General features: G+C 65.7%; 108 protein-coding genes, 1 tRNA gene, 1 other RNA gene and 1 riboswitch (2 of these 111 cut by a window edge). Of the genes, 57 read left to right on the top strand and 53 right to left on the bottom strand.

The features are described from left to right. The 8 genes from IY145_RS12220 to IY145_RS12185 all read left to right on the top strand — a co-directional run. Positions 1-313, top strand: partial view of a DUF2235 domain-containing protein gene (locus IY145_RS12220; RefSeq protein WP_196408463.1) — the end only. It extends 869 nt beyond the left edge of the window; only the last 313 of its 1,182 coding nucleotides appear in the window; its start codon lies off the left edge, out of view; the stop codon is at positions 311-313. A 388-nt stretch (positions 314-701) separates the two neighbouring features. Beyond that, positions 702-2,618, top strand: a complete 1,917-nt coding sequence (gene dnaG / locus IY145_RS12215; protein WP_196408462.1) for a DNA primase — start codon at positions 702-704, stop codon at positions 2,616-2,618. 239 nt (positions 2,619-2,857) lie between these two features. Next, entirely contained in the window at positions 2,858-4,867 is a 2,010-nt protein-coding gene (rpoD, locus tag IY145_RS12210) for an RNA polymerase sigma factor RpoD (RefSeq protein WP_196408461.1), read from the top strand. A gap of 111 nt (positions 4,868-4,978) precedes the next feature. Beyond that, positions 4,979-5,146: a DUF4160 domain-containing protein gene (locus IY145_RS26580; RefSeq protein WP_409455301.1), complete on the top strand. Its 168-nt coding sequence runs from the start codon at positions 4,979-4,981 to the stop codon at positions 5,144-5,146. Then, positions 5,139-5,420, top strand: coding sequence for a DUF2442 domain-containing protein (locus IY145_RS12200; RefSeq protein WP_196408460.1), 282 nt, complete (start codon positions 5,139-5,141; stop codon positions 5,418-5,420). The genes IY145_RS26580 and IY145_RS12200 overlap by 8 nt, the downstream gene beginning before the upstream one ends. A gap of 42 nt (positions 5,421-5,462) precedes the next feature. Further along, on the top strand, positions 5,463-7,307 hold the full coding sequence (locus IY145_RS12195; protein ID WP_196408459.1) for an Eco57I restriction-modification methylase domain-containing protein: 1,845 nt from the start codon (positions 5,463-5,465) through the stop codon (positions 7,305-7,307). A gap of 38 nt (positions 7,308-7,345) precedes the next feature. Then, a complete protein-coding gene (locus IY145_RS12190; RefSeq protein WP_196408458.1) occupies positions 7,346-7,963 on the top strand; it encodes a Uma2 family endonuclease in 618 nt (205 codons plus the stop codon). A gap of 4 nt (positions 7,964-7,967) precedes the next feature. Then, positions 7,968-8,324: a DUF983 domain-containing protein gene (locus tag IY145_RS12185; protein ID WP_196408457.1), complete on the top strand. Its 357-nt coding sequence runs from the start codon at positions 7,968-7,970 to the stop codon at positions 8,322-8,324. 50 nt (positions 8,325-8,374) lie between these two features. Here the strand turns inward: IY145_RS12185 and IY145_RS12180 are convergent, their stop codons facing one another. From IY145_RS12180 to xoxF5, 6 genes are all read right to left on the bottom strand, one after another. Further along, positions 8,375-9,682, bottom strand: a complete 1,308-nt coding sequence (locus tag IY145_RS12180) for a glycosyltransferase (protein ID WP_246721990.1) — start codon at positions 9,680-9,682, stop codon at positions 8,375-8,377. Positions 9,683-9,694: 12 nt separating this feature from the next. Beyond that, entirely contained in the window at positions 9,695-10,285 is a 591-nt protein-coding gene (locus IY145_RS12175; RefSeq protein WP_196408455.1) for a TetR/AcrR family transcriptional regulator, read from the bottom strand. A 75-nt stretch (positions 10,286-10,360) separates the two neighbouring features. Next, on the bottom strand, positions 10,361-10,927 hold the full coding sequence (locus tag IY145_RS12170; RefSeq protein ID WP_196410522.1) for a PQQ-dependent catabolism-associated CXXCW motif protein: 567 nt from the start codon (positions 10,925-10,927) through the stop codon (positions 10,361-10,363). Further along, positions 10,927-11,829: a substrate-binding domain-containing protein gene (locus IY145_RS12165; protein WP_210332661.1), complete on the bottom strand. Its 903-nt coding sequence runs from the start codon at positions 11,827-11,829 to the stop codon at positions 10,927-10,929. The genes IY145_RS12170 and IY145_RS12165 overlap by 1 nt, the downstream gene beginning before the upstream one ends. A gap of 62 nt (positions 11,830-11,891) precedes the next feature. After that, positions 11,892-12,371, bottom strand: a complete 480-nt coding sequence (locus IY145_RS12160) for a c-type cytochrome, methanol metabolism-related (RefSeq protein WP_196410520.1) — start codon at positions 12,369-12,371, stop codon at positions 11,892-11,894. 135 nt (positions 12,372-12,506) lie between these two features. Further along, complete coding sequence (xoxF5, locus tag IY145_RS12155; protein WP_196408454.1) at positions 12,507-14,342, bottom strand: lanthanide-dependent methanol dehydrogenase XoxF5; 1,836 nt, start codon at positions 14,340-14,342, stop codon at positions 12,507-12,509. 312 nt (positions 14,343-14,654) lie between these two features. On the opposite strand from xoxF5, the gene IY145_RS12150 reads away from it, so the two are divergent. Next, positions 14,655-15,578 carry a quinoprotein relay system zinc metallohydrolase 2 gene (locus IY145_RS12150; RefSeq protein WP_196408453.1) on the top strand — a complete coding sequence of 308 codons (924 nt, stop codon included), beginning with the start codon at positions 14,655-14,657 and terminating at the stop codon, positions 15,576-15,578. Between the two features lie 50 nt (positions 15,579-15,628). After that, positions 15,629-16,486: a quinoprotein dehydrogenase-associated SoxYZ-like carrier gene (locus IY145_RS12145; protein ID WP_196408452.1), complete on the top strand. Its 858-nt coding sequence runs from the start codon at positions 15,629-15,631 to the stop codon at positions 16,484-16,486. 23 nt (positions 16,487-16,509) lie between these two features. Here IY145_RS12145 and IY145_RS12140 read toward each other — a convergent pair whose 3' ends face one another. Genes IY145_RS12140 through IY145_RS12125 form a run of 4 tightly spaced genes read right to left on the bottom strand, consistent with a single transcriptional unit; the run spans position 16,510 to position 19,106 of the window. Further along, positions 16,510-17,121 carry a thiamine phosphate synthase gene (locus IY145_RS12140; protein ID WP_196408451.1) on the bottom strand — a complete coding sequence of 204 codons (612 nt, stop codon included), beginning with the start codon at positions 17,119-17,121 and terminating at the stop codon, positions 16,510-16,512. Beyond that, a complete protein-coding gene (locus IY145_RS12135; RefSeq protein ID WP_196408450.1) occupies positions 17,118-17,918 on the bottom strand; it encodes a thiazole synthase in 801 nt (266 codons plus the stop codon). Before IY145_RS12135 ends, IY145_RS12140 begins: the two co-directional genes overlap by 4 nt. 8 nt (positions 17,919-17,926) lie before the next feature. Further along, positions 17,927-18,124, bottom strand: coding sequence for a sulfur carrier protein ThiS (gene thiS, locus IY145_RS12130; protein ID WP_196408449.1), 198 nt, complete (start codon positions 18,122-18,124; stop codon positions 17,927-17,929). Next, positions 18,045-19,106 carry an FAD-dependent oxidoreductase gene (locus tag IY145_RS12125; RefSeq protein WP_196408448.1) on the bottom strand — a complete coding sequence of 354 codons (1,062 nt, stop codon included), beginning with the start codon at positions 19,104-19,106 and terminating at the stop codon, positions 18,045-18,047. The genes thiS and IY145_RS12125 overlap by 80 nt, the downstream gene beginning before the upstream one ends. Before the next feature lie 27 nt (positions 19,107-19,133). Further along, a riboswitch (TPP riboswitch) is annotated at positions 19,134-19,277 on the bottom strand. Between the two features lie 189 nt (positions 19,278-19,466). On the opposite strand from IY145_RS12125, the gene IY145_RS12120 reads away from it, so the two are divergent. Continuing rightward, complete coding sequence (locus tag IY145_RS12120; RefSeq protein ID WP_196408447.1) at positions 19,467-20,087, top strand: TetR/AcrR family transcriptional regulator; 621 nt, start codon at positions 19,467-19,469, stop codon at positions 20,085-20,087. 2 nt (positions 20,088-20,089) lie between these two features. Here IY145_RS12120 and IY145_RS12115 read toward each other — a convergent pair whose 3' ends face one another. Continuing rightward, positions 20,090-21,676: a chloride channel protein gene (locus tag IY145_RS12115; protein WP_196408446.1), complete on the bottom strand. Its 1,587-nt coding sequence runs from the start codon at positions 21,674-21,676 to the stop codon at positions 20,090-20,092. A 195-nt stretch (positions 21,677-21,871) separates the two neighbouring features. Here IY145_RS12115 and IY145_RS12110 point away from each other — a divergent pair, with 195 nt between their 5' ends. Continuing rightward, positions 21,872-22,384 carry a DUF2852 domain-containing protein gene (locus IY145_RS12110; protein WP_196408445.1) on the top strand — a complete coding sequence of 171 codons (513 nt, stop codon included), beginning with the start codon at positions 21,872-21,874 and terminating at the stop codon, positions 22,382-22,384. 69 nt (positions 22,385-22,453) lie between these two features. On the opposite strand, the gene IY145_RS12105 is transcribed toward IY145_RS12110, so the two are convergent. Continuing rightward, entirely contained in the window at positions 22,454-23,305 is an 852-nt protein-coding gene (locus IY145_RS12105) for an outer membrane protein (protein WP_196408444.1), read from the bottom strand. A 205-nt stretch (positions 23,306-23,510) separates the two neighbouring features. Here IY145_RS12105 and IY145_RS12100 point away from each other — a divergent pair, with 205 nt between their 5' ends. Next, the gene (locus IY145_RS12100) at positions 23,511-24,440 is read left to right on the top strand and encodes an extensin family protein (protein WP_196408443.1); all 930 of its coding nucleotides are present in this window, start codon (positions 23,511-23,513) and stop codon (positions 24,438-24,440) included. Between the two features lie 63 nt (positions 24,441-24,503). On the opposite strand, the gene IY145_RS12095 is transcribed toward IY145_RS12100, so the two are convergent. Continuing rightward, positions 24,504-28,844, bottom strand: coding sequence for a DEAD/DEAH box helicase (locus IY145_RS12095; protein WP_246721989.1), 4,341 nt, complete (start codon positions 28,842-28,844; stop codon positions 24,504-24,506). Between the two features lie 189 nt (positions 28,845-29,033). On the opposite strand from IY145_RS12095, the gene IY145_RS12090 reads away from it, so the two are divergent. Both IY145_RS12090 and IY145_RS12085 read left to right on the top strand, forming a co-directional pair. Further along, positions 29,034-31,295 carry a response regulator gene (locus tag IY145_RS12090; RefSeq protein ID WP_196408442.1) on the top strand — a complete coding sequence of 754 codons (2,262 nt, stop codon included), beginning with the start codon at positions 29,034-29,036 and terminating at the stop codon, positions 31,293-31,295. A gap of 37 nt (positions 31,296-31,332) precedes the next feature. After that, on the top strand, positions 31,333-32,469 hold the full coding sequence (locus IY145_RS12085; protein WP_246721987.1) for an ATP-binding protein: 1,137 nt from the start codon (positions 31,333-31,335) through the stop codon (positions 32,467-32,469). On the opposite strand, the gene IY145_RS12080 is transcribed toward IY145_RS12085, so the two are convergent. Further along, positions 32,444-33,307, bottom strand: a complete 864-nt coding sequence (locus IY145_RS12080; protein ID WP_196408441.1) for a dimethylarginine dimethylaminohydrolase family protein — start codon at positions 33,305-33,307, stop codon at positions 32,444-32,446. The two genes, IY145_RS12085 and IY145_RS12080, sit on opposite strands and share 26 nt — an antisense overlap. A gap of 77 nt (positions 33,308-33,384) precedes the next feature. Beyond that, entirely contained in the window at positions 33,385-34,617 is a 1,233-nt protein-coding gene (gene rocD, locus IY145_RS12075) for an ornithine--oxo-acid transaminase (protein WP_196408440.1), read from the bottom strand. 215 nt (positions 34,618-34,832) lie between these two features. Here rocD and IY145_RS12070 point away from each other — a divergent pair, with 215 nt between their 5' ends. Both IY145_RS12070 and IY145_RS12065 read left to right on the top strand, forming a co-directional pair. Beyond that, a complete protein-coding gene (locus tag IY145_RS12070) occupies positions 34,833-36,365 on the top strand; it encodes an aldehyde dehydrogenase family protein (RefSeq protein ID WP_196408439.1) in 1,533 nt (510 codons plus the stop codon). Positions 36,366-36,397: 32 nt separating this feature from the next. Next, positions 36,398-37,780, top strand: coding sequence for a VOC family protein (locus tag IY145_RS12065; protein WP_196408438.1), 1,383 nt, complete (start codon positions 36,398-36,400; stop codon positions 37,778-37,780). On the opposite strand, the gene IY145_RS12060 is transcribed toward IY145_RS12065, so the two are convergent. Next, on the bottom strand, positions 37,751-38,344 hold the full coding sequence (locus IY145_RS12060; RefSeq protein WP_196408437.1) for a phosphatase PAP2 family protein: 594 nt from the start codon (positions 38,342-38,344) through the stop codon (positions 37,751-37,753). The two genes, IY145_RS12065 and IY145_RS12060, sit on opposite strands and share 30 nt — an antisense overlap. A 512-nt stretch (positions 38,345-38,856) precedes the next feature. After that, positions 38,857-39,087: a hypothetical protein gene (locus tag IY145_RS12055; RefSeq protein ID WP_196408436.1), complete on the bottom strand. Its 231-nt coding sequence runs from the start codon at positions 39,085-39,087 to the stop codon at positions 38,857-38,859. A 441-nt stretch (positions 39,088-39,528) separates the two neighbouring features. Here IY145_RS12055 and IY145_RS12050 point away from each other — a divergent pair, with 441 nt between their 5' ends. The 12 genes from IY145_RS12050 (at position 39,529) to IY145_RS11995 (ending at position 50,074) form a co-directional block, all read left to right on the top strand. Continuing rightward, positions 39,529-41,394 (top strand): methanol/ethanol family PQQ-dependent dehydrogenase, encoded by a 1,866-nt coding sequence (locus IY145_RS12050; RefSeq protein ID WP_196408435.1) that lies wholly within the window; start codon positions 39,529-39,531, stop codon positions 41,392-41,394. A gap of 119 nt (positions 41,395-41,513) precedes the next feature. After that, positions 41,514-42,401, top strand: coding sequence for a methanol oxidation system protein MoxJ (gene moxJ, locus IY145_RS12045; RefSeq protein ID WP_196408434.1), 888 nt, complete (start codon positions 41,514-41,516; stop codon positions 42,399-42,401). Positions 42,402-42,492: 91 nt separating this feature from the next. Beyond that, on the top strand, positions 42,493-43,074 hold the full coding sequence (moxG, locus tag IY145_RS12040; protein WP_196408433.1) for a cytochrome c(L), periplasmic: 582 nt from the start codon (positions 42,493-42,495) through the stop codon (positions 43,072-43,074). Between the two features lie 82 nt (positions 43,075-43,156). Beyond that, on the top strand, positions 43,157-43,456 hold the full coding sequence (locus IY145_RS12035) for a methanol dehydrogenase [cytochrome c] subunit (protein ID WP_196408432.1): 300 nt from the start codon (positions 43,157-43,159) through the stop codon (positions 43,454-43,456). A gap of 154 nt (positions 43,457-43,610) precedes the next feature. After that, positions 43,611-44,642, top strand: coding sequence for a MoxR family ATPase (locus tag IY145_RS12030; RefSeq protein ID WP_312030580.1), 1,032 nt, complete (start codon positions 43,611-43,613; stop codon positions 44,640-44,642). A 13-nt stretch (positions 44,643-44,655) separates the two neighbouring features. Beyond that, positions 44,656-45,504, top strand: coding sequence for a DUF58 domain-containing protein (locus tag IY145_RS12025; protein ID WP_196408430.1), 849 nt, complete (start codon positions 44,656-44,658; stop codon positions 45,502-45,504). A 3-nt stretch (positions 45,505-45,507) separates the two neighbouring features. Further along, the gene (locus tag IY145_RS12020; RefSeq protein WP_196408429.1) at positions 45,508-46,419 is read left to right on the top strand and encodes a nonribosomal peptide synthetase MxaA; all 912 of its coding nucleotides are present in this window, start codon (positions 45,508-45,510) and stop codon (positions 46,417-46,419) included. Beyond that, on the top strand, positions 46,416-47,447 hold the full coding sequence (locus tag IY145_RS12015) for a vWA domain-containing protein (protein ID WP_196408428.1): 1,032 nt from the start codon (positions 46,416-46,418) through the stop codon (positions 47,445-47,447). The genes IY145_RS12020 and IY145_RS12015 overlap by 4 nt, the downstream gene beginning before the upstream one ends. Beyond that, on the top strand, positions 47,444-48,058 hold the full coding sequence (locus IY145_RS12010) for an MxaK protein (RefSeq protein ID WP_196408427.1): 615 nt from the start codon (positions 47,444-47,446) through the stop codon (positions 48,056-48,058). Before IY145_RS12015 ends, IY145_RS12010 begins: the two co-directional genes overlap by 4 nt. Positions 48,059-48,108: 50 nt before the next feature. Then, positions 48,109-49,053, top strand: coding sequence for a vWA domain-containing protein (locus IY145_RS12005; RefSeq protein ID WP_196410517.1), 945 nt, complete (start codon positions 48,109-48,111; stop codon positions 49,051-49,053). After that, positions 49,050-49,574, top strand: coding sequence for an SRPBCC family protein (locus tag IY145_RS12000; protein ID WP_196408426.1), 525 nt, complete (start codon positions 49,050-49,052; stop codon positions 49,572-49,574). The genes IY145_RS12005 and IY145_RS12000 overlap by 4 nt, the downstream gene beginning before the upstream one ends. A gap of 2 nt (positions 49,575-49,576) precedes the next feature. Then, positions 49,577-50,074 (top strand): hypothetical protein, encoded by a 498-nt coding sequence (locus IY145_RS11995; RefSeq protein WP_196408425.1) that lies wholly within the window; start codon positions 49,577-49,579, stop codon positions 50,072-50,074. Between the two features lie 96 nt (positions 50,075-50,170). Here IY145_RS11995 and IY145_RS11990 read toward each other — a convergent pair whose 3' ends face one another. Together IY145_RS11990 and IY145_RS11985 are read right to left on the bottom strand one after the other, a co-directional pair. Continuing rightward, positions 50,171-51,577, bottom strand: coding sequence for a mannose-1-phosphate guanylyltransferase/mannose-6-phosphate isomerase (locus tag IY145_RS11990; protein WP_196408424.1), 1,407 nt, complete (start codon positions 51,575-51,577; stop codon positions 50,171-50,173). A gap of 256 nt (positions 51,578-51,833) precedes the next feature. Further along, positions 51,834-55,109 carry a helicase-related protein gene (locus IY145_RS11985; RefSeq protein WP_196408423.1) on the bottom strand — a complete coding sequence of 1,092 codons (3,276 nt, stop codon included), beginning with the start codon at positions 55,107-55,109 and terminating at the stop codon, positions 51,834-51,836. A 732-nt stretch (positions 55,110-55,841) separates the two neighbouring features. On the opposite strand from IY145_RS11985, the gene IY145_RS11980 reads away from it, so the two are divergent. The 4 genes from IY145_RS11980 (at position 55,842) to IY145_RS11965 (ending at position 61,200) form a co-directional block, all read left to right on the top strand. Next, on the top strand, positions 55,842-56,264 hold the full coding sequence (locus IY145_RS11980) for a GtrA family protein (RefSeq protein WP_196408422.1): 423 nt from the start codon (positions 55,842-55,844) through the stop codon (positions 56,262-56,264). Beyond that, entirely contained in the window at positions 56,261-57,199 is a 939-nt protein-coding gene (locus IY145_RS11975) for a glycosyltransferase family 2 protein (protein WP_196408421.1), read from the top strand. The genes IY145_RS11980 and IY145_RS11975 overlap by 4 nt, the downstream gene beginning before the upstream one ends. A gap of 23 nt (positions 57,200-57,222) precedes the next feature. Continuing rightward, positions 57,223-58,761, top strand: a complete 1,539-nt coding sequence (locus IY145_RS11970) for a hypothetical protein (RefSeq protein WP_196408420.1) — start codon at positions 57,223-57,225, stop codon at positions 58,759-58,761. Between the two features lie 123 nt (positions 58,762-58,884). Next, a complete protein-coding gene (locus tag IY145_RS11965; protein WP_196408419.1) occupies positions 58,885-61,200 on the top strand; it encodes a Tex family protein in 2,316 nt (771 codons plus the stop codon). A 22-nt stretch (positions 61,201-61,222) separates the two neighbouring features. Here the strand turns inward: IY145_RS11965 and IY145_RS11960 are convergent. Next, positions 61,223-61,296 (bottom strand) — tRNA-Gly (locus tag IY145_RS11960). A 241-nt stretch (positions 61,297-61,537) separates the two neighbouring features. Between IY145_RS11960 and IY145_RS11955 the strand changes: the two genes are divergently transcribed. Continuing rightward, positions 61,538-61,903 (top strand): TIGR02300 family protein, encoded by a 366-nt coding sequence (locus IY145_RS11955; protein WP_196408418.1) that lies wholly within the window; start codon positions 61,538-61,540, stop codon positions 61,901-61,903. A 63-nt stretch (positions 61,904-61,966) separates the two neighbouring features. Here IY145_RS11955 and IY145_RS11950 read toward each other — a convergent pair whose 3' ends face one another. The 4 genes from IY145_RS11950 to IY145_RS11935 all read right to left on the bottom strand — a co-directional run bounded on the left by IY145_RS11950 (position 61,967) and on the right by IY145_RS11935 (position 65,714). After that, positions 61,967-63,004, bottom strand: coding sequence for a cytochrome-c peroxidase (locus tag IY145_RS11950; protein ID WP_196408417.1), 1,038 nt, complete (start codon positions 63,002-63,004; stop codon positions 61,967-61,969). Between the two features lie 106 nt (positions 63,005-63,110). Further along, on the bottom strand, positions 63,111-64,547 hold the full coding sequence (locus IY145_RS11945) for a PepSY domain-containing protein (RefSeq protein ID WP_196408416.1): 1,437 nt from the start codon (positions 64,545-64,547) through the stop codon (positions 63,111-63,113). Positions 64,548-64,917: 370 nt separating this feature from the next. Beyond that, positions 64,918-64,995 (bottom strand): pyrroloquinoline quinone precursor peptide PqqA, encoded by a 78-nt coding sequence (pqqA, locus tag IY145_RS26575; RefSeq protein WP_099831855.1) that lies wholly within the window; start codon positions 64,993-64,995, stop codon positions 64,918-64,920. A 323-nt stretch (positions 64,996-65,318) separates the two neighbouring features. Next, positions 65,319-65,714 carry an ester cyclase gene (locus tag IY145_RS11935; protein ID WP_196408415.1) on the bottom strand — a complete coding sequence of 132 codons (396 nt, stop codon included), beginning with the start codon at positions 65,712-65,714 and terminating at the stop codon, positions 65,319-65,321. A gap of 84 nt (positions 65,715-65,798) precedes the next feature. Here IY145_RS11935 and IY145_RS11930 point away from each other — a divergent pair, with 84 nt between their 5' ends. Then, positions 65,799-66,281: a MarR family winged helix-turn-helix transcriptional regulator gene (locus IY145_RS11930; protein WP_196408414.1), complete on the top strand. Its 483-nt coding sequence runs from the start codon at positions 65,799-65,801 to the stop codon at positions 66,279-66,281. 38 nt (positions 66,282-66,319) lie between these two features. Here IY145_RS11930 and IY145_RS11925 read toward each other — a convergent pair whose 3' ends face one another. Genes IY145_RS11925 through IY145_RS11905 form a run of 5 tightly spaced genes read right to left on the bottom strand, consistent with a single transcriptional unit; the run spans position 66,320 to position 72,426 of the window. Continuing rightward, positions 66,320-67,132, bottom strand: coding sequence for a formylmethanofuran dehydrogenase subunit C (locus tag IY145_RS11925; protein WP_196408413.1), 813 nt, complete (start codon positions 67,130-67,132; stop codon positions 66,320-66,322). Beyond that, positions 67,133-68,038: a formylmethanofuran--tetrahydromethanopterin N-formyltransferase gene (fhcD, locus tag IY145_RS11920; RefSeq protein ID WP_196408412.1), complete on the bottom strand. Its 906-nt coding sequence runs from the start codon at positions 68,036-68,038 to the stop codon at positions 67,133-67,135. Then, complete coding sequence (locus IY145_RS11915; RefSeq protein WP_196408411.1) at positions 68,026-69,660, bottom strand: formylmethanofuran dehydrogenase subunit A; 1,635 nt, start codon at positions 69,658-69,660, stop codon at positions 68,026-68,028. The genes fhcD and IY145_RS11915 overlap by 13 nt, the downstream gene beginning before the upstream one ends. Positions 69,661-69,700: 40 nt before the next feature. Then, on the bottom strand, positions 69,701-71,335 hold the full coding sequence (locus tag IY145_RS11910; protein ID WP_196408410.1) for a formylmethanofuran dehydrogenase subunit A: 1,635 nt from the start codon (positions 71,333-71,335) through the stop codon (positions 69,701-69,703). Continuing rightward, positions 71,329-72,426 (bottom strand): formylmethanofuran dehydrogenase, encoded by a 1,098-nt coding sequence (locus IY145_RS11905; RefSeq protein WP_196408409.1) that lies wholly within the window; start codon positions 72,424-72,426, stop codon positions 71,329-71,331. The genes IY145_RS11910 and IY145_RS11905 overlap by 7 nt, the downstream gene beginning before the upstream one ends. A gap of 263 nt (positions 72,427-72,689) precedes the next feature. On the opposite strand from IY145_RS11905, the gene IY145_RS11900 reads away from it, so the two are divergent. Continuing rightward, positions 72,690-74,813, top strand: coding sequence for a S9 family peptidase (locus IY145_RS11900; protein WP_196408408.1), 2,124 nt, complete (start codon positions 72,690-72,692; stop codon positions 74,811-74,813). Positions 74,814-75,011: 198 nt separating this feature from the next. On the opposite strand, the gene IY145_RS11895 is transcribed toward IY145_RS11900, so the two are convergent. Next, positions 75,012-76,043 (bottom strand): RelA/SpoT domain-containing protein, encoded by a 1,032-nt coding sequence (locus tag IY145_RS11895; RefSeq protein WP_196408407.1) that lies wholly within the window; start codon positions 76,041-76,043, stop codon positions 75,012-75,014. A gap of 613 nt (positions 76,044-76,656) precedes the next feature. Here IY145_RS11895 and IY145_RS11890 point away from each other — a divergent pair. Beyond that, positions 76,657-77,355 (top strand): spore coat biosynthesis protein F, encoded by a 699-nt coding sequence (locus tag IY145_RS11890; protein ID WP_196408406.1) that lies wholly within the window; start codon positions 76,657-76,659, stop codon positions 77,353-77,355. Positions 77,356-77,361: 6 nt separating this feature from the next. On the opposite strand, the gene IY145_RS11885 is transcribed toward IY145_RS11890, so the two are convergent. Further along, a complete protein-coding gene (locus tag IY145_RS11885; protein ID WP_196408405.1) occupies positions 77,362-77,670 on the bottom strand; it encodes a carboxymuconolactone decarboxylase family protein in 309 nt (102 codons plus the stop codon). Positions 77,671-77,784: 114 nt separating this feature from the next. Between IY145_RS11885 and IY145_RS11880 the strand changes: the two genes are divergently transcribed. Further along, positions 77,785-78,336 carry a TetR/AcrR family transcriptional regulator gene (locus IY145_RS11880; RefSeq protein ID WP_196408404.1) on the top strand — a complete coding sequence of 184 codons (552 nt, stop codon included), beginning with the start codon at positions 77,785-77,787 and terminating at the stop codon, positions 78,334-78,336. On the opposite strand, the gene cobU is transcribed toward IY145_RS11880, so the two are convergent. From cobU to ccrA, 5 genes are all read right to left on the bottom strand, one after another. Further along, positions 78,315-78,830, bottom strand: coding sequence for a bifunctional adenosylcobinamide kinase/adenosylcobinamide-phosphate guanylyltransferase (gene cobU, locus IY145_RS11875; RefSeq protein ID WP_196408403.1), 516 nt, complete (start codon positions 78,828-78,830; stop codon positions 78,315-78,317). The two genes, IY145_RS11880 and cobU, sit on opposite strands and share 22 nt — an antisense overlap. A gap of 33 nt (positions 78,831-78,863) precedes the next feature. Beyond that, entirely contained in the window at positions 78,864-80,315 is a 1,452-nt protein-coding gene (locus tag IY145_RS11870) for a DUF3526 domain-containing protein (protein WP_196408402.1), read from the bottom strand. An 8-nt stretch (positions 80,316-80,323) separates the two neighbouring features. Continuing rightward, complete coding sequence (locus IY145_RS11865; protein WP_196408401.1) at positions 80,324-81,805, bottom strand: DUF3526 domain-containing protein; 1,482 nt, start codon at positions 81,803-81,805, stop codon at positions 80,324-80,326. Beyond that, positions 81,802-82,524 carry an ABC transporter ATP-binding protein gene (locus IY145_RS11860; RefSeq protein WP_196408400.1) on the bottom strand — a complete coding sequence of 241 codons (723 nt, stop codon included), beginning with the start codon at positions 82,522-82,524 and terminating at the stop codon, positions 81,802-81,804. The genes IY145_RS11865 and IY145_RS11860 overlap by 4 nt, the downstream gene beginning before the upstream one ends. Before the next feature lie 443 nt (positions 82,525-82,967). Continuing rightward, positions 82,968-84,224 (bottom strand): crotonyl-CoA carboxylase/reductase, encoded by a 1,257-nt coding sequence (ccrA, locus tag IY145_RS11855; protein ID WP_196408399.1) that lies wholly within the window; start codon positions 84,222-84,224, stop codon positions 82,968-82,970. Between the two features lie 258 nt (positions 84,225-84,482). Here ccrA and IY145_RS11850 point away from each other — a divergent pair, with 258 nt between their 5' ends. The 3 genes from IY145_RS11850 to IY145_RS11840 all read left to right on the top strand — a co-directional run bounded on the left by IY145_RS11850 (position 84,483) and on the right by IY145_RS11840 (position 87,197). Then, positions 84,483-84,722: a type II toxin-antitoxin system Phd/YefM family antitoxin gene (locus tag IY145_RS11850; protein WP_210332660.1), complete on the top strand. Its 240-nt coding sequence runs from the start codon at positions 84,483-84,485 to the stop codon at positions 84,720-84,722. Beyond that, on the top strand, positions 84,719-85,129 hold the full coding sequence (locus IY145_RS11845; RefSeq protein WP_196408398.1) for a type II toxin-antitoxin system VapC family toxin: 411 nt from the start codon (positions 84,719-84,721) through the stop codon (positions 85,127-85,129). Before IY145_RS11850 ends, IY145_RS11845 begins: the two co-directional genes overlap by 4 nt. Positions 85,130-85,214: 85 nt before the next feature. Next, positions 85,215-87,197, top strand: coding sequence for a protein meaA (locus IY145_RS11840; protein ID WP_196408397.1), 1,983 nt, complete (start codon positions 85,215-85,217; stop codon positions 87,195-87,197). A 142-nt stretch (positions 87,198-87,339) separates the two neighbouring features. Here IY145_RS11840 and IY145_RS26570 read toward each other — a convergent pair whose 3' ends face one another. Then, positions 87,340-87,696, bottom strand: a complete 357-nt coding sequence (locus tag IY145_RS26570) for a GNAT family N-acetyltransferase (protein WP_409455325.1) — start codon at positions 87,694-87,696, stop codon at positions 87,340-87,342. A gap of 35 nt (positions 87,697-87,731) precedes the next feature. Here IY145_RS26570 and IY145_RS11830 point away from each other — a divergent pair, with 35 nt between their 5' ends. Together IY145_RS11830 and IY145_RS11825 are read left to right on the top strand one after the other, a co-directional pair. Then, positions 87,732-87,896 carry a hypothetical protein gene (locus IY145_RS11830; protein WP_196408396.1) on the top strand — a complete coding sequence of 55 codons (165 nt, stop codon included), beginning with the start codon at positions 87,732-87,734 and terminating at the stop codon, positions 87,894-87,896. A gap of 76 nt (positions 87,897-87,972) precedes the next feature. Further along, on the top strand, positions 87,973-88,236 hold the full coding sequence (locus tag IY145_RS11825) for a hypothetical protein (RefSeq protein WP_196408395.1): 264 nt from the start codon (positions 87,973-87,975) through the stop codon (positions 88,234-88,236). Between the two features lie 26 nt (positions 88,237-88,262). Here IY145_RS11825 and lysA read toward each other — a convergent pair whose 3' ends face one another. The 3 genes from lysA to argH all read right to left on the bottom strand — a co-directional run bounded on the left by lysA (position 88,263) and on the right by argH (position 91,466). After that, positions 88,263-89,537 (bottom strand): diaminopimelate decarboxylase, encoded by a 1,275-nt coding sequence (lysA, locus tag IY145_RS11820; protein ID WP_196408394.1) that lies wholly within the window; start codon positions 89,535-89,537, stop codon positions 88,263-88,265. 10 nt (positions 89,538-89,547) lie between these two features. After that, positions 89,548-89,817 (bottom strand): LPS translocon maturation chaperone LptM, encoded by a 270-nt coding sequence (lptM, locus tag IY145_RS11815; protein WP_024878410.1) that lies wholly within the window; start codon positions 89,815-89,817, stop codon positions 89,548-89,550. 263 nt (positions 89,818-90,080) lie between these two features. Further along, positions 90,081-91,466 carry an argininosuccinate lyase gene (argH, locus tag IY145_RS11810; RefSeq protein ID WP_196408393.1) on the bottom strand — a complete coding sequence of 462 codons (1,386 nt, stop codon included), beginning with the start codon at positions 91,464-91,466 and terminating at the stop codon, positions 90,081-90,083. Between the two features lie 22 nt (positions 91,467-91,488). Here argH and tlpA point away from each other — a divergent pair, with 22 nt between their 5' ends. Together tlpA and IY145_RS11800 are read left to right on the top strand one after the other, a co-directional pair. Further along, positions 91,489-92,163: a thiol:disulfide interchange protein TlpA gene (gene tlpA, locus IY145_RS11805; protein WP_196408392.1), complete on the top strand. Its 675-nt coding sequence runs from the start codon at positions 91,489-91,491 to the stop codon at positions 92,161-92,163. Positions 92,164-92,174: 11 nt separating this feature from the next. Next, on the top strand, positions 92,175-92,747 hold the full coding sequence (locus tag IY145_RS11800) for an NUDIX hydrolase (protein ID WP_196408391.1): 573 nt from the start codon (positions 92,175-92,177) through the stop codon (positions 92,745-92,747). Between the two features lie 187 nt (positions 92,748-92,934). Here the strand turns inward: IY145_RS11800 and grxD are convergent, their stop codons facing one another. From grxD to purL, 3 genes are all read right to left on the bottom strand, one after another. Beyond that, positions 92,935-93,279: a Grx4 family monothiol glutaredoxin gene (gene grxD / locus IY145_RS11795; protein ID WP_196408390.1), complete on the bottom strand. Its 345-nt coding sequence runs from the start codon at positions 93,277-93,279 to the stop codon at positions 92,935-92,937. A 75-nt stretch (positions 93,280-93,354) separates the two neighbouring features. Continuing rightward, entirely contained in the window at positions 93,355-93,585 is a 231-nt protein-coding gene (locus tag IY145_RS11790; protein WP_018267018.1) for a BolA/IbaG family iron-sulfur metabolism protein, read from the bottom strand. Between the two features lie 14 nt (positions 93,586-93,599). Beyond that, positions 93,600-95,804 carry a phosphoribosylformylglycinamidine synthase subunit PurL gene (gene purL, locus IY145_RS11785; protein WP_196408389.1) on the bottom strand — a complete coding sequence of 735 codons (2,205 nt, stop codon included), beginning with the start codon at positions 95,802-95,804 and terminating at the stop codon, positions 93,600-93,602. A gap of 362 nt (positions 95,805-96,166) precedes the next feature. Between purL and IY145_RS11780 the strand changes: the two genes are divergently transcribed. Together IY145_RS11780 and IY145_RS11775 are read left to right on the top strand one after the other, a co-directional pair. Beyond that, the gene (locus IY145_RS11780; RefSeq protein ID WP_196408388.1) at positions 96,167-97,879 is read left to right on the top strand and encodes an OmpW family outer membrane protein; all 1,713 of its coding nucleotides are present in this window, start codon (positions 96,167-96,169) and stop codon (positions 97,877-97,879) included. 183 nt (positions 97,880-98,062) lie between these two features. Continuing rightward, positions 98,063-99,166 (top strand): DGQHR domain-containing protein, encoded by a 1,104-nt coding sequence (locus tag IY145_RS11775; protein WP_196408387.1) that lies wholly within the window; start codon positions 98,063-98,065, stop codon positions 99,164-99,166. A 30-nt stretch (positions 99,167-99,196) separates the two neighbouring features. Here the strand turns inward: IY145_RS11775 and IY145_RS11770 are convergent, their stop codons facing one another. The 7 genes from IY145_RS11770 to IY145_RS11740 all read right to left on the bottom strand — a co-directional run bounded on the left by IY145_RS11770 (position 99,197) and on the right by IY145_RS11740 (position 102,519). Continuing rightward, positions 99,197-99,397: a DUF4169 family protein gene (locus tag IY145_RS11770; RefSeq protein ID WP_196408386.1), complete on the bottom strand. Its 201-nt coding sequence runs from the start codon at positions 99,395-99,397 to the stop codon at positions 99,197-99,199. 6 nt (positions 99,398-99,403) lie between these two features. Continuing rightward, complete coding sequence (locus IY145_RS11765; RefSeq protein ID WP_196408385.1) at positions 99,404-99,964, bottom strand: SspB family protein; 561 nt, start codon at positions 99,962-99,964, stop codon at positions 99,404-99,406. A gap of 45 nt (positions 99,965-100,009) precedes the next feature. Beyond that, positions 100,010-100,388: a transfer-messenger RNA gene (gene ssrA / locus IY145_RS11760) on the bottom strand. A gap of 115 nt (positions 100,389-100,503) precedes the next feature. Beyond that, complete coding sequence (locus tag IY145_RS11755) at positions 100,504-100,836, bottom strand: helix-hairpin-helix domain-containing protein (RefSeq protein WP_196408384.1); 333 nt, start codon at positions 100,834-100,836, stop codon at positions 100,504-100,506. 118 nt (positions 100,837-100,954) lie between these two features. Further along, entirely contained in the window at positions 100,955-101,182 is a 228-nt protein-coding gene (locus IY145_RS11750) for a hypothetical protein (protein ID WP_196408383.1), read from the bottom strand. After that, on the bottom strand, positions 101,179-101,784 hold the full coding sequence (gene pth, locus IY145_RS11745; protein ID WP_196408382.1) for an aminoacyl-tRNA hydrolase: 606 nt from the start codon (positions 101,782-101,784) through the stop codon (positions 101,179-101,181). Before pth ends, IY145_RS11750 begins: the two co-directional genes overlap by 4 nt. 60 nt (positions 101,785-101,844) lie before the next feature. Further along, on the bottom strand, positions 101,845-102,519 hold the full coding sequence (locus IY145_RS11740) for a 50S ribosomal protein L25/general stress protein Ctc (protein WP_196408381.1): 675 nt from the start codon (positions 102,517-102,519) through the stop codon (positions 101,845-101,847). A gap of 241 nt (positions 102,520-102,760) precedes the next feature. Here IY145_RS11740 and IY145_RS11735 point away from each other — a divergent pair, with 241 nt between their 5' ends. The 8 genes from IY145_RS11735 to IY145_RS11700 all read left to right on the top strand — a co-directional run bounded on the left by IY145_RS11735 (position 102,761) and on the right by IY145_RS11700 (position 107,868). Continuing rightward, entirely contained in the window at positions 102,761-103,105 is a 345-nt protein-coding gene (locus tag IY145_RS11735) for a helix-turn-helix transcriptional regulator (RefSeq protein WP_196408380.1), read from the top strand. Beyond that, positions 103,089-103,991, top strand: a complete 903-nt coding sequence (locus IY145_RS11730; protein ID WP_196408379.1) for an SRPBCC domain-containing protein — start codon at positions 103,089-103,091, stop codon at positions 103,989-103,991. The genes IY145_RS11735 and IY145_RS11730 overlap by 17 nt, the downstream gene beginning before the upstream one ends. 83 nt (positions 103,992-104,074) lie before the next feature. Beyond that, positions 104,075-104,737: a glutathione S-transferase family protein gene (locus tag IY145_RS11725; protein ID WP_246721984.1), complete on the top strand. Its 663-nt coding sequence runs from the start codon at positions 104,075-104,077 to the stop codon at positions 104,735-104,737. Between the two features lie 116 nt (positions 104,738-104,853). Continuing rightward, complete coding sequence (locus IY145_RS25315) at positions 104,854-105,822, top strand: SRPBCC family protein (protein WP_210332659.1); 969 nt, start codon at positions 104,854-104,856, stop codon at positions 105,820-105,822. A gap of 37 nt (positions 105,823-105,859) precedes the next feature. Further along, entirely contained in the window at positions 105,860-106,273 is a 414-nt protein-coding gene (locus IY145_RS11715) for a VOC family protein (RefSeq protein WP_196408378.1), read from the top strand. 95 nt (positions 106,274-106,368) lie between these two features. Continuing rightward, entirely contained in the window at positions 106,369-106,782 is a 414-nt protein-coding gene (locus tag IY145_RS11710; protein WP_196408377.1) for a VOC family protein, read from the top strand. Positions 106,783-106,840: 58 nt separating this feature from the next. After that, positions 106,841-107,386 (top strand): SRPBCC family protein, encoded by a 546-nt coding sequence (locus tag IY145_RS11705; RefSeq protein ID WP_196408376.1) that lies wholly within the window; start codon positions 106,841-106,843, stop codon positions 107,384-107,386. After that, positions 107,383-107,868, top strand: coding sequence for a VOC family protein (locus IY145_RS11700; protein WP_196408375.1), 486 nt, complete (start codon positions 107,383-107,385; stop codon positions 107,866-107,868). The genes IY145_RS11705 and IY145_RS11700 overlap by 4 nt, the downstream gene beginning before the upstream one ends. Here the strand turns inward: IY145_RS11700 and IY145_RS11695 are convergent. Continuing rightward, entirely contained in the window at positions 107,853-109,259 is a 1,407-nt protein-coding gene (locus IY145_RS11695) for a cytochrome P450 (RefSeq protein ID WP_196408374.1), read from the bottom strand. The two genes, IY145_RS11700 and IY145_RS11695, sit on opposite strands and share 16 nt — an antisense overlap. Positions 109,260-109,483: 224 nt before the next feature. On the opposite strand from IY145_RS11695, the gene IY145_RS11690 reads away from it, so the two are divergent. Next, positions 109,484-111,148, top strand: a complete 1,665-nt coding sequence (locus tag IY145_RS11690; RefSeq protein WP_196408373.1) for an acyl-CoA dehydrogenase family protein — start codon at positions 109,484-109,486, stop codon at positions 111,146-111,148. A 184-nt stretch (positions 111,149-111,332) separates the two neighbouring features. Here the strand turns inward: IY145_RS11690 and IY145_RS11685 are convergent, their stop codons facing one another. Next, the gene (locus IY145_RS11685) at positions 111,333-111,866 is read right to left on the bottom strand and encodes a hypothetical protein (RefSeq protein ID WP_196408372.1); all 534 of its coding nucleotides are present in this window, start codon (positions 111,864-111,866) and stop codon (positions 111,333-111,335) included. On the opposite strand from IY145_RS11685, the gene IY145_RS11680 reads away from it, so the two are divergent. After that, the gene (locus IY145_RS11680; protein WP_196408371.1) at positions 111,846-112,310 is read left to right on the top strand and encodes a host attachment protein; all 465 of its coding nucleotides are present in this window, start codon (positions 111,846-111,848) and stop codon (positions 112,308-112,310) included. The genes IY145_RS11685 and IY145_RS11680 overlap by 21 nt on opposite strands. A gap of 54 nt (positions 112,311-112,364) precedes the next feature. Here the strand turns inward: IY145_RS11680 and IY145_RS11675 are convergent, their stop codons facing one another. Then, positions 112,365-112,586: the 3' end of a transporter substrate-binding domain-containing protein gene (locus IY145_RS11675; protein ID WP_246721983.1), read on the bottom strand. The gene runs 627 nt beyond the window's last position; the window shows 222 of its 849 coding nt (coding positions 628-849); its start codon lies off the right edge, out of view — the gene reads right to left on this strand; it ends in the stop codon at positions 112,365-112,367.

The following is a 112,586-nucleotide window of genomic DNA, read 5'->3' as shown; positions in this document are numbered from 1 at the left end:
CGATCGCCCCTTCGGGCCCAATCCAGCCGAGAAAATCGAGAACAGCCAGACTTTCGGCTATCGGCTCGCGACGGTTTTGCTGGTGAAGCTGCCCGCGACGCTCGGCCTGCCCTCGGTCTATCCGCTCGACGACCAGTCGCTCGCGAAACATGTGACCTGGACCGGCGATTATATTCGCCCGATCGGCGGCGGCGAGGATTGCGCCCCGGTGCGCGAAAAAGCCGAGGTCGACGGCTCCTATCGGCCGAAGCAGCTGCCGCCCATCGCCGCTCCGGCGGCGCAGGAGAAGGTCGAAGAGACCGAGCCGGCGTGAATGCGCCTGCGCTCTCTCACATAGAAGCGCGGCACGGCGTCGATGCGCCGCTGGCGAGCGGGCCCCTCCGCGCCTATAGCGTTCGCCGACGAGCTACGTATATACGATCGCATCGCGTCGACTCGGCGCGATCCATTGTGAGTAGCGGGCACAATCGCCGACGCCGCGCGCGCCGGGCGCAGCGACAATGCTACTAGTGATCCGCGTCATTCGAGCCGAAGGCCCGGAAGGCCCCCTCCCTCACCCTCCCCCGCTTCGCGGGAGAGGGTGGCGGCGACGTTTCGCGAAGCTTCGAATCTGCTCCCTCTCCCGCGAAGCGAGGGAGGATCGGGGAGGGGGCGCGCGCGAACATCTTCACTTTCGTCGACGCACGGCTACAAGGGGCACGATGCGATACCCTCCCTCCTTCCTCGATGAAATTCGCGCCCGCGTGCCGGTCTCGGCCGTGGTGTCGCGGAAGGTCAAGCTCAAGAAGGAGGGGCACGAGTGGCGGGGCCTCTCGCCCTTCAACGCCGAGAAGACGCCCTCCTTCTATGTCAACGACCCCAAGGGCTTCTTCCATGACTTCTCCTCCGGCAAGCATGGGGATGGCTTCGCCTTTCTGATGGAGACGGAAGGCCTCACCTTTCCAGAGGCCGTCGAACAGCTGGCCGGAATGGCCGGCCTGCCCATGCCGGTCGAGACCAAAGAGGCGCAGGAGGCCGAGGTGCGCCGCGGCTCGCTGACCGAGGTGCTGGAATGGGCGGCGCAATTTTTCGAGAAGCAGTTGCGCGGGCCCGCCGGCGCCGAGGCGCGCGCCTATCTCGCCCGCCGCGAGCTGGGCGAAAAGGAGCAGGCGCAGTTTCGGCTGGGCTTCGGGCCGGGCGAGCGCTATGCACTGCGCGATCATCTCGCGGGCAAGGGCGCGAGCGTCGAGACGATGATCGAGGCCGGGCTGCTCGTCCATGGCGAGGGTATCGCCGTCCCCTACGACCGTTTTCGCAATCGGATCATTTTCCCGATCTGCGACCGCTCCGGCCGCGTCATCGCCTTCGGCGGGCGGGCGATGGAGAAGGACGCCAAGGCCAAATATCTGAATTCGCCCGAGACGCCGCTCTTTCACAAGGGCGCGACGCTCTACAATCTGCACAACGCCCGCAAAGCCGCGCATGAATCGGGCAATCTCATCGCTGTCGAGGGCTATGTCGACGTCATCGCCATGACGGCGGCGGGCTTTCCGCAGACGGTGGCGCCGCTGGGCACCGCGCTCACGGCCGAGCAATGCGGCCTGCTCTGGAATCACGCCGAGGAGCCGATTCTCTGCTTCGACGGCGACAAGGCCGGCCGCAACGCGGCCTTTCGGGCGATCGACACGGCGCTGCCGCTGATCGGCCCCGGCCGCAGCCTGCGCTTCGCTCTGCTGCCGGAGGGGCAGGATCCGGACGAGCTCTACCGCTCGGCCGGCCCTTCGGCGGTGGCCGCGGCGGTTGCGGCCGCGCGCCCGCTGGTCGATCTGCTCTGGGCGCGGGAGACCGAAGGAATTCAGCTCGATACGCCCGAGCGTCGCGCCGCGCTCGAGCGCCGCCTCGGCGAGCTCGGCCGCGCCATCGCCGACGAGACGCTGCGCCGTCACTATCAAAAAGAATTTTCCGACCGCTGCAATTCGCTGTTCGGCCGCTCGCGCGGCCAGTCGCCACGCCGGCCGGACATGCGCCGCGGCGGCGGCGGCCCGCAACGTTTCCGCCGGGACTTCGAGCCATCCCGCGGCCCGCTGACGATCGGCGCGGCCCTCGCCAATTCCCCGCTCTATCGCGGCACGACGCCTGCCATCTCGCCGAGAGAGGCGCTGATTCTATTGATTTTGATGAATCACCCGGAGCTCCTCGCCGCCCATCTCGAGACGGTGACGGCGCTCGACTTCGCCTCGGCGGAGGGCGAGAAGCTGCTCGCCGTGCTGGTGCGCAGCCTCGCCGACGGGGCGAGCGCGCGCGAAGAATTCGCTCGCGCCGCCGCCGCGGCCGGGCTAGAAGCTTTTTGCGAGCGGTTGGCCGGCATGGGGGCCCATGCGACCCTGTGGAGCGTGCGCGCCGAGGCGGCCCCGGCGGACGCCGCGGAGAGCTTGCGCCAAGCTCTCGTCTTGCAACATCGCGTACGCGCATTAGATAAAGAACTTCGGAAAATCGAGGCGAGGTTGGCGACGGCCCCCAACGACCACGATTCCGCGCGCTTAAGCGATATTCAGGCGCAATTGAACGCGCTCGATGGAACCGAAGCCGCTCTCGACGGGTTCGGTTCACAGTCGGGACGTTCGCTGAGAAGCCTTTGACCCGCAAGCCGAACGGCCGGCGAGCCAAAGCTCTACCAATTTGGTTAGGCCGACGTTAAGCCCTGGCCACGACTGTGGGCTCGGGCGAATCGGTACGGTCCTCTGCGGGGTCAGCCGGCTTGTCTTGCGATCGACGCTGTGGTTTTCGTTAAAATGCGGCGAGCGAAAAAGTGAACGATCCCGGCATGGCGCAGCCTTCGGCTCGGGAAGGCGGCGTGGGGTGGGGCTTGGAGCGAAGAATGGCGAAAAAAGACGACGAGAAAGTCGAAAACGAGGGTGCGGTCGCGGTGGAAACCGCCGACGGTCCTCTGCTCGACCTCAACGACGCCGCCGTCAAGCGGATGATCAAGCTCGCCAAGAAGCGCGGCTTCGTCACTTATACCGAGCTCAACGCCGTTCTGCCGTCCGAGGAAGTCTCCTCGGACCAGATCGAGGACGTCTATGCGATGCTCCAGGAGATGGGCATCACCGTCTCCGAGGGCGAAGACCCCGATGAAGCCGAGGGCGAGGAGCAGGCGGAGGAAGAGGAGGCCGAGGGCGGCGAGCTCGTCGAATCGCCCCGCGCGACCGCCGTCGCCACACGCACGTCCGAGCCCGCCGACCGCACCGACGACCCCGTCCGCATGTATCTGCGCGAAATGGGCTCGGTCGAGCTTTTGTCGCGCGAGGGCGAGATCGCCATCGCCAAGCGCATCGAGGCGGGACGCGAGGCGATGATCGCCGGGCTCTGCGAGAGCCCGCTGACCTTCCAGGCCATCATCATCTGGCGCGAGGAGCTCGAGGCCGGCAAGGTTCTGCTGCGCGACATCATCGACCTCGAGGCGACCTACGCCGGGCCCGAGGGCAAGAACGCCGGCAAGCCTCCGGTCGCGCCGACGGATCTCGCGCCCGCCACCGCGCCGCGCACCCCTCCGGCCGCGCTGGGCGACGCCGGCGCGCCGGCCGAGGAGGCCTTCGAGGAGGAGGACGACCTCGAGAATTCCGTCTCGCTCTCCGCCATGGAGACCGAGCTCAAGCCCAAAGTGCTGGAGACCTTCGCCCGCGTCGCCGACGCCTATAAGAAGCTGCGCCGGCTGCAGGACCAGAATGTCGAGAACAAGCTCAAGAACGAGACTCTGACCCCGGCTCAGGAGCGCAAATACAAGCAGCTCAAGAAAGAGATCGTCACCGATGTGAAGTCTCTCTCGCTGAACCAGAACCGCATCGAGGCGCTGGTCGAGCAGCTCTACGACATCAACAAGCGCCTCATCGGCTATGAGACCAAGCTGCTGCGCCTCGCCGATGCGCAGGGCGTGCAGCGCGAGGACTTCATCGACAAATTCCAGGGCTCGGAGCTCGATCCGAAATGGATCATGCGCGTCTCCAAGCTCGGCTCGCGCGGCTGGAAGGAATTCGTCGCCAACGAAAAGGACCGGATCAAGGAGCTGCGCGGCGAGATTCACGCGCTGGCCACCGAGACGGGCCTCGAGATCGCCGAGTTCCGCAAGATCGTCCATATGGTTCAAAAGGGCGAGCGCGAGGCCCGGCAGGCGAAGAAGGAGATGGTGGAGGCGAATCTGCGCCTCGTGATCTCCATCGCCAAAAAATACACCAATCGCGGCCTGCAGTTCCTGGACCTGATCCAGGAGGGCAATATCGGCCTGATGAAGGCGGTCGATAAGTTCGAATATCGCCGCGGCTATAAGTTCTCGACCTATGCGACCTGGTGGATCAGGCAGGCGATCACGCGCTCCATCGCGGATCAGGCGCGCACGATCCGCATTCCGGTGCATATGATCGAGACGATCAACAAGATCGTGCGCACCTCGCGCCAGATGCTGCACGAGATCGGCCGCGAGCCGACGCCGGAGGAGCTCTCCGAGAAGCTCGCCATGCCGCTGGAAAAAGTGCGCAAGGTGCTGAAGATCGCCAAGGAGCCGATCAGCCTCGAGACGCCGATCGGCGACGAGGAGGATTCGCATCTCGGCGATTTCATCGAGGACAAGAACGCTATTCTGCCGATCGAGGCGGCGATCCAGTCGAACCTGCGCGAGACCACGACCCGCGTGCTGGCCTCGCTGACGCCGCGCGAGGAGCGCGTGCTGCGCATGCGCTTCGGCATCGGCATGAACACCGACCATACGCTCGAGGAGGTCGGCCAACAGTTCTCGGTGACCAGAGAGCGCATTCGCCAGATCGAGGCGAAAGCGCTGAGGAAGCTGAAGCATCCGAGCCGAAGCCGGAAGCTGCGGAGCTTCTTGGACAATTGAGTCAGCGGCGATGCCGACGATCGCTTCGTTCTACGGCATCGCCATTCAGATGTTTTTCGACGACCCAACCCACCGCATTTCCATGCGCGCTATGGCCGTGCGAAAGCGCTGGTGAGGATCGCCGATGGAAAGATCATCTCGGGCGAGTTGCCGCCGACAGCGGCGCGAATCGTCCGAGAATGGGCGCTGGCTCGAAAGCCGGAGCTGGAAGAAAATTGGCGCCGAGGGCTGTCTTTTCAGCCCCTCGAGCGCATAGCGGGCCCCGACCACGATGGCTGAATTTCCCATGGTGGATGTGATCAAGCTGAAGCCCCTCGACGGCTTCAAGCTATGGGTGCGCTTTACCGACAGTTCCCAGGGCGTCTGCGATCTTGCCGGAATGATCGCCGAAGACGGACCAATGATCGAGCCCTTGCGAGAGGCCGCCTATTTCAATCGCGTCTTCGTCGAAATGGGCGCTCCGACCTGGCCCAATGGTTTCGACATCGATCCCGTACACCTTTATATGAAAATGAAGGCGGCCGGCCTGCTGGAGCATGTGGCCGCGGCGTGAGCGCACGAATGCCGCCGTCGCTCGTCGATATTTGCTTCCGTCATGGATGAACCCGTTGCGGCCAATACCCGCAAGCGCCGCGGCGTCGTCTACACGCCCGCTCCCATCGCCCGTTTTCTCGTCGCCCGCACCATCGCGCTGACGCTCGACGAGCGGCGCGCCGCTCTCGTCGCGCAGCATGGCGGATGCGAGACGCCCGCCTTCTGGCGCGCATGGCTCGACGCTCTTCGATCCTTCAAGATCGTCGATCCCGCCTGCGGCGATGGCGCGCTTCTCGACGCCGCCTTCGACGAAATGGCGCGACGCTATGAGGAGACGGCGCTCGGCGCGACGATCTTGCTCGATGCGGCGCGCGAGACGATCGCCAATAATCTCTTCGGCGTCGACATAGATGCGCGCGCGGTGAAAGCCGCGCGCCGCGCGCTGTGGAGCCGATGCCCGCAGATCGCCGCGACGAGCGAGGCTGAAAGCTCGCGGTCCGAGGTGACGACTGGACCGCGAGCCTTCGGGCTCGCTCTCGATCCAAACGATCCGCACGACAATTTGCGCGCCGGCGACAGCCTCATCGACGATAGTGCGGCGCGCGGCGGCTTCGACATCGTCCTCGGCAATCCGCCCTATGTGCGGATGGAATATCTGAAAGCGGCGAAGCCCTATCTCACGAAACATTACGCCGTCGCCGCCGAGCGCGCCGATCTCTACGCCTATTTCTTCGAGAAAGGCGTGCGATTGCTGAAGGACGGCGGGCGGCTGGGCTTCATCTCCTCGTCGAGCTTTTTCCGCACCGGCGCGGGGGAGACTTTGCGCAGCTTCCTCACCACCCATGCGACGATCGAGAGCGTCGTCGATTTCGGCGATTTGCGCGTCTTCGACGGCGTCGTCACCTATCCGGCGATCGTGACGCTGAAGAAGAGCGCCGAGCGCGGCGATCTGTCCTTTCTCCTGTTGAAGGATCGCGCGCCTGAGACGCTCGAGACGGCCTTCGCGGCGAGCGCGGAGCGCATGCCGCAAGCGCGGCTCGGCGCCGCCGTCTGGCGCTTCGAAAACGAGGCGCTGGCGCTGCTGCGCGACAAGATCGCGCATGGCCGCAAGACGCTGCGCGAGGTCTATGGCTCGCCGCTCTGGGGGATCAAGACCGGGCTCAACGAGGCTTTCGTGCTCGACGGCGCGACGCGCGACGCGCTCGTCGCCGCCGATCCGCGCAGCGCCGAGATATTGAAGCCCTATGCGCGCGGCGGCGACATCGGCCGCTGGCGCCGGGCGAGCGAGGACTGGCTCGTCGATGCGCCGAAGGGCGCTTTCGACATTGCGGAATATCCCGCGGTGGAGGCGTGGCTCGCGCCGCTGCGCTTACGGCTCGAAAGCCGCGCCACGCAGCAGCGATGGTTCGAGTTGCAACAGGCGCAGCTCGCCTATCGCGCGCGTTTCGCGGCGCCGAAGATCGTCTTTCCCGACATTTCGCAAGGGCCGAAATTCGCGTTCGACGAAAGCGGCATGCTCATCGACGCCACCGCCTTCTGCCTGCCCTGCGCCGATCTCGCGCTGCTCGCCTTTCTCAATTCGCGGCTCTGCTGGTTCGTCCTCCATTCGGTGTCCAATCCGTTGCGCGGCGGCAAATGGCGGCTGCGGCTGAAGACGCAATATTTGGAGCCGCTGCCGCTCCCCGATCTCGATTCGGCGAGCGCCGAACGGCTCGCGGCGGCGGCGCGCGCCAATTGCGACGACGCCCGCCGACGCGGCGAAACTCTCGATTCCGAGGAGGCGGCGCGCCTGTCCGCCCGGATCGAGGCGAGGGAGCGGGAGATCGACGCGATCGTCTACGCTTCCTTCGGTCTTTCGGCGGCGGAGGTCGCCCGGCTCGAAGCCTCGCTCGACGGACAATATTGACCGCGAAATCCGGCCCCGACTGCGATATATTGCGCCGCATGAACCCGCATCTCCGCCCGACAGGCCTCCCGCTCGAGACCCAGGCCGCCGAGGGACTCCCCCGGCGCTGCTGGAGCGTGGCGGAAATCGAGGAAATGCTCCGCGCCGGCATCATCGACGAAGACGAGCGGTTCGAGCTGATCGGCGGGGAGGTCGTGCCTATGTCGCCCAAGGGCGCCCGACACGAATGGGTGAAGATCGCAGTCAATCGCTTCCTTCTGAAGGCGGCGCCCCAGCATCTCGAGGTCGCCCCCGAGACTACGCTGCGCCTCGACGCGCGCACTTTCGTCGAGCCCGATTTCTGCGTTTTTCCGCGCGGCCTCCCGCTGACGGCGCTCGATGGCCCGGCGGTTCTTCTGGCCATCGAGATCGCCGATTCGAGCCTCGCCTATGACAAAGGCCGCAAGATCGGCGTCTACGCCGCTTTCGGCGTGCGCGAGGTCTGGGTCGTCGACGCCGTGAAGGCCGTGACTCACGTCCATCGGCGGCTGGGCGCGACGGGCTATGCCGAGATCGTCGCGCTCGCGGGCTCCGCGCGTCTCGAGCCCATGCTCGCGCCCGAGCTGGCCTTCAGCCTGGCCGAGCTCGGCGTGACGCCCGGCGCGGACAGACGGTGAAACCATGACGACGCCATCGACGACCACCGCTCTGCTGCGCGGCTTCCTGCGCAAATGTCCGCGCTGCGGCGCCGGCGCTCTCTTCGACGGCTATCTGAAGCGCGCCGACGCCTGTCCGCATTGCGCGGAGAATTTCGTCGGCGTCGACGCGGACGACGGGCCGGCCTGGCTCACCATCGGCGTCGTCGCCCATATCATCGTTCCGCTGCTCATCTTCCTGGAGACGCGCGGAACCATGTCCTATGGCGCGGAGGCGGCGCTGCTGCTCTCGGTGACCACCATCTCCACTTTGTTGCTGCTGCCCCTCTGCAAGGGCTTTTTCATCGCGGCGGTGTGGTCCCTGTCGAAGAAATCCGACTAGAGCGTTTCCAGCCGAAGCGGTCGAAACAAAAGCCTGGAGTCGTTCCGCGATCACGCCCCGACGGCGCTTCGCCGAGGCTCCCGCGCCGCGCGGATCATCGCCTCGACCTCGTCGACGACGCGCTCGGCGCCGCCGCCCTCGCCAGCGATCGCCAGCGCCAGCCGTTGCGCATTGCCGGCGAAGCTCGGCTCGTCCAGCAGACGGCGGATGGCGGCGGCGATCTCCGCCGCGCTCGCGTCGCGCGACAGTCGAAGGCCCGCGCCGTGATATTCCACGCGCGCGGCATTGTCGTTCTGATCGCGCCCCATGGGCAGAACGAGGATCGGCGCGCCAGCGCGGAGCGCGCGCAATGTCGTGCCATGGCCGCCATGGGTGACGACGCAGGCGGCGCGCGCAATGATCTCGTCGTGCGAGGCGCCGTCGAGAATTTCGACATTGGGCGGCGCAGCCGGCGCCAGTCCCGCGAGCGCCACGCCGAGCGTCACCACGCCGCGAACGGGAAGCGAGCCGAGCGCTTCGATCGTCGCGGCGAGCGCGGCCTCCTGTCTCTGATAGGTGGTGCTGAAAGACACGAGCACGGTCGGTCGCTCGTCGGATTGCGGCGCGGCGCCTTCGAGCGCCCAGGCCGGCTGCTCGAGGAGCGGCCCGACATAGCGCACGTGAGCCGGCAAATAGTCGACGGGAAAATCGAAGGCCTTCGCCGTGCAGAGCAGCAGCAGGTCCGAACGGAACTGATCGAGCGTCCGGCTCAGCGGCGGCAGCTGGAATTTGGCGCGCGCGGCGTTGATCTGCGGCAGGAAGCCATCGAACATACGCTCGACCGAGGCCATGACCTCGCGATCCCGGTGGCGCTCATCGTCGTTTCCGGCGGGGAAAAAGCCCGGGCCGAAAGGCGGATGGCCCGGCAAGGGGACGAGGCTGAGATTGGCCGCCAGCAGCGCGTGAGGAAGCCCGAGCGCTTCGGCCGCGACCATTCCGCCGAACAAAACGTCCGAACCGATGATGGCGTCGGTCGGCTCGGCCTGCGCGGCTTCGACGACGTCTTCCGCATAGCGCAGCGCCGGGGCGAGAAAAACGCCCTGCGCCCAGGCGAAGAAGGCGGATGTGTCGTTCGGCTGCTCCCAATCGCGCACAAAGCTGCTCTGCGGCGTGAGATCGCGTCGATTGGGCGCGCGCGTCCATGGCAGCGCGCGGGCGCCGGCGGCGCGCGCTTGCGGCAATATGCAGTCGTCGCCGATGAAACGGACATCGTGTCCGCGCGCGGCCAGCGCTCGGATCGTGGCGATCGTCGGAGGGACATTGCCGCCGCCTTCCCAGCCGAGCACGAGCAGTCGTGATTTCTCGTTTTGAAACGCCATATCCATCGCTCCTCAATCCAAGAGTTCGGCAATCATCGCGGACATCAGCCGCACAGTGTCGTCAGGCGAATTCCCCTGCGTTCGGCGAAACAGAAACCAGGTCCAGACGTCGGTCGCGACGAGCAGATGCGAGAGCCGCAATTTGCGTTCATCGCCGGCGAAAGCATCGAGGCGCGGTGCGAATGTCAGCTCGACCCAGCGGCGATGACCGACGCGGCCGACCGCGAGCGTCTCGCTGATCTCGGGGATGCGCCCCTCGAGCGAGAGCAGGCGCAAAACCGTCTCGCCAGTGGCTTCATAGTCGGCGACGAGAATGGCCGCGGCTCCCGCGAGGTCTCCGGGCCGGATGGCGGCGCGACGCGCTGCGATCTCTTTGCCGATATGTCGGGTGAAGGCGGCGAGCAGCCCGGCCTTGCCGCCGAACCGGCGAATGACCGTCTGGCGCGTCGTGCCGGCGCGCTGCGCGACTTCGTCCAAGGTCAGCTCATCGTACCAGCGCTCTTCGAGCAAGGCGCGAAACGCGATGAGAATCGCGTCCTCGGTCTCGCGCGATGCGGCGGCGCGGGCCGTCTGAACATAGCTTCGCTTAGTCGGAGCTTTCATGATACTCTAAGTATCATGAAATTCAGACAAGCGTCAAGCCGACGCGCGAAACGGCTTCGGCGGATCGGAAGTGGGTCAGTCCTTGCGGGGCTCGGGCTCGCGCGGCTCCAGCGGGCGCCCCGCGGCGGACCAGCCGTCTGTGCCTTGCGGGAACCAGGAGACATTGGAATAGCCGAGCGCGAGCGCCCGCTTCGCCGCGTTCCACGACATCCAGCAATCGGCGAGACAATAGAAGACGAGCGGACGGCGCTTGTCTTTCGCCGTCGCGCGCTCGAGGCCGCTTTCGAAATAGCGCAGCGAGGCCGGCGGCAATTCGCCATAGCCGGTCTCCGGGAGCCAGACGCTGCCGGGAATGTCGAAACGCGGCTTGTCGCGCCAGACGGCGTCGAGCGGCAGGCCGGCGGGCTTGGGCGGACGCGGCAGAACATCGACGAAAATCGCCGCCTGGTCCTGCCAGAGCACAAAGGCCTGCGGCGTGTCGATCACGCGCGCGCCGCGCAGAGCGGCGGGAACGGCGGCGCGATAATCGGAGAGCCGATAGCCTTCCGGCTCCGGCGCGGGCTCCGCGACAGCGGGTCCGGCGGCGAGACTGGCGATGCCGAGCGCTGCGACGAAACCGCGCGCGATCTCGAGACTTCGCATCACGGCGCCGGCGTGATCGGCGCGTCGGCCTCGTCGATCAGCGGCACGCCGAATTCGGCGAGCAATCTGTCGATCTCGTTCTGATTCTGCGCGATGAGCCGATTGAGCTCGCGCTTCCATTCCTGATCGGAATGGCGGACCCCCATGGCGATACGGAAGCTCATTCGCGCGCCCTTGTCCCCTGTGAGCAGGGCCTCCTTCAGCCCGCCGCCCGACTTTTTGACATGATAGCCGGCGATCGGCCCCCAGAGAATAGCGACATCGATCGCTCCGCTCTCGAGATCATGGATCATATCGGCCGCCGGCGCGTCGACGCGCGTGTCGACGACGAGCGGATAAGACTTGACCGCCGCGAGCAGCCGATAACGCGCCAAGAGATTGCCGGGCGGCGTGTTGGCGACGAGGCCGATGCGCTTGTCCTTGGCGAGGCGCGGATCGGCGAGCGAGGTCAGCCCCTCGAGATCGGAGCCCGCGCGATAGACCACAGCATAGGAGGTTCGGTAATAGGGATTGGTCGGCTGGACGAGATCGTCGCCCTGCGGCATGCCCATCACCACATCGCACAAATGCGCGTTGAGCGTGTTGCGGATGAAGCCGGTCGCGCCCGGATAATAGGAATAGGCGAGATCCTTGCCGAGCTTCTTCGCCAAGAGCTCCGCCAGCCGGTTCTCGAAGCCGTCGCCGGCGCGATTGGAAAAGGGCAGATTGCTCGGATCGGCGCAGACGCGCAGAACCTTGGGATCGACGAGCTCGATCGACCCTCGGGCGTCGTCGACGCCCTGAGGGCGGGCGACGATGCCGGGCGATTGGACCGGCGACTGGGCAAGCGACTGGGAATGAGCCGGGGCCGTCGCGAGCAGGCCCGCGACGGCGACCAGAGAAAATGCGAGACGACGCGCCATGGCGAGCCTTCGGCCGGTTCCGCCGTCGGCAGACGCGCGAAGCCTCGACTGGCGCTCGTCCACTATTTGGCGCTCATGCATTTCGCTTCGGCTTCGGCGAAAGCCGCAGGCTTTTCGGCCTTCTTCTCCGGTCGGCCGCGGCCGACCGCTTCGGTCGAGCGGGCGCGGAGATAGATGTAGAGGTCGTCGATATAGCACATCGCGTTCTTATTGTCCGCGAAAGCCGGCATGACGCTGTCGTTGCCCGCCTGCTTGTTCTCGCGGCCGCCGACGACGATGCCGTAGAACTCGGCGTAATTGAAGGTCTTGACCGAATTCTTCAGAGCCGGCGCATAGGTCGAGCCTTCGGCGTTGGGGCCGTGGCAGACATGGCATTCCGCGTGATAGCGACGATAGCCGGAGAAAGTGTACCAGTCGACCGCGCCGTCCGCCTGGACCTTATAGGTCGGGTCGCCCTTGGCGTCGAACCATTTGCCGTCCACTTCCTTGACCGCGGTCGGGTCGCCCGGCGCTTCGGCGCGCACGGTCGTTCCAACACCCATGAAGACGCTCAGGGCAAGTGCCCCGACGAGCGGCAGTCTCATTACGCCATCCTCCAGCAGTTTCCATCCACACAAACAAGGCGCTCGGCGCGCGCCAGGAGCGTTCGCCGAGCGCTGATCTTTTTATTGGCCGCCTCAGTTCGCCGGAGCGACGATCGGCAGAGCGTAATCGGGCAGAGAGAAGACGGTCAGCACGCCGCCGAGAGCGGTGTAGTCGGACAGCGCCTTATAGCCGCCGACCGCGCCGAGGCCTTCATTGCTCTTGGACAGGCCCGCCGCGAGGCCGATGCCGGCCCAGCCGCCGACGCCCGAAAGCACCGCGACATACTGCTTGCCCTTGTGCTCATAGGTCATCACATTGCCGATGATGCCCGACGGAGTCTTGTACTTATACAGCTCCTTGCCGGTCTTGACGTCGACGGCCTTCAGATAGCCCTCGAGCGTGCCGTAGAAGGCGAGACCGCCGGAGGTCGTGACCGCTCCGGACCAGACCGAGAACTGCTCCTTGTTGGACCAGACGATCTTGCCGGCGCGGGCGTCCCAAGCGATGAAATTGCCCATATGGCTGTCGCCGGGCGGCGGGAACATCTCCAGCGTCGCGCCGACATAGGGCTGACCCGCCGTGTAGCTGACGCGGAAGGGCTCATAGTCCATGCAGACGTGGTTGGTCGGCACATAGAACAGGCCGGTGTCCGGCGAGAAGGACGCGGGCTGCATGTCCTTGGAGCCGAGAGCCGCCGGGCAGACGCCCTTGGTGTTGACGTCCTCGCCATTCTGCTCGGTCGAATATTTGGAGACGACGAGCGGACGGCCGTAGGTCGGCGAGTTCTTGTCCTGATCGACCTTGGTCGCCCAATTGACGGCCGGATCATACTTCTCGGCGACGAGCAGCTCGCCGGTCACGCGGTCGAGCGTGTAGCCGAAGCCGTTGCGGTCGAAGTGGACGGCGGTCTTGCGCTTGACGCCGCCGATCGTCTGATCGGCCAGGATCACCTCGTTGATGCCGTCGTAATCCCACTCGTCGTGGGGCGTCATCTGATAGACCCATTTGGCGACGCCGGTGTCGAGATCGCGCGCCCACAGCGTCATGGACCAGCGGTTGTCGCCCGGACGCTGCTTAGGGTTCCAGGTCGAGGGATTGCCGGAGCCGTAGTAGACGAGGTTCAGCTCGGGGTCATAGGAATACCAGCCCCAAGTGGTGCCGCCGCCGATCTGCCACTGATCGCCTTCCCAGGTCTTGAGCGACGAATCCTTGCCGACCGGCTTGCCGAGATGGGTGGTCTTCTCGGGGTCGAGCAGAACCTCGGAGTCCGGGCCTTCCGAATAGCCGCGCCAAGCGAGGCTGCCGTCCTTGACGTTATAAGCGGTGATGCTGCCGCGCACGCCGAACTCGCCGCCGGCGATGCCGACGAACACTTTGTCCTTGAAGACATGCGGAGCGGCGGTCGAGGTGGCGCCCTTGGAGGGATCGCCGTTCTTCACCGACCAGACGAGCTTGCCGGTCTTGGCGTCGAGAGCGACGAGGGTGGTGTCGGCCTGGGCCAGGAAAATCTTGCCGTCGCCATAGGCGAGGCCGCGGTTCACGGTGTCGCAGCACATCACCGGAACGACGCTCGGATCCTGCTTGGGCTCATACTTCCAGAGGATCTTGCCTTCGTTGTTGAGGTCGAGGGCGTAGACGATATTGGGGAACGGCGTATGCAGATACATCACGTCGCCGAGCACCAGCGGCGCGCCTTCGTGGCCGCGCAGCACGCCGGTCGAGAAGCTCCAGGCCGGAGCCAGCTTGCCGACGTTCTCGGTCGTGATCTGCTTCAATTTCGAATAACGAAGATTGGCGTAATCGCCGGTCGGCAAAACCCAATCCTTCGGATTCTTCTGGAGATCGAGAAGCTCGTCGGCGGCGTTCGCCACGCCGGCCCCGAACAGCGCGAGAATCCCCACCGAAGTCGACAACAACAGCTTATGCATGAGCTTTTCCTCCTGACGACATCACCGTGCAAAAGGCCCGGCCACGCCGCCGACATCGCGCCTTTCCGACGCCACTGGCTTTGGGAAGCCGTTTCCGCGATTCTTGCCACGGCGATCAAGCGGAAACGCCGCGCCCGCAGCCCCGCCCATATCTCCGTCGAGACGCCTTCCGGTTCCCGGCCGGAAAGCCTCTTTTAGGTCGGAAACGGCGGGATAATATGTCGCACAGAATTGAAGCGCAATCCCCAAATCCTGTTCCCGACTTTCCTGATTTCTCGCATGAAACCCGCGAAAAACAAGGTCGAAAAACCCATGCTGCAACGCACTATTCGACAGCTCGCCATCGCGTTCTTCTGTCTCGTCACGAGCGCCGCGAACAGCTTCGAGCTGACGGAGATCGCGCCCGGCGTATTCGTCCATCAGGGCCAGATGGCCTTGATGACCCGCGACAACGCGGGCGACATCGCCAATCTCGGAGCGATCGTCGGCGAGGAGGCGATCGCGGTCATCGACACGGGGGGCAGCCGCGCCGAGGGGGAGGCGTTTCTCGCTGCATTGCAACAGCGCTCGACCAAGCCCATCCGCTATGTCGTCGACACACATGTCCATCCGGACCATATTTTCGGGAATATTGCCTTCAAAGGAACGGGAGCCGTCTTCGTCGGGCACAAAAATCTGCCGCGCGCCATGGCGACGCGCGGCCCGCATTATCTGTCTTCTTTCCGCGAGACGATGGGAGACCTCGTCGACGATGTGATTCTGGTTCCGCCGAGCCTCACAGTGGAGCGCGAGACGATTCTCGATCTCGGCGGCCGCCAGATCGTGCTGAAGGCCTGGCGCACCGCCCATAGCGACGCCGACCTCACCGTGCTCGATCGGCGGAGCGGCACGCTATTCGCCGGCGATCTCCTGTTTCTGCGCCATGTGCCGATCATCGACGGCAGCCTGCTCGGCTTCCTCGCCGTCGTCGACGAATTGCGGGCGATCGAGGCGGTCCGGGTCGTCCCGGGCCATGGGCCGGCCGTCGCGCCCTGGCCACAGGCGCTCGACGCGCAAAAGGCCTATCTCGACCACCTCACCCGCGATCTGCGGGCCGATGTCGCGAGAGGGGCGACGCTCGCCGAATCGGTGAAGACGGCCGGCCGCGGCGAGAGGCCCGCTTGGCTGCTCTTCGACGATTATCACGCCCGCAACGCCACGGCCGGTTTCGCCGAGCTCGAATGGGAGGCCCCTTGAGCCCGCCACGCAGAGAGAGCTATGATTTCAAAAAAGCCGGAGGAACGCAGATGAGCCCTTGGACAGCGAGCCTTCCGGCTCGCAAGACGCCGCACGAGAGCGCGCCCGAAGGCTCGCGATCCGGTCTCCTTCGTCTTCGTCTCGCGACCGTGGCGGCCCTGTGTCTGTCGGCCGGCGTCGCAATGGCCCAGGAGCCCAAGATCGATCCCTGGCCGGGCCTCGTCACCGATATTTTCCACGGCCGCGCGATCACGCCGCATGAGGGCGTGGTGGCGCTCGATGCGCCGAAGCGGGCCGAGGACGCCGCCATCGTGCCGATGACGATCTCCCTCGTCGAGCCGGCCTTGCGCGCGGCGACGCTGGTCATCGACGAGAATCCCATGCCCATGGCCGCGGCCTTCTCCTTCGGCGAGGGCGCCGGCGTCCAAAAGATCGAGACGCGCGTCCGGGTGAATTCCTACACAAATGTGCATGTCGTCGGCCGAACGGCGGACGGCGCGCTGCATTCCGTGGTGAAATTCGTGAAGGCTTCGGGCGGCTGCTCGGCGCCGGCCATCAAGGACCAGGACGAGGCCGCCAGCAATCTCGGCAAGATGAAATATCGGGAGTTCGCCAGCGAGAACCCCGCTCTTCACGAGGCGCAGATCATGATCCGCCATCCCAATAATTCGGGATTGCAGATGGACCCGATCACCCGCGCCTATATTCCCGCCCATTATGTCGACAAGGTCGAGGTGCGGCAGGGCGACGCGCTGATCTTCTCCATGGAGGGCGGCATATCGCTCTCCGAGGATCCGTCCTTCCGCTTCGTCTATAAGCCCAATGGCGCCAAGACGATCCGCGTCGAGGCGCATGACAATGAAGGCGGCGTCTTCAAGGGCGAATGGCCGATCGGCGGAGCGTCGTGAGGGAGAGCGAATAGCTCTACGCGCTATTCGCCCCTCGTCGCCGCGACCCATTCGCGCGTGCGCGCCTGCGGGTCCGCCGAGCGCAGAACATCGGTGACGACGCAGGCGCTGTCGGCCCCCGCCGCCAGCGCCGCCCGAGCGCGCTCCGGCGTCAGCCCGCCGATGGCGACGAGCGGAATCTCGCCGATGCGGCGCTTCCAGACGCCGATCTTCTCGAGCCCCTGCGGCGCGAAGGCCATTTGCTTCAGCAGCGTCGGATAGATCGGCCCCAGCGCGACATAATCCGGGGCGAGCGCCAGCGCCCGCTCGAGCTCGGCCTCGTCATGGGTGCTGACGCCGAGCCTTATTCCCTGCGCTCTGATCGCGGCGATGTCGGCCGTGTCGAGATCGCTTTGGCCCAGATGCACGAAATCGCAGGAAAGATCGATGGCGAGCCGCCAATAATCATTGACGACGAGCTGCGCGCCATGCGCCGCGCAGAGATCGCGGGCGCGAGCGATCTCCTCGCGCAGCGCCGCCTCCTCGCGATCCTTGACGCGCAATTGCACGAGCCGCGCGCCCTGCGGCAGCAGCAGCGGCAACCAGTCCGCCGAGTCGACGATGAGATAAAAGGGATCGAGCAAAAGCGCGCTCACGCCTTGCGCCCATCGTCGAAGGCCCGGCCGAGGATCGGCGTCGAAGGCTCCGCCATGTCGCGCGGCTCGATGAGGCCGGAGAGATAGGCCGCGCGGCCGGCCTCTATGGCGAGCGCGAAGGCGCGCGCCATAACGACGGGATCGCGCGCGCGGGCGACGGCGGTGTTGAGCAGCGCCGCGTCGAAGCCGAGCTCCATGACCGCCGCGGCCTGCGAGGGCGCACCGAGGCCGGCGTCGACGATGAGCGGCGTATCGGGAAAATGCGCGCGCAGCGCCCGCAGGCCGAAGAGATTATTGATCCCGCGGCCCGAGCCGATGGGCGACGCCCAGGGCATCAGCACGCGGCAGCCGGCGTCGAGCAGCTTGTCCGCGACGACGAGATCCTCGGTCGTATAGGGAAAGACGCAAAAGCCGTCGTCGCAAAGGATGCGCGCCGCCTCGACGAGGCCGAACACATCGGGTTGGAGCGTGTCCTCCTCGCCGATGACCTCGAGCTTGATCCAATTGGTTCCGAACAGCTCGCGCGCCATTTGCGCGGTGGCGACGGCCTCCTTGGCCGTGCGGCAGCCGGCTGTGTTGGGCAGCACGCGCACGCCGATCTCGCGAATGAGCCGCCAGAAGCTTTCGCCCGCCCGCGAGCCCCCGGCCTCCCGCCGCAGCGAGACGGTGACGATCTCCACGCCCGCGGCGCGGATCGCCTCGGCGAGAATCGCAGGCGAAGGATAGCGCGCCGTTCCGAGCAGGAAACGGGAGGACAGTCTCGCATCATAGACGACGAGGTCGTCGGGCTTGCTCATCCGAATATTTACCCTCCCTGCCGCGGCGTGACGATCTCGACAGCATCGTCCTCGACCAGAAGCGTCTCGCCGCGGTCCTTGCCGCGCACGAATTCCTGATTCACGGCCGTGGCGACGGTCTGCTCGCTAAAGCCCAATTCCTCTATGAGCCGCTCGAGCGTGGGCGCCTCGACCTCGAGCGTCTGCCCATTCACCCTGATCCGCATTCATGACCTCCGGGAAGAACTCGCCCGCGAAGAGAAAACGCGCGACGCGACGCGCCAGCGCCGGCGCCAGCAGAAAGCCGTGCCGATAGAGCCCATTGACGTAGAGCGTGTGGCCCCGGCGCGAGATGCGCGGCAGATTGTCGGGGAAAGCCGGCCGCACATCCGAGCCCGTCTCGACGATCTCGGCCTCCGCGAAAGCGGGATGGATCGCGAAAGCCGAATTGACCAGCTCCACGATGGAGCGCGCGGTGACGCGTGAACGCTCCTCATTCTCGATCATCGTCGCGCCGACCATGAACACCCCCTCCCCCCGCGGGACGATATAGACCGGATGGCGCGGATGCAGCATACGCACGGGGCGGGACAATTCGATCTCCTCGCTGCGCAGCACCAGCATCTCGCCCTTGACGCCGCGAAGCTCCGGCAGCTCGCCACGCGCGGAAAAGCCGCGGCAGTCGATGGTCCAATCCGCCTGCGGCGCCGATTCGGCGCAGAGGCGAATTCTCACATTGTCCATTGTCTCGAGCCGCTCGAACAGCGCCCGCATCGCCGCGCGCGGCTCGAGATGCGCCTCCTCGCGAAAATAGAGGCCGCCCGAAAAACGCCCGGCCAACGCCGGCTCGAGAGCGGCGAGGCCGTCTTCGTCCAGCCTCTCGAAGCGACGTGTGCGCCGCGAGAACTCGCTGAGCTCGGCGCGGTCGCGCGGCGGCGCGACGACGAGGCTGCCGGCGATCGTCGCGACGGGAACCTGCTGCGTCCAGAAGGCGAGCGCCTCCTCGCCGAGCGTGGCGACGATGGGCTCGGCGCTCTCCAATTCGCACCAGGGCGCGATCATGCCGCCGGCGTAATGAGAGCAGCCGCGTCCCGGCCCCGCCGCTTTTTCGATCAGCTCGACCTCGGCGCCGAAGGGCGCGCCGACGCGGGCGATCTCGAAAGCCGCGGTCAGGCCGGCGACGCCGGCTCCGATCACGCAGATCAGCATGTGTGCGGCCTGAGACAGCCGAGGTAAATCAGGAACATGCGGCCTCCCTACGCCAGCGCGAACTGGATCAGGTTCTAAGGGTCGCCGAGCCGCTGTGTCGAGCTATCGGCCTCTCAGCCTCTCGCCGCGCGCGAGCAGCGCGCCAGCGGCGAGGCTCCCCCGGGCGAAGCCGAGACTTGCGCAGGAGCGGCGGCGCGTCAAGCGTCGCGATCGCCGCAATCGAGAAGGGAGCGCGGAACACCGCAGGAGGCGAGGGCGTCGCCGTCTCCCCCGCTGCGCGGCGCGATCGGCGCGCTTCCCTTCCACGCCAGTCTGTGCGACGGCTGCGCGAACGCCGTTTCTCCACGCACGCCGCCCCGAATGACCATCAAGCGCAAATATCACCATGGCGCCCTCAAAGAGGCGCTGGTCGAAGCGGCGCTCGAGCTCATCGCCGAAGGCGGGCCGGCCAGTCTCAGCCTCACCGAGGCGGCCAAGCGCGTCGGCGTGACGGCGGCGGCGCCCTATCGCCATTTCGCCAGCCGCGACGAATTGCTCAACGAGGTGGCGCGGCGCGGATTCCTCTCCTTCGGCTCGGCGCTCGAAAAAGCCTGGGACGAAGGACGGCCCGACGCGGCGACCGCCATGTGGCGCATGTGCGCCGGCTATCTCGCCTTCGCCCGCCTGGAGCCCGGCCTCTACAGCGCCATGTTCGGCTCGGTGGCGACGCTCTCGACCGAGGCCTCGGCCGACGCCGCCGATCATGCGCTGGACATTCTCTGGCGCTCGGTCGTGGCCCTCCTCCAGCAGCGCGGCGCGCCCGCGCAGGGCGCGCGCAAGCTCGCGCTGCAGCTGTGGGCGCTCGCCCATGGCGTCGCCATGCTGTCGATCTCCGGCCATCTCGACGCCGCCAAGGGCCTCGATCCCGTCCCCGTGCTCGACGCGGCCGCGCGCAATCTGATGGAGGCCGCCATCCGCCGAGCGGAAACCGCGCCAGGCTGAGGTCACGTCTCCGCCCGCCGCGCGAGACGGGCCGAGCGCTCCTTCAGCGCGTCATAGATCGGCTCGTTGCGGCAGACGGCGGCGATGGCCATGGCCCCGAAGCAAGCGGCGAGCATGGGCAGCAAAAGCTCGGAGCTGTCCGTCATTTCGGTGATCAGGATCATGCCGGTGAGCGGCGCGCGCACCACGGCGGCGAAAAAAGCCGCCATGCCGATGAGCGCGAATTTCATTCCCGTCGTCTGCGCGTCCTCGCCCGGAATCGGCAGGCCCGGAATCAGTAGGCCGAAGAACAGGCCGATCTCGGCGCCGAGCGCCAGCAGAGGCGCGAATAATCCGCCGGGCGTCCCCGCCGCATAGGAGACGACGCCGAGCGCGAAACGCAGCGCGAAGACGAGCGGTAAGACCTCGAGCGCGAAGGCGCCGTCCAGCGTCTTCTGTGTGAGGAGATCGCCGCCGCCGACGAGATCGGGCGCGAAGAAACCGAGCGCGCCGACGCCGGCGCCGACCAGCGCGGCTTTCGCCTCGGCCGGCCAAGGCGAGCGGTCGGCTATGTCCAGCGCGCCGAGAATGGCGCGATTATAGGCGAGGCTCGCCAGCCCCGTCGCCGCGCCGAGGGCGAGGCCGAGCGGAACATCCAGAGGGCCGGTCGGATAATGCGCGGCGACGCTCAATTCCGGCGTCGGCCCGGCGATGAGGCGCACCACGGAAATGGCCCCGACCGAGGCGCCGAGCGCTATGGTCGCATGGCGCATGTCGAAGCGGCGCAGCAGCTCCTCGAGCACGAAAGCGGCGCCGGCGAGCGGCGCGTTGAAGGCCGCGGCGAGCCCCGCCCCGGCGCCGGCCGCGAGCAGCGATTGCTGATCGCGCCAGTCATAGCGGAAGAAGCGGCCGAACTGATGGGCGAGCGTCGCGCCCATCTGCACCGACGGCCCCTCGCGGCCGAGCGCGAGGCCGGCGCCGATGGCCAGAACCCCGCCGACGAATTTCACCGGCAGCAGCAGAGGCGGCGATGGCGGCTCGGCGCCGTCGATGACCGATTCGACATGCGGAATGCCGCTGCCGACCGCCGCCGGAACGAAGCGACGCACGAGAAAAGCCGCGAGGGCCGTGGCGACCGCCGCGCCGAGCGCCATCGCCGCCGCGCCCAGCGCGGGATTTGCCTGAAACCAGTCCGGGATGGCGGAGCGCAAGCGCCCGGCCGCATCGAGGACGAGGCGGAAGACGCCGCAGAGCGTCCCCACCGCGACCCCGGCCGCGAGCGAGACGAGGCCGAGCGGAAACAGCCCGGCAAGCTCCGACGGCGCTTGCGCGACGACGTCGGCCGACGCGGCGGCGGCCACATGGGATTCGACGACGACATCGGCTTTGTCGCCGAGCAGGAGCAGGCGCTCCGCCCCGACGGCGCGGAGCAGAACGAGGCGGCGCGGCCGGCCGAGCGCCAGCGCGACCGCGACGGCGGCGCGCGAGCGGCCTCGGCGCGGCCGGCGGCGACCAAAGGCGAGACGGAACAGAAAAGGCAGCGCCCCGGCGCCGACGAGCGTCGCCAGAGCGAGGAGAGCGCGCGCGTCATCCTCGGAAATTTCGGACATGAAAGCGATTCGCCAGAAAGACTTGCGCAGGATAGCGCGCGGCGGCGCGAGAAACGAAATCGGCGCAAAACCCGAATCGAACGCACCCCCTTGGCGAAACAGCGATGTTAATGTATATTACATTCACATCGCGGCGGCGTCGTCCGGATCGTCCGCGCGAGCCCGCGATGAGCGAAGGAACTGGAGAGTCCGAACATGGGCTGTCATCGTCACAACCGCATGGGCGCCGCCCCTGGCGGAATGGGCTACGACGCGCGCGATCGATTCGGCGACTGCGGACGGTCGTGGAAGCCGCTGGAAATTTTCGCCATGGTGCTCGGCTTCATCGTCTTCTGGCCGATCGGCCTCGCCATTCTGTTGTTCAAGGTCTGGCAGCGCAAATTCGGCTATGAGGGCGATCTCTTCGCCTTCGCGCAGGAGCGCGCCGCCGATGTGCAGGCGCGCTGGCAAGAAGCGACCGGCCAGCCGAGCGGCCGCTCCTCCGGCGGCGGCTGGCGCGGTCCCGGCTTCATGCGCTCCTCGGGCAATGTCGCCTTCGACGATTGGCGCGAGAGCGAGCTCGCCCGCCTCGAGGAGGAGCGCCGCAAGCTCGCCGAGGCCGAGCGCGAATTCGCCGATCATATCGACGAACTGCGCCGCGCCCGCGACCGCGACGAATTCGAATCCTTCATGCGCGCCCGCCGCGATCACGGCCAGCCGCAGAGCTGATCGTCCTCGCATTCGAAAAAATGCGCCGCGGCCAGAAAGGGCCGCGGCGCTTTTCGTTGCGGCGACGCGTCAATATCTGGCGAGGACCGGCGCCGGGCCGAAGTCGAAGTGATAGTTCACGCCCACACGCGCGATATGGCCGTCGAAGCGCGCCGAAGTATGGGACGCGGCGAAGGGGCCGGCCGGACGGACGAGGATGAAATCCCGTTCGAGGCGGCCGAGATCGTAATACAGATATTCGAGCTTCACGCTCCAATTGCGATCGAACTTCCATTCGGCGCCGCCGCCCGCCGTCCAGCCGACCAGCAAATCGGACGCGCTCGTCGAGCCCCCGCCGAAGAAGCCATTGGCGGCGGAGAATTGGAACACCGAAGCGCTGGTCCGCGCCCCGCCATAGGCGAGACCGCCGGTCCCATAGAGCAGCAGCGTCGGCGTCAGCAGATAGCCGACGCGCCCGCGCGCCGTGCCCAGATAGTCGAGGCTCTGCGACGCCGTGTTTTGCGAGAAGAAGGTGTTGGCGCCGAACGGCGCGGCGACAAAGGCGCTGGAGCCCCCGCCGCCGGCGGCGATCCCCTGGAAATCCGCCTCGAATCCCAGGACGAAATTGCCGAGCTGAAAATTATAGCCGGCCTGTCCGCCGCCGATGAAGCCGTCCGAGCCCGCCGGAAAGGCGCCATTCGCCTCCGCCGCCCAAGCGATGATCGGCGCGAGCGGAGACAGGGAAACCGACGACAGAGCGAGGCTGCTGTCGGACTGGAAGGCGTAGCCCGCATTCACGCCGGCGTAGAAGCCGGTCCAGATCGCCGGCGGCGCAGGGGCCGCGATCGGCTCCGGCGCTTTGCGTGAGGGAAGATCGGCCGCGAGAGCGCAGCCCGTCGTGACGGCGATCGCCGCCGCCGCGAGACAGAATCGTGTCGACATTTTTCAACTCTCTCATAAATTCGAACATCGAAAGGGTTCGAGCCCCATCTGAAAGCGGGCTCGGTTTGCACTAAGCGATGATACGGATAGATTCGTCAATTCGAAATCTCGGGACGGCTCGCAGCTCGTCCTAACGCCCTACGAATGCTGCGTTAACCAAATTTCTCGACCGCGCGTTAACGCTTCCGACGCCATTGTCACGGCCATGGCTCGCCGCATTTCGCCATTGCTGTTCCTCGTCCTGACGCCGCTCGCCGCGGCTGGATTGTCGGGCTGCGGATTCATGGCGAAGCCGCAGCGCCCGGCCTGGCGCGCCAACGCCGAGAACGCCTGCCTCGCCGAAAAGCGCGTGCAGCCCACGGCCTATGTGCAATTCGCGCCCGAGATCGACGGCCCCGGCATTTGCGGAATGACTCGGCCGCTGAAAGTCACGGCGCTGCAGGGCGGCGCCGTCGCCTTCAACGCCAGGGCGACGCTCGACTGCTCCATGGTCGCCGAGCTCGACCAATGGCTCGTCGATGTCGTGCAGCCCTCGGCCATGGCGCGCTTCGGCCAGCCGGTGGCGCAGATCAATTCCATGGGCTCCTACGCCTGCCGCGGCATGAACGCCCAGGCCGGCGCGCCGCTCTCCGAACATTCATTCGGCAATGCGCTCGACATAGGCGGCTTCGTGCTCGCCGACGGACGCGAAATATCGATCGTGCGCGATTGGACGCATGGCGATCAGCAGATCAAGGATTTTCTGGCCGAGGTGCATGGCGGCTCCTGCCGGCATTTCACCACCGTGCTGTCGCCGGGCTCCAACGCCTTCCACTACAATCATATTCACGTCGATCTCGCCATGCATGGGCGCAATGGCGACCGGCGCATCTGCAAGCCGGTTCCGCGCGACGTCGCGCCGCCGCCGGGCCAGGATCCGCAGCTCCTCGCCCATGGCCCCGACGACGACGATGTCGACACGCCCGGCCAGCCGCCGCTCGCCGCCTTCCAGGCGCAGGCCTCGCGCGGAGTCAATGACAGCCTCATTCTCGCGGCGCCGCTGCCGCCCGTGCGGCCGAAGCCGAATGCGCTGGCCCCCGAGGGCGGGCCCAAGGAATGGGACGTCACTTCCAGCATCCGCCCCCGCAGTCGTTGACCCCGCATCGTTCCGACGCCGTCCCCGACCGATGCGGTCTTGGTTGCGTGGCGACGAGCCGGCTCAGGCCAGATCGGCGAGCTGCCCGCGCGCCGCGGAGCGGATGAGGCGCTTTTCCGCCTCCCATCGCGTCGCCTCGTCGACGCTCGTCAGAAATTCGATTTTGCCGCCCGCGAGCGCGGCGATCGGCAGTCCGTCGCGAAACAGCAGGCGATTGCCGGTGAGCGCGGCGAGCTTTCCGCCCGGCGTCAGCACGCCGATGAGATTGAGCGGATCGGCCGCCGAGAGCGACACATATTGCCCCGAGGCCGGTCGCCGGCGGATTTCGCGCAGCAGGCCGACGGCGTCCGGCAGCGCATATTGCTCGCCGGAAAAGCCGGCGACGAAACGCCCGCCGCGAATTTCGCCGCGCGCCTCGAGCCTTCGATAGACGCGCAAGAGATCGCGCCAGGGCGGCAGCCAGCCGCCTTCGCGCGCCAGCAGCCGCCAGAAGACGACGCCATAGCGGCGCAGCAGCGCCTGCGCGACATGCTCGACCGACGCATGTCGCATCTGCGAGCCGGGCGCCGCATAGGCGCGGCGGATCAGCGACCAGCGGCCGGCGCCTTCCATGCCGAAGGAGAGCACTTTGCCCCTTCGCCGCGCGCCGTCGAAAGGCTTGCGCTTCTCGGAAGGCACGAGCAGCGCGCGCAGCCCGCCGAAACTGTCCGACGTCACCAGGCCGAGCGCGGCCAGCTCGCCGAGCGCCGTCTCCAGCTCCGAGCGCAACAGGCGCGACGCCTCGGCGAGCTCCTCGAAGAACAGCGCCCCCTCGGCCCGCAGAGTCTCGAACGCCATTTGCGCGCGGCCGCTCAGCGCCGACGGCTCGGCGGGCGTGGCGATCGAGGTCCAGTCGCCGAGCCGTCGCCGCTCCAATAGCGCCATGGGCGAGCTGCGCACCGGCGTGACGACGCGCCCGCCTTTGGCGGCGGCGGGCGGCGTCAGCCGCGCCCAGGCGATGCGGCCGGCGAGGCAGAGCGAATCGAGATAGGCGGGCTCGTAATCGGAGAGCCGCGCGGGAAGAATTTCCGTCTCCCAGGCGCCCGCCGGCGCCTCATAGCCCTCGAGGCCGGAGAGCGCCGCGGGCAGCGCCTCCGGGCCTTTCAGCCGGGCGTCCTCCGCGACATGCTGCCAATCGAAGAGGAAGCGCAGGAAATCGCGCGCCGCCATCGGCTCGATCTCGGCGCGCAGACGCTTGATCGTGTAATGATGGATGCGCGCCAGCAGGCGGCGGTCGCACCATTGCTCGTCATTGGCGCCGGGCAGGAAGCGCCCGCGCATGATCGTGCCCTCCGCCTCCAACGCGACGAGCGCCGAAGCGAGGCTCGTCGGCTCGAGGCCGAGCGCGGCGGCGAGGCGCGTCTGCGTGACCGGGCCCAGACCTTCCAGCCGGCCGCGCAGAATTTCGATCAGCGCCTGCTCGGCCGACCAAGGCGCCTGCGCCTGCTCCTCGGGCGGCGAAATCTTCGGCGAGAGACGCGCCTTCGGCCAGACGGCGTAAAATTGCGTCAGCCGCTCCGCCGCGACCCAGAAGACCGCTTGTTTCGTCTCGAAACGCGTCGCGCGCTTGTCGCGGGCCAGCGCCTCGAGCCAGCCGGCCCAATCCGGCGCGGCGGCGACCTCGCTTTCCGTGAGGCAGCCGATCCACAGCAGAGCGTCATGCAGCTCCTCCGGGTCTATGGGCTCGGGCCAGGCTTCCGACTTCACGCGCTCGATCGCCTCCACGTCGAGCCGCCCGAGATCGGAGGCGCTCTGCGGATCTTGCCAGCGGCGCGCCATCACCGCCTGCGCGCGGCGCTCCTCGAGCGGCGCATCGTCCAGGAAGGCGTAAGGCCGCGCGGAAAGCACCTCCAGCGCCAGCGGCGACGGCTGGGTGAGATCGCAGGCGACGACGCGCACATCGCCCGACTCCATTCGCCGCAGCAGGCGCTCGAGCCCTTCGATATCCATCGCCTCGTGCAGACAATCCCAGATTGTCTGATTGGTCAGCGGATGGTCCGGCACTTCGCGCTCGCCGGCGAGATTTTCGGCGCAGGCGATCTGATCCGGGAAGACGGCGGCGACCAGATCCTCGGCCTGCATGCGCAGAAATTGCGGCGGCGTCTTTCTGCCGCCCTGAAAGCGCGGCAGCGCGAGCGAGATTCCCGCCGTCCAGCGCCAGCGCGTCATGAACATGGGCGCCGTCAGCATCGCCTGCACCAGCACGCCGCGCACGCTGTTGGAGTGCAGATATTTCGCGACCTCGGCGAGCTCGAAACTATGCGCCGTGGTGAGCGAGAGCAGGATATTGTCCTCTGTCGCGGCCGCCTGAAGCTCGAAATTGAATTTGCGACAAAAGCGCTTGCGCAGAGCGAGGCCGAAGGCGCGATTGATCCGCCCGCCGAAGGGCGAATGCACGACGAGCTGCATGCCGCCGGCCTCGTCGAAGAAGCGCTCGAGCACGAGGCAATCCTGCGTCGGCAGCACGCCGCCGAAGGCGCCGAGCGCGCCGGCGAGATATTCCACGAGCTGCTCGGCGGCGGGCGGAGCGACGCCCACCTCCTCCATCAGCCAGCGCTGCGCCTCTGCGCCGCTGGCGTCGCCGCGCAGGCGTTCGGCGATCTCCGCGCGCAGGCGCGAGACGGAGAGAGAGAGCTCATCGGCGCGCGCCGGCGCCTCGCCGAGCCAGAAAGGAATGGTCGGCGGCTGGCCCTGCGCATCCTCGACGCGCAATGTCCCGCGCTCGACGCGCTGCACGCGATAGGAGGCGTTGCCGAGCTGGAAAATATCGCCGGCCATGCTCTCGACGGCGAAATCCTCATGCACCGTGCCGACGATATGATTCTCCGGCTCCAGCAGCACTTGATAATCCGCAGTCTCCGGAATCGCGCCGCCGGAGGTGAGCGCGGTCATGCGCGCGCCGCGCCGCTCGCGCAGCATATGGTTCACCGCATCGTGATGCAGCAGCGCGCCGCGCCGTCCGCGCCGCGTCGCATAGCCCTCGGCGAGCATTTTCACGACATCGTCGAACTCCGCCCGCGTGAGCGCGCGATAGGGCCAGGCGCTCTTGAAGCGCTCATAGAGCTCGGCCTCCCCCCACTCCTGCGCCGCGACCTCGGCGACGATCTGCTGGGCGAGCACATCGAGCGGGCGATGCGGAATGGTGAGCCTGTCCAATTCGCCGCGCCGCACGCTGTCGAGCAGCGCCGCGCATTCGACGAGATCGTCGCGCGAGAGCGGAAACAGCCGCCCCTTGGGGAGGCCGCCGACGACATGGCCGGAGCGCCCGACGCGCTGCAGAAAGCTCGCAATGGAGCGCGGCGAGGCGATCTGACAGACGAGCGTCACATCGCCTATGTCGATGCCGAGCTCCAGCGACGCTGTCGCGACAAGGGCTTTCAGCTCGCCGCGCTTCAGCCTCTGCTCGGCGAGCAGGCGATGCTCCTTCGCCATGCTGCCGTGATGCGAGGTGACGGCCGCCTCGCCGAGACGATCCGACAATTCGCGCGCGATGCGCTCCGCCAAGCGGCGCGTGTTCACGAAGACGAGCGTGGTGCGATGCTCGGCGATCAGCTCGGCGAGACGATCATAGACTTGGCGCCAGACGTCGGCCGACATCACCGCCTCGAGCGGCGCGCCGGGAACTTCTATGGCGAGATCGCGGGCGCGGTGATGCCCGGAATCGACGATCGCCGGCTCGCGGACGGGCGCCCCGTCCGATCCCGCGCCGACCAGGAAATGCGCCACGGACGAGATCGGATTTTGCGTCGCCGAGAGGCCGATGCGCTGCAGCCCGTCGCCGCAGAGCGCGGCGAGCCGCTCCAGCGACAGGGACAGATGCGCCCCGCGCTTATTGGGGGCGACGGCGTGAATCTCGTCCACGATGATGGCGCGCGTGGTCGCCAGCGCTTTGCGGCCCGATTCGGAGCCGAGCAGCACATAGAGCGATTCGGGCGTGGTCACGAGAATATGGGGCGGCCGCTTGCGCATGCGCGCGCGCTCGGCCGTGGGCGTGTCGCCGGTGCGGACCAGCACGCTTATGTCGACATCGGGCAGGCCCGCGAGCCTCAGCTTTTCGCGCACGCCGGCGAGCGGCGCCTCGAGATTGCGGCTGACGTCGTTGGAAAGCGCTTTGAGCGGAGACACATAGACGATACGCGTCTCGTCCCGGAGCGTCCCGGCGAGGCCCTGGCGAACGAGATCGTCGATCGCCGCGAGAAAGGCGGCCAGCGTCTTGCCGGAGCCGGTCGGGGCCGCGATCAGGACATTTCGGCCGGATTTGATCTGCGGCCAAGCTTCCGCTTGCGCAGGCGTCGCATTGCGGAAATGATCGGCGAACCATGCCGAAACCGCCGGATGAAAAAGGTGCGACAGATGCATGGCCATGAGGAGAGGATCGGACCCCTGGAGAATTCGGCAGGCTAGCGGCGATTGCGCCGCAGGCCAACAGACAGAATTGGGAAATTCGCCGGCGCGCGACAAGCCGCCCGCCGGCTCCGACTCGATTTTTGGCCGGACGAGACCAGGCCGCTCGCGCCGAGCGGACGAACCCGCCGTCGCGCCGAGAGGATGTTCATGCGCAGCAAATTCATCGACACGTCGTTGCTTCTCTATGCGGGGTTCGCGGTTCTCGCGGCCTCGCTGTTCGCCGCTTTCGCTTTCGTCGGCAAACAGGCGACCGACTATCGCGACGTGCGACAGCTTATCGGCGAAAGGCAGGTCCAGCATCATATCCTCGACCGCCTTCAGGAGGCGGAATCGGCGCAGCGCGGATATCTGCTGACCAATGACCGGGCCTATCTGGCCCCGCTCGACGCCGCGACGGCGCGCATCCGCGCGGATTTCGACGCGCTGAGCGGAACGGCCGAATCTGTCGAAGGGCGCGATGCGCTGGAGACGCTGCGCGCGCTGGCGACAGACAAGCTCGCCGAGCTGCGCAAGACAGTCGAGCTGCAGGCGGCAGGAAAGCATGACGAAGCCGTGACCATCGTGCGCGAGGGCGCCGGCAAGGAGATCATGGAGCGCCTGCGCGCCGGTCTCGACGCCAAGGCCGGGCGTCAGCAGCAGATGATCGACGCGCAATCCCGCCTCGTGGAGAAGAACAGCTCGCTGCTGCGCGTGGGAGCGGCGCTCGCCATCTCCATCACCATTCTCATCGGCGCGGCGACGATCGGCCTGCTGCGCAGCCGGCTCCGCGAGATCGCCTCCGCCCAGTCCGAGCTGCGCGACGTCAATGCGGCGCTCTCCACGGAAGCGGCGCAACGCGAGCATCTCGCCGAGCAATTGCGGCAATCGCAGAAAATGGAGGCGATCGGCCAGCTGACCGGCGGCCTCGCGCATGATTTCAACAATATGCTCGCCGTCGTCATCGGCAGCGTCAATCTCGCCAAGCGGCGTCTTTCGACCGACCCGGCGGAGACGCTCCGCTATCTCGACGGCGCGCTGGAAGGCGCCGAACATGCGGCGACGTTGACGCATCGCCTGCTCGCCTTCTCGCGCCGTCAGCCCCTCGCGCCCGAGCCGATCGACCCCAATAAAATGGTCTCCGGCATGGCCGAAATGCTGCGCCGAACGCTCGGCGAGGATATGAATCTGGAAGCGGTCTTCGCCGGCGGGCTGTGGCGCGCCTTCGCCGACACCAGCCAGCTCGAGACCACGATCCTCAATCTCGCGCTCAATGCGCGCGACGCGATGACCCAGGGCGGCAAGCTCACGATCGAGACGAGCAACGCCTATCTCGACGAGGAATACGCCGCGCGCGAGGTGGGGATTCCGCCCGGCCAATATGTGCTGATCGCCGTCACCGACACCGGAACCGGCATGAGCCGCGAGACTGTCGAGCGCGCCTTCGATCCATTCTTCACCACCAAGCCGTCGGGACGCGGCACGGGGCTCGGCCTCAGCCAGGTCTATGGCTTCGTGCGGCAATCGGGCGGCCATGTCCGCATCTATTCGGAGCTGGGGCTCGGAACGACGATCAAGCTCTATCTGCCCCGCCATCATGGCTCGGCCAGCGCGACGGCCACCGCGACCCATACGCGCGCCGCGCCGCGCAGCGAGAAGAGCGAGACGATCCTGATCGTCGAGGACGATGTGCGCGTGCGCGATCTCACCGCCGACACGCTCGCGGAGCTCGGCTACAATGTGCTCGCGGCCGAGAGCGCCGCCGCCGCGCTCCGCCAGCTCGAGGTCAATCCCCACATTTCCTTGCTCTTCACCGATGTGGTGATGCCCGACACCAATGGCCGCAAGCTCGCCGAGGAAGCCTGGAGGCGCCGGCCCGATCTGAAGATTCTCTTCACCACGGGCTATACGCCCAACGCCGTCGTTCATAATGGCGTGCTCGATCCCGGCGTCGAGCTCATCGTCAAGCCCTATTCGATCGATCGTCTGGCGCGCAAAGTCCGCGACGTGCTGGACGGCCCGCGATCGGCGCCGCCGGAGACGAAGCCGACGCGGCGGAAAGTCTTGATCGTCGACGACGACGCCGCCGTCTGCGAGGCCATGGCCGAGCTGCTGCGCCTCGAGAATTACGAGGTCTGCGTCGCGAGCGACGGATTTCGCGCGCTCGAGGCGGCGCAGAGCTTCAAGCCCGATGTGGCTCTGCTCGATCTCGGCCTGCCCGGCATGGACGGCTATGAGATCGCGCGCGAGCTGCGCGCGCTGCCGGAGGGGCGCGACATTCTCTTGCTCGCCTCGACCGGCGCCGGCGGCGACACGGTGCGGCGCCTCTGCGAGGCGGCGGGCTTCGACCGCCACCTCGTCAAGCCGATCGATCTGGACGCGCTGAAGGCGCTGATCGACGGCCAAAAGCCGCACCCCACTCGCTCTGCGTGAGGCGCTTGCCCATATAGGGGGGCCCAAGGCTCACCCTATGTCCGCGCTCATGCATGCGACGCCCGAACAATTGAGGATGATCGTCGAATCCGCATTCGCGGCGCGATTCCTCTTGAGCGACGATCATATTCTCTACGTCAATCAAGCGACCGAGGACATGTTCGGCTACTCGGCCGAAGAGCTCGTCGGCCGCACCGTCGACATGCTGCTGCCCGACGATGTGCGCGCGCGCCACGTCCATTTGCGCGAGGACTATTACCGATCCCCGCGCCGCATTCTGCTCGGCGTCGACAAGGACGTCCGCGGCCGCAAGAAGAGCGGCGCCGAATTTCCCGTTCACGTCGGCCTCGCCCCCATCCATGACGATGACGGACGCTTGTTCGTCGCCGTCACCGTCTTCGACATCTCGCATCACAAGGAGATCGAGCGTCAGCTCGTCGAGCGCGCGAACGAGCTGCAGCTCGCCAATGAGCGGCTGGCGCGTTTCGCCTATATCGCTTCGCATGACCTGCAGGAGCCGCTGCGCAAGATCGCGGCCTTCGCCGAGATCATGACCGCCTCGCTCGCCGGACACGAGCTGCGCGAGGCGGAACATGCGAGCGCAGTGGTGCGCCGCTCGGCCCTGCGGGCGCGGGAGCTGGTGGACGGGCTGCTCGCCTATTCGCGGCAGGTGTCGACGCCGCCACGACTGCAGCCGCTCGACGTGCGCGAGGAGATCGAGGCCGTCGTGTCGGATTTTTCCGAGCTGCTTCGGCAGACCCGTGCGAAGGTCGTCGTCGCCGTTCCGCCGGGCGTGATCGTGAATGCGGACAGGCCGCAGTTCGAGCGCTGCCTCGCCAATCTCCTGTCCAATGCGATCAAATATCGCAAGCCGGACCGCGCGCCCGACATTCGCTTTTCAGTGGAGCACGCGGGGCGGGAGCTGCACATTTCGATCGTCGATGACGGCATAGGATTCGAGCCCAAATACGCCGAGGCCATATTCGAGCCGCTGCGGCGGCTCCACAGCTTCACGCAATATCCGGGAACGGGCGTCGGCCTCGCTCTGTGCAAATCCATGTGCGAACGGCACGGCTGGCGCATAGAGGCGCGCTCGCAGCTCGGCGCCGGCGCGACATTCACGATGACGATCCCACAGGGCGAGGCGTCTAGCGCTCTGAAAGCTTCAGCGTGAGGCATTTGGCGGCGCCGCCCGCCTTCATGAACTCCGAGAGCGGCGCGAGAACGGGCGCGAAGCCGGCGTCCCGCAAGCGCTTCTGCAATTGCGGCGAAGCGTCGTTCATCGCCACGCTCTCGGCGAGATCGACGGCGTTGCACGCAAAGCGCATCGCATCGGCTTCGTCGATCTCCAGGCGCTTCCCGGGCGGAACGATTTTTTCGATCGCCGCGCGCGAGGCGGCGTCGAAAGCGGGCGGATAATACATCAGCCAGCCGCCGGCGAGCGGGCAGAAGCAAGTGTCGAGATGATAGAAGCGCGGATCGACGAGCCGCAAGCCGATGACGCGCCGTCCGATGATCGTCTCCAGCGTCGCCGGCGCCTCATCGGCCGAGCGCATGCCATGGCCGCACCAGACGACATCCGCGCCGCGATCGATGAGCGCGTCGCCCGCGCCTTCGAAGGGAATAGCCTCGGGCCAGGGCGCGATTTGGAACCCTCGAGCCGCGAAAAAGGCGCGAAACAAGGGCTCCTCCGGCCGCCGTTCTTCGGCGCGGAAGCGGCTGACGACCGCAATGTCGCCGAGCACGAAGCCGGCGTTGGCGGCGAACACCATATCGGGCAGGCCCGCCGCAGGCGGGACCAGCTCGACCTCCGCGCTCTGCGCGACGAGCGCGCGCAGATTTTGCCACTGATCGCGCGCGAGCGAATGCGTCGTGCGGCCGATCTGATGCTCCATCCAAGGATTGATGACATAGCGCACGTCGAAATCATCCGGCGCGCACATCAGCACGCGCTGGCGCTGCTGCTCACGCGGCGCGCGCGCGGGCTCGAACATAGGATGCGGCTGCGTCATCTGCGTCCTTTCGCTCGCCGAAACGAAGACGGCGCCGAGACTCTACTTCGCCTCGGCGCCGCAATGATGACAGGCGATCAGCTCGCCAGCGCGCGCTTGGCCGGACGCGCGCGCTCGACGAATTCGGCGAGCGTCTCCTCGAAGCGATCGAGCGCCCAGTCGAGATCCTCGCGCGTGATGACGAGCGGCGGCGACAAGCGCACGACGCTGTGATGCGTCACCGTCGACAGCACGCCCTTCTCGCAGAGCCGCTCGCAGACCTCGCGGCCCGTGGCGTAGCGCGGATCGATCTCGGCGCCGGCCCAAAGTCCCTTGCCGCGCACGTCGCGCAGCGCCACACTGTCGATATTGCGCAGACGGCGCAGCATATGCTCGCCGAGCGTGCGGCTGCGCTCGACGAGCTTCTCGTCGCGCATCACATGCAGCGCCTCGAGCCCCACCGCCGCGGCGAGCGTGTTGCCGCCGAAGGTGGAGCCATGCGAGCCGGGCGTGAACATATTCATCAGCGCGCGCGTGCCGACGAAGGCCGAGACCGGCAGCACGCCGCCGCCGAGCGCTTTGCCGAGCATGACGCCGTCGGGCTTCACATTCTCGTGCTGGAACGCGAACCAGGCGCCGGTGCGCCCAAGCCCCGCCTGCACCTCGTCGACGATGAGCAGCAGGCCGCGCTCGTCGCACAGCTTGCGCAGGCCGGTGAGCCAGCCGACCGGCGGCACGATGACGCCCGCCTCGCCCTGCACGGGCTCGACCATTATCGCGACCGTGTCCGGACCGATCGCCGCTTGCGTCGCGGCGAGATCGCCATAGGGAACCGCGCGGAAGCCGCCGCCATAGGGACCGAAATCGTCACGATAGGAAGGCTCCGACGAGAAGCCGACGATCGTCGTCGTGCGGCCGTGGAAATTGCCCTCGGCGACGATGATCTCGGGATTCTTCAGGCCGCGCACGCGGCGTCCGTAGCGGCGCGCCGCCTTGATCGCCGTCTCCACCGCCTCGGCGCCGGTGTTCATCGGCAAAGCGACATCGAGGCCGGTGAGCTCGCATAATTCGGTGAGAAAGGCGTCGAGACGATCGTCGTAATAAGCGCGCGAGGGCACGGCGAGACGCTGCGCCTGCTCGGTCAGGACTTTCAAAATGCGCGGATGCGCGTGGCCGTGGCTGACGGCGGAATAGGCGCTCATCATATCGACATAGCGCCGACCGTTCACATCGAACAAAAACGCGCCTTCGCCGCGCGAGAGCGTGACGGGAAGCGGCGCATAATTGCGGGCGCGATGCGGATTGTCGGCGGATTTGACGTTGGCGTTCATGAACGAATGACCTCGCTTGTTCGTTATGTGGGCGTCGCCTCGACGATTTTCATCAGTGCGGACGATCGACGGCTCACGGACACAAAGCCTCTGCGAGCCATTCACGAGCGGAGCGCGTCGTTACGCCGCCCCGACGTTCTCATTGCAAATACATCGAACACGAGCTATTTGCGAGACAAATAAAACAGCAAAACGACGAGATGGGAAGCACAACCATGGAATCTCGTACAGCATCCAGCGATATAGCAGCGCGAGCTGAAGAGTTGCTTTCACGTATTACTGTTCCGTCCGCGCTATTCCGTGATGGAAAATTACACAGCAAGACGCCGATTACCGGCGACGTCATCGCCAGAGTAAAAACACAAGACAGCGATGCTTTAGACGCCGCGATCGGCGAGGCCGAAGCCGCCTTTCGCAAATGGCGCAATATTCCTGCGCCGCGACGCGGCGAATTGGTGCGGCTGCTCGGCGAGGAATTACGCGCCGCCAAGAACGAGCTCGCCGAGCTCGTCACCATAGAGGCGGGCAAGATCGTCTCCGAGGCGCGCGGCGAAGTGCAGGAGATGATCGATATTTGCGACTACGCCGTCGGCCTGTCGCGGCAGCTCTACGGCCTCTCCATCGCCACCGAGCGACCCGGCCATCGCATGATGGAGACATGGCATCCGCTCGGCGTCGTCGGAATCATCACGAGCTTCAACTTCCCCATTGCGGTGTGGGCCTGGAACGCGGCCATAGCGCTCGTCTGCGGCGACGCTGTCGTCTGGAAGCCCTCGGAAAAGACGCCGCTGACCGCGCTCGCGACGCAGGCTCTGTTCGAGCGCGCCGTCGCGCGCTTCGGCGATGCGCCGAAAGGACTCTCCGCCCTCGTCATCGGCGGGCGCGAGCTCGGCGAAGCGCTGGTCGACGATCGCCGCGTCGCGCTCGTCTCGGCGACGGGCTCGACCGCCATGGGGCGCGCCGTGGGGCCGCGCCTCGCGCAGCGTTTCGCGCGCTCCATTCTCGAGCTCGGCGGCAATAACGCCGCCATCGTCTGCCCGTCCGCTTCGCTCGATCTCGCCGTGCGCGCCATCGCCTTCGCGGCCATGGGAACGGCCGGCCAGCGCTGCACGACGCTGCGACGCCTCATCGTGCATGACTCGATCTACGATCAGCTGATCGGTCGGCTCTCGCTCGCCTATGCGTCCGCGCCGGTCGGCGATCCGCGCGAAGGCAAGACGCTCATCGGCCCGCTCATCGACGGCGATTCCTATCGCGCCATGCAAAAGGCTCTGGACGAGGCCGCTGCGATCGGCGGAAAAATCTACGGCGGCCAACGCCTGTTCGCCGAGGAGCGCCCGAACGCCTATTATGCGCGGCCGGCGCTGGTCGAGCTGGCGGAGCCCGCGCCCGTCGCGCGGCGCGAGACTTTCGCGCCGATCCTCTATGCGATGAAATATCGCGATCTGGGCGAGGCGCTGCATATGCAGAACGATGTGAGCCACGGCTTGGCGTCGTCGATCTTCACCACCGATCTGCGCGAGGCGGAGCGTTTCCTCTCGGCCGAAGGCTCCGATTGCGGCATCGCCAATGTGAATATCGGTCCCTCGGGCGCCGAGATCGGCGGCGCATTCGGCGGCGAGAAGGAGACCGGCGGCGGACGCGAGGCGGGCTCCGATTCCTGGAAGGCCTATATGCGCCGCGCCACCAACACGATCAATTATTCGAGCGCTCTGCCGCTCGCGCAAGGCGTCGTCTTCGACGTGTGATCCTTGCGCCGATCGATCTCGAGGAGTCCGACATGACCGAGACCCATGTTTCCGCCGATACGATCCGCTCGATCTTCTCCGCGGCGATGACGCAAATGTATCGCGACGAGGTGCCGCGCTATAAGGAGATGACGCGCATCGTCGGCGAGATCGACGGCGAAGCGCTGGCTCGCGATCCTGCGCTCGAGGCGCGGCTTCGCCGCTCCGGCGCTTTCGATCTCGTCGGGGTCGAGCGACACGGCGCCATTCGCGTCGGACGGCCCGAGGAGCTCGCGGGGCTGCGTCGACTCTTCGCCGTCATGGGCATGTATCCGGTCGGCTATTACGATCTCTCGCCCGCCGGCGTGCCGGTTCATTCGACCTGCTTCCGGCCGGTCGCGGCGGAATCGCTGCGGCGCTGCCCCTTCCGCATCTTCACCTCGCTGCTGCGTCCAGAGCTCATCGAAGGCGAGGATTTGCGTCGCGAGGCGCAGGAAATTCTCGCCCGACGACGCATTTTCACGCCGCGCTGTCTGCATCTCATCGAGCTGTTCGAGGCCAATGGCGGACTCGGCGAAGCGCAGGCGATCGACTTCGTGCATGAGGCGCTGCACACTTTCCGCTGGCGCGGCGAGGCGACCGTCACGGCCGGCGTCTATGAGGCCTATCGCAAGGCGCATCCGCTCGTCGCCGATGTGGTCTGCTTCCATGGCCCGCATATCAATCATCTCACTCTGCCGACGCTCGACATAGACGCCGTGCAAGAGGCGCTCGCCGAGCGCGGGCTCGATCCGAAATCGATCGTCGAAGGTCCGCCGCCTCGGCAATTTCCGATATTGCTGCGCCAGACGAGCTTCAAGGCCATCGCCGAGCCGGTGCGTTTTTCCGGACGCGACGAAGCGCGCGGCGAGCATCGCGCGCGCTTCGGCGAGATCGAACAGCGCGGCGCGGCGCTCACCGCAAAGGGGCGCGCGCTCTATGACAGGCTGCTGGCGGAGACGCTCGCCGCCAATGCGCCGCGCGACGGCGCGACGGGCGATTATCGGGCCGAGTTGAAAAGCCGCTTCGCCGCCTTCCCCGATGACGCCGCGACTTTGCGCGCGCAGGGCCTCGCTTTCTTCCGCTATACGCCCGGCGAGAATCGGAGCGCGAGAGGCGATGTCGAGACTTTGCTGCGCGAAGGCGCACTCATCGCCGAGCCGATCACTTACGAAGATTTTTTGCCGGTGAGCGCGGCGGGCATATTCCAGTCCAATCTCGGCGAGGGCGGACGTCGCGACCTATCGGCCTGCGCCAATCGCGAGGCTTTCGAACATGCGCTCGGAACAAAGGTCGCCGACGAAATGGCGATCTATGCACATGAAGAGAAAACTTCGCTCGCGCGCGCGCTCGGCGTCGGCGAGCGATCACCAATGGCCGAGAATGCAGGCCGATAGCGGATAGCCCATGGCGAGGCCGAGCGTCAGCCCGCCCAGCACATCGCTCGGATAGTGATGCGCCGTGGCGATGCGCGACCACGCCATCGAGAGCACCAACGCGCCGGCGGAAGCGCCGGCCGAAGGCCAGGCGAGAACGATCGGCGCGAGCACGCCGCTGAGCGTCATCATATGGCCGCTCGGAAAGGAATGCTCGTCGAGAATCTTCAACAGCGACGTCAGTCGTGGATCGACATGGAAGGGCCGCTTGCGCCCGATGCGCTTCTTGATGATCGGGAACAGCGTGTGCAGCAGCGCGGCGTTGAGTCCGCCGAGCGCGACGATCGGCCAGGCTTCGAGGCCGACGAGAGAGAAGATCGCCGCCACGAGGATCGGATAGATCCATCCATTGCCGAGCTTGCTGATCGTGATCGCGAGCATTCGGCCGAATGCCGATTTCGTGGAGAGAGTCACGAAATGCACGCCGGCGAGATCGGCCCGAGAGAGACGATCTCGCCACAGGAGCAGCGTCTCGGCGAGGACGAGGCGTTCGAGAGAAAGTCGACGATTCGAAGCGAGCAGCATGGCGAAAAAGCTAGGCGCCGCGTGCTGCCGTTTCGTGACACATGAACGACGTTTCGATTGCAGCGAGCGCGGCGATCGTCACATCATTGTCAATCGCGCGGCGAGTTCGCCCGTGCAGAAAGGGATAGATCGCGAGCGTCGCTATATCTCGCCTCGCGAAGATTTTTTACGCTCGCCGTTTTTCGCGCGATGCGCGCCGCTCGGACCCTCGACCTTTCGCCATGTCGGCGCGACGGCCGCTCTCACAAGCGAAGCGGGAGCGCCGCCGATGACGAGACCGCCGCGGCGCAGGCCGTGCAGGTCTCCCTTGATCTCGCTTGGTCCAAAACCAGGGCTCGCTTTTGTCCAAAAGACGACAAGCGCGCGCGTCTTCCTGCGCCGTTCGGCGATAGACCGGGGGACGCCGAGCGCTCCCGCGGTGAATTTTTCCCGACCCGTCCGACGAAAGCTCATTCTCCGCCGACCGGAAGCGCGACGCGGTCGGAGCCGGCTCGAAGCGGAGGCGCGAGCGCCTATTTTCGCCGCGTCGTCGGCTTGCCTGTCGCAGGCTGGGGCTCGAAAGCGAAATAGCGGCCGCCCAGCGTTCCCTCGAACGGCGCCTCTTCGTTCGGCCGTCTCAGTTCGAAACGGATCGACGTATTCGGGACGAGCGCGCGCAGCGTCGTCCCGGCGATCCATTCGACCTCGACTTCCAGCGGCTCGTCCGGGCGGTCGATATCGGTCAGTTTGATACGCCTTTCCATCTCGATCCTTCTCGAGACCATCATCCCTGGATCGTCCCGGATCTCATTTTCGATCGGAGCGAATCTCGCCGTCCTGAAATGGAACGAATGGCAATCGGCTCGACCTCGGCTTCAAAGGCCATACCACTTTGTCGACATCGCGGCGCGACGGGGGCGCAATCAGGCCCCCCTCCCCCGGAGTCGTGACGAAGAAACGCCGCTTATGCCGATTCTTCCCGCGTGAGATTACCGACAAATCATACAGACAGAGGCGCGGCCGAAAACCTATATCTCGCCGGCCCCGACCCTCGCTTTTTCGGGCGAATGCGTTGCGACGACGTCGAGGACGGCGGCCGACAAACAAGAATGGCTCGAAAGATCGCGAGCCGTTGTTTCACGAGGCGACATCTCCATTCCGCTCTGCGATTCGCCGGGCGATGGCTGTTGCAGGAGGACTCGTCGATGAGGAAACTACTGAATTCGGTATCGCTGCTCGCCGTGCTGACGGTGGCGCCGATCGGCGTCGCTTCGGCCAACGACAAGCTCGATCAGCTCTCCAAGAGCGAAGACAATTGGGTGATGCCGGGTAAGAACTATCACTCGGACAACTACAGCACGCTGACTCAGATCAACACCGACAATGTGAAGAATCTGAAGGTGGCGTGGACGTTCTCGACCGGCCTGCTCAACGGCCACGAGGGCGCGCCGCTCGTCGTCGACGGCAAGATGTATATTCACACGTCTTTCCCGAACAACACTTTCGCGCTCGATCTCGACGATCCGACCCGCATCCTGTGGCAGGACAAGCCGAAGCAGAACGCCGCCGCGCGCGCCGTCGCCTGCTGCGACCTCGTGAACCGCGGCCTCGCTTATTGGCCGGGCGACGCCAAGACGCCGCCGCTGATCCTCAAGACGCTGCTCGACGGCCATATCGAGGCGCTCAACGCCAAGACCGGCGAGCTGCTGTGGAAGGTCGAGAACTCCGACTATAAGGTCGGCTCGACGCTCACCATCGCGCCCTATGTCATCAAGGACAAGGTTCTCGTCGGCTCCTCTGGCGCCGAGCTCGGCGTGCGCGGCTATGTGACGGCCTATGACGTTCACACCGGCGAGCAGTCCTGGCGCGCCTATGCGACCGGCCCGGACGAGGACGTGCTGCTCGCCAAGGACTTCAACGGCAAGAACCCCCATTACGGCCAGAAGGGCCTCGGCACTTCGACCTGGGAAGGCGACGCCTGGAAGATCGGCGGCGGCACCAATTGGGGCTGGTACGCCTATGATCCGGGCACGAACCTCTTCTACTACGGCTCGGGCAATCCGGCGCCGTGGAACGAGACGATGCGTCCGGGCGACAACAAATGGACGATGACGATCTTCGGCCGCGACATCGACACGGGCGAGGCCAAGTTCGGCTATCAGAAGACCCCGCATGACGAGTGGGACTTCGCCGGCGTGAACTTCCTGACGCTCACCGAGCAGAAGGACAAGGAAGGCAAGGAGCGCAAGCTTCTCACCCATCCGGACCGCAACGGCATCGTCTACACGCTCGACCGCACCAATGGCGATCTGATCTCCGCGGACAAGATCGACGACACGGTCAATGTGTTCAAGACGGTCGACCTCAAGAGCGGCCTGCCGGTTCGCGATCCGGAGTATGGCACCCGCATGGATCATCTCGGCAAGGACATTTGTCCCTCCGCGATGGGCTATCACAATCAGGGCCACGACTCCTACGATCCGACCAAGCAGCTGTTCTTCCTCGGCGTGAACCATATCTGCATGGATTGGGAGCCCTTCATGCTTCCCTATCGCGCGGGTCAGTTCTTCGTCGGCGCGACGCTGAACATGTATCCGGGTCCGAAGGGCGATCGTCAGAAGGGCGAGGGTCTCGGCCAGATCAAGGCCTACAACTCGATCACCGGCCAGTTCAAATGGGAGAAGGCCGAGCGCTTCGCCGTTTGGGGCGGCACCACCGCGACGGCCGGCAATATCGTGTTCTACGGAACGCTGGACGGCTTCATCAAGGCCCGCCACAGCGACACCGGCGAGCTGCTCTGGAAGTTCAAGCTTCCCTCGGGCGTGCTCGGCTATCCGATCGTCTATAACCACAAGGGCACCGAATACGTCGCGATCCTCTACGGCGTCGGCGGTTGGCCGGGAGTGGGCCTCGTGTTCGACCTTCAGGATCCGACGGCCGGCCTCGGCGCGGTGGGCGCGTTCAAGCAGCTCGCCAACTACACCCAGATGGGCGGCGGCGTGGTCGTCTTCTCGCTGGGCGGCAAAGGCCCCTACGACGATCTGAGCCTCGGCGAATACAAGGCTCGCTGATCCATCGGCAGACGTCGGTCGCGTCCTCCCCTGTTCGCGACCGACCAGCACGCCGCCCGGATGCGTCAAAGGCGTCCGGGCGGCCTTGCCTCACGATGCAAACCCATCGGATCGATCACATGTCGCGTATCACCCCTTCGCGTCTCGTCGCCTCCGGCTTCGCCCTGGCGATTCTGTCCGCCGGCGCCATGGCGCAAGAGACGAAGCCTTCGGCGGCCGCCTCCGCGAGCACGGCGGACACTCTGCGCATCTGCGCCTCCGAAGCGCAGTCGCCTCTCTCCCTCAAGGACGAAACCGGCCTCGAGAATCGCATCGGCGCCGCGCTCGCCGAAGCAATGGGACGCAAGGCGCAGTTCGTCTGGTCGTCGAAGCCCGCGATCTATCTCGTCAGGGACTATCTCGACAAGAACCAGTGCGACGTCGTCATCGGACTCGACACGGGCGATCCCCGCGTGCTGACGAGCAAGCCCTATTTCCGCACCGGCTATGTGTTCGTGACCAAGGCGCAGAGCAATCTCGACATCAAATCCTGGTCCGACCCGCGCATAAAATCCTTCAATCATATCGCCGTGCCCTTCGGCTCTCCGGCGGAGGCGATGCTGAAGGAGATCGGCGAATATGAGAGCGACATGGCCTATCTCTATTCGCTCGTGAATTTCCGCTCCCCGCGCAATCAATACACGCAGATCGATCCTGCGCGCATGATCGGCGAAGTAGCGAGCGGCAATGCCGAGCTCGCTGCGGCCTTCGCGCCGGATGTGGCGCGCTTCGTCAAATCCTCGCCCACGCCTTTGCGCATGACGCTGATCGACGACGATTCCAAGCGCAGCGACGGTCAGAAGATCGGGCAGCATTACGACCAGTCGGTCGGCGTGCGCCTCTCCGACAAGGAGCTGCTCGGCCAAGTGAACGCAGGCCTCGAGCGCGCCAAACCGAAGATCGACCAAATCCTCACGGCGGAAGGCGTTCCGCTGCTGCCCATCGTCAATCCGGTCGCGGCGCATTAGAGCGCGTTCCGCTCGAACGGCTCCGTTCGAGCGATCAGAATGCGCTCCAAACCAAAACGAGCCCGGCGAACATTCGAAGAGACCGACAGAAATGAAATCCACCAAGAAAAAGGCCTATGTCCTGGCCGGCGGCGCCTTCGCCAGCATGATCGCCCTCACGGCGATCGCGCAAAACGCGGGCATAACGTTTCGCAACACGATCACCGGCGAAGTGCTGAATTTCGACGACGCGCTTCCCGAGGGCAAGGACACGGCCGGCGTCAAGCAATTCTTGCAGACGGGCGTCAATCCCTACAATGGCGACGTGAGCTGTCTGAAGCAGGGCGAGCAGCTCTTCCTCTCCGCTTGCTCCGGCTGTCACGGCCATCTCGGCGAAGGCAAGATCGGCCCCGGCCTCAACGATTCCTATTGGACCTATCCGCAGAATGCGACCGACGAGGGGTTCTTCTCGACCATCTTCGGCGGCGCGCAGGCGTCCATGGGTCCGCAATACGCCAATCTCCAGCTCGACGAGATGCTGAAGGTCATGGCCTGGGTCCGCCATCTCTACAAGGATCCCGTGGCCGGCGCGACCTGGCTGACGCCGGAGCAGCGCGCGAAGTTCAAACCCTATCCCGGACACGAGACATTCCCCGACGATCCCCCGGGTCAATGCAAGACCTCGGGAAAATGAAAGACGGGAAAATGAAAGTCGCGTTCGCGACAGCGGCGCGACGGACGCGGCGAGAGCCGCGCGATAATTGGAGGAAGGCACGATGGGAGTTTTGAAGATTGCGGCGGCCGTCGCCGTCGTGTTCGTCATGAACGCGGCTGCGATCGGCGCGGCCTCGGCCTATGACGGAACCAAGTGCAAGGCGCCCGGCGATTGCTGGGAGCCCAAGCCCGGCTTCCCGGACAAGGTCGCCGGCTCGAAATACGATCCCAAGCACGACCCGAAAGAGCTCGCCAAGAACCAGTCCGCCATCGCGGCCATGGAAGAGCGCAACAAGAAGCGCGTCGAGCACTTCAAGAAGACTGGCAAATTCGTCTATGACGTGAACCAGATCCCGCAATAAGTCGAACGAAAAAAAGCCGCCCCCGCGCCCGGGGACGGCAGTCTTGCGGCCACGGTCCGGGTCCGGCGTCATTCGACAACAACGCGTCGGGCCCAATTCCCGGGATCGTGGCCGTAATGTCTTTCCTTCCGACGAGATGTTGGACTCGCTGCGCGTGAAAGAGACCGCCGAAATCGACGCGACCTTGGCCGACTGGCGCGCCAAGGCGCAGGAATTCGAAAGGCGCGTCTCGCGCGCCGTCATCGGCCAGAACCACGTCATCCGTCTGGTGACGATCTCCATTTTCGCGCGCGGCCATGTGCTGCTCGAGGGCGATGTGGGCGTCGGCAAGACGACGCTGCTGCGCGCCGTGGCGCGCGCGCTCGGAGGTGCCTATTCGCGCATCGAGGGCACGGTCGATCTGATGCCGAGCGACCTCGTCTATCACACCTATCTCGCCGACGACGGCCGCCCGCGCGTCGAGCCCGGCCCCGTGCTGCGGCAGGCAGAAAATCTCTCGATCTTCTTCTTCAACGAGATCAACCGCGCCCGCCCGCAGGTGCATTCTCTGCTGCTGCGCCTCATGGCCGAGCGCAGCGTCTCCGCCTTCAATCGCGAATATCGCTTTCCCGCGCTGCAGGTCTTCGCCGATCGCAATCTCGTCGAGCGGGAAGAAACTTTCGAGCTTCCCGCCGCGGCGCGCGACCGCTTCCTCATGGAAATTTCCATGAAGACGCCGAGCGACGCGGAGGCGCGCCGCGCGCTGATCTTCGATCCGCGCTTCCATGACGTCGACCGCCTGCTCGAGGACATAGGCGAGCCGATCTTCGATTATCGCGAGCTCAATTCTGTCGCCGAGCTCATCCAGACGCGCGTCGGCGCGAGCGAGACGCTGCAGGCCTATGTGGCGAAGCTGTGGGATGCGCTGCGCGATCCGCTCGCGGCGGGCGTCACTCTGCCGGACATTGAAATGCGCGGCCTAGTGCGCGGCGGCGCGAGCCCGCGCGGCGTCGCTTTTCTGGTCCGCGCGGCCCGCGTGCGCGCCTGGCTCGAGGGCCGCGACGCGCTGACGCCGGAGGATATTCGCGAAATCTTCCTGGAGACGATGGCGCATCGCATTTTCGTCGACCCGATCTATGCGATGCGCGGCGACGACATCGTCCGCGATCTCTGCCGGGCCGCCTTCGCCACAGTTCCGGCGCCTTGAGACACGGGGCGTGATGGCCGAGCGCCTCGACATCGCCTATCGTCCCCGCGGCCGCGTCTCCAACGGCTCCATCGGCGCGCATGGCGGCGTCGACGTCGGCGGCATAGGCGTGTTCCGCGATCACGCGCGCTTCATCCAATTTCCCGACGCGCGGCGCATCGACATTCGCGCCACCATGCGCGATCCCATCGGCGAGACCCATGTGCGCCGCTTCGAGCAGCGCAACTCCATCGACGTCTATGCGCTCGTCGATCTTTCCGCCTCCATGGGTTTTCACGGCGCCGCGCGCCGGCTCGACATCGTCGCCGATCTCTGCGCGGCGCTGGCTTTCTCGGCGACGCGCATCGGCGATCGCTTCGGCCTCGTCGCCTGCGACGAGACGTTGCGCGGCGATCTGCTGCTGCCCGCGACGCGCGCCCGCGGCGCGGCGATGGAGGCGGCCGAGCGCATGCGCGGCGCGCAGCCGCGCGGCGCTTCGGCGCAAGGGCTGACGGAAGCCGCGGGATTGATCGCCGGGCGCCGCAAGCTCGTGCTGCTCGTCTCCGATTTCCGCTGGCCGGCGGGCTTCGCGGCCCGTTTGTTCGGCATGCTGGCGCAGCATGATCTCGCGCCCATCCTCATCGGCGATTCCGCCGAGGAGCGCGATCTTCCGCGCTTCGGCCTCGTCGAGCTCGACGATCTCGAGAGCGGCGCGCGGCGGCTCGTGCTCATGCGCCCGGGCCTGCGCCGCCGCTGGATCGCGCGCGAGGCCGAGCGGCGCGACGCGCTGCGCCGCCTCGCTCTCGCCCATGGACGCCCGCCCTTCGTCATCAGCGACGCCTTCGACGCCGACGCGCTGTCGCGTCATCTGCTCGGACTCTGACCGATGCGCGCCGGCCTTCTCGCCCTTTCTCTTCTCCTCGCGCTCATCGGCCAGGCGGCCGCGGCGGAGGTGAAATCCGTGCGTCTCTACGCCGATCGCAGCTTCGGCTTTTTCGTCGGCGATCTGGTGACGGCGCGGCTCGAGATCGTCGCCGATTCCGCGCTGCGCCTGCAGACGGCCTCGCTGCCACGCCCCGGCGCGCTGGATTATTGGCTCGATCTGCGCGACATGCGCCTGCGGGAAGAGGCGGCGGGCGACGGCCTCACGCGCTGGAATGTCGAGCTCACCTATCAGCTCTTCTATGTCGCGCTCGACGTGCGCGAGCTGAAGATTCCGCCTTTCTCGCTGCGCTTCACGCGCGAGGGCGCGACCGAGACCGTGCAGGCGCCCGCCTGGGAGATCGGCGTTTCGCCGCTGCGCGAAGTATTGCCGCAGCGACGCGACGATCCGACTGATTATATGCGTCCCGACGCGAGCGTCGCGGAAGGCGACGCCACGACGCCGGCCATTCGCGCCGGCGTCTTTCTCGCGCTCGCATTCGGCGCGTCGATCCTGGTCGCGCACGATCGCGGCTGGCCGCCTTTCCATCGCCGTCGCGCCCGCGTCTTCGCGGCCGCCGCGCGTCGCATCGCCTCGCTGACGCGGCGCGGCGACGAGACGGCGCGGCGCGCGGCGATGCTCGCCTTGCATCGCGCGATCGACGAAACCGCCGGGCGCCGCATCTTCGCCGAGGATCTCGGCGCCTTTCTCTCTCACAATACGGCGCTCGTTTCCGCGAAAGAGCCGCTCGAGCGCTTCTTCGCGACATCGCGCGCGCTCTTCTTCGGCGTCGCGAACATGGGCGCCGATCTCAGTCTGGCGGATATCGTCGCGCTGGCGAGGTCGCTGGCGGCGCTCGAAAGGAGCGCGCGATGAGCTTTGGCGTCGCCTCTCCGCTCGCGCTGTGTCTGCTGCCGCTGGTTCTGGCGCCGCTGTTCTTCTCGGCGCTGCGGCCTTCGCCCGTCGCCTCTGTCGCGGCGGCTCCGCAGGACGCGCTCTCCGGCGTCGTCGCCCTCGCCTTACGGCTTTTCGCAATGCTCGCGATCGGCGCGAGCGCGCTCGCCGTCGCCGGCCCCTATCGCGAGGGCCGCTCTGTGCTGCGCTATGGCGAGGGCGCGGAAATCTCGATCCTCATCGATCGCAGCGCCAGCATGAACGAGACCTTCGCCGGCCGCACGCCCGCGGGCGGCGACGAATCGAAAGCCGCCGCCGCCAAGCGCATCATGAGCGATTTCGTCGGCCGCCGCGCGCATGATCTCTTCGGCGTCACCGCCTTCGCCACCTCGCCGATTTTGGTCATGCCGATGACCGATCATCGCGAGGCGGTGCGCGCCGCCGTTCAGGCGATCGACCGGCCGGGTCTCGGCTACACCAATATCGGCCGCGGCCTAGCCATGGCGCTCTCGCAACTGCCCGCCGGCGGTGAGGTCGAATCGCGCGTCATATTGCTCGTCTCCGACGGCGCCGCCGTCATCGATCCGCGCATACAGGATCAGCTGCGCGCCGACTTCCGCAAGATTCGGCCCAATCTCTATTGGCTGTTCCTGCGCACGCAGGGCTCCAAGGGCTTCAGCGACAAGCCCGACGCCGACGAGTTGGACACGCCGCAGGCCTTGCCGGAGCGCCATCTCGATCTCTTCTTCAAATCGCTCGGCGTCCCCTATCACGCTTTCGAGGCCGAGGGCCCCGCCGCGGTCGCGGACGCCATCGCCGAGATCGACCGGCTCGAGCGCCGGCCTTTCCGCTACGCCGAGCGCATTCCGCGCAAGGATCTGACCAGCGAGGCGCTTCTCGTCGCCGCCTTCGCTTCGTCCTTTCTGCTCGCGGCGAAATTTGCGGAGACGAGTCTGAAGCAGGCCGCGCGCGCCCCGTCGGCGCGATCGGCCGCGAGGAGGCCCGCATGATCGAAGCGGCGCGCGCGCAGACGATGCGGAGAGCGTGGGAGACGATCGCGCGTCTCGTCGCGCGCTGGCGCTCGACGCTTTTGCTGCTGCTGCTCGGCGCGGCGCTCGCCGGGGCGCTACAGGGCGCGCTCGCCGCATGGCGCGCCCGCGCCGACAACGCCGCCCTTGGCGCGCTCGCCGCCGGCCGCGACGTCGAGACCGACGCCGCCTCCACGCCGGAGCTGCTCGCCGCGCGCGCGGGTTTTCTGGCGAAGCGCGACGAATTCGACAAGGCGCGCGCGCTATTGGAGCCGCTGGGCGCCGCCGGCCGCGAGGCGCTCGCCGCGCTCGCCCATTATGATCTCGGCAACGCGCTGCTGCGCCACGCCTTCGATCTCTTGGAGCGCGGCCAGCTGGAGCCGGCGGGGCCCTTCGTGGAGCTGGCGCGGCGCGAATATCGCCGCGCGCTGCAATATCGGCCGGACTTTTGGGACGCGAAATATAATCTCGACGTCGCCGCTCGCCTCGTGCGCGACAATCCGCAGCTCGAGCATTCCGGCGGCGACGAGCTCCCCGCCGATCCGAAAAAAATCTGGACCGACATTCCCGGCGCGCCCAAGGGGCTGCCGTGACCGCCCGGCTGCGCGACGCGCGTTTTCTGTCGCTCGCCTTCGCCGCGGCGATGCTGGTCGCGGCCTTTGTCTTTCCGCGCGCCAGCGCCGTGCGCAACGGCGTCGACGCACTGCTGACGCTCGACATCACCGGCAGCATGAACACGCGCGATTATGCGCTGGGCGGCGCGCCGGCGAGCCGCATCGATTTCGCCAAGCAGGCCCTGCGGCGGCTGGTCGCCGATCTGCCTTGCCCCTCGCGCGTCGGGCTCGCCATTTTCACGGAGCGCGAGCCTTTCCTTCTCTTCGAGCCGGTCGACGTCTGCGAGAATTTCGCGGCGATCGACGCGGCGATCTCCGGCCTCGACTGGCGCATGGCCTGGGAGGGCGACAGCCGCATTTCCGCCGGTCTCTTCCGCGCCATCGAAATGGCGCGCCGTGTGGACGCGGATCTCGTCTTCGTCACCGACGGCCAGGAGGCGCCGCCGCCGCCCGCCTATGGCGCGCCGGTCTTCGAGGGCAAGAGCGGAGAGGTTTTGGGCCTCATCCTCGGCGCCGGCGGCTATGAGCCGGCGCCCATACCGAAATTCGACGATCGCGGCCGCGAGATCGGCTTCTATGGCGCCGACGAGGTGCCGCATGAGAGCCGCTTCGGCCTGCCGCCGGCTGGCGTCGAGCAGCGCGAGGGCTACAACCCGCGCAATGCGCCCTTCGGCGGCGCCATGACGATCGGCTCGGAGCATCTTTCTTCCGTGCGCGAGCCCTATCTGCGCCAGCTCGCCGAGCGCACCGGCCTCGCCTACGCCCATTTGGAGAAGCCGGACGGACTGGCCGCCGCGCTTCTTTCCGTCGCGCGTCCGCGGCCGAGCCTCGCGCCCGTCGATCTGCGCCCCGCCTTCGCGGCGGCCGCGCTGGCGGGCTTCGCGGCCCTCTATCTCATCGTCCCGCTCGCCGAAATTTTCGCGCGACGCCGGCGCTCCCGTCTCGCAACCGCACGTCCGAGGAGATTCCAATGAAACCGAAAATCGCCCTTTTCGCCTTCCTTCTATCCATAGCGCCGGCGCTGGCGCATGGCCCGACGCCGATCAAGGTCGACGAGAAGATCACCGTCGCCGCCGATCCCAAGACCGTCTGGGCGCTCGTCGGCCATTTCGGCTCGCTCGATTGGCATCCGGATGTCGCCAGCGTGAAGGCGACCGGCGGCGACGCCAATGGCGCCGTCCGCGAGATCACGCTGCGCAAGGGCGGCGTCGTGACCGAGAGCCTCGACGAATATGATCCGCAGCAGATGAAGCTCAGCTATCGCATGTCGGACGCAAATCTCGACGCGCTGCCGATCAGCTCCTATTCGGCGACGCTGGCGGTGAAGCCGGCCGCCGGCGGCGGCAGCGAGGTGCAATGGTATGGCCGCCTCTATCGCGGCGACACCAGCAATGAGCCGCCGGACAATCTCAACGACGACGCCGCGCGCGAGGCGATGACCACTTTCCTGAAGGACGGTCTGCAGGGACTCGTCAAAAAGCTGCAAGGCAAGTGACGATGGCGGCGCCGCGTCTCGCCGCCCTCTGCGCGACGCTGGCGGCGCTGCTCTGCGCCTGCGGGGACACGGCCCCGCAGCGCCCCGTCGCAGAGGTGAAGGGTAGAGACGCGCTGCCGAAATGGCTGACGCCGATCGATCGCGTCGATCCGGCCTATTGGCTCGCGGCGCGAAAAAGCGGCGGCGCGCCGGTCGATGAGGCGAGGGTGGCGCGATTGCGCGCGGCGCTCGAAACCGGCGGCGCGCATTTTCTCGAATCGCCACGCATGCTCGCCAATCGCGCCGGCCAGCTCGGCGACATGCTCGCGGAAATCGGCGCGGCGGAGGACGAAGCGGAGCTGATCGAAAGTCTCGCGCGCATTTCCGCCGTGACGCAGAACAAGCAGACCTTCGGCGATCTCTGCCAGCATTATTTCAATCTGCGCAAGCAGGGCGCCGCGCGGGATGCGGCGCTCGCCGATCTGCTCGAGCGCTATAGCATGCAGAGCCGCGGGCAATGAGCCGAAATGCCGGCGGCTACGATGCGAGACTGAAAGCTCGCGGTCCAAAGCGCTCCCTGGACCGCGAGCTCAGAGGCTCGCCGAGCGCAAACCGCGTCAGCCGCGGTTGTAGACGTCCTGCAGACGCACGATATCGTCCTCGCCGAGATAGGAGCCGGTCTGCACCTCGATGAGCTCGAGGTCGATTCTGCCGGGATTGCTCAGGCGATGAATGCAGCCGATCGGCAGATAGATCGATTCGTTCTCGTGAACGAGCAGCGTCTCCTGATCGCGGCCGACCTCCGCCGTTCCCTTGACGACGATCCAATGCTCGGCGCGATGAAAATGCTTCTGCAGCGACAGACGCGCGCCAGGCTTCACGACGATGCGTTTCACCTGATGCCGATCGCCGGAATCCACCGACTGATAATAGCCCCAGGGACGGAAGATGCGCTTGTGCTCGCCCGCCTCGCGGCGGTTCTCGCGCTTCAATTGATCGACGAGCTGCTTGACATTGTCGCCATGCTCATGGCCGAGCACCAGCACCGCATCCTGCGTCGTCACCACAATGACGTCGTCGACGCCGACGACCGTCGTCAGAGTGTCGTCCGAGCGCACATGCACATTGCGCGAGTCGCGGATCACGCCATTGCCGCGCACCGAATTGCCGGCCGTGTCGCGCTCGGTCAGCTCCCAAACGGCGCGCCAATTGCCGACGTCCGACCAGCCGATGTCCGCCTCGATCACCGCGGCTCGGCGCGTCTTCTCCATCACCGCGTAATCGATGGAGGTCTTGGGCGCGCGCGCGAAAGCTTCGGCGTCCAGCACCAGAAAATCCAGATCGCGGCGCCCGGCGTCGATCGCTTTTTCGGCCGCCTCGAAGATCGCCGGCTCGAATTGCGCGATCTCCTCCTGCATCACATCGGCGCGGAAGATGAAATTGCCGCTGTTCCACAGATAGCCGGCGTCGATATAGCGCTGCGCCGTGTCGCGATCGGGTTTTTCGACGAAGGCCTCGAGCTTGGAGACCTCGCCGAAAAGCCGTTCGCCCGGTCGCAGATAGCCATAGCCGGTCGCCGGACTGTCGGGCTTGACGCCGAGCGTGACGATATGGCCCTCGGCCGCGGCGGCCGCCGCCTTTTTGCAGAGCTCGACGAGGCCTTGTCTGTCGCGCACGACATGGTCGGCGGCCAGCACGACGACGATCGTCTGCGGCGAGCGCCGGGCGGCGAGACCTGCGGCGACGGCGACGGCGGCGGCGGAATCACGCCGCGTGGGCTCGAGGACGATATCGGCGCAGGCGCCGATCTCACGCAGCTGATCGGTGACCAGGAAGCGATAATCGGCGTTGGAGATGATGACCGGCTTGTCGAAGGCTTCGTCCGACAGCGTCTCGATGGTCGTCTGAAAGGTCGATTTCTCGCCGATGAGCGGGATAAATTGTTTCGGGAGCGACTCCCGCGATTCGGGCCATACGCGCGTGCCCGCCCCGCCGCACATAATGACAGGAAGTATCTTCGTCATGTATCGCCTTTCGGTGGAAGGCCTTCGTCCGACGCCGCGCTCGCCACGAGACGACGGCCGCGGACAGGATCTCGCCCACGGCCGGCATTCGGGATCGACGAGGCCCGATAGCATCGGCCAGCGCCAGCGCGCCTAAGATCACGCCAGCAATAGGCCGAACGATCCGGATTTGGCAAGTCGACGCGATCCCACCCCCGAGCGATCCCGCGGCCGCTTCGGCATGGGTCGGACAAGACCAGTCATTTGAGGCAAAATTTCAGCTCTTGCCCTTTTTTTCGAGCTCGGCCTTCAGCGCCAACAACTTGGCGAAGGGCGAATCGGGGTCGGGAAGCCGCTCTCTCTCCCGCTTTTCCGGCGTCGAAAAGCCGCCATTGCCGCGGCGGCGGTCGTCCCGCGGCGGCCGATTATTGTCGCCTCGCGGATTGTCGCCGCGAGGCTTGCCGCCGCCGGAGCGGAAGCCGCTCTCCTTGCGGGCGTCGGGACGCGGCTTGTGCTCGGCCTGCGCGCCCTCCCCCGGCTCCGGGCGGCGTCCGCCGCCCCCCTGGCCCGGTCGCGGGCCGCGCTGACGCTCGCCGGAGGGCCGCGCGGAGCGGCCGCCCTCTTCCTGGCCCGCGCCCGGAGCGCCGCCATGACGCCGGCGCGGCGCCTGCGGAACGTGGCGCTGCAGCGTCCAAATCTCGATCGGCGCCGGCTCCGTGGAGACGGGCTCGGCGGCGACGGGCTCGGCAACCGCCTCCGGCGCTTCGGCGCTGGCCTCTTCAGCGCTGGTCTCTTCAGCGCTGGTCGCTTCGGAGCTCGCCTCTTCGGAGCTGGTCTCTTCGGAGCTGGTCGGCTCGACGTTCGCGGGCTCGACGCTCTCCGCAACGACGTCCGCCGCCTCGGCCTCCTCTGCCGCTTCGACGAGAGTCTCGGCCTCCTCGACGAGCGATTCCGCGGTCTGCTCGGCCGGCGCCTCGGCCTGCTCGGCGCCCGCTTCGCCATCCTCGGCCACAGGCGCGGCCGGCGTCGGGGCGAGCGGCTCGGTCGCCGCCTTGGCCAGCAACGGCACGGTGATCGCCGGCCCCTGGCGCTCGGCCGACTGATAGCCGAGCGAGCGCAATATGGAGGCGAAGGCCTCGCCCGCGCAGCCGGTGAGAGAGGTCATCGCCACGGTGACGACGAAACCCTCGCCATCGGCGGCGCCGGCGGGCGGGTCGCCGGCCGTCACGCCCGGCCGATAGGCGCTCGCCGGCCGGATGAGATCGGCGAGGCGCTCGAGAATATCGACGCGCACCACACGCTCGCCGCAGACGCGGAAGCCGGCGGCGCGGTAGAATCCCTTGGAGATCGACGGATCGGCGGCGAAGGAGGTGCGGCCGGAGGCGGCCAGATGCGGCACCTCCTCGAGGCCCTTCAGATTGTCGAGCCCGCCATGCTTCAAGCCCCACAACAGAGCGGCGAGCGAGCGCGGCGCCGGCTTCAGCAGCTGCGGCAGATAAATGTGATAGGCGCCGAAACGCACGCCCTTCTTGCGCAGGGCGGCGCGGTCTTCCTGAGAGAGCGTCTTGATCTCGCGGGCGACGCGGCTACGCTCCAAAACGCCGAGCTCCTCGGCGAGCTGAAAGGCGATGCCGCGGGTGACGCCCTCGAGCCCCTCGCCCTTCTCGAGCTCCTCCAGCGCGCCGAGCAGCTTCTTGATGTGCTGCGCCAGCCACAGATCGAGGCGCTGCTGCACTTTCTCCAGCGATGCGCCGGTCAATTGCTCGTCGGCCAGCAGCCGCACCGTCGGGGTCAGCGTCGCCGCGCCGGGCGCGATCTTGCCGACGGGCTCGCCGAGCCAGCGAATGGTCCCGTCATTGCCCAGCAGGAAGGCGTCGTCCACCGCGTCGAACACGCGGGCGGCGCGCGCCTCTATCTCGCCGGCGAGCGCCCTCTGCGCCGCGGAGTTCAGCGCCTTGGCCGCTTCTCCCGTCGCCTGTGGATCGGCGGTGAAGCGAAATCCCTGCAACTGTCCGACATGCTGACCTTCGACCATTACGTCGCCGGCAGTAGTGATTTCGGCTTCGAGCATCGCATTCTCTCTCAGGCGGCGCATCAGCACACTGGTGCGGCGATCGACGAAACGCTGCGTGAGGCGTTCGTGCAGCGCGTCGGACAGACTGTCCTCTACCTGACGAGCGACGCTCTGCCAATGCTCTGGATTCTCGAGCCAGCCGGATCGGTTGGCGATGAATGTCCAGGTCCGCACCTGAGCGAGCCTCGCGGACAGGGTGTGAATGTCGCCGTCGATACGGTCCACGGCGGCGATTTGCTTTGCGAACCAATCGCCTGGGATCAATCCGCGACGCACCACATAGCCATAGACGGCGAGCGCGAGCTCGGTATGGGCGGCGGGCGAGGTCTTACGATAATCGGGAATCTGGCACACGTCCCAGAGTCTCATAATATCGGCTCTGGTTTTCGTGTTGCGCTGCACAGTTTCGTCGCGCGCCGCGACTTCCAGCACCATCTGATCCTCGGCGGTGCGGGCCCTCAGCAGGCATTCGTCGGGGGAGGCGCGCTCCAGCGATTCGACCAGCGCCTCGATCGATTCGAAATCGAGATCGGCGTTGCGCCATTGCAGCGCGACCAGCGGATCGAACCAGTGATTCTCCAGCGCCTCGACCGTCTGCTCGTCGAAGGGCGGGCAACGGCCGGTGGAGCCGAACGTCCCGTCGTTCATATTGCGCCCGGCGCGGCCGGCGATCTGGCCCAATTCCCCGGCGGTGAGGCGACGATGGCGCCAGCCGTCGAATTTGCGGTCGGAGGCGAAGGCGATGTGGTCGACATCGAGATTGAGGCCCATGCCTATGGCGTCGGTGGCGACGATGTAATCGACATCGCCGTTCTGAAAGAGATCGACCTGGGCGTTGCGCGTGCGTGGGGAGAGCGCGCCGAGCACGACGGCCGCCCCGCCGCGCTGACGCTTGATCCATTCCGCTATGGCGTAGACGTCCTCGGCGGAGAAGGCCACGATGGCGCTGCGCGGCGGCAGGCGCGCGAGCTTGCGCTCGCCGGCGAAGCTCAGATGCGACAGCCGCGGCCGCGTGAAAATGGGAACGCCCGGCAACAGCCGCTCGATCAGCGAGCGCATGGTTTCCGCGCCGATCAGCAGCGTCTCGACGCGGCCGCGCCAATAGAGCAGGCGATCGGTGAAGACATGGCCGCGGTCGAGATCGGCGGCGAGCTGAATCTCGTCCACGGCGACGAAATCCACATCGAGATCGCGCGGCATCGCCTCGACGGTCGAGACCCAATAGGCGGGCGCGCGCGGCTTTATCTTCTCCTCGCCGGTGATGAGCGCGACATTGTCCGACCCCACACGCTCCGCCACTCGCGCATAGACCTCGCGCGCGAGGAGGCGCAGCGGCAGGCCGATCATGCCCGTCGGATAGGAGAGCATCCGCTCTATGGCGTGATGAGTCTTGCCGGTGTTGGTCGGCCCCAGAACGGCGGCGACGCCGGCGGTCGACGGACGGACGCCCGGCGCGGCCGGTCTCTTGGCGGTGAGCATAGGGCCCATGGCTCTGCGTTATATTTCACCTGGAGCCCTGACGCGAGCCCACGCCAGAATCGATAGCGGCGCACGTCCCGGATTAGAACAGCGGAGACGACGCCATTTCAGACTTCGAACAGGCGACGAACGAATCGCGGCCGAATCGCTTACGAGCTCGGAGTCACGCTCTGTTCGCTCGAGATATGGTCTCTCACCCGCCTCACGAACACTAGGGCTTCTAAATCTCATATTTTGCAGCATGGATCGACCGCGAGCAGCGCGAGGTCCGACGCGGACTCCGTCCTGGCGGCTTGTCAACATGCGAATCACGACGTTGCGACGACCATCGCGTTAAGGTTTGGAATCATGCCGGAACGGAGCGGGCACGAATCGGCGATCTCGCGGCGTTGCCGCGCCGTTCGCGCGAGGTCTCGAGGCCGCGGCCCCATATTCGTCCATATATCGCGAGCCCCTCGCGCCCGCGCGAGGCCTCCGGGCGCCGCGCCTTTACCTTTTCGTCCCGAATTCGGTTGCCTGGGCGCGCTCGCGCGGCGCTCGCGGCGGCGGCGATTCGCCCTCGCCGCGCGCTCGCAGGCCCGGCGCGGCGATTCGCGAGCGCGGAAAGGGTTGACGCGCATCCGCCGCGCCGCGCGTCGCGCCGCTGCGGAACCGGCCGGCGTAAGCCGAGCGTTAACCTTTCGTAAGCCATGATCCGCCGCGACAGCGACGCCGAGCGCATGGACGGACGAATTGGCCGACGACAAGCGTGATTTCCGATTCGACGCGGCCGCTCTCGCGCCGAGCGCGCGGGCGCTGCGATTCTTCGCGGTGGGCCTGGTGAACACCGCCTTCGGCTATGCGATCTTCTATTTCGTCTGGCGCGCGACGCTCGATTCGGTCGTCGCGGCCGGCGTCTCCACCGCGCTCGGCGCGCTATTCAATTTCTTGTCGATCGGACGCCTCGTCTTCGGCTCCAGCGATTCGCGCTTTCTCGGCCGCTTCATCGCCGTCTATGCGGCCCTCTTCCTCGTCGACGCGCTCGCGCTGCGCGCGCTCGAGCATTATGGCGCGGAGGCGGCGCTCGCTCAGGCGGCGTTGACGCCGGTGCTCGCGACGCTCTCCTATCTCCTCAATCGCGACTTCGTTTTCCGCGCGGGAGGCGGCGGCGCATGAAGACCATTTCCATCGTCACGCCCTGCTACAATGAAGAGCTCAACATTCGCGAATGCCATGCGCGCGTCGCGGCGCTCTTCGACGGCGAGCTGAGAGACTATCGCCGCGAGCATGTGTTCTGCGACAACGCCTCCAGCGACCGCAGCGTCGAAATTTTGCGCGAGATCGCCGCCGCCGATCCTTGTGTGAAGGTCATTCTCAACGCCCGCAATTTCGGGCCGATGCGCTCCAACTTCAATGGCGTGATGGCGGCCGGCGGCGACGCGATCCTCCTCTTCCTACCGGCCGATCTCCAGGATCCGCCGGAGCTGCTGCCGCAATTCGTGAAGCTCTGGGAGGCCGGAAACGAGATCGTCTATGGCATTCGCAAGATTCGCGAAGAGAATGCGATCATGCGCGTGGCGCGCGGGCTCTATTATCGCGTGCTGACCGGCCTCTCGGAATTCACCTTGCCGCCCGGCGTCGGCGATTACCAGCTCGTCGATCGCAAGGTCGTCGAGGCGATGCGCGCGATCGACGATTCCTATCCCTTCATGCGTATGATGACCTTCGAATGCGGCTTCACCGCCGTCGGCGTCCCCTACAAATGGGTCGAGCGGCGGCGCGGCGTCACCAAGAACACGCTGCTGCGGCTCGTCGATCAGGGCATGAACGGCCTCGTCACCTTCACCCCGGCGCCGCTGCGTCTGCTGCTGTTCCTCGGCTTCGGCATAGCGGCTCTGGCGCTCGCCTACGCCTTCCTCAGCCTCGCGCTCGGGCTCGTCTTCTTCCGCCAAATGGCGCCGCCCGGCGTGATGACGATCATCGTCGCGGTGTTCTTCTTCGGCGGCGTGCAATTATTTTCGATCGGCGTGCTCGCCGAATATATTCTCGCCATCCATGCGCAAGTGCGCCGCAAGCCCGTGGTGTTCGAGCGCGAGCGCATCAACTTCTGAGACAAGCGACAACCGGCGCCGACATGACCACCACGACATCGCCTGAGAAAGACGCAGCCGCCGCCGCGCGCAAAGACGCGCGCGCGCCGCTCTTGCGCAATCTGCTGCTGCTGCGGCTGAGCATTCTCGCCTTCCTGCTCTCCAACGCCGCGCTCGCTCTCGGATTTGGCGTCATAGGCGCAGCGCCGGTTCTCGCGGGCTGCGCGCTGGCCGCTTTCCTCCTCTTCTCCTTCCGTCCAAAGCCCGACAGTATTCTCGCCGCGCCGATCGACGCGAAAATTTTCGTCGCCTGCCTCGCGCTCGCCGTCGTTCTGCTGCTGCTCGGCGGCGAGACGCATCTCTTCTACGCCAATCTTGACTGGCTGATGCGCGACGCCGTGCTCTCCGATCTGACGCGGCAGGGCTTCCCGCTCTTCTATCGCTACGAGAATCAGGATTATCTGCTGCGCGCGCCGCTCGGCATGTATCTCCTGCCCGCCGCGATCGGGCGTTACACGGGGCTTTTCGGCGCGCATGTCGCCATGCTCGCGCAAAATGCGCTGCTGCTCGGCTCTTGCCTCTATTTCGTCGCGCGTCTCGCCGGCGCGCGCGTCGCGCCCTTTCTCGCGATCTTCGTCCTGTTCAGCGGCGTCGATATTCTTCCGCAGCTGCTCCGCGACGGGCTCGAGCTGCCGGACCATCTCGAATGGTGGAGCTCGGCGATCCAATATTCCTCGCATGTCACGCAATTATTCTGGGTTCCGAATCATGCGCTGCCGGGCTGGTGGGCGGCGCTGCTGCTTCTCCTCTTCGCGCGCGGGGAGATCGATCTCGCGATCCTCGCCATTCTCTTCGCGGCGACTCTGCTCTGGTCGCCGCTCGCCGCCGTCGGCGCCGCGCCGCTCATCGGCTTTTGCGCGCTGCGGCTCGGCCGCGGCCTCTTTTCGCCGCGCAATATCGCCGCGGCCGCCGCGGGTCTCTGCTTTCTGCCGATCGCGCTCTATCTGACGATCGACGCCGAATCCGTCAAACATGGCTGGCTGATCGCCATTCCAGGTTTCGTCATCCTCTATGTCGCCTTCATTCTCGTCGAGATTCCGCATGCGGCCTTCCTCTTCGCCGCGCGCGAGACGCTCGCGAGAAGCGACCGCGCGCTCACCGTCGCCGCCATTGTCGTGCTGCTGGCGCTTCCCTTCTATTCCTTCGGCCCGAACAATGATCTCGCCATGCGCGCCTCCATTCCGGCGCTGTTCGTCCTCGCTTTCGCCTTCGCGCGAGTCGCCGTGTCGACGCCCCGCGACGGCGGCCTGCTCGCCTCCCTGATATCGGCCATTGTGATCGTCTCCGCCGCGACGCCGGCGATGGAGATCAAGCGCGCATTCGTCGTGCCGGCTTTCGCCATCGCCGATTGCGATTTGCTGACGAGCTGGCGCAAGACCGATCCTCATGACTTCCCGACCAATTATCTCGCGCGCCTGGAGACGGCTCCGTCCTGGCTCGGCGCGGCGAGCGACGCGCGGCTCGAGATCGAGCAGCGAAGCTGCTGGCCGGATCACCCGCATCTCCCCGAATCGCGCAAATAATCGGCGGCTCCACGCCGAACCGAGGATGTCCACAGAATTTCGCTTTCGACATTTCGCTTTTGACTTGTCGCCACGCCGAACGCTAGAAACGCGCTCCCCAGAAACAGCCGACAGGGATAGCGCATGGCGTCGATCGTCGAACGAATCAGCACGGAGCTCTCCGCGAAACCCTGGCAAGTGGAGGCCGCCGTCGCTCTGCTCGATCAAGGTTCGACAGTGCCCTTCATCGCCCGCTATCGCAAGGAGGCAACGGGCCAGCTCGACGACACGCAGCTGCGCCATCTTGAGGAGCGTCTGCGCTATTTGCGCGAGCTCGAAGAGCGCCGCAAAGCGATTCTCGAATCGATCGAAACGCAAGGCAAGCTCGACGATGCGCTGCGCGCGACGATCATGGACGCCGATAATAAGGCGCGGCTCGAGGATATTTATCTCCCCTTCAAGCCCAAGCGCCGCACCAAGGCGCAGATCGCGATCGAGGCCGGCCTGGCGCCGCTCGCCGAAGCTCTGCTCGGCCATCCCGAGCGCGAGCCGAAGGCGCAGGCCGAGCCTTTCGTGAACGCCGAGAAGAATGTCGCCGATGCGACCGCCGCGCTCGAGGGCGCGCGCGCCATTCTCGTCGAGCGTTTCGCCGAGAACGCCGATCTCATCGGCCGCCTGCGCGAGACCTTCTGGACGCAGGGTCTCATGAAATCGAAAGTGCGCGCCGGCAAGGAGGCTGCGGGCGCGAAATTCTCCGATTATTTCGATTTCTCCGAGCCGCTGGTGAAGCTTCCCTCGCATCGCATATTGGCGATGTTCCGCGGCGAGAAGGAGGAGATGCTCGATCTCGAGATGCTCCCCGAGCCGAGCGAAGGCGTCGTCGGCTATGAGGGTCAGATCGCGCAGCGTTTTTCCATCGCCGATCGCGGCCGGCCGGGCGACCGCTGGCTGCTCGACACTGTGCGCTGGGCCTGGCGCACCAAGATCGAGCTACATCTTTCCGTCGATCTGCGCACGCGTCTGTGGCGCTTCGCGGAAGATGAAGCCATTCGCGTCTTCGCGGCGAATTTGCGCGATCTTCTGCTCGCCGCGCCCGCCGGCGCGCGCGCGACGCTCGGCCTCGATCCGGGCTTTCGCACCGGCGTCAAAGTCGCGGTCATCGACAAGACCGGCAAGATCGTCGCGACAACGGCGATCTATCCGCATGAGCCACAACGCCGCTGGGACGAATCGCTCTCCATTCTCGCCAAGCTCGCGCGCGAGCACGCGATAGAGCTCATCGCCATCGGCAATGGCACGGCCTCGCGCGAGACCGACAAGCTCGCCGGCGAATTGATGACGAAATTCCCGGAGCTGAAGCTCACCAAAATCGTCGTCTCCGAGGCGGGCGCTTCGGTTTATTCGGCGTCCGAATACGCCTCGCGCGAATTGCCCGATCTCGATGTGACGCTGCGCGGCGCCGCCTCCATCGCGCGCCGCCTGCAAGACCCGCTCGCCGAGCTGGTGAAGATCGAGCCCAAGGCGATCGGCGTCGGCCAATATCAGCACGACGTCTCGGAGGTGAAGCTCTCCCATTCGCTCGACGCCGTCGTCGAGGATTGCGTCAACGCCGTCGGCGTCGACGTCAACACCGCCTCCGCGCCGCTGCTGGCGCGCGTGTCGGGCGTCGGCGAATTGCTCGCGTCCAACATCGTCGCGCATCGCGACGCGAATGGCCCCTTCCGCACGCGCGACTCGCTGAAGAAAGTGCCGCGTCTCGGCCCCAAGGCCTTCGAGCAGAGCGCGGGCTTTTTGCGTATCGTCGACGGCGACGATCCGCTCGACCGCTCCGGCGTGCATCCGGAGGCCTATCCGATCGTGCGCCGCATTCTCGCGGCGGCCAAGACCGACATAAAGCAGCTCATCGGCAATGCGACCGAGTTGCGCAAGCTGCGGCCGGCGCAATTCGTCGACGAGACTTTCGGCCTGCCGACCGTCACCGATATTTTCGCCGAGCTGGAGAAGCCCGGCCGCGATCCGCGTCCCGCCTTCAAGACCGCGACCTTCCAGGAGGGCGTGGAGAAGATTTCCGATCTCACGCCCGGCATGATTCTCGAGGGCGTCGTCACCAATGTGGCGGCCTTCGGCGCCTTTGTGGATGTGGGCGTGCATCAGGACGGACTCGTCCATATCTCGGCCATGTCCAAGACTTTCGTGAAGGATCCGCGGCAGGTGGCCAAGCCCGGCGATATCGTCAAGGTGAAGGTGCTGGAGATCGACGCGCCGCGAAAGCGCATCGCGCTCTCCATGCGGCTCGACGACACGCCCGATCAGCGCCAGGCGCCCGCCGGAGGCCAGCGCCGCGAGGGCGGCGCGAGCCCGCGTCAGATGCGCCAGCCCGAGCCGCAAAAGGGCGCAGGCGCGCTGGGCGACGCGCTGCTGGCGGCGATGCGCACGCCGCAGAAGAATGGGCCGCGTTGAGAGAATCGAGGAAGGCGGAAGCTGGAGCGGGTGAAGGGAATCGAACCCTCGTATTCAGCTTGGAAGGCTGCTGCTCTACCATTGAGCTACACCCGCGATGAAGAGAGATATGCCAAGTCGCGCCGCGCTTGGCAATGGCCCATCCGACCGCTGCGCGGGCCCAGACACGGGGTTTTCGGTGATTCGTCGTGCAAACCAGGGCTTTTCTGCGGGATCGGCTTGACAGCCTCGCTTTCCATTTCTCATTTGACAGCCGGGCAAGGGCAAACTACCGAGCGCCCGACCAAAGTCTCCCACGGGCGGTCCCACGCCGCTCTATCTCGAGGATGCAAGGACCGTGGCCAAACCCGAACTCGGCGCCAAGCGCCAATGTCAGTCTTGTGGCGTCAAATTCTTCGATCTGAACAAGGATCCGGTCGTCTGCCCGAAGTGCGGAGCGATTTTCCATGTCGTGACGACGCGAATCGCCGCGCGCCACGCCGATCCGGACGAGCCGGCCGAAGGCGAGAAGGACGCCGAAATCGTCTCCCTGGACGAGGTCGAAGCCAGCGAGTCCAAGGCCGAAGCGATCGATGTGGACGAGGATGTCGAAATCGAAGACGCGGCCGAGGAGGACGACACCTTCCTCGAGAATGAGGAGGAGGAAGACGACGACGTCGCCGGCCTCATCGACGGCGACATCGACACCGACGAAGAAGGCTGAAACGAAAACGGCGGCCCCGAATCTCGGGGCCGCCATTTTTTTAAGGGGTCGAGGCCCCGTGATTTATTTTTTCGCCGCTGCGTCGGGGAAAGGCGTCGGCGCGGAATAATTGGCCGGCACGGGCTGCGTCAGCGCGCCCAGGAAGGCCGTGATCGCCTCCACATCCTTGTCGGCGAGATCGACGCCCAATTGCGTCTTGCCCATCACGCGCACGGCCTGCGGCAGATCGGCGACCGAGCCGTCGTGGAAATAGGGTCCGCTCTTGGCGACATTGCGCAGGCTCGGAACCTTGAACACATAGAGGTCCGCGTCGTTCTTCGTCACATCGGCGCGGCCCTTGTCGGGCTCGGCGACGCCGGTCTCCTTCCAATAATCGGTGACGACGCCGAATTTGGCGAATGACGTTCCGCCCAGGCCGACGCCGTCGTGACAGCCGGCGCAGCCGACATCGATGAATTTGCGCAGGCCCGCCTGCTCGGCCAGCGTCAGCGCCTTGGCGTCGCCCTTCAGAAAGGCGTCGAAGCGCGTCGGCTGCGGCAGCGTGCGCTCGAAGACGCCGAGCGCCTTGCCCCAGTTCTTCTGCGTCACCGGATCGGCCTCGCCGGGGAAGGCCTTGGCGAAGGCTTCCGTATAGCCGGGGATGGATTTCAGCTTGGCGATCACCGTCGCGAAATCCGGATTGCCGAAGCTCACAGCGCCGGTCGGCGATTTCTCGGCCTGCTCCTCGATGGTCTCGCGATCGCCGCGCCAATGCGCCTTGAATTGCAGCGCGGCGTTGAAGATCGTCGGCGCATTGCGCGGATTGATCTTGCCGAGCACGCCGAAGGATTTCGGCAGCCCGTCGGCGCCCTGCTTCTCGGGCAGATGGCAATGCGAGCAGCTCACATTGCCGTCTGCGGAAACGCGATTTTCGAAGAACAGCCGCCGGCCGAGCTCGGCCTGATCCGTTTTGGCGCTCGGCGCGGCCGGCAGAGGCGCGAAAATGCGCTTGGCGTCGGAAAGGAGCGCAGCGTCGGCGCTGGCCGCGACAGCGGTCGCGGCGAGGCACAATCCCGCGGCCGCAAATCCGACCAGCGCGGAAATTTTTATGGTGGAAGTCATGATGGTCCGCCGTTTCTCGTAGTGGGAGCTCGGGCTCCGGCGGGCGCATCCTGTATCGATTTATGAGAGCCGGCAAGGCCGGCTCTCATGAAATCATACCTCGCAGCTAGGGTTGGCGCGCGGCGCCGATCGGGCGCAATCCGAGCCAGCGGCTCGCGCTCGGAAAAGCGCGGCGGATGACCGTTTCCGCCGCGAGCACGGCGAGGAGAGACAGGCCGAGCGTCGGCAGGAAGAGGCCGAGGGCGAGGATGAGGCTCAGCATGAAAGGCGCGAGGCGCGGCTCGGGCGAGAAGGCCGGCGGCGCGCCCAGAGCGCCGCGCGGGCGCCGCCGCCACCACAAAACGACGGAAGAGACCACGAGCAGCAGATAGGCGATGACGGTCAGCAGGCCGAGCAGCTGATTGAGCCAGCCGAACAGCTGCCCCTCATGCGCGGCGACGCCGATTCCGAAGATGCGGTCGATGAGCGGAGACGTGGCGAAGCCCGTCTCGCGCAATTGCTCGAAGCTCGCCGGGTCGAATTCGATCGTCCTGCGCAGCGGGCGGTTCTGCGTTCGCGATTGGACCTTCCAAGCGGCGCCCTCCGGTCCGGGCGGCGAGATCATCACCGGCTCGGCGAGGCCGAGCCCGGCCGCGATCGGCGCGATTCGATCGAAACCGACGCGCGTCGCCGTCATGGCGCCGGCGTGATGCGCATGGTGCTCCGCATGTTCGCTCGGCGCGGGCGCGGCTTGCTGGAACTGCTCCTTGCGCTGCTCCCGCGCGTCAGCTGGCCCCGTCGTCCAATCGGGATGGACGAGCATCGTCTCGCCGATATTGCGCACATAGCGGAAGCTCTCGCCCCAGACCAATGTCCAGGGCAGCGCCGTGACGAGCAGGAAGAGAGCGAAAAACGACACCCACAGACCGGTGACGGCGTGGAGGTCGCGCCAGAAAATGCGGCCGCCTTCGGCGAGGCGCGGATAGGCGACGCCGGCCAAGCCTTTCGCGTCGCGCGGCCACCAGAGATAGAGGCCGCTGACGATCATGACGATGGCCCAGGCGCCGGCGAGCTCCAGCAGCACATGGCCGGGCGTCCCCAGCAGCAGATCTCCGTGAATGGCGGAGGCGAGCTGCGACGGGCGGTATTTGTCGTCCTGAACCGCGAGAACTTCCAGCGTGTCGGGACGCACCAGCACGCGCTGGATCGCGAAATCCTCGGAGCCGCGGCGCCCGGTTATGAAGGTCACACGGGCGGCGTCGGCCGGATCGGCGCGCAGCTCGAGCGCGGTCAGCCGCGCGTCGGGCAGAGCCGCCTGCGCCGCCGCCACTTGCGCGTCGAGCGATTGCGGTGCGCCATTCAGCGCCATATGGTCGTAGGGCCGGTCGAGCCAGGCGTCGATCTGCGGCTTGAAGAGATAGACCGCGCCGCTGAGCGAGAGCACGACGACGAAGGGCAGGCAGAACAGTCCCGCATAGAAATGCCAGCGCCAGATGGTGCGATAGGCTGCGGAGCGGATGGACGCATCCTGCGATCCGACGAGATTGCGGACGATCATATTCATATGTGGCCTCCTCGACGACGCCGGCGCCCGCCGCGGGCCGGTCGTGTCTTCTCTCACTTCGATGCGATGGCGCGATGAAAAGCTCGGCCGTCTCATTGCGAGCGTAACGCCGGCGGCGTGCGATTGTCGAGATCGCGCATGAGGAGAGGTCGCGTGAGAAGACGTCGTATGCGTCGCGCGAGAGGCGCCGACGCGAGCGTTCGCGCATTATGGCGCAGGGCGGGAACGAGCAGCGCCCGACCGCCTCAGGCGATGGCGCGCCAAAAAATTACGAGCCGGTAAGAAGGTCGCCTCCGCGAGGAGAGCGGTCTTCTTACCGGCTCGCTGAATTCGGCCGCTTCACGAGAGAAGCGGCGAGCACGAAATCCGTTCAGATTTCAGCGGATTCGTAGCTGGTGATTTCCATGCCGACGCAGACTTCGACAATCACCGGGGCGGTCCAGGCCATGTTCATCTCCTCCGTTCGAAGAAATCGCCCTTTCGAGGCGAATGTCTCATCCCGCTTCTCGCTGCTTTGCGCTTGGCCGCATGAGCCGGCAGGTTTGAGCTAGGCGATTGACTAGCATGAAGCTCTGCCCCACGCAATTCGGCAATTTGAGACGGCGTGTTGTCAAATCTTCCCGACGTCGCCGCAACCTATGGAAGTTGCGAGAGGAACGACGTTCGCCGCGGCGGCCCCGCGCGGCTGTGATCGGGCAATCCTCCCATATGAGGCCGGCGGCTCGCTGACGAATGAGATTTCGGATCAGGCGTTCCGCCTCGCGGGCGCGGTCAAAGCGTCACCGCTCCGATCTGCTGCAAGACACCCAATCGATCGACTTGCAGCCATGCTCGGGTGAGCTTGCCGTCGGAGGCGTGATAGATGGCGATCCCCTCTTGAACGACCATCTTGCCTGTCGGAGCGACGCTGGCCAACGGTCCGAGCTGCGCCGCCCGGAATCGCCAGCGCAGGCACACTTTGTCTTCCGCCGCGAACAAATCCTCGATCTCGAATTGGAGGTCGGGAAACGCAGTGACCATGCGTTCGATCGTCCGCCTGAAGCCTTCGGGGCCGTTTTCGCCATTCGCGCCGACGAATCCCGGCGCCAGATAATCGTCCAGCCGGTCCAGCTGACGTTTGTTGAGACAATCCTCATAGAGGCCCTCGACGAGCTCCGCCGGAGTCATGACGCACCCTCAATTGACAATATGTTGTCTTTTGCCATATTGACAATATATTGTCAATATCTCGGCTGTTCAGGGAGATCCATCATGCCTACGCCGCGCGGCGAAGCCCTGAGCGGGCTCGTATGGGAGATATTGCTGACCGCGGGCCGCTTGACGGAGTTCGGCAATAGGCTCACCGCGCCCTTTGGCTTGACCGCCGCCCGTTGGCAGGTCATGGGCGTTATCGTCCACCGAGCGGCGACCATAGCGGAAATCGGCCGCCGCCTGTCGCAGAGCCGGCAGGGCGTCCAGCGCTTGGGCGACGAGCTGGCGCGGGAGGGTTTTGCGCTCTACAGCCCCAATCCGAAGCACGCGCGCGCCAAGCTGCTCGGCCCTACGCCGCAGGGCGAAGCGGCGTATCGAGAGGTGATGAAGCTGCAAGCCGAGTGGATGGACGCTCTATCGGCGAAAATGCAGGTCGAGAACATCGCCGCGGCGCGGGCGCTGCTCGCGACGCTCGCGTCCGGGCTGGAAGAAGGCCGAACGCAAAACGCAGCAGAACGGCCCGAGCGCTCGTCGAGCGGCTGATGTTCGACGTCGGCGCTTCGGACGCCGCTGCGCTTGGCTCACGCCGGCAGCAGCACCTCGCCCTTGCCGAACACAGCCGTGTCGCCGGCGAAGCGCTGCAGCCGGCCGGAGAGCAGGCGCGAGGCGCCGCGGCTCTCTGCCGCCAGCGATTTGGCGAAGAGCTTGGCGAATCCGAGATTATGCGCGCCGCAATCCACGTAAGTCGGTCCGAGCTCGCGCTGCTCGGAGAGCACGATGGATGCGCGCTTGTTGAGATAGCCGATGCGCTCGCCTTCGGCCGTACCCAGCACGATGATCGTGCCGGCGATGGCTCTAGCGCCCAAATCCTCGCCCGCATCGCCCTCGACGATGATGATGCCGCGGCGCAGCCGATCTCCGCACCGCGCGCCGACGCTGCCGCGCACGATGACGCGCCCGCCCGACATTCCGGGAATCTCGCCCGCCAGCGGCGCGCCCAGGAAATCCCCGGCGTCGCCATAAATATCGATATTCGCGCCCGCCGATTGCGAGGCGGCGTAGGGGCCGGCGTCGCCGGCGACCGTAATGGTTCCGCCCTTGGCGGCGCGGCCCAGTTGCGCGCCGACATCGCCCTCGACATGGATCGCAAAGCCCGGCAGGAGCTTTGCGCCGAGAAGATCGAAGCGGTCGGAGCCGCCGTCGAAGCGCACAGAAGCGACGTCGCCGAGCTTGACCTTGAACAGGTCGCCGACCGTCACGCTCTCGCGCGTCGTGCCTATGGAGAGGGACTCGATCTCCTTCGCCGAGCGGCCGACGAGCCGGTCCGGCGTCAGGGGCGAGAGGTCGAGCCGCTGGTCGGGCTCGGCTTTCAGCGTGAAGAGAAGCGGCTTCACTTACACGAGATCCTTCAAATGATAGTGGAAGGGGCCGAGTTTCCCGCCGTAATTGCCGGCGCCGACGCGCTTGGCGCCCTGTTTGGGGCCGAGCGCGATGATCGCCTTCAAGCCGGCGCGCATCGCCGCGGAGACCGCCTCGCTGGTCAGACCGTCGATGACGATCTCCAGCACGCAGCCGATGTCGGCGTCGAGCGCGCTATTGGTCGCGCCGCGCAGTGTGGGGCAATAGGCGTCGTTGGTCGAGGCGCCCATGCCCTTATATTTCGAGCCGACCTTGGAGCCGGAGCGCACCACGCCGCCCGGAAAGGGCGCTATGGCGTCGGGCGTCTCATGGACGGCCTCCACGGCGGCCTCGGTCGCGCGCATCGTGCTCGCCCAATCCTCGCCCATGATCAGCAGATTGCCGCCGCCGACCGATTTCTTGGTGAGGCCGACCGCCGATTCCACCAGGAATTCGCCGTCCATCACCGGCACGCGCCAATAGCGGCGGCCGTCGATCGCCTTGGAGATCTGCCATTTGTCGCCGAACTGGCGCATGGAGTCGCCGACCTTGATCTTCGCCTCGCCATCGAAGGCGGAGAAGAGCGCGCTGCCGGGACAGGTCAGCACGCATTGGCCGATGCGATTGACCAGCGCCTTCTCGACGCTCTTGGGCGAAAAGCCGAAGAGCAGAACGCGCACGCCCGGACGCCCGTCCGGCGTCTCGCGCGGCGACAATTCGCGGTCTATGCCGGCCTCGCAGTCGCAGCCGATGACCGAAGTGGCGTAGCCGGTCATGGTGGTGGCGGCCTGCAGGGCCCATTTGCGGGTCGGCGCCGTGACGACGACGCCGGAGCCGGTCATCGGAAAAGCCTCGGCGAAACTCTCGTCGATGCGGATTCCCTTGCGGATCAATTGCGGCATGGAACCTCCGCGAAGCCCGCCGTCGCGGGGAGCGCCGCATCCTGCACCTCGAACATGGAGCGCGGCAGGCCATAGAGGCCGTCGTAATATTTCTCGAGGCGACTGTTGATCTTGCGATCGTATTCGGGCCGCACGCGCAGCGTCCTTCCCTTGGTGTAATGCGAGACTTTGCCGTCGCGCACGACGAGATTGCCATCCTTGAAGACATAGGCGGCGCTACGAAACATCGCCGCTTTGTCGGGCTGCGGCTTATAGACCGCAATATCGGCGACCGAGCCCGCGCCCAATTGGCCGCGATCCTCGAAGCCATAGAGCTTGCGCGGCGCGGCGCGAGTCATGGTCGCGATCTCATAGAAAGTATATTCGCGCGTCAGCGCCGGCAGATTGGTCAGCTCCAGCACATCGGCCGGCAGGCGCGAGCAATATTGCGCGCGCTTGTCGGCGCTCATCAGCAGCGCGAACACTTCCGGATAGGTGGTGAAGGGCGCGCCATTGGGATGGTCGGTGGTGAAGAACACCTGCATCGGATCATTGCAGAGCAGGAACAGTTCCAGGCCCGCCGCCCATTGCACCGCATTGAAGAAGTCCGAGACGCGGTAGGAATAGGGCACGACGCCGAGGCCGTTGGAGTCGCCGTCGAAGATGACGCCCTTCTTCGGCCGCCCGCCGGGCAGGCTGTTGAACTGCTTCATCACATCGGAGGAGATCGTCACGATATCGGCGAACATCACCTGGCCGACGTCGACGGTGACATTCTTATTGGCGTTGATCTTCTCGGCGAATTTCGACGCCGCGGAGGAGAAGCCGTTCTTGCCCTCGGTTCCATAGGCGTAGAACTGCACATGCGCGAGATGTAGCGGCAGGCCCTGCGAAGCGTCGATCGTCGCCAGCGCGGTCTCGACATTCCCCGGAAGGCCGAGATTGTTCATATGCAGATGCAGCGGATGGCGGATTTTTGTCGCGTTCACCGCCTGCTGCAGCTTTTGGAAAATCTCCCGCGAGGAGAGGCCGTATTCCGGCACCACATCCTCGAGCGAGAAATGGCGGATATTCTGCTTGAAGGCGTCGACGCCGCCGGCGTTCACGCATTTCACGCCGATCGCCCGCGTCGCCTCCAGCGTCGCGCCGATATAATCGACGACGGCGTTCTGGCCCTCGCCGTCGCGCAAGGCCGAGAGCAGGAAGTCCTCATTGCCGAGCACCGTCAAGAAACCCTTGTCGATGATCGGAATATCGGCGAGCTCGAGATGTGCGTGCAGCGCATGATGGGGCGACACCGCCGGCTCTATGACCGTGGTGTAGCCCATTTGCGCATAGAGGCGGCCGGTCTCGAAAGTGGACCAGCCGGCCGTCGAGAGCGGCGTGTTGGCGGGCCGCGGCCGATGCGCGCGATGCGCCTCCGGCAGCAGCAGCCGCGCGGTGTTCACGCCGCCGCCGGCGATATGGGAATGGATGTCTATGGCGCCGGCCATGACGATATGGCCGGAGACGTCATGCTCGACGTCCGGCGACCGTCCCTCGGGCGGCGCGACGATGCGGCCATCCTCGAAATAGAGGTCGCCGACGCCGTCGACGCCATTGACCGGGTCGACGACATGGCCGCCGTAGAGACGGGTCAGCATGACGCGTCCTCCCGAGGGCGAATCAATTGCCAATGGCGAATCAATTGCGGCATGCGACCTCCGCATAGACGCTTCGGCCGGCGAGCGCCGCCTCGGGCACGTCGAAGATCGAGCGCGAGAGGCCATAGAGCTCGTCGTAATAGGCGTCGAGACGCTTCTCGATCGCGCGGTCGTAGCCGGGGCGCACGCGCAGCGTCTTGCCCTTGGTGTAGCGCGTCACGACGCCGTCGCGCACGACGTTTTCACCGTCCTTGAACACATAGGCGGCGTTGCGGAACATGCCGGCCTTGTCTTTCTGCGGCTTATAGACGGCGATATCGGCGACGGCGCCTTCGCCGAGACGGCCGCGATCGGTAAAGCCATAGAGCCGCGCCGGCCCGGCCCGGCTCATGAGCGCGATCTCATGGAGCGTATATTCGCGCTTGATCGACGGGAGAGACGTCATCTCCAGCACCTCGGCCGGCAGGCGCTCCATCCATTGCGCACGCAGCTCAGCGCTCATCAGCAGCGCGAACAGCTCCGGATAGGTGGTGAAGGGCCCGCCATTGGGATGGTCGGTGGTGAAGAAGACCTGCAGCGGATCCTCGATCAGCAGGAACAGCTCGAGGCCCGCCGCCCATTGTATGGCGTTGTAGTAATTGGAGATACGATAGGCGTAGGGCACGACGCCGCCGCCATTGGCGTCGCCGTCGAAGATCACGCCCTTCTTCGGGATCGCGCCCGACAGGCTGTTGAACTGGCGCAGCACGTCGGACGAAATGGTCACCGTGTCGCCGAACATCACGGCGCCGACATCGACGGTGATATTCTTATTGGCGTTGATCTTGGCCGCGAGCGCGGGGGCCGCGGAGGAGAAGGCGTTCTTGCCCTCGAGGCCATAGGCGTAGAATTGCACATGGGCGAGATGCATCGGCAGGCCCTCGGCGGCGTCGATCGTCGCGAGCGCCGTGTCGATATTGCCGGCGATGCCGAGATTGTTCATGTGCAGATGCAGCGGATGCGGAATGCCGACAGCCTGCGTCGCCTTTTGCAGCGATTTGAAGATCTGCCGCGAGGTCACGCCATAGAAGGGCACGATCTCGTCGAGGCCGAAGGCGCGCATATTCTGCTTGAAGGCGTCCGCTCCGCCGGGATTGATGCATTTGAGGCCGAGCGTGCCCGTCGCCTCGACGGTCTGCGCGACATAATCGGCGATGGCGGTCTCGCTCTCCCGCTCGCGCAGCGCGGCGAGCAGGAAGTCGTCATTGCCGAGCACCGTCAGCGCGCCCTTGTCGATGATCGGAACGTCGCCGAGCTCCAAATGCGACTGCAGCGCGTGGTGCGGCGCGACGGCGGGCTCGACCACAGTGGTGAAGCCCATTTGCGCATAGAGGCGGCCGGTCTCGAAGGTCGACCATTTGGCGGTCGCGAGCGGCGTTCCGTCGAGGCGCGCGCGGATCGAGCGGTGCATCTCGGGCAGCAGCAGCCGCGCCGAATTCACATTGCCGCCGGCGATATGGGAATGGATGTCGATCGCGCCGGCCATGACGATATGGCCGGAGACGTCATAGTCCTCGTCCGGCTCGCGACCCTGCGGCGGAGCGACGATCCGCCCATCCTCGAAATAGACGTCGGCGACGCCGTCGACGCCAGTCGCGGGATCGACGACATGACCGCCGCGCAGACGGATCAGCACGGCAAATCCTCCGAAAATCTGGCGCTGATGGCGGCGATCGCCTCTGCGACGGTCGGCAGCTCGGCCGGCGCGCTCGCCCGCCGCAGCACCAAAGAGCTGGTCTCCTGCGCGAACTCCACGGCGTCGTAATTCTCGCCCGGCTTGCCGACGGCGATGAACAGGCCGCGCTTCACCTTGGCTCCGACCGGGCCGAGAGTGACGAGCGGAATATCGTCGCGCTCCCAGGGCGGTGCCTCGCCGTCATAGGCGGAAATCCACAAAGCGGCGTCGGCCTCGCCACTGTCGACGAGGCGACTCGCCTCGAAGCGCCAAGTGTCGTGCTCGGGATAGCCGCGGCCGAAGCCGGTGCGCGGCGGAAAGCCGGTCATCCAGGCGGAAGCCTGCAGCACGCCGGTCGCGCCGGAGCGCCCGCCGATCGGCACGCCGGTGAAGCGCGTCGTGGCGTTGAGCTCGGTGATCATGCCCTGCAGCATTTCGACGATGAGCGAATCGAGCCCGGCCGCCGCCCAGACGGCGACGCCGAATCGCGCCGCCTTCAGCGCCTCGGCATGAGCGTCGAGCTTCTTGGTCGCGGCGGCGGAAAGCGCCACCGGCCGCCCGCCGACGCGCGCCCGCAGCGCCGCCAGCACGCCGGGAAGCTCCGCCTCGGTCGCCGGAATGGTCTCGACCTCGACGCCCTCTATCTTGGCCTCGCCCCGCTTGGGGCCGATCCACAGCACGCGGCGCTTGGTCTTGCCGCCGTGGACGGTGTCCTTGTCGAGCGCGAGGCGATCGAAGATCGCCGGCCAATAGCCCGTCAGTCCCGGTCCGACCAGCAGCACGAGGTCGGCGCGCACGCGGGCCTCATTGGGCGTCGTCACGAAAATCCCCGCCGAGCGGACGACCTCGAGGTCGGTCAGCGAATCGCGCGAGGCGAGATGATCGAAGGCGCCCCGCAGCCGCTCGGCCAGCAGGATCGCCGCCTGGGCTCCCGCCACATCGGCGCCGAGCCCGGCCACGAGGGGGAAATTCGCGGCTTGAAGGATTTTCGCCGCTTGTGCGTAGGCGTCGTCAGAAGAAATGGATTTGCCGTCGAGCGTCGCGTTGCTCATTGCCCCAACCGATGTTTCCACCACGCCCGGGTTTGCGCCCGCGCATTTTTTGTCCGCTCCCGGCGCGACGGCCGAAAGCGAAGGCAAGAGCGACGCGGCCCCTCGCCGGGGCCTGCGTCGCGCGCTATGCCTATCAGCCACGGCGCAGGAAGTCGAGACATCGAAGCGCCTCGATTTTCTGCACCGGGTCGAGACCCGAGAAACCGGCGGGCGTCGTTGCTTCGCACCGCTCGCGATGACGGCCCAAAGCGAGGAGTCACCCAATGGCGGAATCCGCCGACCGCAAAACCGCCTTCGCCCTCGAGGGCGCGACGCCGCCCGTCGCCGAGCAGCGGCCGACCCGGCGCGTGATCCACGGCCGCGTCCTCGACGATCCCTATGGCTGGGTCGCGGCGGAGAATTGGCGCGATGTGCTGAGCGATCCGGCGACGCTGCCGGCCGACATAACCGCTCTGGTGAAGGCCGAGAACGCCTATTGCGAAAAGCTCCTCGCCCCGCTTTCGACGCTCCGCAAATCGCTCCAGGCGGAGCTGCGCGCCCGCATGAAGGAGGACGACAGCGAGCCCCCGTGGCCGGACGGCGCCTTCGCCTATTTCGAGCGCTATCGCGAGGGCGGCGAGCATGCGCTCTATTGCCGCACGAAACGCGCCGGCGGCGACGAGAAAATCCTGTTCGACGGCGACGAGGAAGCCGGCGAGGCGCATTTCTTCGACATTGGCGAGATCGACCATTCGCCCGATCATCTCCAGCTCGCCTGGAGCGTCGACGACAAGGGCTCGGAATATTATTCGATCCGCACGCGCGCCCTCGCCGACGGCGAGGACCGCGCGGACATCGTCCCGCATACGGACGGCTCGCTGGTCTGGAGCGCGGATTCGCAGAGCTATTATTACGTCCGCGTCGACGACAATCACCGCACGGCGCAAGTCTTCCGCCACGACATCGGCGCCGATCCCGCGACCGACGCGCTCATCGTCGAGGAGCTCGATCCCGCCTGGTTCGTCTCGCTCGATCGCAGCCGCTGCGGACGCTTCGCCATCGTCTCCATTCGCGGCCATGACGCCAGCGAATGCCATCTCGTCGACCTTCACGACAAAGACGTAAAGCCGCGCCTCGTCGCGAAGCGCGAGCCGAAATTGCGCTATGACGTCGAGCCGCATGGCGACGATCTCTACATTCGCTCCAACGCAGACGGCGCCGAGGATTTCGCGATTTTTCGCGCGCCTCTGACCACCGCCTCGCGCGCCGATTGGCGCCCTGTGGTTCCGCATGTCGCGGGACGGCTCATCGTCATCGGCACGGTCTATGCGCGCCATCTCGTCTGGGTGGAGCGCGCCAACGGCCTGCCGCGCATTCTCATTCGCGCGCTGGCGAGCGGCGAGGAGCACGCAATCGCCTTCGACGAAGAAGCTTACGCGCTCTATCTTCTGCCCGGCCTCGAATTCGACACCGACACTTTGCGCTTCACCTATTCCTCCATGACGACTCCGGAGGAGACCTATGATTACGACATGGGCGCGCGCACGCGCACTCTGCTGAAGCGCGAGGAAATCCCCTCGGGCCATGATCCGAAGAACTATGTGACGCGCCGCTTCTTCGCCAAAGCGGCGGATGGCGCGGAGGTTCCCGTCACTCTGCTGCATCGCGCCGATTTCACGCCCGGCGTCGGCGCGCCGACTCTGCTCTATGGCTATGGCGCCTATGGGCATCCGCTGTCGGCGAGCTTCGATCCTCATGCGCTGTCATTGGTCGATCGCGGCTTCGTCTATGCGCTCGCCCATACGCGCGGCGGAACCGACAAGGGCTGGAGCTGGTACGAGAAGGGCAAGCTCGAGCATAAGCCCAATACATTCGCCGACTTCATCACCGCCGCGCGCCATCTCGTCGCGACGGGCTATGCGAAGGAAGGCGAGATCATCGCGCAAGGCGCCAGCGCCGGCGGCATGTTGATGGGCGCGGTGGCCAATCTGGCGCCGGAGCTTTTTTCCGGAATCATCGCCGGCGTGCCCTTTGTCGATGTGCTGAACACGATGCTGCGCGACGATCTGCCATTGACGCCGCCCGAATGGGAGGAATGGGGCAATCCGATCGCCGATGTCGCCGCCTATGACCGGCTCGCCTCCTATTCGCCCTATGACAATGTGACGGCGCAGAGCTATCCGGCGATATTGGCGCTCGCCGGCCTCACCGATCCGCGCGTGACCTATTGGGAGCCGCTGAAATGGGTCGCGCGCCTGCGCGAACGCATGACCGGCGGCGGCCCCGTTCTGTTGCGCACCAATATGGAGGCCGGCCACGCCGGCGCCTCGGGACGGTTCGAGCGGCTCGAGGAAGTGGCGCTGGAATGGGCCTTCGCGCTGGCTTGCGCGGGGAAGGCGGGGGTGTAGGCGGTCACGTCAGCGGATTTAGAGGGAGCGTCATTCTGGACGCTCGCAAAGCGACAACACAAAATTACCGGTCTCTGGATTCTCGGTTAGGCGGTCGGCCTGCCGGGGATGACGGCGCCTCTTCGATTCAGGTGACGCAATTCGCAAGGGCCTTTCCGATTCGAAGCGACCCAAGCCTCGTCATAGCGATGACGAAGCCTATTTTGATTTTTCGAGCTTCTTTATACCCGCCTCGATATACTTGATAAATTCGTTTGTGTTTTGAAAGTAATTTCTATAAGCAGATCGTATATCTCCGAATGTCTTTGCACGAACCAAAACAATATCATCATCTGGATTCTGCTTTTCGAGATTAAAGTACCCTTCCGTGGCCGAATCTATGTTGCTATACTTATGCAATATAAGCTTTCCTGTTATAGATAGCTGCAACACAACGTTGTTTTTAATTCTTGATGCCTGTTCAATTACTGGGAGGGTCCGCAAAAATCGCATAACATTGATTTCGGAGTCCAATTTTTTGAACATTTTGCATAATTCATGATCTGATAGATTCGACCTACAGCTTGTTAGATTTTCCTCGGTTCTCGCCAAAATCTCACTGGCGAGCCGAAAAAACTCACGATGCCGATCATCTCCACGGTTAAATTTTGGTTGGTTTTCAGTTACTCTGCTGACGACCTCAACGGCGGTTGCCCAAGCGTGCTGGCACAGAGTTCGGAACTGCATTTCTATATATAGCCCGTTAAACCTTCTCCCGAAGTCCGTATTTACATTATAAATATATATTTCGTGGACACCACGGTAGCCACTATCTTTCGGTTTCAGGATGTAATTATATTTATCAGGGTTTTCATGGCGTAATTTATGATTAAACCTAGATCGGTGGAACTCTTTCCTGAACTCAGCCAAACTGTTAATATCTTTGAAAATTAGCCGGCATCCCGCAATATCATCCATCCTGGCGAGTTCCATGCCAGGCTCCCGGAACAACTTGTCTATAATGGTTGATCGTCTTTTCAATCTTTGCGCAACGATAATTTCTTTTCCGCGCGTCCGACTCCAAAGCAATGGCTTAAATGTATTTAAGACATAGCTATGGCCAGCACGCCAGCTTTCAAATGCGTTGGCTTCTTCATCCGATAGTAGTTCACCGGCGCGAATTTGAACCCCCGCCTTATTTACTTTTCCTTTGGTACCCCAGGGTGGGGTCACGTTCGCAATTGCGTTCATTTGGTCATTCTCGAACGAAGGATTTCCGCCAAACTACGTATTGAGCCCTGGAAATGCTGGATAGCGCCGCAAAAGCGATTCGTCCATTGACGCCGACGCCACCCTTGACATTCTGCGGAAAATATTCCTATATCTCGCCCACCCTCGCCGAACGGCAAGGGCCTCGCTCTGGGGTAGGAGCGGGGCCGGCGGGGGCGCGGTTTCGAGAGAGGCGGGGCGGCTACCCTCGTTCGCGCGCTCGACGCCACTCCGCCGGCGCGGCTTCTCCTTCGCGCGGAGGCGTTTGGAAACAAACGCGAAAGCCGGCCGAATTTCCGAGGCTCGCGCGGGGATAGATTACCCGAGAGGGGAAAACAACCCTGGGCCCGGAGGCGGTGTAGAGGAGGGGCAGACCGCGTCCGGGACGTTCGAGTTTCCGATGCGTCTTTGATTGCAAAGGCCGTGGCCGACGGAAGCCGCGGCGTCCCGGACCGCCTTGTCCAACCCGCGCGGCGAATGCGCGGGGCGCCGGCGCGCGCCTCGTCGCGAAGATGGCGTATCGCTTGCTTTTCGCTTCGCAGCGGGCCGCCGCTCGCGGCCGAATGTCACCATCACTCAGGAAAGGCGGCGTCCCATGAACGTCCTCGCCATTATTTCCGCCGCGACGATCCAGGACGGCCGCGAGACCGGCGTGCTGGCGCCCCTCGCCGGCGAGCCGCTGCTCGGCCGCTTGCTCGATCGTCTCGCCCATGCGGAAAAGCTCGTCGGAATCGTCGTCACCACCACCGATGAGGCGGAGGATGCGCCGATCCGCGACTTCTGCGCCGCGCGCGGAACGCAATGCCAGACCGGCGCGCGCGACGATCTCATCGGCCGCCAGATCGCTTCCATGCAGGCGGCGGGCGCCAAGGGCGGAATTTCGCTCGATGCGCGCAATCCGCTGATCGATCCGGCGCTCGTCACCCAGGTCGCCGATCTGCTGCAAATGACCGACGGAATGCTCGATTGGATCGGCAATACGCTGGCGCCGGCCTATCCGCGCGGCATGGAGATCGACGGCTTCACCGCCGCGGCGCTGACCGAGGCGGAAAAGCGCTGCGGCGAGCCCGAGCAGCGCCGCCGCAGCCCCGCCTTTCTGCGCGAGAACGGCCGCATCTATCGCCCGCTGAGCCTGAAGGCCCCGCCGGAGGTCGCCCGTCCGGACGTGCGGCTCGATGTGGAGAGCCTCGCCGATCTGCCGCGGATCGAGGCGATTTTCGCCAGCTTCGAAGGCCGGACGGATTTCACTCTGGCGGAGATACTCGCCGCATCCGACCGGCTCGCAGCGCAGTAGCAGCCGTCACTCTATTCCGGCCACATGCGTCCCATGGGTGACGGCGGCGCCGGCGCGCAGAGCAGCGGCGATGAAGACGGTCTCGGCGAGCTCGGCCTCTGTCGCGCCGGCGGCGAGCGCCTGCTTGCGATGGATCTCGAGGCAATAGGGACATTGCGTCGTCATCGCCACGGCGAGCGCGATCAGTTCCTTGTATTTCTTGGGGATCGCGCCATCGGCCAGCGCCGCGGCGTCGAATTGCTTGAACGCCTCCCAGGCCGAGGGTGCCGCCTCGCCGATCTTCTTCAGCCGCTTCACATTCTCCATATCGTACATGGCCTTGCCTCCTTGCGATCCAAACCTACCTATCAGATGATAGGTGCGACAATGCGCCATTGACGAAGGGCCTGTCAATGGCGCTTCCTCGAGGAGCGAGGGGACGGGAACGGAATGATGACGGCGCGACGCGGCGAAGGGACGGCCGCGAAAATTCTGGACAGCGCGGAGGAGCGGCTCTGCCGCTACGGCTATAATGGCGTGAGCTTTCGCGACATCGCCGCCGATGTCGGGGTGAAGAGCGCCAGCGTCCATTATTTTTTCCCCACCAAGCCGGCGCTGGTCGCCGCCGTCGCGCGGCGCTACGCCGATCTCTGCCTAGAGGAGCTCGGCGATCCCACGAGCTGCACGCCGGCGGAGGCGGTCGGCCTGCTCGCGGAAATGTTCCGCCGCACGGTGGCGGAGAAGAAACGCATGTGCCTCTTCGGCATGCTGGCGGCGGAAGTGGGCGGCCTGCCCTCCGAGGTCGGCGCGGAGGCGCGGCGCTTCTTCGCCGAGACTCTTCGCTGGCTGCGCGTCGCGCTGCGCGAGGATTCGGCCTGCGCCGAAGCGACCCTCGCAGCGCTGGAGGGCGGCGTGCTGCTGGCCCGCGCGATGGATGATCCAGCCATGCTGGAGAAGGTGGCGGAGCGCGTGACGGCGCGTCACTTCACCATGAGCGGATAGCCGGCGACGACGAGATGGACGCGGGCCGCCTGCTTGGCGACCGCCTGATGCAGCTCGCCGGCGGCGTCGCGAAAGCGCCGCGCCAGCGCATTCTCCGGCACGATGGAGAGGCCGACCTCCGAGGAGACCAGCACAGTCGGCGCGCGTCGCGTCGTAAGCGCAGCGAGCAATTCCTCGCGATCGGCGCGCAAATCCGCCTCGGCGAGCAGGCGATTGCTCAGCCATAGAGTGAGGCAGTCGACGAGCAGCGGAAGCTCCGCCGGCGCCTCGCGCACCGCCTGGGCGAGCGCATGCGGCGCCTCGATCGTGCGCCAATCGCCGGCGCGCCGCTCCTTATGCGCAGCGATACGACGGCGCATCTCGTCGTCGAAGGCTTGCGCCGTGGCGATATAGGTCCAGGGGCCGGGCTCTGCGGTCACGAGTCCTTCGGCGAAGGCGCTCTTGCCGGAGCGCGCGCCGCCGAGGACGAAGGTCAGATGCGGATTTTCGGTCATTCCATTCGGATCAGCAGCGCCGAGATATTCCTATCACGCCGCCTTGCAGCGACGAAGCCCGCGCCAGGCGAAGACGGCGAGCAGCAAGGCCGGCAGGCCGACTCCGCCCGCGAGCCCGGAGACGACTCCCGCCGGGACGCTCGCCTCCGCCGCCGCAGCGGGGAAGCGCGGCAGAGCGGCGTAATCGGCCTGCGTCAACGACAGGCCGGCATGGGCGCGCGACCAGAAGAAATCGCGCCACTGGCGATGGAATTCATCGAGCCGCGCCGAGAATTCCGCATAGCGGCGATCGCCCGAGCCGGAGATATCGGCGACGGAGCGATACATCAGCAGCGCCGGCGAGAGAAAGGATAGTTGGTCGGCGAGCGCGCGCTGGCGGGCGAGCTGCGCCTCGTGACGCGCCATCACCTCCTCGACGCGCGCATTGGCCGTCTCCAGCACGGCGAGGCGGCGAATGGTGCGCTCCTTCGCGTCGCCGAGCTTCATCTCCGTCGCCGTGGCGTCGGGGTGCTCCTCGGCGTAGCGGGCGAGAGCGGCGTCGCGCTCGCGATCGGCGTCTGTCGTGGCGGCGCGCGCGGCCAGCGTCATTTCCGAGCGCGAAGGCGCCGGATAGAGCGCGTCGGCGAGCGTGTTGACGGCGGCGGGCGCGATCATGGTGACGCCGGCCCAGACGGCGATGAGCGCCAGCGCATTATAGGCGGAGCTTTTGCCGAAGCTGTCGACGACGGCCGCGAGCAGCGCCCAAAAGGCGCCATAGGCGAAGATCGCCGCGACGAGCAGCGCGAAGGCGCAGGAAGCGAAGGGCTCGGCCCCGCGCAGAAGATAGACGCCGGCGCAGGTCGCCGCGATCATCGCCAATATCGGCAGGCCCGCCCGCGCCGCCAGCTTGCCGAGCAGAACGGCGGTCGGACTCTCCGCGCTGGCGAGCGTCAGAGCGAGCGTGCCCTTCTCGCGCTCGCCGGCCGAAAGATCGAAGCAGAGCGCGAGAATCGCCAGAGGAAAGACGAAGACCAGCACGAAGGAGAGATCGATCGAGCCGCTGGCGAGATGCGCCGGATTTTCGATCTCATCGGCGAAGAGGAAGGAATCCTTGGTTCCGCTCGTCACTTTGAGCGCCGCGGGAAAGAGATCGCTCTGACCCGCGGCCACGATCGCGAGCGGAGCAGGCTCGAGCGCCGCCACCGCCGCCGCCGAGCCGCCGCCGACAAAGACGGCGTTACGCGGATCGCGAAAGGGCGGCGTCTCGCCCTTCACGCGGCCGGCCTCCATATCGGCGAGCGCCTTGCGCAGCGAATCGAGGCGCAGCGTCTCGTCTCGTCGAGCGTTCTCTATCGCGACCTTTTGCGTCGCGACGCGCTCGGCGCCGTTGAAGAAGGCGAGCGCGCTCATCGTCGTGATCGCCGCGAGCACCGCCCAGGCCGCAGCGTCGCGCCGCAGCAGGCGCCATTCGAACCGCCAGGCGGCGAGAAACGCAGAGAGAGTCATGGCGAGCCTCACAGCGGTCGCAGACGCCGCGCCGCGAAGACGGCGAGCGCCGCGGTCAGCACGGTCCACAGAGCGAGCGCGACGAGATCGCCGCGCACATGGGAGAAGGCCCAGGAGACGGCGGGCGCGGCATAATCGAAGGAGGGAATGCGCGCCCACATCTGTGGCGAAGCGACATAGCTCGCATCGCCATAACGCGCATTATTGATGAGATCCTCGCTCGCGGCAGTCTGAATGCGCCGCCGATGCGCTTCCGCCGCTGTGGCGAAATCATATTGATGCCAGGAATCCGTTCCCGAGAAGCTCGTCGAGAAAGCCTGCATGGCGAGCGCGGGGAAGAGAAAGCCCAGCGCCGCGCGCAGCCTGTCCTGCGCGTCGAAGGCGGCCTGCAGCGCGCCGAAATGCTTGTCGAAAATGACGAAGCCGTTCTCGTCGTCCTTGCGCAGCGCGAGGCCACGGAAATTGACCGGCAGATCCTCTATGCGCGAGACGCCATATTGCGCCAGCACGCTGTCGCGAAAGGCGATGAAGCTCGGATGCGTCTCGTCATGGCCGAAGGTTTTGTTCTTGTCCTCGGCGATGGCGTTGCGGAACTCGAGCGCGGTGGGCAGCGGCGCGACGCGTTTGGCGGCATCGGCCATCACGCGCGGGGCGAGAAAACAATTGGCGAGCCAGAAGGCGAGCAGGAGCACCAGCGCCGTGCGCGTGGACTTCGAAAAAGCCGACACGCCGAGCGCGAGAAAGACGAAGCCTGCGAGATAGAGACCATAGCCGAGAGAGAGCGCGAGCAGCCGCTCGAGCTGATCGGCGACGGAGAAATCATGATCGGCGAGGAAGAGCGTCGCCAGCACGGCCGCTGCGAAAGCCGGAATGAGCAGGACCGAAAGAGCGCCGAGCGCGGCGAGCGCCTTGCCGGCGAGAATATCGATGGGCGAGGCGCCGAGGCTCATCAGCTGGCGCAATGTGCCGCGCTCGCGCTCACCCGCGAAGCCGGCGAAGCCGAGCAGAACGGCGACGAGCGGCATGATCGTTTGCAGCACAAAGGCGAATGACAATCCGCCGAGCCGCGCGCCGACGCCGGCGTCGCGCGCCGCGCGAAATTGCGCCTCATTCTGCTTATGCGCCTCCAGCCAGACGGCCTCGCCGACATAGGCGTCGACGCCCGGATCGGCGAGCGCCAGCGGGCTCTGCGGCTTGAAGGCGTATTGGCCGAAATGCGCGGCGGCGTGCGGGTTCTTCGCGCCCTGCCCTGTCCACAGCACGCGGTCGGTCGCGGCGGCGGCGGCGCGGTCGCGATCCAGCCGCATATGCTGCGCGGCGCCGAAAGCGAGCGCGCCGAGCATCAGCAGAAAGACGAGGCCGAACAGCCAGGCGAGGCGGCTGTCGCGGCGCAGCTCCGCCCATTCCTTGAGGGCCACGGCGCGGGCGACGCGCCAACGGCCGGCGGGCGCCTGCGCCGCAGGCGCTTTCGCGACGACGATCTCGCTCATGCGGCCGCTCCTCTGAACTGCTCGAGATAGGCGCGCTCGAGGCCGAGATGATCGACGTCGTCGGCGCCGAATACGGAGACGAGCCGGCCCGCCTGCATCACGCCGATGCGCGTGCCGCATTGCTTGGCGAGGAAGAGGTCGTGCGTGACCATCAATATCGCCATGCCCTGCTTGCGCAGCTTCTCGACCAGAGCAGCGAACTCATTGGCGGCGAGCGGATCGAGGCCGGAGGTCGGCTCGTCGAGCAGCAGCGCCTGCGCGCGCCGCGCCAGAGCGACGGCGACGCCGACCTTCTGCCGCATGCCCTTGGAATAGCCGGAGACGCGCCGGAAGGCCGCCTCCTCCGCGAGCCCGGCCTCGCCGAGCAGGGCGAGCAATTCCGCCCGCGCGAGACGCCGGCCTCCGGAAATCTCGGTGAAATATTCGAGATTCTCGAGCCCGCTGAGCGCGCCATAGAGCATGACGGTCTCAGGGATATAGGCGAGGCGCCGACGCGCCTCGAGCGGCTCGCGCGCCGAGTCGACGCCGCCGACGAGCGCCTGGCCGGAGGTCGGCGCGATGAAATTGAGGAAGAGATTGACAGTCGTCGTCTTGCCGGCGCCATTGGGTCCGAGCAGACAGAACGCCTCGCCGCCGGGAATATGCAGATTCAGCCGGTCGAGGGCGGCGCGATCCGCCTTGCCCTCATATCTCTTGGTCAGCTCGCGCGCTTCCAACATGCGAAATCGCCTCCCGACGCCGAGAGCATTCTCGCAGCTTTCCGCGCTTCGAAGAAACGTGGGAAGTCGCTTCGAAGCGCCCGTCCGACCCGGCATCACATCGGCGCGCGCTCGAACGATACGACAGCGCAGTCACGCCCGATCGGCAGTGCTGGCCTCTGTGCTGTCGTATGCAATTAATTAAAATCTTTCATATGACTCCGCCGCTGTCAATCGCTTGGGCTCAGGTCGCCCGAGCGATCGGGTGAAGGTTTCCTCATCCTGAGGAGCCCGCGCAGCGGGCGTCTCGAAGGACGAGGAAACCTTCATGCGCCACCTTCTGGAGCTCGCCCTCGTGCTTCGAGACGGCCGCTTCGCGTCCTCCTCAGCATGAGGGCGAGGGTGGCTGCCCTTCACCCGATCGCCCTGCTCAGGTTGCCCGAGCGATTGACGCGCTGTTCACGTCACTTCTTCCCCGCAGCCGCGATCACATCCTCGAGCGAGCGCAGGCCGGTGGTCGGGGCGTTGACCAGCACGGCCATATTGCCGGGGGCGTGCTCGTTCTTCCACATCTTCGTGTGCGCATGCGGTATCTTCGCCCAGGGGAAGACTTCCGACAGGCAGGGATCGACGCGGCGGTCCACGACGAAGCGATTGGCCGCGGCCGCCTGCTTCAGATGCGCGAAATGCGAGCCCTGGATGCGCTTCTGACGCATCCACACATAGCGGGCGTCGAAGGTGAGGTTGAAGCCGGTCGTGCCGGCGCAGAACACCACCATGCCGCCGCGCTTCACCACCATGCAGGAGAGCGGGAAGGTCTGCTCGCCCGGATGCTCGAAGACGATGTCGACGTCCTTCTTGCCGGTGATGTCCCAGATCGCCTTGCCGAAATTGCGGGCGGCCTTGGACCAGTCGTTGAACTCCGGCGTGTTGACGGTCGGCAGCTGGCCCCAGCAGCCCTTGAAGTCCTTGCGGTTGATGACGCCCTTGGCGCCCAGCGAGAGCACATAGTCGCGCTTGCTCTCGTCCGAGATCACGCCGATGGCGTTGGCGCCGGCCGCCGCGCAGAGCTGCACGCCGAACACGCCGAGACCGCCCGAGGCGCCCCAGATGAGGACATTGTCGCTGGGCTTCAGCCGGTGCGGCTCATGGCCGAACAGCATGCGATAGGCGGTGGCCAGCGTCAGCGTATAAGAGGCCGACTCTTCCCAAGTGAGATGCTTGGGGCGCTCCATGAGCTGGCGGTCCTGAACGCGGCAGAATTGGGCGAAGGAGCCGTCCGGCGTCTCATAGCCCCAGATGCGCTGCGAGGCGGAGAACATCGGGTCGCCGCCGTTGCACTCCTCGTCGTCCCCATCGTCCTGGTTGCAGTGGACGACGACCTCGTCGCCGACCTTCCAGCGCTTCACCTTGGAGCCGACGGCCCAGACGATGCCGGCGGCGTCGGAGCCGGCGATATGATAGGGGAGCTTGTGGACATCGAGCACGGAGATCGGCTGGCCGAGCGCGGCCCAGACGCCATTGTAGTTGACGCCCGCCGCCATCACCAGAACGAGCACGTCATGGCTGTCGAGCTCCCAGGTGGGCACCACCTCGAGCTGCATCGACTCCTCGGGCGGTCCATGCCGCTCCTTGCGGACGACCCAGGCGTGCATCTTGGCGGGAACATGGCCGAGCGGCGGAATCTCGCCGATGTCGTAGAGGTCTTTCAGTGCGGTCAACGTCGGGCTCCTCGGGAACTCTCTTTCTTGGCCGGCGGCGGGCCGAGGCGGCCATTCATATACGGCCGGCTTTCGGCTGAACAGAGCGATATTCGGGCGGGGGCGGAGGCCGGAGAGCGGCGGCGCGGTCGCGGTTCGAATTTCCGCGATGCGCCGCCGAGCGGAATTTCAAACGGAGACAACGGCCGCCCGCCACGCGACCTTGCCAGGCATCGGCCGGCGCATTAAGCTAGTTGAGCTGGTTCGGGGGAGGCGATAATGGAGATCGGCGCTTTCGAGGCGAAGAACACGCTCGGCAACCTGCTCGACCGGGTCGAGAAGGGCGAGGAGATCGTCATCACCCGCCGCGGCAAGCCGGTGGCGCGGCTCGCGCCCATCCGTTCCGAGCATGACGTCGCAAAGGCGCGCGCCGCCGTCGAGGCGATCAAGGAAATGCGCAAAGGGCATTCGCTCGGCGGGCTCAAAATCAAGGATCTGATCAATGAAGGCCGTCGATGACCGTGGTCGTCGACGCCTCGATCACCGTCGCATGGTTCTTCCCCGATGAGTGCAACGACGCGATAGACGAGGTCATGTCGAGGCTCGCCGCCGAAGGTGGAACGGTTCCACCCCACTGGCCGGCGGAAGTCGCGAATGCGTTTCTCATGGCAGTCCGACGAAAACGGATCGATCCCGCCTACCGAGGCGAATGCCTGGAAAAGCTCGCGACATTCGACATTGCGCCGGACGACGACTCCAATGGATGGATGTGGTCGGCGACGCTCCGTCTGGCCGATATTCACCGCCTCACCATCTATGACGCCGCCTATCTAGAGCTGGCGCAGCGTCGCCGCATGCCGCTCGCGACGCTCGACGCCGCCCTGGCGCGGGCGGCTCGCGCCTCCGGGGTCGACGTGCTGGGCTGAGTCCCTTGTTTCCCCGCGCCGACCCGCCCGCTTTCGTCCCGCCAGCGTCTTGTGTTATCGCAAGCTTCGGAGGGAGACCGAACACATGACCGAATCCGCACCCCGTCGCGACAAGCCCTGGCTGTTCCGCACCTATGCCGGCCATTCCACGGCCAAGGAGTCGAATCTTCTCTATCGCTCCAATCTCGCCAAGGGCCAGACGGGTCTCTCCATCGCCTTCGATCTGCCGACCCAGACCGGCTATGACAGCGACCATATTCTCTCGCGCGGCGAGGTCGGCAAGGTCGGCGTGCCCGTGTCGCATCTCGGCGACATGCGGACCCTCTTCGACGGCATTCCGATCGCCGACATGAACACGTCGATGACCATCAACGCCACCGCCGTCTGGCTGTTCGCGCTCTACATCGCCGCGGCCGACGAGCAGGGCGCTCCGCGTGGAAAACTGCAGGGCACGACGCAGAACGACATCATCAAGGAATATCTGTCGCGCGGCTCTTATGTGTTTCCGCCGGCGCAATCCCTGCGGCTGACGCAGGACCTCATTCTCTTCACCACGAAGGAATGCCCCAAGTTCAACCCGATGAATGTCTGCTCCTACCATCTGCAGGAGGCCGGCGCGACGCCGGCGCAGGAGCTGGCCTATGCGCTCGCCACCGCTTGCGCCATTCTCGACGGGGTGAAGCGCGCGGGCCTTTCGGACAAGGATTTCGCCGAGGTGGTCGGCCGCATCTCCTTCTTCGTCAATGCCGGGATGCGCTTCGTCACCGAGCTGTGCAAGATGCGCGCTTTCGTCGAGCTGTGGGACGAGATCACCCGCGACCGCTATGGCGTCACGGACGAGAAATCCCGCCGCTTCCGCTATGGCGTGCAGGTGAATTCTCTCGGCCTCACCGAGCAGCAGCCGGAGAACAACGTCTATCGCATATTGATCGAGTCGTTGGCCGTTGTGCTGTCGAAGAACGCGCGCGCCCGCGCCGTGCAGCTGCCGGCCTGGAACGAGGCGCTCGGCCTGCCGCGGCCCTTCGATCAGCAATGGTCGCTGCGCATGCAGCAGATCATGGCCTATGAGACCGATCTGCTGGAATTCGGCGATATTTTCGACGGCAATCCGGTGATCGCCAAAAAGGTCGCGGCGCTGAAGGAAGAGGCCGTCGCCGAGCTGAAGAAGATCGACGAGCTGGGCGGCGCCGCGGCGGCGGTCGAGCTCGGCTATATGAAGTCGAAGCTGGTCGAGAGCAACACCGCGCGGCTCGAGTCGATCGAGGCCGGCGAGCAGATCGTCGTCGGCGTCAATAAATTCACGGAGGGCGAGCCCTCGCCGCTCACCGCCGGCGACAATCAGATCATGGTCGTGCCCGAGCATGTCGAGGCCGAGCAGATCGCCCGGCTGAACGCCTGGCGCGCGCAGCGCGACGCCAAGGCCGCGCAGGCTGCGCTCGACGAGCTGGTCCGCGCGGCGAAGGAAGGCCGCAATATGGTCGAGCCCTCGATCGCCGCCGCCAAGGCCGGCGTGACGACGGGCGAATGGGGCACGGTGCTGCGCGGCGTGTTCGGCGAATATCGCGCGCCGACCGGCGTCTCCGCCACGGCGCGGCAGGTCGGCGGCCAGCTCGACGCGGTGCGCGAGGAGGTGCAGCGCGTCTCCACCAAGATCGGCCAGCGCGCCAAGTTTCTGGTCGGCAAGCCGGGCCTCGACGGCCATTCCAACGGCGCCGAGCAGATCGCCGTGCGCGCCCGCGACGCCGGCTTCGACGTGATCTATGCCGGCATTCGCTCGACCCCGGCCGAGCTGGTCGAGACCGCGCAGAAGGAAGGCGCGCATTGCGTCGGCCTCTCCATCCTCTCCGGCTCGCATGTGACGCTCGCCCATGAGGTGCTGCGGCTAATGAAGGAAAAGGGCCTCAGCGAGGTTCCGCTCGTCGTCGGCGGCATCATCCCGCCGGCGGACGAGAAGCTGCTGCGCGAGAATGGCGTGGCGGCGGTCTACACGCCGAAGAATTACGATCTCAACGCGATCATGACCGATCTCGCGCAGATTATCGAGAAGAGCGTCGAGGGGCGGGCGTAAGGCGCCTTCGCGCTGTCATCGCGAGCGCGGCGAAGCGATCAGAGCCGAGGGCGTCCCGCTGACGGATGGCTTCGGCGCGTCGCTCCTCGCGACGCCGACAGAACCGCAGACCTTTCTCCCGCGTCGCCGGCTTTCCCTGGGACTACGAAAATCGAGAATCTGGCGTTCGCCCTTCAGTGCGAACGGCGGATAAATCAGGCCACTCATAGGCGATGACTTTGGCTCGCGTTCCGCCCGTGTTGATCTCGATTTCCGTTTCAGGCAGCGCCCGACCTTGCATGTGCTCATAAAACATGCGCGCAGGAAAATTCGCGCTCAAAACAGTCAGTGTCATCCTTTGAAAGCCACGCTGCTTCGCAGTCGCCACGCATATACGAAACAGAGAGCTGCCGATGCCTTTTCCAATATAGGCGGGGTCGAGATAAATCGCATACAATTCTGCAACTGACTTGCTCGTCGCGGGTCCTAAGTCAGAAAATCCAATAATTTTGTCATTTATTCCAGCTATAAGACGGCATATTCAGAAATTATCAAATGACCGTTTTCCTCATGAAGCCAACTCAGCGCCATCCGACCGGCGGACAGCTTTTTAAGGTGCTCGTCAGCGTAAATGCCTTTGTAGGCCGCGCGGACCGCTTCCACGTGAACGCGAGCTATTTCGCCGGCATCCGTCGGCAACGCCTGTCTAATGTGAACTGATCCGTTCATGCGTCACACTATAGGGCAGCATTCGGCTCGTGTTGAATGCGGCCGCGAACATGCTATCTTTGCGTCCATGACCGCTCTGACGATCGACACCCTCGCCATCGTGCAGGTTTTACGCAAGAGAGGCTTCTCGGAAGAGCAGGCCATCGGCGTCGTCGAGGCGTTTCGCGAGATCGACGCCGGCTTGCTCGCCACCAAATCGGACATTCGCGAGGTCGAGGCCAAGATCGAGACCTCCGCCGCCAATCTCAAAGTCGATATTCTCCGCTGGCTCGTCGTCACGCAAATGGTGCTCGGCGGGTTTCTGCTCGCGGCGCTGAAGTTCCTGAGCTGATCCGCGGCGCTCGGCCGCGAAGCCCCTTACTTCCGCAACCACTCCGGCACAGAATCCAGCGCGATGAGCTGCTCCACGCTCGGGCGCTCGCGCACCACGGCCCACTCGGCGCCATCGACGAGAACCTCCGGCACGAGCGGGCGGCTGTTATAGGTCCCCGCCTGCACCGCGCCATAGGCGCCGGCCGTCAGAATGGCCAATAGATCGCCCTGCGCCGGCTCGGGGATGGAGCGGCCGAGGGCGATGTAATCGCCCGTCTCGCACACCGGCCCAACGACATCGGCGATAATGCGCGGATGCGACGGCGCAGCCTGCGCGACCGGGATCAGCTCGTGCCATGCGTCATAGAGCGTCGGGCGCACGAGATCATTCATGCCGGCGTCGACGATGACGAAAGACTTGGCCTCGCCCTGCTTCACATAGAGCACGCGCGTGACCAATATTCCCGAATTGCCGACGATGAGCCGTCCCGGCTCGAACAGCAATTTGCACCCGAGCCCTGCGATATGGCGGCGGACGATCTCGGCGTAGCGATCCGGGTGATAAGAGGCCGGGTCCTCGCCCTCGTGATAGGGAATGCCGAGCCCGCCGCCGAGATCGACATGGGAGATTTTGTGTCCATCGGCGCGCAGCCCCGCGACCAGCTCGGCGAGCAGAGAGAAAGCCTCGTCGAAGGGCGAAAGATCGGTGATCTGCGAGCCGATATGCATATCGACGCCCGTGACCTCGAGGCCCGGCAGCTTCGCCGCATGGGCGTAGATTTCGCGCGCGCGCGACAGCGGCACTCCGAATTTATTCTCGGCGAGGCCGGTCGAAATCTTGGCGTGGGTCTTGGCGTCGACGTCAGGATTGACGCGTAGCGAGATATGCGCGCGCTTGGCCCTAGCGGAGGCGATGCGGGAAATCTCGGCGAGCTCGGGCTCCGACTCCACATTGAAGCAGAAAATGCCCTCGTCGATCGCCAGCGCGATCTCGGACTGCGTCTTGCCGACGCCAGAAAAGGTGATCTTGCTCGCGGGAACGCCGGCGGCGCGGGCGCGCTTCAGCTCGCCGCCGGAGACGACGTCCATTCCGGCGCCGAGGCCGGCGAGCAGCGTCAGCACGGCCTGATTGGAATTGGCCTTCAGCGCATAGCAGACCAGCGCGTCGAGCCCGGCGAAGGCTGCCGAGAAGACCTGGAAATGCCGACGGATCGTCGTCGCCGAATAGCAGTAGAAGGGCGTTCCGACCTTCTCGGCGATCTTCGCCAACGGAACCTCGTCGGCGTGCAGCGCGCCGGCGCGATAGTCGAAGTGATGCATGTCGCTCGTTTCAGTCCAGCAGAGGATCGAGGATGAAAGGATATTGCTCGGGCGGTCGATAGCCCGGTGTGCCGGGGATATATTCCACCGCCTTCACATCCTCGGCGACCGGCGTCTTGCCGCCGACCGGAGTCAGCGTCGTCTTCTGCACGACCACGGCCTTGGGCCGCGCCGCGACCTCGGGCGGATAGTCGAGCGGGCCGCGCCGCCCGCAGCCGGAGAGCGCGAGCGCGAGAATCAGAAGCGTCGCCGCCGAACGCGGCCGGAGCAGATCAGCCATATGTCTCATCCATCGGAGCCGGATCGGGCCGGCACTATAGACGAAAGCGCGCGGATGACGAGACCGCGCGCTCTCACGATTCGGGGCGATCGTGGAGGGGCGTCACCCTCGTCCTCATGCTGAGGAGGTCGCAAAGCGACCGTCTCGAAGCAGGAGGGCGAGCTCCAGAAGGCGGCGCCGACGGTTTCCTCGTCCTTCGAAACGCGGCCTGCGGCCGCTCCTCAGGATGAGGAAACCTTCACCCGACTAGCCTGCTCTCTCTTCTACTTCTTCGCCAATTGCTTCAGCCAGCGCCGCGCCTGCTTGCGCACATTCTCCGGCGCCGTGCCGCCATAGCTCGTGCGGCTCTTCACCGATTTCTCGACGCCGAGCACGCTGAACACATCCTCGGTGATGCGCGGCTCGACCTCCTGCATCGTCTCCAGCGGCAGCTTCTCGAGGCCGACATTGCGCTCGGCGGCGATTCCGACGATGCGGCCGGTCACATGATGCGCCTCGCGGAAGGGCAGATTCAGCGCGCGCACCAGCCAATCGGCGAGGTCGGTGGCGGTGGCGTAGCCGGCGCCCGCGGCCTTGCGCATCCGGGGACGATCGACGCTCATGTCGCGAATCATGCCGGCCATCGCCGCCACGCAGAGCGCGAAATTGTCGAGCGCGTCGAAAGTGCCTTCCTTATCCTCCTGCATATCCTTGGAATAGGCGAGCGGCAGGCCCTTCATCACCACCAGCATCGCCTGCAGCGCGCCGATGATGCGCCCCGTCTTGCCGCGCACCAGCTCGGCCGCGTCGGGATTGCGCTTCTGCGGCATGATGGAGGAGCCGGTGGTGAATTTGTCGGAGAGCGCGACAAAGGCGAATTGCGAGGTCGTCCACAGCACGATCTCCTCCGCGAAACGCGAGAGATGCGTCGCCGAGATCGCCATCGCCGAAAGAGTCTCCAGCACGAAATCGCGATCGGAGACGCTGTCCAGCGAATTCGCGGTCGGCCGCGCGAAGCCGAGCGCCTTGGCCGTCTTCTCGCGATCGATGGGGAAGGAGGTGCCGGCCAGCGCCGCGGCGCCGAGCGGAGATTCGTTCAGCCGCGCGCGCGCGTCGGAAAAGCGGCCGCGGTCGCGCGAGAGCATTTCGACATAAGCGAGCAGATGATGGCCGAAAGTGACCGGCTGCGCCGATTGCAGATGGGTGAAGCCGGGCATGACGCTGCCCGCCTCCTCCAGCGCCTTCTCGGCGAGGGCGAGCTGGAGGTCCGCCAGTTGCGCGTCTATGTCGTCGATCGCGTCGCGGACATAGAGGCGGAAATCGGTCGCCACTTGGTCGTTGCGTGAGCGCGCCGTATGCAGGCGCCCGGCCGCCGGGCCGATGAGCTCGGCGAGCCGCGACTCGACATTCATATGAATGTCCTCGAGCGCGCGCGAGAAGGTGAAGCGCCCCTCCTCGATTTCGCCGCGGATTTGTTCTAGACCACGCGTGATGGCGGTGGCGTCCTCGGGCGCGACTATGCCGGTTTCGGCCAGCATGGCGACATGCGCGAGGGAGCCTCTCACGTCCTGTGGACCGAGGCGCTTGTCGAAATCGATGGAGACATTGATCGCCTCCAAAATCGCGTCGGTTGCGCTTTGAAAGCGGCCGCCCCATATTTTGCTTGTCATAACTCCTCGCGGAACGGGATCGATGACCGACCAGATGGAAAGCTCCAGCCGACGCAGCCTGCCGAAAATCGCGGGCGCGACTCTCGTCGCCGCCGCCGTCGCCGGCGTTCTATACGTGAACGGCGGCAGTAGCGGCAAGACGAGCGCGGTGAGCCAGGCCTGCGCCGCCTCCCGCGACACCTCGCAGCGCGTGTCAGCGCTCGCCAAGGGCGAGGTCGCGGCCATGGCCATCGCCAATGAGCCCGAGCCCATGCCGGAAGTGACCTTCACCGGGCCGGACGGCCAGAAGCGCAAGCTCGAGGACTTCAAGGGCAAGACCGTGCTGCTCAACCTCTGGGCCACATGGTGCGTGCCCTGCCGCGGCGAGATGGCCGCGCTCGACCGTCTGCAGGCGGCCGCCGGCTCCGATAAATTCGAGGTGGTGACGATCAATGTCGACACCTCCCGCCTCGAGCGGCCTAAGGCCTTCCTCGGCGAGATCGGCGCGAAGAACCTCGCCTATTACGCCGATCCCAAGGCCGAGATTTTCTTCCAGCTGCGGCAGAGCGGCCAGGCCCTGGGCCTGCCGACGACCTTTCTCATCGACGGCTCCGGCTGCCAGATCGGCCTGATGCAGGGTCCGGCCAATTGGGATTCGGAAGAGGGCCGCTCGCTGGTGACGCGCACGGCGGAGCTCTCCTCGCGGCCGACGCCCTGAGGAATGGCCCTTTGACCGACGACATATTGCGGCCCTGGGACGTCCGCTCGTCGCGCACGCTCGTCCGCGACCGCTGGATCAATCTGCGCGCCGACCATTGCGTGACGCGGCGCGGCGTCTCGCTCGATCCTTATTATGTGCTGGAATATGACGATTGGGTCCATGTCGTCGCTCTGGACGAAGAGGACCGTCTTTTGATGGTGCGGCAATATCGCCATGGCGTCGGCGCGGCGTCGCTGGAGCTGCCCGGCGGCAAGCTGGACGCGCATGAGAGCGATCCCCTAGCCGCCGGCGCGCGCGAATTGCTGGAAGAAACCGGACACGCCACGCCATCATTACGACATTTGGCGCGCCTGTCGCCCAATCCGGCGACGCATTCCAATTGGATTCATGTCCTCTATGGCGAGGGCGCGAGAGAGGTCGCGCCTTTGAATCTCGATAGCGGCGAGGACATAGTCGTCGAGCGCATTCCCTGGCGCGAGGCGCTCGAGCTGGCGCTCGGCGGCGGGATCGTCAACAGCCAGCATGTCGGGCTGCTGGTCATCGCTTTGGCGCAGGCCAAAGGCGTCAAAATCGGCGGATGACAGCGCGTGTGCGCGCTCTCCTTCTCCCACTCGTGGGAGAAGGCAGCCCGGCGCTGCCGGGTCGGATGAGGGTCCATCCGACCGCGACGCGATCTCTGCTCATCACTGTTCTCGACGAGCCCTCATCCGACCCTCGCTGACGCGAGGGCCACCTTCTCCCGCGAGCGGGAGAAGGAATCTCGCCCCGTCAGGCCTTGGCCGTCTGCGCGTGGGCGATGCCTTCCTTGTCGAAGAGCGCGACCAGCTCACCGGACTGGAACATCTCGCGGGTGATGTCGCAGCCGCCGATGAACTCGCCCTTCACATAGAGCTGGGGAATGGTCGGCCATTGCGAATAGGCCTTGATGCCGTCGCGAATGAAGGGATCGGCCAGCACATTGACGCTCTTGAAGGGAACGCCGACATGGCCGAGAATCTGGCAGACCTGCATGGAGAAGCCGCACTGCGGCGCGGCGGGCGTGCCCTTCATGAACAGCACGACATCGGCGCTGTCGATCTCGTTCTTGATCGCGGTAGTGGTGGAGTCGGACATGGGATTACCTCGTCTAGCGGAATTCAAGGTTCCGTTGCAGGCGGCCCGGCGAGCGCCGCCGGGCGTAGAAACGATTTATAGAGCGATCGTGGTCAGCGCCAGAGCATGCAGCTCGCCGCCGAGGCGCTCGCCGAAAGCCTTGTTGACCATCTGATGCTGCTGCACGCGGCTCTTGCCGCGGAAGGACTCCGACTTCACCGAGGCGGCCCAATGATCGCCGTCGTCGGCGAGCGCGGTGATCTCGATCACGGCGTCCGGAATGGCCACCTTGATGAGACGCTCGATTTCACTTCTTTCCATCGCCATTGCGCATCGACCTCCTAAAAGCCTAGAGCGAAGACGCTGTCGTCCCCGGCCATATAGGCCGGCAACGGCGCCTGCTGCGCATGTTGCACGTCGCAAAGCAATATCGGCGCCTCACCCGGCAGATGCAACTCGTTTCCGCCGGTCGCGCCGAGAGCGAGAACCGCCACGCCCGCGGCCTTCGCATCGGCCTCGATCGCCGCCGCTTCCGCCGGCTCGGCCACGACCAGATAGCGCGCCTGATCCTCGCCGAAGAGGATCGCATGGGCCGGGCCTTCCGGCAGGCGGTCTAGGGTCGCGCCGACGCCGCCGGCGATCGCCATTTCGGCGAGCGCCACGGCGAGGCCGCCGTCCGAGAGATCATGGACGGCGAGCGCCCGCTGCTCGAGCACGAGCGCGCGCACGAAATCGCCATTGCGCTTCTCGGCCTCGAGATCGACCGGCGGCGGCGCGCCGTCGCGGCGGCCGGCGAGATCGCGCAGATAGAGCGACTGGCCGAGCCAGCCTTTCGTCTCGCCGATGAGCAGGATGGTCTTGCCGCCCTCGGGCAAAGCGATGGTCGAGGCGAGCGCGACATCCGATATCACGCCGACGCCGCCGATCGCCGGGGTCGGCAGAATGCCGGTTCCCTGCGTCTCGTTGTAGAGCGAGACATTGCCGGAGACGATCGGGAAGTCGAGCGCCCGCGCCGCCTCGCCAATGCCTTGCAGGCAGCCGACGAACTGGCCCATGATCTCGGGCTTTTCGGGATTGCCGAAATTGAGATTGTCGGTGAGCGCCAGAGGCTGGCCGCCGCGCGCCGAAATATTGCGCCAAGCCTCCGCCACAGCTTGGCGGCCGCCCTCCGCCGGATCGGCCGCGCAGTAGCGCGCCGTTACGTCGGTGGTCAGCACCAGGCCTTTGCGCCCCTCGCGGATGCGCACCACGGCGGCGTCACCGCCCGGCGCGCGCACCGTATTGCCGAGGATCAGATGGTCATATTGCTCCCACACCCAGCGCTTGGAGCAGAGGTCCGGCGTCGCCAGCAGGGCCAGCAGCGCGCGCGCATTGGAGCCGAGCGGCGCGATCGACGCCGCATCGAGAACCGGCGGCTTCGGCGTCGGGACATGGGGACGGTCATAGACCGGAGCCTCGTCGCCGAGCTCCTTGATCGGCAGATCGGCCTCGACGACGCCCTTGTGCTTGACGACGAAGCGCAGATTGTCGGTGGTCTTGCCGATGATCGCGAAATCGAGGCCCCATTTCACGAAAATGGCCTCGGCCTCTTTCTCCTGCTCGGGCTTCAGCACCATGAGCATGCGCTCCTGGCTCTCCGAGAGCATCATCTCATAGGCGGTCATGCCTTCTTCGCGGCAGGGCAGGGCGTCGAGATCGAGCTCAATGCCGAGATTGCCCTTGGCTCCCATCTCCACGGCGGAGGAGGTGAGGCCGGCCGCGCCCATGTCCTGGATCGCGATGACGGCGCCCGAGGCCATCAGCTCGAGACAGGCCTCGAGCAAGAGCTTTTCCGAGAAAGGATCGCCGACCTGCACGGTCGGACGCTTCTCCTCGGCGTCGGCCTCGAAGGAGGCGGAGGCCATGCTGGCGCCGTGAATGCCGTCGCGGCCGGTCTTGGAGCCGAGATAGACGATCGGATTGCCGACGCCCGCCGCCGCCGAATAGAAGATCGAATCCGTGCGGGCGAGGCCGACCGCCATGGCGTTGACGAGAATATTGCCGTCATAGGATTCGTCGAATTCCGTCGAGCCGCCCACTGTCGGCACGCCGAAGGAATTGCCATAGCCGCCGACGCCGGCGACCACTCCGGCGACCAGCCGCCGCGTCTTGGGATGCGCCGGCTTGCCGAAGCGCAGCAGATTCAAACAGGCGATCGGCCGCGCGCCCATTGTGAAGACATCGCGCAGAATGCCGCCCACGCCCGTCGCCGCGCCTTGATAGGGCTCGATGAAGGAGGGGTGGTTGTGGCTCTCCATCTTGAAGACGCAGGCGTCGCCGCCGCCTATGTCGATGACGCCGGCGTTCTCGCCCGGCCCTTTGATGACCCAGGGCGCCTTGGTCGGCAGCTTGCGCAGATGAATGCGCGAAGACTTGTAGGAACAATGCTCGTTCCACATGGCCGAGAATATTCCGAGCTCGGTGAGGCTCGGCGCGCGGCCGATCAGCGCGAGGATGCGCTCATATTCCTCTGTCTTCAGCCCATGCGCCAAGGCCGCTTCGAGCATTGTGTCTCCCCCGCCGGACGCGGCCTCGCCGCGGACTTCGGCTCGTGTTTCGGCAAGTCAAATCGTCGCAGCCGCGACCGAGCTTTCTGAGCGGGCGGCGCCGACGAATCTGCCGTGATTCTGCCGTTTCGCCCCAGAAAGGCCGCAGAATCCGGCGGTTCGCCCTCCGATTAATAGGATCGCCGCGCAATGGCAACTGTCGCGAGCTGTGGCCAAAGAGTCACAGCCGGAGAGAAAGAATTGTGAGACGAGGCAGTCTTTGATCTAGATCAAGTCCTCCTGTCGAAAATCGGAGCAATTTGAGCGCCGACTCGGACAGGCGCCTTGCGCGCTGTCCTAAGATCAATCGACGGGGGAGCCTGATGAGAAGTGTTTTGCGCGGCGCGCTCGCCGCATCCGTGTTGACCGCAGCGAGCGCTACGGTTCAGGCGGCCGATCTTCCTTCGATGAAGAGCGCGCCGCTGCCTCCGCCTCCTCCGGCCTTCAGCTGGACCGGCCTCTACGGCGGTATCAACATCGGCTACGGCTTCGGCGATTCCAGCCGGGAGACGGGCGGTCTCGGCTATCTGACGCCGGGCGGTCTCGGAGCGCTTCCCGCGGGCTCCGCTTGGGGCGCCTCGCAGGATTTGCACGGCGTCATCGGCGGCGGACAGATCGGCTATAATCATCAGGTCTCGCCCTGGCTCGTTCTCGGCCTCGAGGCCGATATTCAGGCCACAGACGTGGAGAGCAAGGCGAAATCCGGCATCGGCGTGTTCGACGCCACCGGCGCGCATCTGCAGACCGCCGATTCGACCAAAGCGGTCGACTGGTTCGGCACTGTCCGCGGCCGCGTCGGCTTCACCTTGCCGTCCGTTCCCAATCTGATGATCTATGGCACGGGCGGCTTCGCCTATGGCCAGGTGATCCACAATGTCGGCTTCGCCGATAATTTCGCCGCCGCGGCGGCTGCGGGCTTCGCCGGAGGCGCCGTCGGCCATGGCTATTCGGACGACACGCGCACCGGCTGGACGGCGGGCGGCGGCGTCGAGTGGTCGCCCATCCCGAATTGGTCGGTCAAGGCGGAATATCTCTATGTCGATCTCGGCTCGACCAACGCCAATTCCGTCTCTCTGAACGGCGGCACGGCGGCGATCCTCGGCGCGACGACGCCCGTCTTCGCCGCGACGCAGAATTCGCCGACCCGTTTCCACAATGTCCGCGTCGGCCTCAACTGGCATTTCGACCCCTTCGCGCCCGGCCTCGTCTCGCGCGCCGACGGCCTGTCGTCGCTCAAGGAGCCGCCGCCGCCGGCCTTCGTCGACAGCTATCAGCCCTTCCAGGTTCGCCTGAAGGTCGGCAGCGTCATTCCGCTGGACGGCCATGGCACTGTCTATGATCAGGGCATCGGCCATCCGGCGCTCGGCTCCATCGGCCGCCTCTCGGGCCTCACCGGCGCGAATGGCGTCATCGCCGGCGCCAGCACCAACACCTCGACGTCGATCGTTCCCATGCTCGACGTGGCCTATTACCTGACCAAGAACTGGGCGATCGAGGCGATCTGCTGCGTCGCGCCGCATCACATTCAGGGCACCGGCACCATCGCCAGCGACTTCGCGCGCGCCTGGGTGTTCCCGCCGTCCCTGATGGCGCAGTATCACTTCACCAATTTCGGCCAGTTCCAGCCCTATCTCGGCGTCGGCGCGAATTTCACTGCCTTCTGGGGCACGCGCGTCAACAACGACGTCTGGGGCATCCCCTTCGCGGCGGGCTCGGCGCTGGCCGGTCTCGGCCTGCCCGGAGCCCTCGCCACCTTCCAATGGGCGACTGTCGCTCCCTCTTGGGGCGTGGTCGGCCAAGCCGGCTTCGACTATATGTTCAACGAGCATTGGGGCGTGAACGTCGACTTCAAATATATCGGCATTCATCCGATGGTTCACGCGACGGCCGTTGCTTTCGTGCCGGGTGCGGCGGTGCTCGGCCCGATCTTCGTTCCGGTCAAAGTGTCGCTGCCGATCAATCCGATCGTCGTCTCGGCGGGCATCACCTATCGCTTCGGCGGCGGCCTGTTGCAGCCCGTGCTCGCCAAATATTGAGCAGCGCGCAAATCGAGAAAAACGAGAACCGGCTCCGAAAGGGGCCGGTTTTTTGTTGGGCAAAATGCGATTTGCCTTGTTCTTTGCCGCCTCCTCGCTAGGATTCGACCGCTTACCTGTTCGATTCGGTTCTGTGCGACGATTCGCCGGCCCTTCCGGCGCGCTTTCCCGAAGGATCTGAACATGGAAAATCCGATCGACGCGCCGCCTTCCGATCATGCCGAGCCGAGCGAGGTCGAGCCTGCGCTCGAAGCCGCTCTTCCGGGCGAGCCAGACGAAACGTCGGATGCGCCGCGGCGGACGGGCGCCGGCTTCGCCGCCGCCCCCGCCCTGCTCGTCACCCAGGGCAAGCACCGATTCTACACTCTCGTTTTGCCGAGCGATCTGCTCGCCGCCACCTGCACGGTGGAGGCGCGGCTCGACAATCCCATCGACGGTTTCCAGCGCCTGCTCGACAAGAAGCGCGCGAGAGAGATCGCCGATTATATCGACAGCGGCTTCGGCAGCGTGCCGAGCGCGATCATTCTCTCCGCGCAGCCGCGCGCGCAGCTCGCCTTCGACCGCAAGAGCGGCGAGCTGACCTTTCGCAAGGATCCGCGCTCCTTCCTCATCATCGACGGGCAGCACCGCGTCTATGGCTTCAACATGGCGGCCAAGAGCGTCAAAGTGCCGGTCGTCGTCTACAACAGGCTGACGCGCTCGCAGGAATGTCAGCTGTTCATGGACATCAACACCAAGCAGCGGCCGGTCCCGCCGGAGCTGCTGCTCGACATTCGCCGCCTGTCGGAATCGGAGACCGAGGCCGAGGCGCTGCTGCACAATGTCTTCGACCTATTCTCCAACGACGAGAAGAGCGTGCTTTCCGGCCTGCTCAGCCCCTCGGAGCGCCGCAAGGGCAAGATCTCGCGCGTGACCTTCAACGCCGCGCTGAAATCCATCGACGGCGCTTTCGTCGACGCCTCGGCGCAAGACGTCTATCAGGTGCTCAACGCTTATTTGCGCGCCTGCCTCAACGGGTTGCGCTATCATGGCGTGGAGGCGAACATCGCCAACCCCGCTTTGTTCAAGGCGCTGATCCTGCTCTTCGCCAATGTCGCCGAGCGCGTCTCGGACCGCTATGGCGGCCGCTACACGACGCAGAACTTCGAGGATATTCTCGGCCCCTTCTTCCGCAAGCTGAAGAAGAACGAGCTGCCCAAGCCCGCGACCGGCCATTTGGCGCTCTATGAGAATTATCGGAAAACGCTGAGCTCGGGCTTCTCGCTCAAGCAATGGCTGTTCGCCTGACGGAATGCGAGCCGCAAAGGCTCGCTTCTGTCACTTCGGCGCAGAGTCGGGCGGCGGATTCTCCAGCCGATGCGCGTCGAGCTTTTCTCTCTCGAGGCGAGCGCTCGCTTCGCCGAGCTCGCGCTCGGCTTTTGTGCGGCCGTGAGCGACGCGATTGGCGTCGGCCTCCGCCTCTTTGGCTCGCTTGTCCCTGACCTTGCGGGCGCGTCGAAGATTGACGATATCGCCCATGGCGAATCAGGTCTTCTTGCGGAAAGCGTCGATGGAGACGATCTTGGCGGCGGCCTCGCCCCCGCCCTCTTCCGTCGCAGCCGGCGCGGTCTCCTGCCGCTTCTCGCTGCGGGCGGAACGCGGGCCGGGCCGCGCGGGCGTCGGTTCGGCGCTCGGCTGCGGCCGAGTCGGAAACTGAGTCGGCTCCTCCTCACGGGCGGGGGCGAGCTCGTCCACCTCCCATTTGAGGCCGAAATCGACGGACGGGTCCGAGAAGACCGTCACCGCGTCGAAGGGCACATAGAGCTGCTCGGGAATGCTGCGGAAAGACAGGCCCACGGAGAAGCCACGCTCGTCGACGACGAGATTGGAATATTGATGCTGCAGGATGATCGTCATCTCCTGCGGCCATTGCTCGGCGAGCCGCTTGGAGATTCTGACACCCAGCGCCTTTGTGCGGAAGCTGATGGTGAAATGGTGGTCGCCCGGCAGACGGCCGGCCGCCGCCGCATCGGCGAGAACCTTGCGCATGACGCCGCGCAGCGCGTCCTGGACGAGAAGATCGTATCTGATGAGGTCGGTGGACATGACGCTCGCCGAGAACCCCTGTTCGCTCTGCCCCGTCGGGACGAAAGTGGAGGCTTCTGTTGCCAGGCGCCTCCGAGCCCCGCCTAGAAGTGCTACCCCCTAGGGCTTGAATCCCAGTACCTTCACTGCATTACGCAGCGACGGCCACCGGAGCATAGTTGTCGTTGGCAACTATAAGGTTTGACCCGATAACGGCGGTATCATGCCGAGCGAAAAAGCACCCTTTACGCCCTCGTCGATCCTATTTCGCCCCCGCCCCAGGCCGCCATGCCGAATGCATAAGCCTCGCATGACGGCCTCGGGTGGAGGCGCCGGGTACCGCCCCCGGGTCCGATAGGTTTATTACGGAGTTCGTTTATCGCCATAGCCGCCCCGAGGGACGGCAGTTCGCAATATACGCATTAAGTGCCCATGCGGAAAGGGGCTGCGCGCAAAGCTTCGTCGATCTCCCCGACTTTCTGCGAAAACGGCGAAAACGCCCGCCGAGGATCGGCGGGCGTTTCGCGAGCTGGCCTGCGGGGGAGGAAGCCTGGCTCGGATCAGTTGTGCTTGACGGTCAGCCCATCCTTGACCTGGGCGAACAGCGCATCGGTGAGAATGCGGTTCTTCACCAGCTCGTCCGCGGATTTATAGGGCCGGCCCTTGACGATCGCCTCGGCCAGCGTGTGCGTCAGACCCTTGACGCCGGCGAGCTGCTCCACAGTGGCGGAGTTGATGTCGAGCGGCTGGGCGACGGCGACCACCTGCTTGACCGGCGCAGTGACGGCGGCGGCCGGTCCGGCCGGAGGCTTCGCCGCAGGGGCGGTCGCGGTCTGGGCGAAAGCCGGAGCGGAAGCGAAAAGGGCGATGGCGAGAATGGCGTTGGTCTTCATGATGTCTGTCTCCTTGGACCGGGACGTTTCCCCGATCGACGAGCGCATCATGCCGGCGCGGCGCTGAACCCGCTTTGAACGCGGCGTTCAGCTGAAATTCAGCCGCCGAGGCCGGGCTTCATTTGCTCTTCAGGCAGACGACGGCGGCGGGAAGGCAGGCCACGCCCACCATTGAGCAAGCCGCGGAGCCGTCCTCCCGACGGGCGCAGACGAGGCAGCCGTCGGTCCATTCCTGGCAGGTGGGATGATCCTCGCCATACGCCTGAGACGGCTTTTCCTCGGCCGCGGCGGCCATGCTCGCGGCGAAGACCGCGAGACCAAAGGCCAGAGCGCGGGGGCCGATCACGCCTCGCCGACCCGCTTGGGCGCGCCGAAGCCCGCGGCTTCCAAGGCCAGGTGAATCTTGTTCTGCAGGCCGGCGTCGTCACGCTTCACGATCAGCGCGGCATTGTCGGCGAGCGCGCCGCAGAGCGTTCGCACCCAGGGCTCCTCGCTCTTGGCGAAATCATTGAGCACATAGGAATGCACGCGCGCCTTGTCGCCCGGATGGCCGATGCCGAGCCGAATGCGCTTGAAATCCTGCCCGACATGCGCGCCGATGGAGCGCAGCCCATTGTGCCCGGCGGCGCCGCCGCCGATCTTCACGCGGCATTTGGCGGGCGAAAGATCGAGCTCGTCGTGAAAGACGACGACATCCGAAAGCGCGATCTTGTGAAAGCGCAGCGCCTCGCCGACGGCGCGTCCCGATTCGTTCATGTAAGTCTGCGGCAGCAGCGCGAGCACACGCTCGCCGGCGATCGTCCCCTCGCGGACGAGGCCCTGAAACCGCGCGCGCGGCGCGGAAAAGCCATGAGCGTCCGCGATCTTCTCGACCGCCATGAAACCGATATTGTGCCGGTTCCCGGCATATTCGCGACCAGGATTGCCGAGGCCGACGAAGAGCAGCATGGCCGATGGCTCCCGGTGACGGAGGGCGGTCGGCGCGGCGCGCGCCGACCGCCCCTCTCGTTACTTCTTTTTCTCGGGAGCCTTGGCCGGCGCAGCCTTGGCCGGCGCGCCCTTGCCCTTGGCCGGAGCCGCGGCGGCGGCCGCAGCGGCGGCGGTCTCCTCGGCCGAGACGACCGGCGGCGCGATCGAGACGACGGTGAAGTTCTTGTCCGGATTGGTCGGCTTGCAGTTCGGCGGCAGAGTGAACGCCGAAATATGCAGCGCGTCGTTGAAGTCGAGGCCGGTCAGATCGCCGGTGATCGAATCCGGAATATTGTCGGCCGGCACCCACATCTCCACCGAATGGTAGACGATGTTGAGCGCGCCGCCGCGCTTGAGACCCGGAGCCGCTTCCTGATTGATGAAATGCACCGGCACGTCGACGCGCAGGCGCGAGCCCGCCTTCAGCCGCAGAAAATCGACATGCAGCGGGAAGTCCTTGACGACGTCGAGCTGATAGTCGCGCGGAATGACGCGCTCGGGCTTTCCGTCGATGTCGAGCTCGAAGATCGTCGTGAGGAAGTGCCCGGCGTAGATGAGCTTGGTCAGCTCTTTCTTGTCGAGCGACAAGGGCGTCGGCGCTTCGCCGCCGCCATAGATGACTCCTGGTATACGGCCCTCACGGCGAACGCTGCGGGCGGCCCCCTTGCCTGTCCCGCTGCGCACCGTGGCCGCGAGCTTCTTGATCTCGGCCATTTCGGTGTCCTTTTTCATAGAGAAATGCGCGCTTTTCGCCTCCAGGGGTGTCGGAAACCGGCGCGCTCCGCAGCTTATAGGGGAGCGCAAAATGCGAGGCAAGGCCGCCCGGCGCCTCACGCTCCGTCACCTCCTTCATGAGGTCGCGGCTTTTTTGCCGAGAGAGAAAGCGCGCGAAGCTTGACAGCGATATTCCGTATCAGTTATATATCTATTTAGTTATATACCTTACAGGTAACAAATGCCCGACCCCCTCAGCACGACCCTCGCCGCTCTGGCGGACCCGACGCGGCGGGCGATCCTCGCCCGCCTCGCGCAGGGCGAAGCCTCGGTCGGCCAGCTCGCCGCGCCATTTTCAATCAGCCAGCCGGCGGTCTCGAAGCATTTGAAAGTGCTCGAGCAGGCGGGCCTCATCACGCGCGGCCGCGCCGCCCAATCGCGTCCCTGCAAGCTGGACGCGGCGCGGCTGCGCGAAGTTTCCGATTGGCTCGAGACCTATCGGCGTTTCTGGGAAGAGAGCTTCGACCGGCTCGACGCCTATCTCGCCGAATTGCAGAAGGGCGACCCCGATGCTCCGAAGAACTGACGACGCTATCCCGCCGCTCGTAATCACGCGCCGCTTCACGGCGCCGCCGGCGCTCCTCTTCGACGCCTGGCTCGATCGGCGAGCGGTCGAGAGCTGGCTGTTCCGCACACCCGCGGGACAATCGGCGCATGTCGAGATCGACGCGCGCGTCGGCGGCGGCTTCGCCATTCACGAGACGCGCGGCGAAATTCTCGCGACGCATTTCGGCGAATATCTCGAGATCGAGCGCCCGGCGCGCATCGTCTTCACCTTGGGAATGCAGCGCGAAGGCCCGTTCACACGCATCGAGATCGACATTCGCCCGGACGGCGCCGGAAGCCTGTTGACGCTGACGCACTATCTGACGCCGGAAGCGGCGACGAAATCCTTCGCCTTCCGTTCCGGATGGACGGGAATACTCGAAGGCCTCGCGCGACAGACGGGCGAGGCCGACGCGCCGCATCGGCTCATTCTGCTGCGCACATTCGAGGCGCCGCGCGCACTGGTCTTCAAATGCTGGACGGAGCCGCAGCATATGATGCGCTGGCTCTGCCCTGCGACCTTCAGCGTGCTCTTCGTCGAAAACGATCTGCGCGTCGGCGGCAAATGGCGCGCCGGAATGCGCTCGCCGGAGGGCGAGGACTTCATCCATCGCGGCGAATATCTCGAGATCGAAACGCCCGCGCGACTCGTGCTGACGCATGAATGGGAGCGCAATCACATCGAGCCGAAAGCGCTGACGACGATCGAAATCGAGCTCACGGAGCAAAGCGGCAAGACCGAGATGATCTTCGTGCAGAGCGGCCTCGCCACAGCGGAATCCGCAGCCTCTCATCAGCATGGATGGAGCGGCGCATTCGATCTTCTCGCCGCGCTCGCGCGCGAGCTGGCGACAAGCGATCATTGAGGAGAAATCATGTCCGACGACGTCCGACACTTTCTCGCAGGCGGATCGCTCGCCTCTCGTCGTACAGACGCAAGGACGGCCTCATGAAGCCGATGCTCGCCGCCCTTCGTTGGGTTCCCCCATTCGCTCAGGGCTATGCTCATGATCACCGTGTGCGCTGGGCGCTCGAGGAGGCCGGAATTGCGTATGAGGTCGCCCTCGTCGACCGCGGCGGCATGGATGCCGAGGCGTATCGGGCTTGGCAGCCTTTCGGGCAGATTCCGGCCTATCGTGACCGCGAGGTCGAGATATTCGAATCTGGCGCGATCGTCTTGCATATCGCCAAGTCATCCGCGGCTCTCGCTCCTGTCGACGTTGGCGGATACGCACGGGTGGCAAGCTGGATTTTTGCCGCGCTGAACACGCTCGAGCCTGCTGTGCGCGCCTACGCTCAGCTCGATACTTTCTATGCGGGCCAAGCATGGGTCGAAGGTTATCGCCCGATCGCCGAAGACCAATTGAAGCGACGCCTCGCCGATTTGCAGCGCTGGCTGACCCATCGCGAATATCTCGAAGGCCGGTTCACGGCCGGCGATATCGTCATGAGCACTGTGCTTCGCGACCTCGACGACGCAGCTATTTTGTCCAAATTCCCGACCCTCGCATCGTATCGCGCCCGGTGCGAAGCGCGCCCGGCCTTCGCTCGGGCGATCGATGCGCAGTTGAAAGATTATCGCGAGAACATGCCGGCCCAACTGGAAGTGTAATTGGAATGGGTCGGCCGTCGAGCCACGAACCGATCGGCGAATCGACGACGACCCGATCGTTCGAAGCGGAAGAAATCGCGGGCGATCCGGCCGCAAACCATCGTCGAGGAGAACTCATGTCCGACGTCTTACGAATTTCGGTTCCACCGGACTCTCCCGAGATTTCCGGAACGCGCCTCTTCGCCGCGCCGCGCGAGCTCGTCTTCGATGCTTTCTCGTCGCCGGATCGCCTCGCGCGATGGTTCGGGCCGAAGGGTTTCTCGCTGACGACGCAATCCTTCGAATTCGCGCCCGGCGGCGTCTGGCGCTTCGTGATGCACGGGCCGGACGGACGCGATTACGAGAACAAAATCATCTTTCGCGAACTCGAGCGGCCAGAGCTCATTTCTTATGTGCATCCCGGCGACGACGCCGAGGTCGAGCCGGTGAGGATGGAGACGATCATCGCTCTCTCGCAAGAGGGCGAGAAGACTCGCATCGACTGGCGAATGCGCTTTCCCTCTCTCGCCGAGCGCGATCGCGTCGAGCGCGACTATGGCGCCGCCATCGGTCTTTCCGAAAATCTCGGACGTCTCGGCGATTTCGTCGAGGAATCGGCTGGTCCCGTCTTCGTCACGTCGCGCCGCTTCGCCGCTCCGCGCGACCTTCTGTGGAAGGCGCTCACCGAATCCGATCGCATGGCGCAATGGTTCGGGCCGAAGGGCGTTCCGGTCATCGCCGCGCAAATGGATTTTCGTCCCGGCGGCTCCTATCACTATGGGCTGCGGACGCCGGACGGCGGCGTCATGTGGGGCCTCTTCGCCTATCGCGAGATCGAGGCGCCCGCGCACATCACGCTCATCGCCTCTTTCTCCGACGAGAATCGCGGGCTCACACGGCATCCGCTCAGCGAGAGCTGGCCGCTGAAGGTCGAGACGACTTATTTATTCACCGAAAAAGACGGCGTCTCGGAACTGACGCTGCGCGCGCGGCCCTTCGAGGCGAGCGCGGAAGAAATTGCGACATTCGCCGGCGCGCTCGACGCCCTGAACAATGGTTGGGCCGGAACATTCGAGCAGCTCGAGAGCTATCTCGCCCAGCGCTGAACGCGCCTCGCCATCTTTTAAGACAAGGGAGCATCCAATGACGATCAAGCCTTATCTCTTCTTCTCGGGCCGCGCCGACGAAGCCATCGCCTTCTACCAGCAAGCGCTCGGCGCCGAGGTTCTGTTCCTCATGCGCTACGACGAAAGCCCCGAGCCGCCGCCGCCCGGCGTGCTCGCTCCCGACTGGGAGCATAAGATCATGCATTCCTGCCTCAAGATCGGCGATTCGGAAGTGTTCTTGTCGGATGGCTGCGGCAATCTTTCTCCCGGCTTCAACGGCTTCGGCGTCTCCATAGAGGCCAAGAGCGCGGCCGAGGCCGAGCGCATCTATGGCGCGCTGGCGGATGGCGGAGAAGCGCGCATGCCGCTCGGCGAGACCTTCTTCGCGGTGAGCTTCGGCATGGCGGTCGATCGCTTCGGCGTGCTGTGGATGGTCGTCGTTCCCAAGTAATGTCGTCGACGACGGTTGACGAAGCGCTTTGCGCGGACATGATCTCCCCTCACGAAACGAGCGCCCGTCCGCGGCGCTCGCAGGGGAGAGATATCATGACCGTTCAACCCTATCTCGTCTTCGACGGCCGCGCCGAAGAAGCCGCCGCCTTCTATGAGAAAGCGATCGGAGCGCAGATTCAGATGCTGATGCGTTACAAGGATTCGCCTCTAGCCCCGCCCGCGGACATGATGCCGCCGGGCTGGAACGCCAAGGTGATGCATATGGCGCTGAAGATCGGCGACTCCATCGTCTTCGGCTCGGACGGCGACGGCGCCGAGAGCGGCGGCTTCAAAGGCTTCTCGCTCTCCTATGGCGCCAAGACTCCCGAGGAGGCCGAACGCGTCTTCGCGGCGCTCGCCGATGGCGGCGAGACGCAGATGCGTTTGACCAAGACCTTCTTCTCCCCCGCCTTCGGCATACTCACCGATCGCTTCGGCGTTCCCTGGATGGTGGTCGTGCCGCAATGACGGCGCACGGCGCCTGCGGGAAAGCAGGCGCCGCTCCGCCCTTTCACGAGGTTTCGAAATGTTGGAAATCATCGGCGTCGGCGTCGCCGTCATCATCGTCGCCATTCTGGCGCTGGCGGCCCGCCAGCCGGATATATGCCATATCGCGCGCTCAATTTTCATCGCCGCGCCGCCGGAGCGCGTTTTTCCGCTTGTCGACGATCCACGCGCCACCAATGAATGGAGCCCTTTCGTGAAGGATCCGAGCGTGAAGCTCTCCTATGGCGGTCCGGAACGCGGCGTCGGCGCGGCCTGCGATTTCGAAGGCGACGCCAAGGTCGGCGCCGGGCGCGTCGAGATCGTCGAATCCGTCGCGCCGTCGAAAGTAGTCGTCGCATTGCGCTTGGATCGGCCGATGAAATGCAGCAATCGCGTCGAATTCACCATTGCGCCGCAGAATGGCGGCTCGCTCGTCACCTGGGATATGAAAGGGCGACAGCCCTTCGTCGGCAAGCTGTTCAGCCTCGTCATGAAGCCGGAAAAAATGGTCGGCGGCGCTTTCGAGCGCGGTCTCGCCGATCTCAAGACGCTCGTCGAGACGGCGCGCGAGGAGGCGGCGCAATGATAACGACCTCGAAGATCAAGCCCTGCCTCTGGTTCGACCGCGAGGGCGAGGAGGCGGCCAATTTCTATGTCTCGCTGTTCCCCGATTCGCGCGTCACCAGCGTGTCGCGCTATGGCGAGGCCGGCCCCGGCGAGCCGGGCTCGGCGATGGTCGTCACATTCGAGCTCTCCGGCCTGCCCTTCATGGCGCTGAACGGCGGGCCCGTCTCTTATCGGCTGAGCGAGGCCTTCTCGCTCTCTGTCGATTGCGCGGATCAGGCCGAGGTCGACTATTATTGGGACGCGCTCGGCGCCGGCGGCGAATATAGCCGCTGCGGCTGGCTGAAGGACCGCTACGGCCTCTCCTGGCAGATCACGCCGCGCCGCCTGCCGGAGCTGCTGAGCAGCGCCGACACGGCCGGCGCCGCGCGCGCGATGCGCGCCATGATGGGCATGGCGAAGATCGACATTGCGGCGATCGAGGCCGCCTATGCCAGGATCTGACGCGCCGTCTCGCCGCCCGCAGCCCGCCGAGAAAGGCGTGTGAGGCGCAGCGGCAGTGCGCCTTTCGGCCGCATCGCGAAGGTCGGCGCCAGCTCCAGCCGATGGCCGGGGACGGTCTCGAAGCGGAACTCGCGCAGCAGCGTCGCGACGATGGTCGCCATCTCCGTCAGCGCGAAGCCCATGCCGACGCAGATGCGCGGCCCGGCGCCGAAGGGCAGATAGGCGTAGCGATGGCGCGCCTTCACCTGTTCCGGCGCGAAACGGTCGGGGTCGAAGCCGGTGGGATCGTCCCAGAGCTTCTCGTGCCGATGCAGGCACCAGGTGAGCACATAGACCGGCTCCTTCGCGCCCACGCGATAGGGGCCGAGAGTCGTATCCTCGCGCGGCTGGCGGCCGAGCGCCGCGAAGGGCGGGAACAGCCGCATCGATTCCTGCAACACCTGCCGCGTGAAGGTGAGGTTCTCCACCGTCTCCGGCGTGATCTCGCCGTCGCCGGCGACGCGCTCCGCCTCCTCGCGGGCGCGCTCCTGCGTCGCCTGATCCTTGGCGAGCAGCCAGAAGGTCCAGGCGAGCGCGACGGCGGAGGTCTCATGGCCGGCGAGCAGAAAGCCATGGAGATTGGCGACGAGCTCGGCATCGGTCATGACGCGCCCACTCTCCGGATCCTTGGCCGAGAGCAGCAGGCCGAGAATGTCGCGCGTCTCCTCTTTCCGGGCGCGGCGCTCGGCGAGCAGCTTCACTGTCTCCTCATGCACGAAGCGCGAGCCGGCGCGGGCGGCGAGCAGGCCCGGATAGGGCGTCCAATCCGGCGGCAGGCGGAACATCACGGCCAGCATCCGCCAAGCGAAGCTGCCGAGAACCGGCCGCAGCGCCGCGATGAAGCGCTCGCCGTCGAAACTCTCCGAGGCGCCGAACACGGCCTTCTCGATGACGGCGAAGGTGGTGCGCGACATGGCCTCGGTGATCTCCACCTCGGCGCCGTCGCCGAGGCGCCGCCATTCCTGCGCCTGCGCCTGCGCGCAACGGACGAAGAAGGGAACCAGCGCCAGAATATTCTCATAGCGAAAGGCCGGCGAGATGGCGCGCCGCTGCCATTTCCATTCCGCGCCTTCCGAGAAGAACAGCGTCTCGCCCTCGACCGGCCCGCGCAGCGCCTTGCTCGCTATGTCGTCGCGGCGAAAAGCATCGGCGCGCGAGACCAGAAGCTCCTCGATCAGCTCGGGACTGACGACATAATGCATGCGCGGAAGGAGCGGCCAGAGCCCCTCGGTGGAGAAGAAATCGGTCCGATAGGCCTCGGGCGCATAATTCTCGAGGTAATTGCGCGACACGGCGAGGAATGACACTTTTTCGCGCGGCGTGAAGGGGGTGAAATCGGGATCGTGAAACATGAGGGCCTCCGCAATGGTCGAGCTCGACGTCCCGATCCTATCGGAGCGAAATTCGCTTTTTCTGTGATCCGGGCGCCCGCCCCCGCCCCGCGGGAGCGCGAATCCCGCCGCTCCGGCCCCGCCGACGCGAGCGGCGGTTGCGTCCTCCCGCAATTGACGGCATTTAGAAAAAATCCTGTCACCCCCCGGCCCCGCCGGGCCTGTCCCAGAAAGAGCGAGAGAGAATGAGCGCTACCGAGACCACCTCCACGACCTGGCTGCCCGAGGCGCAGGCGGCTTTCGCCTCCGTGGAGGCGCTCTATGGGCAAGCGCTCGACGCCGTCCGCGCCCGCGTCACCAAGGACGGCAAGCTCTCCAATGAGCTGATCGAGACCGAGCAGCACGCCGCCCACGGCCTCTCCTGGTTCGCCACCTATGTGCAGGGCCTGCGCGAGCTGCTCGCCTACGCCGACCGCCTCTCTTCCGAGGGCGCCTATGGCGAGGTGGAGAATCTCCTCACCCGCATCGGCTTCGCCGAATATCTGGCGCAGGTCTTCGGCGGCATTCCGATGAGCCAGGGCGAATTCGTCCGCCTCTCGGATTTCGGCCTCACGCCGGAGCAGGTCGCCGCCCGCCGCATTCCCGAGGTCGACCGGCTGATCGCCTCCGGCAATACCGCGCCCAACCGCGCCCGTCTCGCCGAGTTGATCGACCATAATGGCGCCGCGGAGACGATCGGCGCCACCGGCCTCGACGAGACGCTGGAGGCCATCCGCAGCGAGATGCGCAAATTCGCGTCCGACAATGTGACGCCGCACGCCCATGAATGGCATTTGAAGAACAACTATATTCCGCTGGAGGTCATTTCCGGCCTCGCGGAGCTGGGCGTCTTTGGCCTCACCATTCCGGAGGAATATGGCGGATCGGGCCTCGGCAAGATCGCCATGTGCGTCGTCTCGGAGGAGCTGTCGCGCGCTTACATCGGCGTCGGCTCGCTCGGCACGCGCTCGGAGATCGCGGGCGAATTGATCCTCGTCGGCGGCACGGAGGAACAGAAGCACAAATATCTGCCCAAGATCGCCACCGGCGAAATCCTCCCCACCGCCGTCTTCACCGAGCCGAACAATGGCTCCGACCTCGCCAATCTGCGCACCCGCGCGACGCGCGAGGGCGACGTCTACAAGGTCGTCGGCAACAAGACCTGGATCACCCATCCGGTGCGCGCCGATGTGATGACGCTGCTGGTCCGCACCAACCCCAATGAGAAGGGCTATAAGGGCCTCTCCATGCTGCTGGCCGAAAAGCCGCGCGGCACGGATGAGAATCCCTTCCCGGCCAAGGGCATGACCGGCGGCGAGATCGAGGTGCTCGGCTATCGCGGCATGAAGGAGTTCGAGATCGGCTTCGACAATTTCGAGGTGCCGGCCGAAAATCTTCTGGGCGGCGAGGAGGGCAAGGGCTTCAAGCAGCTGATGGAGACCTTCGAATCCGCCCGCATTCAGACGGCGGCGCGCGCGCTCGGCGTCGCCCAGGCGGCGCTCGATCTCGGCCTGCGCTACGCCAAGGAGCGCGTGCAATTCGGCAAGCCGCTGTTCGCCTTCCCGCGCGTCTTCGACAAGATCGTCACCATGGCGATCGAGATTCACATCGCCCGCCAGATCACCTATTTCGCCGCCCGCGAGAAGGACGAAGGCAAGCGCTGCGATCTCGAGGCCGGCATGGCCAAGCTGCTCGGCGCGCGCGTCGCCTGGGCGGCGGCGGACAATGCGCTGCAGATTCACGGCGGCAATGGTTTTGCCCTGGAATATCCGGTCTCCCGCGTCCTCTGCGACGCGCGCATCCTCAATATTTTCGAGGGCGCGGCGGAGATTCAGGCGCAGGTCATCGCACGGCGTCTGCTGGAAGGCTGAGCACTTTCTCTCCCTCTCCCCGCGTGTGCGGGGAGAGGGCCAGGGTGAGGGGCTCGGGGCATGAGCCACGATAAGGAAAACGCCCCGAGCCCCTCATCCTCACCTTCTCCCCGCGCGCGGGGAGAAGGAAGGCGGCAAAGGCAGCGCGAACGGACCGAGGTGAGCGAACCGCGATGCGCCCCGCTCATTTTTCAAAGTCGATTTTCCATTTGCCTGTGGCGAAGCGCGCGAAGGCCTTTTTCTGCTCGCCGATCCCGAGACGCGTGATTTCGATCGTTTCCTTGTCGATCCAGCGCACGACCTCCCAACCGCCCATCAGTTGCGCCTCCAGCTCTCGCGACGGCGGAAAGCGATCGAGCCGCCACACGCCAAACGGGCTTTCGGCCGATCCAGGCTCGGTGTCGGCCATTGCGGCGCGCCCCATCGGGAGAGAAGATCGGCCGATCGCCGAGCACGAGCTCCTCGCCGGAGTCCACATAGATTTTTTTATCCGGCAGACGAAAAACAAGATCGAAATCGACAGAAAGAGCAAAACAAACCGCATTATCTTCGTCTCCGCTCGGCCGAAATCTAACGCCCTCGTCTTTTGCAGCGCAACATGCCCGCCCGCCTGAAGCGCGGCAATCGACCACGGTTGTCGTCGCGCCGTGGCGTTCCCAAATGGAGTCGTGTGGGTCTTCAACGAAAGACGAACAACATGACCAATATTGCCGTTCACAATGGGGCCTGGGTTCTGGTCGGCGACGGCCGCAGAGCCCTGTTTCTGCAAAATCACGGCGATCCCGATCTGCTCGACCTGCGCGTCGTGGAGGCGCGAGTGGACGAAAATCCCGCGACGCGCGACCAGGGAAGCGACGCGCCTGGCCGCGTTTACGGCACGGCGGGAGCGCCGCGCAGCGCCGTCGAGAACGCCGATTGGCACGAGCTGGAGAAGGAACATTTCGCCCATCAGATCGCCGAGCGGATCAACACCGCCGCCGAAGCGGGCGAATTGAGCGAGATCGTCATCATCGCCCCGCCGCGTGTGCTCGGCGAGCTGCGCCAGGAGTTGTCACCAAAAGCCAAGAGCAAGGTGAAGGGCGAGCTGGACAAGGATCTGACCCGCCATCCCCTGCCCGAGATCGAAAAGGCCCTCGCGCGCGAGTTCCGCGCGGAAGGATGAGGTTTCGCGTCTCCCCGCCCCTCCCCGCTCACGCGGGCGAGGGAACGGGGCGTCTCAATAAGGCCCCACCGGAAAATATTTGAGATAGAGCTCCGTATAGGCGCCCTTCTGGGCGACGCGCGCCAGCGCGTAATCCAGCGCGCGGCGCAGCGCGTTATTGTTCTTCTTCACTGCTATGCCGACGCCGTCGCCGAAAAAGGTCGGATCCGAATAGGGCCCGTCCTTGAACATGCAGCAATCGGCGGCGTCCGCGCCATTGAGCCAGAAGGAGAGCGA

The organism is Methylosinus sp. H3A (assembly GCF_015709455.1).
GTDB lineage: Bacteria > Pseudomonadota > Alphaproteobacteria > Rhizobiales > Beijerinckiaceae > Methylosinus.
Note: the sequence above shows the minus strand (reverse complement) of the source record. Positions and strands in the feature narration are given on the sequence as shown.

Coding starts and splice junctions, on each gene's coding strand:
- IY145_RS12145 (WP_196408452.1), top strand. CDS start 15,629: ATGAGCCCTTGGACAGCGAGCCTTCCGGCTCGCAAGACGCCGCACGAG.
- cobU (WP_196408403.1), bottom strand. CDS start 78,830: ATGACCGAAAATCCGCATCTGACCTTCGTCCTCGGCGGCGCGCGCTCC.
- argH (WP_196408393.1), bottom strand. CDS start 91,466: ATGACAAGCAAAATATGGGGCGGCCGCTTTCAAAGCGCAACCGACGCG.
- IY145_RS12185 (WP_196408457.1), top strand. CDS start 7,968: ATGACGACGCCATCGACGACCACCGCTCTGCTGCGCGGCTTCCTGCGC.
- IY145_RS12060 (WP_196408437.1), bottom strand. CDS start 38,344: ATGCTGCTCGCTTCGAATCGTCGACTTTCTCTCGAACGCCTCGTCCTC.
- IY145_RS12050 (WP_196408435.1), top strand. CDS start 39,529: ATGAGGAAACTACTGAATTCGGTATCGCTGCTCGCCGTGCTGACGGTG.
- IY145_RS12095 (WP_246721989.1), bottom strand. CDS start 28,844: ATGGCCATGCATCTGTCGCACCTTTTTCATCCGGCGGTTTCGGCATGG.
- xoxF5 (WP_196408454.1), bottom strand. CDS start 14,342: ATGCATAAGCTGTTGTTGTCGACTTCGGTGGGGATTCTCGCGCTGTTC.
- IY145_RS11895 (WP_196408407.1), bottom strand. CDS start 76,043: ATGAACGCAATTGCGAACGTGACCCCACCCTGGGGTACCAAAGGAAAA.
- IY145_RS11915 (WP_196408411.1), bottom strand. CDS start 69,660: ATGCTGACCCGTCTCTACGGCGGCCATGTCGTCGACCCGGTCAATGGC.
- IY145_RS11775 (WP_196408387.1), top strand. CDS start 98,063: ATGGAAAATCCGATCGACGCGCCGCCTTCCGATCATGCCGAGCCGAGC.
- IY145_RS11890 (WP_196408406.1), top strand. CDS start 76,657: ATGAACGTCCTCGCCATTATTTCCGCCGCGACGATCCAGGACGGCCGC.
- rocD (WP_196408440.1), bottom strand. CDS start 34,617: ATGAACGCCAACGTCAAATCCGCCGACAATCCGCATCGCGCCCGCAAT.
- IY145_RS12025 (WP_196408430.1), top strand. CDS start 44,656: ATGGCCGAGCGCCTCGACATCGCCTATCGTCCCCGCGGCCGCGTCTCC.
- pqqA (WP_099831855.1), bottom strand. CDS start 64,995: ATGGCCTGGACCGCCCCGGTGATTGTCGAAGTCTGCGTCGGCATGGAA.
- IY145_RS12015 (WP_196408428.1), top strand. CDS start 46,416: ATGAGCTTTGGCGTCGCCTCTCCGCTCGCGCTGTGTCTGCTGCCGCTG.
- IY145_RS11885 (WP_196408405.1), bottom strand. CDS start 77,670: ATGTACGATATGGAGAATGTGAAGCGGCTGAAGAAGATCGGCGAGGCG.
- dnaG (WP_196408462.1), top strand. CDS start 702: ATGCGATACCCTCCCTCCTTCCTCGATGAAATTCGCGCCCGCGTGCCG.
- purL (WP_196408389.1), bottom strand. CDS start 95,804: ATGCTCGAAGCGGCCTTGGCGCATGGGCTGAAGACAGAGGAATATGAG.
- IY145_RS25315 (WP_210332659.1), top strand. CDS start 104,854: ATGTCCGACGTCTTACGAATTTCGGTTCCACCGGACTCTCCCGAGATT.
- IY145_RS11735 (WP_196408380.1), top strand. CDS start 102,761: ATGCCCGACCCCCTCAGCACGACCCTCGCCGCTCTGGCGGACCCGACG.
- IY145_RS11690 (WP_196408373.1), top strand. CDS start 109,484: ATGAGCGCTACCGAGACCACCTCCACGACCTGGCTGCCCGAGGCGCAG.
- IY145_RS12065 (WP_196408438.1), top strand. CDS start 36,398: ATGACCGAGACCCATGTTTCCGCCGATACGATCCGCTCGATCTTCTCC.
- IY145_RS11860 (WP_196408400.1), bottom strand. CDS start 82,524: ATGTTGGAAGCGCGCGAGCTGACCAAGAGATATGAGGGCAAGGCGGAT.
- IY145_RS12080 (WP_196408441.1), bottom strand. CDS start 33,307: ATGACGCAGCCGCATCCTATGTTCGAGCCCGCGCGCGCGCCGCGTGAG.
- IY145_RS11930 (WP_196408414.1), top strand. CDS start 65,799: ATGCCTACGCCGCGCGGCGAAGCCCTGAGCGGGCTCGTATGGGAGATA.
- thiS (WP_196408449.1), bottom strand. CDS start 18,124: ATGCGGATCAGGGTGAATGGGCAGACGCTCGAGGTCGAGGCGCCCACG.
- IY145_RS12120 (WP_196408447.1), top strand. CDS start 19,467: ATGACCATCAAGCGCAAATATCACCATGGCGCCCTCAAAGAGGCGCTG.
- IY145_RS11715 (WP_196408378.1), top strand. CDS start 105,860: ATGACGATCAAGCCTTATCTCTTCTTCTCGGGCCGCGCCGACGAAGCC.
- IY145_RS11705 (WP_196408376.1), top strand. CDS start 106,841: ATGTTGGAAATCATCGGCGTCGGCGTCGCCGTCATCATCGTCGCCATT.
- IY145_RS11985 (WP_196408423.1), bottom strand. CDS start 55,109: ATGCTCACCGCCAAGAGACCGGCCGCGCCGGGCGTCCGTCCGTCGACC.
- IY145_RS11995 (WP_196408425.1), top strand. CDS start 49,577: ATGGCGGCGCCGCGTCTCGCCGCCCTCTGCGCGACGCTGGCGGCGCTG.
- fhcD (WP_196408412.1), bottom strand. CDS start 68,038: ATGCCGCAATTGATCCGCAAGGGAATCCGCATCGACGAGAGTTTCGCC.
- IY145_RS12010 (WP_196408427.1), top strand. CDS start 47,444: ATGATCGAAGCGGCGCGCGCGCAGACGATGCGGAGAGCGTGGGAGACG.
- IY145_RS12110 (WP_196408445.1), top strand. CDS start 21,872: ATGGGCTGTCATCGTCACAACCGCATGGGCGCCGCCCCTGGCGGAATG.
- IY145_RS12190 (WP_196408458.1), top strand. CDS start 7,346: ATGAACCCGCATCTCCGCCCGACAGGCCTCCCGCTCGAGACCCAGGCC.
- IY145_RS11830 (WP_196408396.1), top strand. CDS start 87,732: ATGACCGTTTTCCTCATGAAGCCAACTCAGCGCCATCCGACCGGCGGA.
- IY145_RS12035 (WP_196408432.1), top strand. CDS start 43,157: ATGGGAGTTTTGAAGATTGCGGCGGCCGTCGCCGTCGTGTTCGTCATG.
- IY145_RS12165 (WP_210332661.1), bottom strand. CDS start 11,829: ATGGCGCGTCGTCTCGCATTTTCTCTGGTCGCCGTCGCGGGCCTGCTC.
- IY145_RS11850 (WP_210332660.1), top strand. CDS start 84,483: ATGGAGATCGGCGCTTTCGAGGCGAAGAACACGCTCGGCAACCTGCTC.
- pth (WP_196408382.1), bottom strand. CDS start 101,784: ATGCTGCTCTTCGTCGGCCTCGGCAATCCTGGTCGCGAATATGCCGGG.
- IY145_RS12105 (WP_196408444.1), bottom strand. CDS start 23,305: ATGTCGACACGATTCTGTCTCGCGGCGGCGGCGATCGCCGTCACGACG.
- IY145_RS12180 (WP_246721990.1), bottom strand. CDS start 9,682: ATGGCGTTTCAAAACGAGAAATCACGACTGCTCGTGCTCGGCTGGGAA.
- IY145_RS12200 (WP_196408460.1), top strand. CDS start 5,139: ATGGCTGAATTTCCCATGGTGGATGTGATCAAGCTGAAGCCCCTCGAC.
- IY145_RS12020 (WP_196408429.1), top strand. CDS start 45,508: ATGCGCGCCGGCCTTCTCGCCCTTTCTCTTCTCCTCGCGCTCATCGGC.
- lysA (WP_196408394.1), bottom strand. CDS start 89,537: ATGCATCACTTCGACTATCGCGCCGGCGCGCTGCACGCCGACGAGGTT.
- IY145_RS11700 (WP_196408375.1), top strand. CDS start 107,383: ATGATAACGACCTCGAAGATCAAGCCCTGCCTCTGGTTCGACCGCGAG.
- IY145_RS11740 (WP_196408381.1), bottom strand. CDS start 102,519: ATGGCCGAGATCAAGAAGCTCGCGGCCACGGTGCGCAGCGGGACAGGC.
- IY145_RS12115 (WP_196408446.1), bottom strand. CDS start 21,676: ATGTCCGAAATTTCCGAGGATGACGCGCGCGCTCTCCTCGCTCTGGCG.
- IY145_RS12170 (WP_196410522.1), bottom strand. CDS start 10,927: ATGCGAAGTCTCGAGATCGCGCGCGGTTTCGTCGCAGCGCTCGGCATC.
- moxG (WP_196408433.1), top strand. CDS start 42,493: ATGAAATCCACCAAGAAAAAGGCCTATGTCCTGGCCGGCGGCGCCTTC.
- IY145_RS11900 (WP_196408408.1), top strand. CDS start 72,690: ATGGCGGAATCCGCCGACCGCAAAACCGCCTTCGCCCTCGAGGGCGCG.
- tlpA (WP_196408392.1), top strand. CDS start 91,489: ATGACCGACCAGATGGAAAGCTCCAGCCGACGCAGCCTGCCGAAAATC.
- IY145_RS11680 (WP_196408371.1), top strand. CDS start 111,846: ATGACCAATATTGCCGTTCACAATGGGGCCTGGGTTCTGGTCGGCGAC.
- IY145_RS11770 (WP_196408386.1), bottom strand. CDS start 99,397: ATGGGCGATATCGTCAATCTTCGACGCGCCCGCAAGGTCAGGGACAAG.
- IY145_RS11825 (WP_196408395.1), top strand. CDS start 87,973: ATGACCGCTCTGACGATCGACACCCTCGCCATCGTGCAGGTTTTACGC.
- IY145_RS12000 (WP_196408426.1), top strand. CDS start 49,050: ATGAAACCGAAAATCGCCCTTTTCGCCTTCCTTCTATCCATAGCGCCG.
- IY145_RS11695 (WP_196408374.1), bottom strand. CDS start 109,259: ATGTTTCACGATCCCGATTTCACCCCCTTCACGCCGCGCGAAAAAGTG.
- IY145_RS12085 (WP_246721987.1), top strand. CDS start 31,333: ATGTCCGCGCTCATGCATGCGACGCCCGAACAATTGAGGATGATCGTC.
- IY145_RS11975 (WP_196408421.1), top strand. CDS start 56,261: ATGAAGACCATTTCCATCGTCACGCCCTGCTACAATGAAGAGCTCAAC.
- IY145_RS11965 (WP_196408419.1), top strand. CDS start 58,885: ATGGCGTCGATCGTCGAACGAATCAGCACGGAGCTCTCCGCGAAACCC.
- grxD (WP_196408390.1), bottom strand. CDS start 93,279: ATGTCCGACTCCACCACTACCGCGATCAAGAACGAGATCGACAGCGCC.
- IY145_RS11710 (WP_196408377.1), top strand. CDS start 106,369: ATGACCGTTCAACCCTATCTCGTCTTCGACGGCCGCGCCGAAGAAGCC.
- lptM (WP_024878410.1), bottom strand. CDS start 89,817: ATGGCTGATCTGCTCCGGCCGCGTTCGGCGGCGACGCTTCTGATTCTC.
- IY145_RS11880 (WP_196408404.1), top strand. CDS start 77,785: ATGATGACGGCGCGACGCGGCGAAGGGACGGCCGCGAAAATTCTGGAC.
- IY145_RS12125 (WP_196408448.1), bottom strand. CDS start 19,106: ATGCTGATCTGCGTGATCGGAGCCGGCGTCGCCGGCCTGACCGCGGCT.
- IY145_RS11945 (WP_196408416.1), bottom strand. CDS start 64,547: ATGAATATGATCGTCCGCAATCTCGTCGGATCGCAGGATGCGTCCATC.
- IY145_RS12005 (WP_196410517.1), top strand. CDS start 48,109: ATGCTGGTCGCGGCCTTTGTCTTTCCGCGCGCCAGCGCCGTGCGCAAC.
- IY145_RS12055 (WP_196408436.1), bottom strand. CDS start 39,087: ATGGAAAGGCGTATCAAACTGACCGATATCGACCGCCCGGACGAGCCG.
- IY145_RS12070 (WP_196408439.1), top strand. CDS start 34,833: ATGGAATCTCGTACAGCATCCAGCGATATAGCAGCGCGAGCTGAAGAG.
- IY145_RS11935 (WP_196408415.1), bottom strand. CDS start 65,714: ATGACTCCGGCGGAGCTCGTCGAGGGCCTCTATGAGGATTGTCTCAAC.
- IY145_RS12090 (WP_196408442.1), top strand. CDS start 29,034: ATGCGCAGCAAATTCATCGACACGTCGTTGCTTCTCTATGCGGGGTTC.
- IY145_RS12135 (WP_196408450.1), bottom strand. CDS start 17,918: ATGAGCAAGCCCGACGACCTCGTCGTCTATGATGCGAGACTGTCCTCC.
- IY145_RS12160 (WP_196410520.1), bottom strand. CDS start 12,371: ATGGGTGTTGGAACGACCGTGCGCGCCGAAGCGCCGGGCGACCCGACC.
- IY145_RS11950 (WP_196408417.1), bottom strand. CDS start 63,004: ATGACTTCCACCATAAAAATTTCCGCGCTGGTCGGATTTGCGGCCGCG.
- IY145_RS12195 (WP_196408459.1), top strand. CDS start 5,463: ATGGATGAACCCGTTGCGGCCAATACCCGCAAGCGCCGCGGCGTCGTC.
- IY145_RS11725 (WP_246721984.1), top strand. CDS start 104,075: ATGAAGCCGATGCTCGCCGCCCTTCGTTGGGTTCCCCCATTCGCTCAG.
- IY145_RS11990 (WP_196408424.1), bottom strand. CDS start 51,577: ATGACGAAGATACTTCCTGTCATTATGTGCGGCGGGGCGGGCACGCGC.
- IY145_RS11765 (WP_196408385.1), bottom strand. CDS start 99,964: ATGTCCACCGACCTCATCAGATACGATCTTCTCGTCCAGGACGCGCTG.
- IY145_RS11730 (WP_196408379.1), top strand. CDS start 103,089: ATGCTCCGAAGAACTGACGACGCTATCCCGCCGCTCGTAATCACGCGC.
- IY145_RS11755 (WP_196408384.1), bottom strand. CDS start 100,836: ATGAAGACCAACGCCATTCTCGCCATCGCCCTTTTCGCTTCCGCTCCG.
- moxJ (WP_196408434.1), top strand. CDS start 41,514: ATGTCGCGTATCACCCCTTCGCGTCTCGTCGCCTCCGGCTTCGCCCTG.
- IY145_RS11905 (WP_196408409.1), bottom strand. CDS start 72,426: ATGAGCAACGCGACGCTCGACGGCAAATCCATTTCTTCTGACGACGCC.
- IY145_RS11865 (WP_196408401.1), bottom strand. CDS start 81,805: ATGAGCGAGATCGTCGTCGCGAAAGCGCCTGCGGCGCAGGCGCCCGCC.
- rpoD (WP_196408461.1), top strand. CDS start 2,858: ATGGCGAAAAAAGACGACGAGAAAGTCGAAAACGAGGGTGCGGTCGCG.
- IY145_RS12150 (WP_196408453.1), top strand. CDS start 14,655: ATGCTGCAACGCACTATTCGACAGCTCGCCATCGCGTTCTTCTGTCTC.
- IY145_RS12175 (WP_196408455.1), bottom strand. CDS start 10,285: ATGAAAGCTCCGACTAAGCGAAGCTATGTTCAGACGGCCCGCGCCGCC.
- IY145_RS11840 (WP_196408397.1), top strand. CDS start 85,215: ATGACCGAATCCGCACCCCGTCGCGACAAGCCCTGGCTGTTCCGCACC.
- IY145_RS11845 (WP_196408398.1), top strand. CDS start 84,719: ATGACCGTGGTCGTCGACGCCTCGATCACCGTCGCATGGTTCTTCCCC.
- IY145_RS11970 (WP_196408420.1), top strand. CDS start 57,223: ATGACCACCACGACATCGCCTGAGAAAGACGCAGCCGCCGCCGCGCGC.
- IY145_RS11870 (WP_196408402.1), bottom strand. CDS start 80,315: ATGACTCTCTCTGCGTTTCTCGCCGCCTGGCGGTTCGAATGGCGCCTG.
- IY145_RS11780 (WP_196408388.1), top strand. CDS start 96,167: ATGAGAAGTGTTTTGCGCGGCGCGCTCGCCGCATCCGTGTTGACCGCA.
- IY145_RS12100 (WP_196408443.1), top strand. CDS start 23,511: ATGGCTCGCCGCATTTCGCCATTGCTGTTCCTCGTCCTGACGCCGCTC.
- IY145_RS11790 (WP_018267018.1), bottom strand. CDS start 93,585: ATGGCGATGGAAAGAAGTGAAATCGAGCGTCTCATCAAGGTGGCCATT.